Raw genomic sequence first — 115,343 nt, 5'->3', positions numbered from 1 at the left:
TCAATCATTCAATTACCTTAAAAAATTCTCCAATATCCATCTTGTACAGATAGAAGCTTCGGACGAAATTGAGTTTGTAAACACCTTTGACCCCGAAAAGGAACTGGAACGCAAAGAACTTCACTTTTTATTAGATAAAGCTATTGGATCCTTACCGCAGCAAGCTTGTATAATTTTCAAACTCATTAAAGAGGATGGCATGAAGTACAAAGAAGTTGCCGAAATTTTAAACATATCTCCCCGTACTGTTCAAACCCAACTTTTCAGATCAATGAAAAAACTGAGCATCATACTTTCGGGGCATCAGTTAGCATCAAAATCGTCTGAAAGGGCTTCTTCTGGTCACCACATCATAGGGCTTCCGTTGTTATAGTCATTCTTTTTAAATTTTTTTTTAAAGCTTACAGGTAATTTTAAAAAAAGCTCATCCGACAGCCAAATCATAGCCTTTCTGTTTTTATAAAAATTCTTTTTAATTTTTTTTTAAAAGCTTGTAGGCAATTTTTAAAAAAGTATTGTCCTATCTTAAAACAAGCCCGCTTACGCAATTAAATGGTTAACGAAAGATTTATTGAACTGCTCGCAAAAAAACTCTCGGACGAGATCGATGCAGGAGAATTAGAAGAATTCAGTTTCCTGATCGCGAACGACGAGGCTTGCAGGCAGCAAAATAATTTTTTTAAAATTTATTGGGTTAAAAACGAGGAACAATATTCAAATACCGAATTAATGTTTCAACGGATCAGGAGCAAAATTGAAGTTCCCGAAAAACATACCGAAGAAACTGAAACCGGAGTGATTGCAAATAGTTACAAAAGCAGTCGGATAGTGATACGTAGTATCGCGGCAATTCTTATTGCAGGTGTTTGCATATTCGCTGCGTACAATTTTTGGGGTTATAATTTAAAGGATCTTAGAGTTGCTGATTTGCAACAAAAAAAAACGCCGAGCCGCGTTAAGTCGAAGATCTATTTAAGCGATGGTTCAATTGTTACTTTAAACTCAGAAACGACATTGAAATATCCCCCTACATTTAAAGGATCAACCCGCGAGGTTTACCTTAATGGTGAAGCCTTTTTTGACGTGGCCAAGGATCATCAACATCCGTTTATTGTGCACGCGGGCAACATGAGTATCAAAGTTTTAGGGACAGCCTTCAACGTTAAATCATATAAAAATGATTTAACAAGCGAAACCACCCTCATTAGAGGTGCTATTGAAGTAACCCTGGCCGACAGACCATCTGACCGCATCATTTTAAAACCAAATGAAAAGCTGATTTTAAAAAGTACCACCTTTAAAAAACACATTATAAATAGAAATTTAGTAGCCCAAACTCCAGATACTGCCAAAACCAGCTATGCTTTAACCAATCTTACGTATCTGCGATCAAACGATACTACAGTTGTTGAAACCTCCTGGGTAAATAACAGGCTTGTTTTTAAAGACGAAGACTTTAATGAATTAGCAAACAAAATGGAACGCTGGTATGGCATAAAAGTGAAATTTAAAAACTCAGCGGCGAAAGACTTTCATTTTACCGGTGTTTTTGAAAAAGAAAGCGTTACACAAGCGTTAAGCGCTTTGCAATTGATTGAATCATTTTCCTATAAGTACAAAAATGAAACCGTATATATTTATTAACCTAACTACTGAATTAAATAAGCCTATGAAATAAAGTAACCTTTACATACCCAAAAAACGGGAATTACCAATGGTAATCCCCGTGAAGATGAAGATCTGTTAGTTAATCATGCAATGCTCTCTCGAACAGAACATTGCCATTTAATCAAGTCACCTTTAATTAAGTAAAAGTATGAAATATTTTAAACACCCCAAGGGTGTAAGAGATAACTATTGGCTATTTAAGTCCATATTAATAATGAAATTGACATTTATTTTAACAGTGTTCTTTAGCCTGCAAACCATGGCGAAAGTATACTCACAACAAAAAGTCACCTTTAATGTAAAATCGGTAGATTTTAACAAAGTTATCTCCGCCATTCAAAAGCAAACCAACTACCATTTCGTTTTCAGCGAGCGTAAGATCCCCTCAACAAAAAAGATCACGCTTAACGTACAAAACGAAGAGGTTACTTCGGTATTGAACAAGCTGTTGGCTAATTCTGATTTCACATACACCCAATTGGAAAATAACCTGATCGTTATCTCTCAAAAAAATGAGATCATAAATGCAGCTATTATTCATGGTAAGGTTGTTGACGAAAATGGCACTCCGGCTCCTGGTGTTTCAGTAAGGGTAAAAGGCACTACAACCGGCACTATTACTGATGCAAATGGTAGTTTCTCGGTAAATGCTCCTGATAATGCTATACTGGTATTTTCGTTCTTAGGTTACGAAACCCAGGAAGTAGCGGTTGCGGGCAAAAAAGAACTAAGTGTTAAATTAACCATATCTGCCAAAAGCTTAAGCGAAGTGGTAGTAACTGCGTTAGGTATCAAAAAAGAATCAAAAAAATTAGGCTACTCGGTATCAACCGTTAGTGGCAATGTATTGGATAAAGCAAAAGAATCAAACGTTGCGTACTCATTAGAAGGTCGCGTAGCCGGTTTGAGTGTAAGTGGTACTAACGGTGGTGCGGGTTCATCAGCACGTATCTTATTACGAGGTGTAACCAGTACAAGCGCTACACAGGGTCCGTTATTTGTAATTAATGGCGTGCCAATGGATAATACACAAAGAGGTCAGTCCGGCGAATGGGGTGGTGCTGATTATGGTGATGGTATCTCTAACATCAACCCTGATGATATTGAATCCATGACTGTTTTAAAAGGCCAGTCAGCGTCTGCACTTTATGGTACACGTGCCTCTGGTGGTGTAATTTTAATCACTACAAAATCGGGTAAAAAAAATTCAGGCTTTGGTGTTGAATACAATACCAATTATCAAATGGATAAAATTTATGACAACACCGATTTTCAAGAAGTTTATGGCCAGGGCGAAAATGGCTTAAAACCTACTAACGCTGCAGGTGCCTTAGCTTCAGGAAACTTAGCTTGGGGCGCAAAATTGGATGGATCGCAGGTAATTCAGTTTGACGGCAAAAATTATGCTTATTCAAAAACCAGCGACAATTATACCAAGTTTTACAAAACAGGTAACACCTTTACCAATACAGTTTCTTTAACAGGCGGTGGCGAAACAGGAGCCTTCCGTTTGTCATTATCTGATATGAATAACCACGCTATTACTCCAAATAGCGGATTGAACAGGAAGACATTCAACTTTAACGGTTCACAAACTGTTATTAAAAACCTTGATATAAATCTTGTTGCCAACTACATTATAGATAATGAAAAAAACCGTTCTGGTTTAAGTGATGGACCGGGTAACCCTAATAACGTTCAGTTTTTAGCACCAAATGAGGCACAAAGCATTTTATCGCCTGGTGTTTTGGCAGGAGGTAAAGAACAATCATTCACTAATGATATTTATGTAACTAACCCTTACTTTGCTGCTTACAACTTTATTACAAACACAAAAAGGGAGCGTTTAATATCTTCTATCTCGGCAAGATATGCTATTACACCATGGGCTTATGCTCAAGGCCGTATAGGTTATGATAAAATTAACGATGCTCGTTTAGGTATCACCCCTACCGGTACTGCCTATGCAAGTGGAAATGGGTCAATACAAACCCAAACTACACAAATCACTGAGTTTAACGCTGACGCTTTGATAGGTGCCAAACATGACCTTGTTAAGGATTTTTTAAACCTTGACTTGTCTATAGGTGGTAACATTCGTAAAGCTAATACCTCAGGTACATTTATTAATGGTGATAACTTCATCATTCCATATTTTTATGACCTATCTAACGTGCCAAGCAGAAACAGTGGCAACCAGGGCGTATCTGCTTTGCAGGTTAACTCTGCATACTACACTGCTGATTTTGCCATAAAAAACTTCCTGGTTTTAAGTACAACGGGGCGTTATGATGCCTACAGCAGTATATCAAGTGCAGTTGGGCGTGGTATATTTTCGCCATCTGTGTCAGCCAGCTTTATTTTCTCTGATCTTGCTCATGTTGAGGGTCTCGACTTTGGAAAACTGCGTGTTGCGTTTTCGCAAACAAGCGCTGGAGCTCCTACCTATGGCAATCAGGTGTATTATTCTGTAAACAATGCTGTCAATGGTGTTAACGCTGGTGGTTTCAGCTCACAACTACCCAACCTTTTGTTACCTCCAAATACTTTAAAAGAACTTGAGATTGGTACCGAAATGAAATTCTTCAACGATCGTTTAGGTCTTGATGTCGCCTACTTCCAAAGGAAAACGACAAAGGAAATTCTTAACAGTTCTATAGATTGGTCAAGTGGTTACACCAATGCTTACATTGCTACCGGATCTGTTCAAAACAAAGGTGTGGAAGTTGAGCTTCATGGCTCGCCTCTAAAAAGCAGCACGTTCACCTGGACACCTGCTTTCAACTTCACCTACGTAAAAAACAAAATTTTACGTACAGATGCAAACAATGCAAACATAGGCTTAGGTACCTACCGCCCATTAAATGCAACAACTGCTTTTGTTGTTGGTTTGGCCGGCCCGCAAATTATGGCTAACGACTATAAGCGCGATTCCGCCGGTAACATCATTTTTGATGCGAATGGTAACGCCGAAGCCACTGCACGTATACCAATGGGTAGTGTTGTACCTAAAATTTATGGTGGTTTTAATAACGACTTTACTTATAAAAACTTTAACCTTGGTTTCCTTATCGATTATCGTTTTGGCAATAAAGTATTATCAGCAACCAATTATTACAGCATCTTCCGTGGTTTAAATAAAATGACCCTTACAGGTCGTGAAACAGGTGTTGTAGGTGTAGGTGTTACTGAGACAGGCACGCCAAATACTAAAAATGTTCCTGCAGAAGATTACTACCAAAGCTTGGCGCGTAGCGTATCTGCCCTAAACGTTTTAGACGGCAGCTTTATTAAACTGCGCCAGGTAACATTTGGTTATGCTATTCCAAAGACCTCTATAGCCCGTACTCCATTCAGTTCTATCACTGTAGCATTAGTGGCCAGAAACTTATGGACAATAATGAAACATACCGATAACATTGATCCTGAGTCAAACTTTGCACCAGGAATTAATTATGCAGGTATTGAAGGTACAAGTGTGCCTGCAGTTAGAACATATGGGTTAAATGTAAACTTTAAATTTAAAAAATAACAAAGATGAAAAAACGACTTATATATAGTTGCCTGCTTGTAGGTGCCACCTTTATAGCGGGTTGTACTAAAAACTTTGACAAAATCAATACTGATCCAACTAAAGTAAGCGCGACTTTAATTAACCCCAACTTCTTAATGGCGCAGGCTCAGATCCAGTTTTCAAACACTGGTTATGATCAGTTATTATTTCAAAGCATGTGGTCGCAGGCTTTGGCTTCAACATATGATTACTACAGAAATGGCGATAAGTATGTTGCCAGCGGTAGTTTCCAGGATTACAAAGCCCGTACGTGGAATAACGGTTACAGTTCATCAACATTGATAGATGAAATGAAAAATTTGGTTAAGGGCAATGCTGCGCTTAGTAACCTTGACAATTGCGGAACCATATTGCGTGTGTTGATATTAGAGCGGGTAACCGATGCCTACGGCGATGCACCTTTTTCACAGGAAGGACAGGCAAAGGCTGGTATCTTTACACCTGTATTTGATGCTCAAAAAGATATCTACGCATCCATGCTTGATCAGTTGGATAAAGCTTGTGCTGCACTTGATGCTTCAAAAGCAGGCCCTACAAGCGATTTATTCTATAACGGCAATGTTGCACAATGGAAAAAGCTTGGCTATTCACTGATGCTAAGAGCTGCTATGCGTTTAACAAAAGTTGATGCAGCCACAGCACAAAAATATGCCGAAAAAGCATATACCGGTGGTACAATGGCTGGCATAGCTGATAATGCAAAAGTAAAAGCTGATTATACCAATAGTAATGGTAACAGCGATGCAGCTGCATTATTAGTGCCTGATGATTTCAGGGAAGTAAGATGGGGAAAAACGCTGATAGATTATCTGAAGTTAACCGCTGATCCACGCATCAGCGCTATAGCCGAAATATCAAGCGGTACGGGTAAAAAAGCTAATGAAACTACTGTAGCAGGTATCTCTACAGCGGCCCTGCAATTTGGTATGCCTAATGGCTATGACCTTAACGGCGGCGCTACAGACATATCTAAAGCTTTAGGATATCCAGGTACTTCTCCTGCCGATCCTTCGGTTTCCGGCGATGCTGCTGCTCCGGTTGGCAAATACTCACGCCCTAAAGTTTTGGTATATGATGATCGTAATCGTTACAACTTCCTGTTAACTTATGGCGAAACTGAGCTTTTATTAGCTGAGGCGGCCACAAGAGGATGGGCTACAGGAACTGCAGCTACTCATTACGCTAACGCGCTAACTGCAGACATGCAAACTTTATCTCAATTTGGTACAACATCTGTTGATGCTGCTGCTATTACTGCTTATGTAGCCGCTCATCCATTAGTTGCAGCTACTGCACTACAGCAAATCAATATGGAGTATTATGTTGAAACTGCAACCGTATTTAACTTTAACGAAAACTGGAACAACTGGAAAAGATCCGGGTTCCCCGTTTTAACCAAAATTACTTACGCTAACCAATTTGCTACAGATATTCCAAGAAGAATTGATTATCCAGTTACTTTACCTTCAACAAACGGCGCAAATTATGCTGCCGCTGTTGCAAGAATGGGTGGCGACACATTCCTAACACGTGTTTACTGGGATAAGTAAAATTTAATTTCCTTAACAAACAGGGAGACATTATTGTCTCCCTGTTTGTTTTATTACCTTTATATATAATTCTGTTCACAGAATTGCGTATCCCCGACCATGAGTTTTTATTAAAGTACTTATGTCCCTTTTTAATTTATATTCTCCTAAAGGTATGTTCAGCCCCGTTGCTGTAGCAACTGCGGCACTTTGTTTGTCATCTCTTACCTCCTACTCCCAGCAATCCTTATTTAAACTGCTGAACAGTAAAGAAACCAATATCAAATTCAGCAATGATATTAATGAGACCGAATCGCTTAACGTTTTATCATATGAGTATTTTTACAATGGTGGTGGCGTAGCTGTTGGCGATATTAATAACGATGGTTTGCCCGACCTCATGTTCACCGGGAATATGAAGCCAAATAAGCTTTATTTGAATTTGGGACACATGAAATTTAAGGATATCACCAACGATGCTTGCCCCGAATTGGGTGGCAGACCAGATTCATGGAAAACAGGCGTAACCATGGCCGACGTTAATGGCGATGGATTGTTAGATATTTATGTTTGCTACTCTGGTAAAACTGATAACGAAACCCGCAGCAACCAATTATTTATAAACCAGGGAAATAACAAATTTAAGGAAGAAGCCAAAGCCTACGGCTTGGCCGACCCCGGATATAGTACGCAGGCTGTTTTTTTTGATTATGATAATGATGGCGACCTGGATATGTTCCTGCTAAATCATAACATCAAAAAGATAGATAATATGGAACTGGCCCGTTATAAAAATCAAACTGATGATTTAGCCAGTAATAAACTTTTTAAAAATGATAACGGACATTTTACCGATGCATCAAAAGCAGCCGGCATAGTACAAAATCCACTCACCTTTGGCTTGGGTGTAGCCATTGCCGATATCAATAAAGATGGCTGGCCCGATATTTATGTAACCAACGATTATAACGAACCTGATTACATATACATCAATAACCACGACGGTACGTTTAGCGAAAAATCAAAAGATATGCTCAGGCACATGTCGCACTTTTCTATGGGTGTTGATATTGCCGATTTTAATAATGACGGCTTGCCCGATATTATGACCCTTGATATGTTGCCCGAGGATAACCACAGGCAAAAATCATTACAATTAGAAGAAAACTATGAGTCTTTTGCTTTGATGCAAAACCAGGGACTTTACAAACAATATATGCGCAATATGCTGCAGCTTAACAATGGCGACGGCACATTCAGCGAAATAGCACAATTAGCCGGCGTTTCCAATACCGATTGGAGCTGGTGCCCCCTCATTGCCGATTTTGACAACGACGGATACAAGGATATATTTATCACCAACGGATATTTGAGAGATTATACCAACAAAGACTTTTTACGCTACTGGGGCGATTATAAAATAAAAAAAGCGGTGGCCGGCGAACCATTCCGCCTGATGGACCTGGTAATGGCAATGCCCTCAACATCGGTACCCGATTACATTTTCAGAAATAACCACGACCTTACCTTTACCAACAAACAGGTAGAGTGGGGTCTTAATCAACAAAATATTTCAAACGGAGCTGTGTATGTGGATCTGGATAATGACGGCGACCTGGACCTTGTTGTAAATAACATCAATCAGCCAGCGTCGGTTTATCAAAACATGAGCCGGGATAATAACAACACCTCTTACATGGCTGTTAAATTAAAAGGCACAGGTAAAAACACCAATGCTATTGGCGCCAAGGTTAGTGTTTACACAGGTAAAAACATACAATACCAGGAAGTAAACCCAAACCGGGGATATCTTTCATGTGTATCTACAACATTAAATTTCGGTTTAGCCGACATAAAAAAAGTCGATTCCGTACGCGTTATCTGGCCCGATAACTCTTCGCAGTTGCTTAGGGATGTGAATGCTAATCAATTATTGGCCATCAACTATCAACCAACAGAAAAGTCATTTAACCAGGGGAGTATTGTAAAGAAAACCGTTTTTAAACATACGGAGCCTATTATCGATTTTAAACCGGATGAGATCACTCTTAACGATTTTAAACGCCAGTTATTGATGCTGTTCATGTACTCCAAAACTGCGCCTGTTATTGCAAAAGCCGATGTAAATGGCGACGGACTGGAGGATTTGTTTGTCAGCGGAGAAAAGGATAGTCCGGGTAAATTGTTTCTGCAACAGGCAGGGGGCAAATACATAGCCAAAGATATCATTCGCGGCAATACTGATAACATCGGTACTACGTCGGCAGCGGCATTTTTTGATGCCAATGGCGATGGCAAACCCGATCTGTACATTGCAAAAGGCGGTTATTCGTTATACGAGCCCAATACTGCCGATTTACAGGATGAGCTTTATATTAATGAAGGTAACGGTCGATTTGTACTCTCTCCTACTGCCTTACCTATACTTAATGCCAACAGTAAATCGGTTGTAAAACCTTGCGATTTTGATGGCGATGGAGATATCGACCTTTTTGTAGGTGGCAGGGTAATACCGGGCCAATATCCGGTTGCCCCGCAAAGCTATCTGTTGGTAAATGATGGCAAAGGTAAATTCACAGCCGCGCCTATCCTATTCAACAAAATTGGAATGGTTACCGATACACAATGGATTGATATGAATAATGACGGCCGCAAAGATCTTGTATTATGTGGTGAATTTATGCCGATAACTATCTTTATAAATACCAAAGAGGGATTCATAGATAAAACCAGTGATTATTTTGATACTCCTCAAAAAGGATTCTGGAATAAAATTTCCTTCGCCGATGTAAACGGTGATGGTAAGCCCGACTTGATAGCTGGCAACCTGGGCTTAAACACCCAGATCAGGGCAACTGATAAGGAACCTGCGGAAATGTATTTTACCGATCTGGACAACAACGGCTCAATTGATCCTTTCTTTAACTTTTATATCCAGGGCAAAAGCTACCCTTTTGTAAGCAGGGATGAACTGAACGAACAGATTTACCCCATGCGCAGGAAGTTCAACTCCTACAAGATGTACGCCGATGCCACCATTAATGAAATTTTTAGTGCCGATGACCTGGCCAAAGCCGGAAAGCTGGTTATTAATAACATAAAAACTACACTTTTCATCAATACCAATGGCAAGTTCACTGCTGCTGCTTTACCAATGGAAGCACAGTTTGCACCGGTGAGCCAGATCATAACCGGCGATTTTGATCATGATGGGCATACAGATTTGCTATTGTTAGGTAATCATTCAGACAATCGTCTTAAAATTGGAAGTATTGATGCCAACTACGGCTGCCTGCTTAAAGGCGATGGCAAAGGCGGTTTCATATATATAGACCAGTCATCATCCGGGCTTTCGGTTATGGGCGATGTAAAATCGGCTGTAGAGATCAACGTTAACAAAACTCCGTACTTACTGATAGGCATAAGCGATGGGCCGCTTCAATTTTATAAAGAATAATGAATTACTTAAAAAGATCATTTATTGTGTTTTGCGCTATAACTGCTCAGCAGTGTTATGCTCAAAACATTAAGAATAATTATCCGGATTATTTGCAGCCAGATCATGCGGTGAACGCCGTAACCATGGTGATGGTGCATGATGTGGTTAGTCCGCCGGTTGCTGCACGCTACTATGCCTATACTATGCTGGGTGCTTACAATATTGTTGCCGCCAACAATAAAACCATACCCGAATTGCAAAAATTCATTAAGGATTATAAACCCAACAACAGCTTAGATACTATCAAAACCCGGTATGATTATAAAATAGCCGCCTATTACAGCATCCTGGAAACCGGCAAACTTATGCTGCCATCAGGCTTTATGCTCAAGGATGATGAAGACGCGTTTATTCAGCTGCTTCAAAAAACTAAGGTCGATCAAAAAATAATTGACAATTCTGTTAAAGTGGCAGAGCTTGCATCTAAGGTTGCGGTAGGCTTTTCAAAATCAGACCATTACAGCCAGCTTAGCGCACTTAAAAGATATACGCCTATAAAGGACGAGAGCAAATGGTACCCTACGCCTCCGGGCTATTTTGAAGCCGTTGAACCAAACTGGCGCACTATCCGTACCATGGTGATTGATTCGGCCAATCAGTATAAACCAACGCCTTTAATTCCTTTTAGTAAGGATACCACATCGGCATTTTATAAACAGGTAAAGGCAGTTTACCAGGTCTCTAAAAATCTCACAACTGAACAAATTAATATAGCATTGTTTTGGGATTGTAACCCATTCGCCATTACCACTTCCGGCCATATGGCTATCGGTTATAAAAAAATAAGTCCGGGTGGGCACTGGATGCATATAACAGGCCTGGTTACCAAACAAGCGCACCTTGATTTTGACCACGCCGTAATGGTAACCGCTTTAGAGGGCGTTACACTGATGGATGCATTTATAAGCTGCTGGGAAGAAAAATTCAGCAGTAACCGCATCCGCCCCGAAACTTATATTAACCGGTATATGGATGTTAAATGGCAGCCAGTTTTGCAAACCCCTCCATTTCCTGAATATACCAGCGGTCATGCGGTTATCTCCAATGCATCGGCCGAACTGCTTACCTATTTACTGGGTGATAACTTTACTTATACCGATAATACAGAAATCCCCTTCGGCAGCAGCCAGCGCGATTTTAAATCATTCCGCGAGGCGGCAGCCGAGGCATCAATGTCCCGGTTTTACGGCGGCATCCATTATATGGAAAGCATTGAAAAAGGAAACAAACAAGGTAAAGAAGTTGCAGCCGGAATTATCGTCAAAATAAAAAAAGCTGGTATCTTGCCGCAAACTAAATAATCTTCCTATATCTACATAAACATCCACCAAAGAATGAATTGTACAGCACAAAAATTAATAAAAAAAAGCGCCACCTGTTTTTTAGGCAGTGCTTTTTTGTTGGCATCATTGCCGGTTATGGCACAAAAAACTGTTATTTATAAAGATGCCTCGCAATCGATTGAATCAAGAACGAAGGATTTGATATCCAAGTTAACTTTAGAAGAAAAAGTTTCCTTGTTAGGTTACCGGAGTAAAGCCGTTCCCCGTTTGGGCATCCCAGCCTATAATTGGTGGAATGAGGGGCTGCACGGTGTAGCCCGCGCCGGTGAAGCAACCATATTTCCACAAGCTATTGGTATGGCGGCAACCTTTAATGAAAGTTTGGTTGATTCTGTTTCTAATGTGATATCAACAGAGGCCAGGGCAAAATACAATGTATCTACAGCCATGGATCGTCATTTGCAATACATGGGCCTCACCTTTTGGACACCGAATATCAATATTTTCCGCGATCCGAGATGGGGACGCGGGCAGGAAACATATGGTGAAGACCCGTTTTTAACGGCGCACATTGGCTCGGCGTTTGTAAAAGGGATGCAGGGAACCAATCCTCGTTATTTGAAAGCATCGGCTACAGCGAAACACTTCGCGGCACATAGCGGACCAGAAGCTACCCGCGATTCATTTGATGCCATAGTTGATGAAAAAGACATGCGCGAAACTTACCTGTATGCTTTCCATGCACTGGTTAATTCGGGGGTTGAATCGGTAATGACGGCTTATAACAGTATTAATGGTGTACCAAACTCCGTTAACAAAAATTTAGTGACGGATATTTTAAGGAACGAATGGGGCTTTAAAGGCCATGTAGTAACCGATTGCGGCGCATTGGACGATGTGTTTTTGGCTCATAAAACCATACCTACAGCAACCGAAACCGCTGCCGCCGCAATTAAAGCAGGTATCGACCTTGATTGCTCGTCCATTTTTCAGAATGACATTGTTAAGGCGGTCCAGCAAAAATTATTAACCGAAAAAGAAGTTGACGTTGCCCTTACCCACCTGCTGAAAACCCAATTTAAACTTGGCTTTTTTGATGATGCGGCTGCAAGTCCGTTTAAAACATATGGTGCGGATAGTATCCATAACGCACAACATATAGCACTGGCGCGTAAAGTTGCCCAACAGAGTATGGTATTGCTAAAAAACGACAATAACATATTGCCTTTCAAACCAGGTCAATACTCCAGCTTTATGGTACTGGGCCCCAACGCCGCAGCTTTAGATGCTATGATAGGCAGTTACCATGGTGTAAGCAGTAAAGTGGTAAATTTTGTAGAAGGCATTACTGCGGCAGTTGATCCGGCAACCCGTGTGGAATATGATCTTGGTTGCGATTATAGAGATACAACTCACTTTGGTGGTATCTGGGGTGCAGGGAATGCCGACGTTACAATTGCCGTAATTGGTTTATCACCCGTGTTGGAAGGTGAAGCAGGTGATGCTTTCCTGGCCGAATCTGGCGGCGATAAAAAGAACCTGAGCCTGCCCGCGAGCGAAATAGCCTTCATGAAAGCTCTTAGAAAAGGCGTTAAAAAACCAATCATTGCCGTAATTACTGCAGGTAGCGATGTAGATGTTTCGGCTATTGCACCATATGCTGATGCCATTGTATTTGCCTGGTACCCCGGCGAACAAGGCGGTAACGCACTGGCCGATATTGTGTTCGGTAAAATCAGCCCGTCTGGTCACCTGCCGCTTACGTTTTATAACTCGGTTAATGATTTGCCAAAATATGAAAGTTATAGCATGAAAGGCCGTACCTACCGGTATTTTAACGGCCCTGTTCAATATCCTTTTGGCTTCGGCTTAAGCTACACTACTTTCAGCTACGAGGCGGTTTCAGCGCTGCCAAAACAATACACAGCGAAAGATAGTATTAGCATGACCGTTAAGGTTAAAAACACCGGCAACATGGATGCAGATGAGGTTGTGCAGGCCTATATCAAGTATCCAAACCTGGATAGGATGCCAATAAAAGAATTAAAGGGATTTAAAAGAGTTACCGTTTCCAAAGGGAATGAGCAACTTGTCACTATAAAAATCCCGGTTAAAGAACTTCAGAAATGGGATTTGCAAAAACACAATTGGAAGCTTTATCCCGGCGATTACAAGCTGATTTTGGGCAGTAATTCGGCTGACGAAAAGCTAACAGCGGACTTTAAGATTACTGGTAAATAATCAAACAAAATCATTTCAAACAAAACGGGCCTTTTGGGGCCCGTTTTTGTTCATAGTAATATAGGTTTAGAAAAGTCGATATTTATTTAAACTGCATTAAGCTTTCCAATATCCGGATCCCCGAATCGCTGATATCAGTTTGTTGAGGCTGACCTAAAGCAAATACTTGTTTGCACCATTGAAGTACCAAATTATCCGGGGATTGTTTAATCTCCTCATTAAGCCAGGCCCCTGCCTTGTCCCTACCCTCTTGCTTTTCAATGGCCCATGCGGTTACCAAATGATTAGCCGGCAAAAAATTACTTACCGTATTTTCTGTTTTAGGGTTAAAAGCGATGATCTTTTGCAGGGATTGCTTTGCCTCATCGTTTTTACCCATTTTAAGATAACATTGGTAGCTCATCCAATCTTCTAAACGTTCATCCAAGTTTTCGGCATATGGTTTGCCTACACCTAAATTAACGGGCCATTTTTTTGCCTCATTGATAAAGTTTAAAGCATTGCTATAACTTTTAGATGCCATCTTTTGAACGGCTTGCATCAGCTCGGTTTCCCGGTATAGCTCCCGACCGATGGTTGCTCCCTCAAAAGGTAAAATATCTAAATGAGATAAAAGTATGCCGCACTCATGGTAACGCTTGTTTAACAGCAGCGTTTTAGCGTATAAAATACCAATGATATAATTATCCGGGTGCAATTTGTAAAAAGGCTCAACGGTAGTTAACGCATTTGCATATTGGTTATGGCTTACATAATATTCGGCCAATAATTTATTATAACGCCAGCCCTTATCTAATTTTACCGCCATTTTTAAATCAGTCACATCATTAGCATCTCCCACTACCATCGCCGCGCGGGCGGCGTAAAAAGGTGCAAAATCTGGCTGATTAGCACATTGAGCAAACAACTTTTTGCTTTCATCAATGCGGTTTCGATCCTTATATAACAACGCCAGGAAATATTTCGGTTTCCAGTTATTGCTTTGCTGGATGGCCCATTGCAATACTTCTTCATCACTGTTGCGGAAAGGAAATACAAAAGCCGCTGTTGAAGTATTCGCTTTATCTAAAAACAGTAAAAATGGTTTGCCCGCCTTACTTTGCAAAAAAGCCAATTTATAATTAACCAAAGCATTTGCAGGCGATAGCTGTAAAACCTTTTCGCTTTCATCGTAGCAGCCATTTTTAAAATAGGTATCTGCCAATTCTAAATAGCTTTCAATAGGTTGTTCATTGCGGATCATGGATGTAAAGCTGGTTTTATTTTCCAGGGATGATTGCCACAAATACTTTTCGAACCTTGCAAGATGATTAAGCGGTTCGTAAGTTAATATGGTATCCAATACCTGTATGGCATTTTTGTGATCATTTAAATTACGGTAAGCAATGGCCTGCACCTGTAACGCAGAAATATCGAACCGATTAAAATCCAAAGCCTTTGATGCAAATTCCAAAGCTTTTGAATAATTCTTTTCCCGGAGATAAAGACTACTTAAAGCCGAGTAAGCCGCATTGCGATATTCAACCGATAAAGATGCCATATCAAAACCATCTTTGGCATCAACTATATTGCCCATCTGCGCATTGATAATGCCGTAATAATAATTTGCCGCGGCATCATTGGTATTAATACTCAACGCTGTTTTTGCATAGTTTAAAGCATCGGCATAACGCATATTATGAAATTGCAGTTCGGCCATTTGTACCAAGGCAGGCAAAAAGTAAGCGTCTTTTTTTAGCGCAGCCTGTAGTTTTTCTTCGGCAGATGGATACATTTTCTGATCCATAAACTCCTTACCCTGGGTGTATAGCCCATATGCGCTGTTCCAGTCAAAATCCTTAGGCAAATCAAGCGGGCGACTTAAATTATCTGCACTTGGCTTAGATTGATACGTTAGTTTGTTGACGCCCAATGAAACAACAACATCTCCGGTGCCTGCTTTTATGGAGTCGGCAAAGATCTGCAGCGGATTTAACGAAAGTTTTTTGTTGTAAATAACCTTATCACCTTGTTTAACTTCAAGTACATCACCTATCTTTTGTACAGGGTTGAAGTATAATTTAAGCCAGCCGTTATGAGCTATCACATTTAACGCGCCATAGTTGTTAGCCTGTACAAATCCTTTTGTTTTCATCACAGGATACCAGTACTCCGTCCAGGAATCTGAAGCGCCCGGCGCGAAACCTTTGTGTTTAAAGGGAGTAAATGTACTTTTTACCGCAGTTTGATTAAACAACCTGCCCGATTGTATCTCGGAGTATTGACCATCATGATCGGTAAGCAGCTTTTCCCATATCATGCCCTGATCAGACAGTCCCCAGATCCAGATTTTTTTGCCGGCTTTATCTTCATGCCCGCCATAGCGGGCCATGCCGAAATCGTCATCGTGCCAGTAAGCGCCAAAAAAATCGGTGTACTTGCCAAACACATGATATGACTTATAGCCGCCGAAATTATTGTTCTCATAGAAAGATATATCTTTACCGTTTTGCTTATTGACAGGCCAGTCGCTGTACTCTCCTTCGTGCCCCAGGTAATTGGTGCCCGGGAAAATATATTGCAGGTTTCCCTTGGTTTTTATACCGGTGTTCATCCAGTGATAATAAGGCTCCTCCGTTGGGGTGGAATTATACCAGAATGATTTTGTAGTAAAATAGGCTTTATCTTTTGGCAGGTTCACCTCCATAGTCCAGGTAGTGCGGGTTAGCAGATCAAGTACACTGATGATACAGCTTACACTTCCATCAGCATTTTTGCGCACCAGGTAATCAACCGGGGTAACCGAATTGGGTGTATGCCCAATGATGCCATAATTTGGTTCGATACCACCACTTGTCCAGGGGCCACGCATAGCAATATCCCTAAACTTTACTACATGATTTTCATAAACAATGGGCTTACCGGTTGACTTTTCAATAGCCGACCAGATCTTGCCGCCTATCTGCGGCAAGATGGTCAGTTTTATATATTCGTTTTCCAGTTCTACAACCTTCCATTCCTTTTGCACCGGCTTATCCGTAAATCCATCGTAACGGAAATACGGATAAATGTTGGTAAAGGCCGGGATTGGGTTAGGATCCGCAAATGGATAAGTAGTTATAGTTTTGTTGTATTCCTTAATGCTCGCGTCCTGCTGGGCAAAAGCATTTAAATTAACTATGCAAATGCATACAGCTATCAACCATCGTTTTTTCATGAGAACTAAGCTTTACTTAATGATCAATAACCAGCCTTTACCCTTTTCAACCGGAATTTTATCATTCAAGCCAAATGTTTTTGCAGGCTGAAAGCTTTTGATCTCTGGTGCTGTAATAGTTGCTTTAGCCGGATTGATACCGAGTTTCGCCCAATCAATCTTTAACTGAAAATCAGTATCTCCGTTTTCCCAGCTGGCTACAGATACCATAACCGCCCCTGCTTTTTTATAAACGGTAGCCAGTACTTTAGGGTTATCGGTTTTTACAGGATTATCATCAACCCAATAGCCTATCATCTTAGTACCCTTCATCCCGAAATTATCCCAGGCCTTCCAAATCGGACGCGGATCTGCACCATCACTCCATGGCATGCGGTTGGTCATACCATAAACCATACCTCTCCATTTATTACCACCGCCCTGTAGCATCTCTCCCATTAAACCAAATGGAATACCGCTTACTTCGGTCAGGAAAAAATCAGGATCGTTTTTCTCGTAATCAAAATACTCACCAAACCAAAGACGGTTTAAGTATGGAAAGTGCTCCATATACAGGTTTGCGCTGTTATTAAAACCATCGCTTTTGTTGTATTGATTGGCCGAATGAAGATCAATAATACCGGGGTGACCATCCTTTGTCAGCACACGTTTTACACGTTTCATGGTAACACGGTCAAAAGCCACATCATCTAAATAAATACCGTCGATTCCTACATTTTGGGTTAACCAGTTCATGCCCTCCACGTAGTAGTTATGCCAGCGGTTCATGCCGCTGTTGATAATGGCCGCGTCCTTAATTTCGGGAACAAACCAGGCGGCAATGTAGTCATCGCCTATGTGTTCCTGCAGCCAGCTGAAACCTCCGCCTTTACCGGGCGAATAGATCTCGTGACCCAGGCTTCTTAAGGCAAATGTTTCATAAGCATGGTTGGATAGCTCACGGATTGTATTATATATTTTAACTTTTAATCCTGCTGCATGAGCCGAATCATCATAGGCTTTCATTTTTTGCCAGGCGATGAACGGATAATTTATAGTAGGGTTTATAGCCGTAGCATGGTGAATATTGATAAGTGTTGCGCCTGCCTCCTTAATAGTATCAATGGGTTTGTAAGCGTGATAAAACCTCGTCGCCCACTGAAAATCGGTATTAATGGTATGGAACGGAGTAATCAACAATGTGAAATTATAATACAGCTCCTCGCCCTTTTTCAGGTTTCTTTCGCCGCTGTAGTTATTGGCCAGCACCGCCTTGCCGTCATCGGCTATTTTGATGCCGCCTTTGTTATCATTACCCCATGATGATGGCAGAATTAATGGTTTTTGCAGGTAGAAATTGGTGTTCAGCGGACGAACATATTTTTCATCGCGCAGGGAATACTGCAAACCTCCGTTTACGTTACCTACCCAGGCACCATCCTGATTTTTATGTGCCACATCCCACTTCCACTCAAAGTTTTCGGGGCGATTGCCACCTTTTTGACCAAGGCCGATCATGTATTTGGCATAATCCTTTTTAAAAGGGATATGCATGGTGATATCTTTTAAGCTCACATCCTGCAGGGCCTTCACTTTTACGGTATAGGCTATAAAACCATCAAACTCCAGCGACGCGGACACTGTCATTTGTAAAGTATCGTTGGTACTTACCGCCGTCCATTGCACTGTACCGGCTTCCTTTTTAGTGAACTGAACGCCCTGACTTTTCAGGTTCATTTTATTACCGGCGGCATTAATGAAATGGAAATGGATCCCCTCGGTTAAAAGGTTATTAGGTGTTGTTGCATATTCCGTCATTTCGGGCGTAAAATAAGTTTGGATCTGCTTAGGGAAACCATCCTTATTCACTTCTACTTTTCTGCCCAACAGGCTAACGGTATTACCTGTTATAGCCAATGGTGTATAGGGAGCTATAACCGTATTTTGCTGTGCCATGGTGGAGTTTAACCAACCAAGCCTTGTCATTTTATAGGGCTCGCTTACGCCGCCATCTTTGGATATTTTGTTGTTAACTTTTATGGAGATCGTAACTATTTTGGCCGGTTTCCCGTCAATACTGATGGTAGCTTTACCAGTGTAAGTTGAAGGTAAAGCACTCGCAGGCACATCAACACCACACCATAAAGCCTGGATCTCGCCAGCTGCTACATTTACAATTTTAGTTAATGGCTTTGCATCATAGGTAGTACCATTGGTATTGATACAAAACAAAGCAGATGATGGGATGGATTTGCCTGTTGGCGAAGTAAGGCCACTAAAAGTAACGCTTACATTTTTGATATTTTGCAAGGCATAAATACCCAACTGGAAAGCGAAATTTTCGCCTCGGGCAGCTTCGCCGGTATAAGTATGCTGCGGACCACGCTCAACCCAGCGTTGAGGCAAGTCTTTGGTCATGCGGATGGAGTTCAACCTGTCTTCAGGAAAAACCAAAAATGATTCTGCTTTATTTTTGCTAATCAATGCATCTGTCTCTGCTTTAGTAGCAATCACCTCCATAGGGTAAAAACTATTAAATGCATCTATGGATTGAAACTCCTTTACATTGGCGGCAGGGATATTGGTATTTGCACCTACCGAGCTTAACCATTCGGCAGAAGCCTTAGTTTCTGGTTTAAGGTATACACCTTTAGGGTAGTTGGAGCGCCCCTCATTTTTATAAGGCATATAATACACAAAGTATGTTCCCTTACCAGATGTTGGCTCAAAGTAAAGCTCGCCGCTTTCGCGGCTTATCAATCCGGTTTTTATATTGGTTACTTTTTGCTTTGTTTTGGCATCCTCAATTATTATAAATTTATTTTCAGGGTCGGTATCCCTGCGTCTCCAGGGGATAATTACTTTGGCAATTTTACCGGTTCCGTTAAAGGTTAACACCACCCTATGGTTTCCCAAAGAATCGGGTAGCCAGCAACCTTCGCAATTGGTATATGGTATTTTTTGCGCCGAAGCGCCAAAACCGGTTAACAGGAAGATGATGGCAAAAGAAAGTTTTTTCATGGTATAAATTTAGTCAGTATCTGTACACCTATCTATAAATGACAGGTATTTTAACGTTGCATTATATTGTTACTATGGCGACCTTGTTTAGCGGTAGACGCAAATACGCGTCTCTACGAAATTGATCTGGCTTATTTGAACTACGTTTTTGTTACTTTAAATAGCTGGTGTAATGCCCTTACCTTCCCAATAATCAATGATAGGCTTATAGGGGCCATATTTATGCTGCTGCTCGGTAAAGGGATCTTTAAAAGGCCCCTTATCGTAATCTATGGCTTTTTCTTCGTAATTAGGATAATCCTCCTCCTTGGTTGTTTTAGCAACAGGGCGTTTATGCTTTTTATCATCATTAATAAAAGCCGCAATATCCAATGATTCCGCATCGGTTAAAAACGCGTTACCAGGTGTGGTTTTATCATATGGCATATTGCTTTTTAACCACTGCGCCAGTTTAACCACCCGGTGCATGCTTGAGCCCGGTCTGTAAGCCAACAAACCCCAAACAGGCGGATATTCATAAGATACATTATTTGCCAGCATTTTACCCTCTCCGTTTTTGGCGTGGCAACGCTCGCAGTGTTGCAAGTATAGCTTTTCACCACGATCTGAGGATGCGGCAACCTCAGGCAACTCTACCGTCATGTTTTTCAACCCTTTAGTACGATTATCAATATGGGATGAATCGCTCAGGAATTTTAAATAAGCCATTATCGAAATCATTTCCTTACCATCCAATGGTAAAGGCCTGCCCAGGTTTGGGCGCATTACACAATTGTTTATTCGTTCGGCAAGTGATAATATTCGCCCCTCCCGCGCCCGGTATTGTGGATAATCACGAAAAGACTTCACCAGGTTAAAAGCATAGGGCCTTGTACCAGCATCACGGTGGCAATTGGTGCAATTCATTTTATTGCCGGTATAATGCCCGTTGACACCATCGGGGCCAATGTAATATGCGGTATGCAGCATCAGGTCCCGGCCATACCTTACGGCGGCGCCATATTTACCGCGTGGTATTTTCAAGGTATCGATATTAACTAAAGTATCGGTACCGGCAGCTAATGAATCTGCTCCGGCTTGCTCTCCCTTAGCTCTATTACATGACGACAACAACTGAGCCGCATTGGCAATAACAAACAAAAAGAGCAGGAACGTTATGTATTGATATTTCTTTTTCATTTTAATGATCTATGGTTTTAAATAAGGATCAAGTTGCTTGTATTTAATAAATTCGGCTCGGTAAGTTGGTACGGATGTCTCCATCGTCCATTGTAAAACGCCTTTACTGTTAGCCAAAACTATAATGTGCCTTTTTGAGCAGCACACTAAGGTTGTTGTATCATTAATCATATATGCGCTGCCCATACGGCCGTTAAAAATCTCCTTAGGCAGTTGAAAGTGCATCGCTATTTTTGAACTTTTGCCCTGCTCATCAATTTTCATGGCAAATACACCCGACTGGTGTTTCTCCACCCCGTTATCAAAAAACATTAAATTTCCCTGGGGATTAATATGCGCGGCATGCGCCTGGGTAAAATTGCATTCGGCAGGCATAGCTATGGTGCCCCCCTTGCCAAATTTATAGATCACCTTACCGGTTTTCGAATCAATTTTCCAGATCTGGCCATTATTGTAGAACGACATCAGGTAGTTGCCATCGGTATCATAGTTTAAACTGTTGGCATGCATCCAGTCTTTTTTTGTTTTAAGCAGATGTGGATCTTTCAAAGGATCCATTACATCAAACACACTCCATTTCCATACCTGCTTACCGGTTTTATCCATCACTATAATGCCATCGCCATTTACCGTATCCTTTTTGCCACCACCAATGGAACCCAGATCCATTATTTTTCGATCTACAAACAAGGTTACCAGCTGGCCTTTATCATTCTTTAATATCTCGTGATGAATGGTTTGCTTAAAATCACCCTGACCTTTTTTCAGATGCAGCAGCGTATCGCCCAGTAAATTAATTTCCAGTATCTCGCTGCCATAGCTGGTAGGCTCGTCATTTCTGCCTAAAATGGAAAGCAGGGTGTTATCCTTTGTAAAATGAAGCACTTTAAAGCCCAGCCTATCAATCATATGGTACCACTTAATTTGCCCCTGGTAGTCAACCAAATAAGCCACGCCCGGTGCAAAGCGTTTGTTGATAAGCATTAAACCATCTTTAAACTCAGCAGGCAGCGGTACTTTAGGCAAGCTTTTGGCTTTAAACTGATCCTGTAAAAACAGTTGCAGCTCATGCGATTTAAAAGTATATACTTTGCTTATACTTTTAACATCGTTATGGCTGGTAACAATATCATAAGCGTAATTTGTATTGGGTATAATATTGCAAAGTACAAGCGAATGTGAAACTGCGTTTTTTGATAGAACCGACCTGATTTTTTTGTCAGTTTTATCAGCCCAATACTCCACATACACATCGGCGGGACCGGTTGTGGTTACATCAACCTGAATTTTTAATTCATTATTGTTGTGCAAGCCAACATGTATCTCCTTAACCAAATTGCTGCTTGAACAACCTGTAAAAATTGCCCCGACAATCAATATTGCTATACACACAAACCTATACTTCATTATACACCGGCTTTTAATGTTCATTACTTTAAATGGTAAAAGAATATACAACCTTTACAGGCTGTATATTCTTGTTGCTGGTTATAAGCTAACAATACTTATTGCCTGCCCGCATTACTTAAATTAGGATTAATATTAACCTGGTTTAAAGGATAAGGGAAATACTGATCACGAGGCATAACCACCGTTTGCGTTTGGCTGGTTCTTTTAAGATAGCCATTTACTACCTCGGCATATTTACCAAACCTCATCAAATCAGCACGTCTTTTGCCTTCGTAATATAACTCCCAGCCACGTTCCTGTAAAAGTGCATCGCGTAATGTTGCCTGGGTAAAAGCGCTTTGTACCAGCAATTTAGCATGCGATCTTGCTTTTACCAGGTTTATTAATGAAATGCTTTCGGCATTTGGGCCGTTAAGCTCATTTAGAGCCTCTGCTCTGCTTAATAATACATCGGCATACCGCAAAATATCAACACTGTGGCCATCATAATAAGTATTTGCGCCATTCGGGTCGGCATATTTCATGGTTGCCACATCAGGCATGTATAAAATACCTGCCGGTGGTGTAGCACCCAAAGTTGGTGCTTGTTTGTGCGTTAAGCCATCAACACCAGCATACTCTGTAAAGAACATTTTTTTACGATCGTCCTGATCATCGTAGCTGTTGTAAAAATCCCAGGTTACGGCGTAATACTGCCATCTATCGGTTAATACAGGATGATCAAGCGGGCCAAAGTGGTTTAATAGTTCGGTACCATTAACGTTAGCATCGCTCAATACCGAAAAGATATTTTCTGAACACCATTTGTTATCTTCCTTAAATAAGCCAGCATAGGTTGGAAATAACTGGTAAACGTTAAGATCCATAACCTGCTTGGTCAGGTCGGCCGCTTTTTGCCATTGATGCTGGCGTAAATATAATTTAGCCAATAAGGTCATGGCTGCTCCTTTTGTAGCACGGCCAACATCATTTGTCGCGTAAATTTTATTGCTTTTATAATCAACAGGCAAAGTGTTTATGGCCGCTTCCAGGTCAGTTATTAAAAGCGCATCTATCTGCGCAACAGGTGTAACCGGTGGCTGGCTGGTATATTTAGGATTAGCCACATCTTTTTCTGTAACCAATACTACAGGTCCCCAGGCATCGGTAAGATCCAGATAGGCAATAGCGCGCAAAAATTTCATTTCGGACAGGAACTGATTTTTCGAATCAGCTCCAATTGTTGTCATAGCCGAAACATTATATATTGCGTTGTTTGCGTCAGCTATCAGCTTGTAGATCTGTTTCCAATCCTCAGCTAATAACCCATTTGCCGAGTTCCATTGAACCAGTGAAAGCTGGCCTGGATCACCACTGTAGCTGCAGTGACCTACATCGGTAGTTAAATCTGTAAGGGCAAAGTGCCTTACCGTCCAATAGTCAAAGTTATCGCCAACAGCCGGGCCTTTCAGGCGTGCATAAACTGCATTTACCGCAGCTATCGCATCAGACTGCGTACGGAAAGCATTGATACTGGTTAAACTGCTATATACCTTTGGGTCGAGGTTTTTATTACAGGACAACTGCAAAAACATCGCCGCTACGATCAGGATAATATTATATTTTTTCATTTGCTTTAATTTTATGTTGATCCGCTAAGGGATGCTTATTTATTAGTGAACAGATACTTTAATACCAAATGCGAAGGTTCTGAATGCGGGGAAAGAGTTAAAATCCAATCCGCCTGATGTATTACCAGTGTGAACGTTCACCTCTGGATCGGTACCTTTATAATTGGTTACGGTAATCAGGTTCTGTGCTTCGGCATAAATCCTTATACCCTGTACAATTTTAATGTTCTGGAATAATGATGAAGGGAAGCTATAACCCAATGAAACTGATTTTAAGCGGGCATAAGAAGCATTTTCAACAAAACGGGAGTTCACATAACCACCATAAGTGCTCAGGAAATAACCTTCACGCGGGATACCTGTATTTTCGTTTTTGCCGGCAACAAACCTGTTCAACGCATCAGTACTTGTTGTTGACTCCAACACCAGCCTGTTCATGTTAAATAATTTATAACCAAAGGCACCCTGGATAAAAATGTTGAGATCGAAACCTTTGTAATGGAAATCGTTACCAAAACCTGCTGTGAAGTGCGGGTTTGAATTACCTAAATATTTTTGATCATCAGGGGTTATTTTACCATCCCCGTTAACATCTGCATACTTAGGATCGCCCGGTTTTGAATTTGGCTGCGGTGCATAGGTTTCACCCGTTTTTAGTACTCCTGCATAAACATAGCCATATAGCTCGCCTAACTCCTGCCCTACTTCCAGTCTTGAAAACTCACGACCAGAAACGGTGCCGCTTGGATTGGCAGTATTGCTGCTAATTGTTTTGATACCACCCAAATCCAACGCTTTTTGTTTGTTGTAGGCTATGTTGAAGCTGGTATTCCAGGCAAAGCCTTTTGAACGTACATTGTTCGTGTTTACAGAAAGTTCGATACCCCTATTTTCGATAGCACCACCGTTTACTAACTGGGTGCTAAAGCCCCACCACTGACCAATTGGGATATTGATCAACAAATCGGAGGTTTTTTTACGATAAACGTCAACAGTAGCGTTGATACGGCCATCGGCAAAACCCACATCTAAACCTGCATCAAGTTGTGCCGTACTTTCCCATTTTAAGTTAGGGTTTGATAGGCTCGAAGGCTCAATACCTACCTGCAGCGGTCCACCATCACTCAATACAGTGCTATAGTTACCAAATGTACTCAGGTACTGGTAGTTGTTAATCCTGTCGTTACCGGTAACACCATAGCTCACCCTAAGCTTTAAATTTGAAAAAGTGTTTAAGTTTTTGATAAAATCCTCATCGGTAAATTTATAAGCCAGAGCTCCTGACGGGAAAATACCATGCCTGAAATTGCTACCAAATTTTGAAGAAGCATCATCCCTTAAAGTAAATGTTGCCAGAACCTTATCCTTGTATGAATAGTTTAACCTGCCGTAATAATCTGTAAGTGATGATTCTGATTTACCGCTATTGTAACCGTTAACAGTTGAACCTGCGCTCAGATTGTAATACAGGAACACATCTGTAGGGAAACCTTTAGCACCGGCACTTAATGATTCAGCAACATCCCTTTGGTTGGAGTTACCTACCAATAAAGTAAACGCATGGTCTTTAAAGTTATATTTATAAGTCAAATAGTTTTCAACCAACCATCTAAAGGCAGTAGACATTTGCTCGGTAGCTATACCACCGTTTGCTTTACCTGCTACCAGTGTTCTTGGGGTGTACTGCCCGGCAGTAACCTGGCTGTATTCGCTACCTGCGCCTAAGTGGTAGGTAAGATTTTTAAATAAGGTATAATCTAAAGATATGTTACCGTTTATTAGTTTGCTGCCGCTTTTGTTGGTTGGCTCCAAAAGGCTTGCCAAGGCGTTGTTTTTACCCTGGTATACATAATAACTACCATCGGCATTATAAACGGGGATGTTGGGCTGTGCAGTTAAAAGGCCAAACAATGGCGCAGTAATATCGCCAGAATAAGATTGCAGTGTTGAGCTTGAGCTTGCGCCGTAAAAATTAGCGCCTAATTTTAAGTTTTCGTTAAGTGTTTTTTCGGCGCCTATCCTTGCCGTGTATCTTTCCAGGCTGGTGTTTTTTAATACCCCAAGTTGTTTCAGATAATTACCGGATACGTAAATTTTTGAGTCCTTATCAGCACTGCTGATGCTTAGGTTACGATTTTGCACTGTTGCATTTTGTGTAGCTGATTTTAACCAGTTTGTATTAGCCAACGGAAAGTTTGATGGAAATATAGCCGGTTTGCCATCTTCAATAGCGGTAGCATTCTGAATATCGGTATACTGCTGCCCGTTTAATAACGACGGATGGTAGGTTAAGTACTGCTGCCCGTTTGATACATCAGCATCGATAGCTACCTTGCCTATTTTCCCTTTTTTAGTAGTGATCAGCACCACACCGTTACCACCACGTGAACCATATATAGCTGTTGCAGATGCATCCTTCAATATCTGGATGTCTTCAATATCGTTAGGGTTTATCTGGTTACCGTTATCGGTAATAAAACCATCAACAACATACAATGGTGAATTACTTGTATTAATAGAGTTACCACCCCTGATGGTAATAGAAATAGTACCGCCCGGCGCAAAGCTTGATTGTTGTACCTGCACACCAGCTGCCTTACCCTGTATAGCCTGGCCTAAGTTGGACGTAGTACCACCAAGGTTAAGATCATCACTTTTTACCGAACTTACAGAACCGGTAAGGTCGCTCTTTTTAACGGAACCGTAACCTACCACTACTACCTCGTTCAGTTTGTTAAGATCTTCCTGTAAGGTTACCGTTATTTCATTTGAGCTGCCTAAGGTTACCATTTGTGTTTTGTATCCTATATATGATACAACCAACACTTTTGAATTCCCTTTAAGGGTAATTCTAAACTTCCCGTTAAGATCTGTAGAGGTTGTATTTTTAACTCCCTTTTCAGTTACGGTAGCACCTATTATTGGACCGCCTTTGTCAATAATATTACCGGTGATAACTGTCTGTGCACTTGCCAGTGTTGGCAGCAGCAAAAAAAGGTAACAGCAGATCATTTTAAAAAGGGTACCATAAAGCTTCTTTTTTGAAAAAGTACTTTTTGAGGAACCCGGATCAAGTTGTGTGTAAATTTTAATCATACATTTTGGGTGTTAGTATTAATTAATTGTTGCGTTTTAATAATGGTTTGATTGTTTTTGAATATTGGAAATTAGAGATATAGGCTTAAAAATGCCCACGCAAACACAGCGCAAACGTTTGTTTTGAAGAAACTTTGATTACGCAAACGTTTGATAAATAGCAAATTGCAGGTAATAAATGGCGCAAGGAGCGCAGATCTGCAAGGATTTAAGCCATTTTTAAAGAAGAATTTTGGGGCTTTGGATCAAAAACTTCCCAATTTGGTAAGGTGACGGAATTTTTTGATTTTGAGGGAGTTGGGAAAGATTAGCGTACGCCTGTCAGACGTGATACGATTTAAAATCCTGGAACGCTGAAGGGGTAATCACAAGCGGCTAAAGCCTTACGAAGTTTTAAAAACTTCCTAAGGCTGAGATTCTACAATTTGCAATAAGTGGTTGATAAAATTTGGATAACTCTAAAGGTTGAAGCGACGTTTTAAAAGGTTTGTCATCCTGAACGATAGTGAAGGATCTATTCGCAGATCTACAGGGCGAAGATGCATGGCGAATAATAGATCCTTCACTATCGTTCAGGATGACAAAAAGTTTTTTTTTGCAAAAAAACGTCACAGGTAGGCACGGAGCAATAAACATTTACTATTATGGCCTGAATTATTACCTAAAACCCGCTATCATCCAATGCAAATGTATTTTTCCTTTCCTTCCATTTGCCTTTTGTAAAATCAGGAAAATTGACACTTGCGTTGCCTTCTTTTAAGGATTTGGTTGATAACGGGGTGATCACACTCATGGTAACTGAATCATAAACATCAATTGGTGTTTGCTTTTTCTGTTTAACAGATTCAACAAAGGCGTTGAATACAAACCAATCCATACCGCCATGGCCGGCTCCCTCGGCAAACTTTTCATATTTTTTCCATAACGGGTGATCGTATTTATCGAACCATACTTTTGCCGGATCCCAGGAATCATCCTCTTTAGATTGATGATCGATATAAACGCTCTTGTTAACATCCATCCATAAGCCTTTGGTGCCTTGTACCCTAAAACCTAAGGAATATGGGCGTGGCAAATGCGTGTCATGGCTTAGCATCACCGTTTCGCCATTTGCGCAGTTGATCATGGTAGTAGTTACGTCGCCATTTTTGTAGTTGATCTTTGCATTGGGATGGCCCGGCGATAGCTCCTCGATGTAAGCACCTAAACCACGAGCTTTTGAACTAAAAGACACGAGGTTGGTAAAACGATTACCAGCATTAATATTAGCATAATGCATACATGGGCCTACACCATGAGTTGGATAAATATCGCCATCTACATCTATATTAAACTGGGTACGCCATTGTGCTTCGCTTAAGGCGTTGGGGCCAAACTCAACACCGGTGTTGCCGTAACTGCCTTTACCATCATTGAATAATACCGGTCTTAAATTATGTTGGTAACCGCCTTCCAAATGAATAATCTCGCCAAAAAGGTTCTGGCGTACCATATTAAGAGCTGCCATTACATCCCGGCGATAGCAAACGTTCTCCAGGGTCATGTATGGCATTCCAGTTTTTTCGGATGTATGCACAATATCCCAGTGATCTTCTACCGTAAGGCCTGCAATAACTTCACAGCCTACATATTTACCGGCTTTCATGGCATCAATTGCCTGTGAGTGGTGAAACTGCCATGGAGTAGCGATGATCACAGCATCAATATCCTTATGGTCTAACAGTTTTTTGTAGGCATCCAAACCGCCTGTGTATTCCTTTACCGGGGCATGTCCTTTTTTGGCGATGTATTCGCGACAAATTTTTAGCGAATGTTCCTGCGTATCGCAAATAGCCACTACCTCAACATCATCGCGCAGCAAACCTTCCGCAATGTGGCTCATGCCACGGGCGCCAACACCTATGTAACCTAATCTTACTTTAGCTGATGCCGAAGCAAACAAACTGCCGGTAGGTAATATGCTAAATCCTGCGGCAACTATCGCGCTGTTTTTGATAAATTCTCTTCTTTCCATTTATTGTTTTATAATTAGCGGCACGTGTATGCCAATAGTTTATTTTAAGGGTAATTTATCCAAGTCGATAATTGGTTTTACGCCAAGCGGTTTCCTGTCAATAAAGGTGCGCAGCATCTTATAATCATCAAAAAAACCACCATTTTGCAAGTAAAAACCAGTAACATCGGCGCCACCGGCATAATCTTTCCTGTAGTTAGCGTTGGCTGTTGCATCGCCGGTGTACATCGCTTTGGTTAGCTCCAGCCAGTTGTTAGCGGTATCGCCTATCCATTGGTTGGTAAAAAATGCTTTGCGCGTTTTATCGCCGTAATCGGGATCAAAATTTTCAACAAATGAGTATAAGTTGGTTAAATATGTAGCCACTTTGGGGCGGCTAAAGCTGGCTATCAGCATCCATTTATTAGCACTAACATCTTTAAACCAGGCAGTAAAGGTGGTTGAATTTGTAGCCGCATCAGGTTCTGCTTTTAATAAAAAGGCATAGTTTTGGCCGGCCACCCATGGATAATTCATATAACTTTGCCCACCAGAACCTTCATCACCAAATTCACCTATATGTACGCCCTCGCCGCCATGGATTAGTTTAATACGCATATTTTCAGGAATACTCTTGGGGTCCTGTGTTTCATAGGGGCTCCATACAGAAAATAACACCCTGCGTTCTGTAGGTGAATTTACCTGCATGCCAAAATAGCCCTGTCCAAAACCATCGGCCATAAAATATGATCCCATAATATCGCCGCCCTTAGGCACCCTGATTTCGTTATAAAACCATTTTACTTTACTCTCTATATTACGCGGAACGTCAAATCTTAAATGTACAGATGGCCCCCTTTTTCCAAAATAAAACGAACTGCCTTGCTTTACATAAACTACATCGTCATCCGCTTTTGGGGCTTTAATGATTACGTCGCTTACATCGGCATATACATCACCCGTTTTGCTGATACCCTGCAATTTTAGGCGGATATGGCCCGGATGTGTTACATTTATTTTACCAATAGCGATGGTATCAAAAGCCGTATTGCTGATTTTTTTATCTATGACAGTATTGCCTGCAATTACCCTTATGGTGCTCGTTCCCTGGTGCACCTTTAATCTTAAAAACAATTGAATAGTTTGTTTTACAGAAACCCTAAAGTAAACAGTGCTTACAGATGTGGCACTTGTCCAGTGGGTTAAACCATCGTCGGTAATAGTGGCCGGAGCCTCTGCCCAGGCGTTGCCGCCTACCGGTATAATTTTGCGTAAAGTGGTATCTGTAGCTACCGGTGTTTTAGCCAAAAGCGTACTGCTAAAAAATAGTATACCCAAAATAGCTGTGTAATTATTGATCGTTTTTTTCATAGTTGATCTTTTGGTAAAGTATTAACTTACCGTTTTATAAATGTACTCGCATTCAGTATTTTAGTAAAGAATAAAGGGTATTAATTCAACGCAAACGTTTGAAAACTGGCCATAGTTATCCATTAATTGGTGTCTATAGCAAATTCAAAAATTGTTTTACTTATAAATGTATCGCCCGGTTTTAATATTGTAGATGGAAATTCCGCGTGATTTGGTGCATCAGGGTAATGCTGTGTTTCCAGGCAAAAACCACTTCTGTGCATGTATTTGGCGCCATTTTTCCCTGGGGAATTATTTTCGATAAAATTACCCGTATATAAATGCACGGCAGGCTCGGTTGTGTACACATGGAGTATCCGGCCACTTAATGGCTCTACTACACTTGCCGCCATGAGCAGTTTATCTGAGTCGGCTTCTTTAATTACCCACGAATGATCATATCCCGTACTTAATATCAGTTGTTCGTTTTCCTGTCCAATCCGTTCTCCAATTTGCTTTGCCTCCCTAAAATCAAAAGGCGTACCCTCAACCCTTGCAACTTCACCAGTGGGCACCTGCATTTGATTTACAGGCAGATAACTTTGTAAGGGCATCATCAGCTCATGCCCCAAAATTGAACTGCCGCCCTGCCCTGATAGGTTGAAATAAGCATGCTGCGTTAAATTAACCAATGTCGTTTTAGTGGTTTTAGCCTCAAAATCAACAATAAGCTGATTTTGATTATTTAAAGTATATGTAACCGTTGTGGTAAGCTCGCCCGGAAAACCTTCCTCTCCATCGGGACTTATATATTCCAGTACTACGCCCGTTTTATCTTTTTGGGTAAAATGCCTGGCTGTCCATACTTTTTTATTAAAACCGATAGCGCCGCCGTGGTGATGAAATCCCCCGGGCTTAACAGTTAGCTGATGCTGTTCATTGTCAAGCATAACCAATCCCCCGTTTATACGATTAGCGAAACGGCCAACAATGGCTCCCGTGTAATATGGGTCATTGATATACCCTTCCACATCGTCATAACCTAAAACAATATCCGCCACATTACCATTTCTATCGGGAATATTAATTGCCTGGATTGATGCACCAAAGTTTGTAACCGAAACGCTTACACCGTTTTTATTATGAAGGTCATAAAGCACAACGTTCTTGCCATTTGCCATGCCCCAGTTTTTAACGGCTATTGTATTAGCACTCATATTTTAGGTTATTAAAAATTTAAAATAGTAATTAGCAGCGACTATTTTTAAGCTGTGATGAAATTAGTTAATAAGCTGGTGCATTAAAATGATTTACATGCCTAAACAACACGCAAACGTTTGCAAAGCGGCACACGCTGACAATAATATCGTAATAATCTCCTAACTTTAAATTCACAAAACATACTAATAGCCCTGGGGATAATGCAATCAAAACCAACTACTATAAAAGAGATAGCGCAATTACTGGGTATATCGGTTTCCACAGTTTCAAGGGCCTTGCATGATCATCCCAGCATAGGACTTACCACCCGCGCCAAGATTAAAAAACTTGCCGGCGAATTAAATTATGAGCCTAACCAAACTGCCATATTTTTACAAAAGGGAAAAACTCATACCATAGGTGTTATTTTACCCGAGCTTTCTGAGGCATTTTTCTCATCGGCCATAAGCGCGATTGAAGATACGGCTTACAAAAAAAACTACACCGTACTGCTTGCACAATCACATGATGATGAGCAAAAAGAACGACAACTCGTGGAGAAAATGAAAAATCACCGGGTTGACGGATTGCTGGTATCTCTGGGTAAAAACACTTCTTCGTTTCAGCATTTTGAAAATTTAAAGAAGTATAATATCCCCGTAGTGTTTTTTGACCGGATACCTCCTATGCCCAACATACACTACGTAGCCTGTAACATGGAAATAGGTACTATTGAAGCTGTTAGCTATTTGCTAAAAAAGGGGCACCGCGCAATTGGCATGATAAACGGACCACAAACCATGGTAGCAACCGGCGAAAGAAAAGAAGGCTATATTAAAGCCATGACCAAAAACAGGTTAAAGTACGATCCTTCGCTCATTGTATCCTGCGACCTGACAGAAGAAGGTACAAAAAAAGCGTTAGATGAATTGCTGGCCAGCAAAAGAAAGCCTACAGCCGTTGTAACGTTTAATGATTATGTAGCGCTTTTTGCTATTAAATATGCCCAAAAACTTAACATAAAAATAAATAAGGACCTTGAGTTTGTAAGCTATGCCAACTTACCTTTGATCAATTATATGGAGAACATACCCGCGGCTTCTGTTGAACAATTTCCTTATTTACAGGGGCAAAAAGCTACCGATATACTTATGGACCTGCTTCATCACCAGGATAAAGGCACCAATGAGCAAAGTGCCTACTACAAGATCATTATAGAATCGCAACTGGTCGAGAACAAGAAATAAACCATCAAAAAAAACACTCAAACGTTTGCGCATCAGTTTCACTGAGCTATTAAGTATGTTTGATTAGTTAACCAGAATAATATGTTTGATGATATACTGATAAGCTTTGGATTAAGCGCTTCTGAATACAATGTCCAGGCTTTTGGCTCCGGTTTAATAAACCTTACTTACAAGCTTAGCGGCGATGGTGGAGCCTATATCCTTCAGCAAATAAATACCAGCGTTTTTAAAAAACCCGATCATATAGTTAATAACCTGGCATTGGTAAAAGAATATTTAAATGCCACCAACCCCGATTATCTGTTTGTGGCGCCGCTGCAAACTATTACAGGTGAATTTATTGTTCAATCGTCAGATGGTAAATTTTATAGGTTATTTCCATTTATAGATGGCTCGCATACCGTAAATTTTTTAGAAGACAAAAAAGAAGCCTACGAAGCTGCTTTGCAGTTTGGCAGATTTACCCACTTGTTAAATGATTTTGATATAAACCTGCTTAAATACACCTTATCAGATTTTCACAACCTGAAACTTCGGTTCGATCAGTTTAAAACTGCGTCACAACATGCTGACCCTGTTAAATTAGCACAAGCTGATACCGAAATAAAAGAGGTTTACAATCACTATAATATTCTACAGACCTATAATCAGTTAGTTGCCAATAACGAAATTCCGTTAAGGGCTGTACATCACGATACTAAAATCAACAACGTTTTATTTGATGATAAGCAGCACGCGCTTTGCCTGGTTGATTTGGACACCGTTATGCCGGGCTATTATTTAAGCGATGTAGGCGATATGATGCGTACCTACCTCTCGCCCGCCAATGAAGAAGAAACCAATCTTGACAAAATATATATCCGCGAAGATTTCTTCAGGGCCATATACAAAGGCTATATGTCTGAAATGGGCAGCATCCTGACAGAGACCGAAAAGCAGCTTTTCATTTTCTCTGGCAAGTTGATGATATATATGCAGGGACTGCGCTTTTTAACCGATTTTTTGAATAATGATGTTTATTACGGCGCACAATATCCGGGGCATAATTTAACCAGGGCTAAAAACCAGTTTAAACTACTTGCAAAATATATTAACGCCGAATCATCATTTAAAACATTGATTGCAAGCGTTAACCGGGAATTTACGACGGCTGCTGATTAAAATGGTTAGCGGCTTTTATCTGCAACAACAAATTCATTCATAACAGCTTCCTTTATCAGCGCTGGTGGCAATAAACCTTGCGAAAGGATAAAATCATGAAAACGCAGGGCATTAAACTTATCCCCCAAAGCGGCCTCTGCATCTTTGCGTAAGGCCAGCATTTTAATAAACCCATAAAAATAGCTATTAGCCTGACCGGGAGCTTTTAGTGAATATCTGTCTACCTCTTGCTGTGCAAATGCACGGGATTGAACAACATCTTTCATTAAAATATCAAGCGCTTGCTGCTGAGTTACCGTACCGGCCTGCAACTCGGGATCTAAAAATGCACGGGCGGCTCTTAGCAGGCGATAATCCAGTGATACCAGCTGGCCCTCCAAAGGCATATACGGACGAACTATGTACTCAGAATAAAGTCCCCAGCCTTCTGCATTAGTTGAATTAAAAGCATATAAAGCACGGGCCTTTGAAACGCCCTCTTCTACCATTTTATCAAACTGGAGTTCGTGACCGGGGCGGGCTTCGTGTGCTGTAATTGTCCATGATGCGGCATCAAACGTAAAATCATCAAATTTAGCACCACTCTTCTCGCCTGGTGCAGGTGGCATGTTTAGCGGTAAAACAAAAACACCACGCTGACCTGTATTATTTAAAAATGGTGGCGGCACCATATGTGGTGCAGGACCTTGTGCAGTTTCGGCAGCAGTTGCTAAACGAATGATGGCCGGCCGGCTGGGCAAGGTTACCAATTGATGTTCGCGAATAATAGCTTCAATATCTTTTAAATGCTGTTGATACAGCGGTATGATAGAGTCGCCATGAATCTGTTCCTTTTTAAGGGCGGCTATCACATCGCGATAATCGGCAGATGCCAAATGCCTGTTTTGAGCAATCTGCGCCGCAATGGGTTTCATTTGCTCCTGGATATCGGTAAAGGCAGCGTGGGCCAGCTTTGCCAATTCAGCTGGTGGGAGGTCAATGCCATAAGCTTCAAGATTCAAAGCATATTCTTCGGCCGGAAGCCTGAAATCTGTACGTGCTTTGGATAGTACATGGTCACGTGTCCATTGGTCATAATCCTGTACCTGTTTTTTTAATACGGCATAAGGCTCTTCCCACCCGGTGAGATTAAACTTTTTGCAAAGCTCCGGGATGCCTTCCATTATACTGGCATTACGGGAAAGTTCAAGCTCCATTTGTTGTTTAGAGGGATAGATCATGTTCCCTTTTGCAATTTGCTGGTTAACACGTTCCTGGTATATTGCCGTTAGCGGACGGTAACCTTTTTCAAGGCCTGCATATTTGCGAATACGTATCAGGGCAGCAGGGCGTCGCTCAGCCGGGGTTTGGTCATCAAGTAAAATCTCAAGGCCGCTATAAACCGCATTTGCAGCGTTATTAAATGGCACCTGGCGTTGCATTGCGAAATCCTGCTGACGAAAACCCAGGTTTAAATGATCAATCAAGATTTTAAGGTCCTGGGCTACCTTTGCGTCTTTTTCTATTTTTAATGCATCTGCAAACTTAACAACCAAAGCTTCCTCTTCTTTTCGTTCGGCCAGTTGGTTGGCCAGTGTAGGTACGCTTATTTGGTTATCGTAAATTGTTAAGCCCTCTGTTGAACCAAATTCAGGAGAATATTTTTCATCCAACGCGATGAGCATCTGAGTAAAATTATCTGAACGACTAACCCAGTTTTTACTGTTATCAATAGGTTTCGTTTGAGCATTAACCATTAAAGTTGATAGGCAAACAAACAAAAAACCGGGTACAGATACCTTCTTCATAAACATTTCCATATTATATAATACAGAGGCAATTTAGTACATATTTTGATTTTTTACGATGCCGGATTTTTGATATTTACAGGCCTCTTTTCCTTTAATAATAAACCCTACTGGCTCATCTTATAATACTACTGATAATCCGTGTTTTTATGGAAAAGGTGACTGGAGGGACATAGCTTGCTAAAACATGGGAGAAGCAGTTTCCGTGGAGTTAATTACGATTAGTAGAAATAATAGGAACAAATTCACTAATAAACACCTTACAAAAAACCAATATGTTACGAGTAGCTGAATTGCGTTTGCTGAGCTGATTAAAATGCTTTTGAAAGGTTTGCAGCAGAAACAAACGGTCATCAACCCGCATGGTGCTCCAGATACTCCAGGCTTGTTTGTATTCATAATAACAGTTTTGCTCCTGCTTTACAATTGCTGTTAACGCCTGAACAGTGTTATCTTCATAGCTCAATACTTCGGCCTCTTCATCAAAAAAAGCTTCATACCTGTTTGAATAAAGTTCTGATAACTTTGTTTCCAACCGATCACGCAACAGGCAAGATACCAGGTCGCTATCTCCTATATATGGTTTACCTGCATTGTTATGATACATTTTCTTTGGATCTAGATTCACCAATAAGGGTAGCAATTTTTCCTGCCATTAAAATCCCTTTCTGCCCGCAACCGGTATCTATAGTGTGGAGATATTTAAAAGAATGACTGAGGTTATCATAGCCCTGATCAATAAGCCTGATAAGTACATTATCAAAATTGAAAAGTCTGTTGTCCTGAAGACAAAGTATCTGTTGCTGTCCCTGTAATTGAAAATCATGATCATAACCGGTGTTATGTAATTCAATCACTTTGTTAGTCAGTGAACTATTAAGCTTCCGTACGTGGAATAATTGTTTTATCCTGTTCATCTTTTCACCCCTTAAAATTTAAACACTTCATTTTAAAACCATTGCAGACTTACGCATTGCATAGTAAACATCATGCCAAATACATAACAATCTAATTATCAGAAAATTAAATAACGAAAGCATTAAAAAACATTAGCGTTATATCGTTTATTAATGATAATGGTCATTATATTTCGTAGCCCGGTAGTTACCAGTTAAATGATTTAAGTAAGGAGTTTTTAAGATATACGAAACAAAGCCGTACCTCATGAGCCGGCAATAATTGAAGAGCGAATTTGATTTTTGCTATTTATCGCCAGACAGGCGATGTAATAAGTCAATCACTCTCATATTTCTTAGCTGATTTTCAGCATCAATAGCAGAGGGATATAAGAAATTTTTATTTAGCCGGGCAAATCTTTCATCAAGGCTTTTTGAATCTATTAACAACTGTTTTAGTTTATCAATAACCGCCGGCCTTTGCGTATCATCAAATGTTGGTTGGTTAACCTGCTTTTCTACCAGTTGGTAAGACAGGTAATATACCCTGATATCGGCCATTACCCTAAAATGTTCAAATTCCTGTTGATTTTTTAATGGTTTTAGTGCGTAAAGTTTTTGCTGTGCTACAGTGCAACTATCCAATAGCAGCTGAACAGACATAGGTATCGGCGATTTTACTTCACCCTGTTGAATTTCGTAAGGCGATACTTTAAGTGCATCCCAAAACAAGGCTGCTCCCGTTTTATCCAATCCAAATTGCTCTATTGCGTATTTATAAACAAAGGGCGTTATATCTAATGGTGATTTATTTTTCAGTGCCTCAAAATAAGCCGCTATCAAAATATTAAAACCCGATAATGGGTATACATGCCTTATAGCATATAATTCCGCTAAGTCTGCCTCAGATTCGTACACGGATGAATATTGCCCCGATGTTGACCACGACGTCATGATCATACCTTTATATCCCAATTTTGCCGCTGCAGGAATAAAATCTCGAATGTTTTTAAAGTGTTTTTCCCATTGCGTGAGGTTATAATTATCCGGACTTGAGCGTAAAGCCGGCGATCCCCAAATCTCAAAACCGCTTTCCATCAGCTTTTGATGATCACCAAAGTGGCTCATATCCCAACCGTAATTCCAATCAACAAATACAGTTTCTTTGGGTAAGGATTTAATGGCTTCAGGATACTTTAAAGCGATATCTGCCCAAAGCACCGGGCGCTTGCCCAATTTGATCACGATATCGCACAACATTTTAATGTAATCGGTATACAGTTTGGATTTCCCTTCTTTTTCGGCTTTTAATTTGCATTTGGCATCATGTCCTAACAAATAGGTTTCATCGCCACCAATATGAATATACCTGGAAGTGTGGGTAGCAGCCAATTCTGAATACAGATCTGTAAACAGGGCTTTGTCGCCTTCAGTTTCCAGCGGACAAACCTGCGATACATCTTTCTGGTCTTCGCGCAAATGCTTATATCTTTCATGCCTCAGAATATATTCCACATGCCCAAAGCTTTGCTGTAGGGGTATTACATCAATACCCAAACTATCGCAATATTTTATAAAACTCTTTATCTCGTCCTTACTGTAAGCATAACGATTTGGTATTAACGGGTGTTTTTGGAAAGGATAAGTACCCTCCCACTCCATTACCAAAGTGTTCATGCCGTTCTGCTTAAGTTTTAGGGCGAAATCTCTAAGAGCCGGCATGGTCATTACCTGAATACGCAGATCGAGGTGAAAACCCATTACCGGAAATAAAGAAGGTATTGTTTTGCTTTTTTGTGCAAAAGCATTGGTTAAACAAACCAATAACAATAAAACAACTAATATCTTTTTCATAGGTTGAGATTTTAAATATGCAGGCTGCTTTTATCATCCAAAAAAAGGATGGCATTTGGATGTTTCCGCAGGATGGTTGAAGGGTATTTCTCTGTAATATCAGCATTTAAAGTTTGCCTTATAGCCTCTGCCTTATTTTCACCGGGCACAATTATATATATGTATGGCGCCTTTGTTAAGGCTGGTATAGTTAACGTTAATGCATGAGTGGGCACATTTTCTATCCGGGCAAAACAGCCGTCGTTAACCTGTTGTACCCTGCAGGAATTATCCAAATCAACAATTTTAACCAATACCGGATCATTAAAATCAGCAACATGCGGATCATTAAATGCCAGGTGTGTATTTTCGCCAATCCCCACACAAACAATATCTGTAGGAAATTGCTCCAATAGCTTTGCATAACGCAGGCACTCTTCACCGGCGTCAATTGGGTTGCCATCAAGGTAATTCACGCTATTAAAAGTCACCCTATCAAACAAACGCTCACGCAAAAAATTCCCAAACCGCTGCGGGGTATCGTTATCTAGTTTTAAATATTCGTCCATGTGAAAAGCATTCACCCTATTCCAGTCAATATTCTGATTTAACAGCCCCTCTAAAAAATCATTTTGAGATGGTGCTGCGGCAAACACTATGTTTACAAAAGCCTTTGCTTTTAACAGTTCATTTATCTTTTCGGCAACTGATACGGCAGCAGCCAATCCCATTAAATGCTTATTATCAAAAATCTCAACTACCAGGCTATCTTTAATAAATTCCTTCATTATTTAATTGAATAATTCATTTGCTTCAAACACAACCTTACCGTTTACCATAGTTGTTTGGATATTTATCTCATCGTCAAATATTACGATGTCGGCGTCTTTTCCTTCAACTAAAGCGCCCTTGTAGTTATCAACTCCCATAACGGTAGCCGGGGTCTTTGTCATCATCCTTATAACCTCAATTATGGGTACGCCTGCCATATTGATCATATTTTTTACCAGTCTGTCGCAGGTAGCAACACTCCCGGCAAATGATAACCTGTCGGGCAGTTTGGCAACACCATCTTCTACTATTACTTTTAAGCCGGTTTCCTTATTACCCAGCACGCTTTCGCCTTCGGGCATGCCGGCAGCGCGCATGGCATCTGTAATAAGCACTATATGATCAGGTCCTTTTATTTTGTAAACTAATTTTAACAGCGGTGCAGGCAGGTGGATACCATCGGCTATTACCTCCACATCCATATTATCAATTAAAAAAGCACTCTCGATAACACCTGCATAGCGGTATGCATTGCGCCGACTAACACCAGACATGCACGAGTACAAATGCGTGGCCAATGTATATCCGTTTTCAAAAGCTTCAACAACTTCCTCATAAATGGCATCTGTATGCGCTAAAGCAGCCTTGATACCATTGGCCTGCAGATATTTGGCAAATTTAATTGCTCCCGGTAGTTCGGGCGCTGCGCTCCAACGTTTAATCACTTTTGAGTAAGCGATGATCTCCTTGTATTCTTCCTCATCCGGGTTACGGATATAACGGGGATCCTGTGCACCACGCTGACTCATGGCAAAATAGGGACCTTCCAGGTGCATCCCTAAAAATTGCGCGCCCATGGTGTTTTTAGCATCCGCAAGGGTATACAGATCAAGCGTTTTTAGCAAGTCTGCTTTTTCGGCAGTAAGCGTTGTTGGTACCATGGATGTTGTACCATACCGGGCATGTGTGCGGGCTATCTCCAAAAAAGCTTCTTCGCTGCCATCCATAAAATCATGACCGCCGCCGCCATGCACATGAATATCAATAAATCCGGGCGAAACGTATTTACCTGCAGCATCAATAACCGTGGCACCTGGTGCATCAATATCACGCTCACTTATGGCTTTAATTTTATTGCCGCTTACAAGTACGGTACCACCATTTATAATACGATATGGCGTAATAACACGGCCGTTTATGATTTTTATTTGTTGATCCATTTGCTGATATGGCATACAAGTTAAGCTGTTTTGGCTAAACTTTAAGCATCAACATTTAAAAGGCAAATAAATTGGCTGCTTCAGCTAAACTTGGATAAGCTGCCTACACTATTTGAACCATACCGTTTGGGTGTAAGCCCCATTGGAGGCTACATCCCAAACCTCTAAGCGTGCCCATTTGCGGCCTTTTAGGTTGGTGTTAACGGTAAATATTTGTGTGCCGAAAGCCCCGGTAGCATCAAGATTGATGTGTTTGCGAAAAACTTGTTTACCATCACCAGAAATAATTTCGGCAAAATTTAGCGGGAAAGTCCAATCTGCTTTAAAGGTAATATTACATTGGCCGTTGAAAGGTAAAGCTATGGTTTCGCCTGTTGAGTGGCCATTTACCTTAAAATCGTTAATCAAAACTTCGCCGGTAGTGGAGAAGAATTTCCCCTGTTGTATCACATTTAAAACTGATTGCCAGCCATCCTTAAATTGGGGTTGTTTATCCAGCTTTAGGTAATTTACATTCATGTGGGCGTACATCTCATTTTCCGGTTCAATACTAAACAGGTCGGCTTCTGAAAGCACCTTTTTTTTCAGACCCCAGTTGTTCATATCATCCATCAAATCAAGCACGCGTTTACCCAATCTGGGTTGCGAAAGATCTGTAGGCATTGCCTTCCAGGCGGCACCTAAAAACCTATCCGACAGATAAAACTCCTCATTCTTATAAGCATCCGGGAAACCCGTTGAACCTTTTGTGCGGGCATGTGCGGTCCATACCAAACCGTTCTCGGCTTTAAGCAGGGCCAGCATATCATTCTTATCCCCAATATGGTAAACTTTACCGTGTTCCGCATCGGTACTTACAAATGGTGTACCCTCCTTACGCGACATAATCCAGTAAACAGGCCTTGGGAAAAACTCCAACCAGTGGCCGCCAAAAAACTCATTAGGCTCTTCGCCCGGTAAAAGCAGGAAGTTTGATGACGACAGGCGGCTGCATTGTTCAAATAAAGTTTTTAATTCCAGTAAGCGCTGTTCATCCGGTCCTTTTGGATGAGCGGTATAATGAAACTCGGCAAGGTGAACAATATTTACCCCCAGCTTTTTGAACACCTTAACAAAGCTTGGGCTATCGGGAACTGGCTTTCCCTTAAGTACCACGCTCATGATAAATTCATTATGAAAATGACTTGCCATGGTTTTGTAACCGGGCAGTGGCTTGTAGCTATCGCCATGTGTGAAACGTTTAACATTATTCAGCAATACGGCTGCGCCATCGGTACTTAGCAAACAGAAAAAATTAAGGCGTTGTTTTGTTCCCGGCGGCGCGTTAAACCAGGGTACATAGCGTTTATCGCCATTTAACTCCTGCCTTATGCCCAGGCCATAACCATTAAGCATTTGGCGGTAGTTGTTACCGCACCAAACAAATTTGAGGTTAAATGCTTCATCCAGCGGATAAAAATATTGGTGCGGCGCAGGAAAAACGGCAATGCTACCTTGATCATTTATGCCTGTTATGGTTCTGTATTTTACCGCGATATTTTGGGCCGTATCGGCTTGACTTATTTTGGCTGTTTGCAAATGATCATACACATCCGCGTAATTTATATTTTTAACCGGTTGCTGTTTCCCTACCAAACCGGCATCATACAAAATAGCTGTCGAATCAATTTGGGTTGATATTACTGCAGCCACATTAAAAAGCGGCTGCCCATCATATAACGTTATCTGTAGCTCGCCTTTAAAACCCGGCGCTTCTACCCCGCTAAGTGTGATCAGGGTTCTTGAACCTGAACTACTCACTTTAATATCTTTTTTATGAAAATCTACCTTGTAGGATTGATGGGTCTTTAGCGGTACTTTATCAAAAAATATGTTCCATCCATTCTGAGATATGAGGTCGCGCTTTCCTTCAGTAAGAATAAACTGTGGGTCAACATTTTGAATGATGGATTGAAAAATGCCATGTTTACTTAGCTGGATATTGCTAAATAAAGGTTCGTTGTTTTTCAAATTTAAAACCAAACGGCCTTTAACGGCTTTGCCCGCAGGCCAGGTTATTGTAAACCGGGTATCGGCTACACTAACGGTTACACTCGGTTTAGTATTAAATTTATCTGTGGTAATGATACTTTGGGCAAAGCTATTGCTTATGCCAGCCAGCATTATCAATAAAACGGATTTTATTGATAAATAATCAAACTTTTTAACACTCATACCTTTGTTTATTACCTGGTGACTACCGGCCAACCATTTTTATATTGAATGGAGCTGATACACATTACTCTCCCTTTTTCTTTATGCAAAATTTCGATTGCATGATAAGCTATAAATTTATTGCCATTTCCATCATCGAATATTGAGTTGTGCCCGGGAGCGGTATAAACCGCATCTTTCACCAATATTGTGCTATTTAAAGTGTGGTCACTTTCGCCCAGCCGCACAAATGGCCCAAATGGATCACTTGCTTTGGCTATCATCACCGCGTAATTGGCATTATCGCCACAGCAGTTATCACCTGAGTAATACAGGTAATAGGTTCCATCCTGGTAATCAAGCCACGATCCTTCAATTAGGTTGCTATAAGTTTTATCCTTACCCGGAAATACCACCGCGGTAGCTTCGGAGCCATCTTTAAAATCCGACCAATCGTCCTTCATTTCTCTTACCCGCAATGGTTGAAAATCTGATCCCCAGTACAACAAATGCTTACCCGTTTTTGGGTCAACAAAGCCTTTGGGATCGATGCAATGAAAATCCGGCCCTTTCATTAACGGGGTACCCTTATCAATAAACGGCCCCAGCGGATTATCTGCGTAAGCTACTCCCATCCATTTACCTGTAAGCTCATTAGGATCGGCAGAAAAAAACATCACAAACTTGTTAAGCTTAGCATCAAAGAAAACATCAGGAGCCCAAAAATTCTGAGTATTGGAAGCCCATGCTGGCTTTTGCGGCAAGGCATCGCCCTCATAAGTCCAATGCACATGATCTGTTGATGATGCCACCTGGATATTGATCATCCGGCCATCACTTGGAGCTTGAGTAGCATAAGCGTAATACTTAGCTCCAACCCTGATAACCGTGGGATCAGGAAAATCACGATCAAGCATAACGCTGATAACACCCGGTTTTGTTTGGGTCTGCTTTTCTGGTTTTGGCTGCGCATGACTGCATGCAGCAGTGCCGAAAGTTGCAAATAGCATTAAATATCTTAATTTGTTTTTCATAGATAGATCAATATAAATAACAGCCATTGCAAGTTGTAGAAGCCAAGATTTACGAAGTTTTTAAAACTTCGTAAATCTTTCGCCGCTTTGTTATTTCATATTCGGCGTTAGGGTTTTTACAACCCCTAACGTGGCAAGTACTGGTATTAACCCGCACCTGCGTATTTTAAATTATTTCCCTCTGCCTGTCAGGCTTTTAATCAAATCAGTTTCCTCAGTTTTGTAAGGAGTGCCATCCTGGCGAAAAATGTCATGGAACCATAATTTAGGTTCGCTGCCATCGAGCATTGGTGCATCCCAGGCATAAATGGTATTGGTTTTACCAGATACAAAGCCCCAATTGATGGCACCTACATTTTCTTTTTTCAACATAGGTAATACCGTACCGAACAGGCTATTGCGCGGGCGGGCCATATACTCTGTACAAATCAGCGGACGACCTATCATTTTAAGGAACTGCACAGTTTTTAAATGATCAGCCTCGGGCGAGTAATCATGGTAAGTAACCACATCTGAATTAGCAATCTGGAAACGGTTCAAATCCTCCAAATTCCATGACCATACACCTGCACTTAGCGGTTGGCTTGGGTTTATTTGCCTACCCCATTTAAATATATTTTTTAAAAGTGGTAAGCTCTTATTCTCCTTGCCAGAGTTACCCGGCTCATTATACAAGTCCCAAAGTAAAATACGTTTATCATTGGCAAAATGCTTTAATACGTCCTTAACATATTTTTCTAAAACAGGTGAATTGGCCATTTCTTCAGAAGCTGGTTGCCCCGGATCCTGCATCCAGCCTGAGTTGTGAATGCCCGGTTTTGGCTCTGGTTGCTTGCCCGCTTTAGGTACCTTGTTCCAGCAATCATCAAAAAACACAAACATGGTTTTGATACCGTGTTTACTGGAAATTGCAAGATATTGATCCATCCGTTTTTTAAATCCTTCCGGATCCTGCTGCCACGCCACATGATGTAAAAACACACGCATTACATTCATGCCAATGCCTTGTGCATAGCCAAGTTCCCTATCGATAGTTTTAGGATCAAAGGTATCTGCCTGCCACATTTCCAGCTGGTTAATGGCGTTGCTTGGTATAAAATCGCTGCCTACCAACCATTGATTTTTAGCGTACCATGTATTGGCCTTCTGTTGTGACCATACCTGTGCTGTTGCTTTTTGCTGGGCGGCCAGCCTCATGCTCAATGGCATTAATAAAGCCACGGCCAATACTTTTAATTTAGTTTGCATGTATAAGAGTTTAATAGTTTATTTCAATTTTTTATTTACCAGGTGCCCTTTTATCATCCACACGGCATTGTAACCATACGCATCGGTTGATGTTAATGCTACGATGGTATCATCATTTAATACACACAATGAATTCCATAAGCCATGTTTATTTACCGGCACAGCAAAAGGTGTGTTTACATTTACAAAATCTTGCCCTTTGTTACTACCTACAGCCACCCGCATGCAGGCCAGCTCCCAGTTATTCCCCCTATTTTCAGTGCTTTGGTATGATAAAATGGTTTGACCACCATGCAGCTGACGCAAATACGGTGCGCCGGCATAAACCGTATCAGGCAAGCTGGGTGTTAAAGCGTAAGTTCGTTCAGCATCTTTTGGGCCAACCGTTTTTTGCCAGTTTTGACTAAAACTATTACGGACGATGGATGGCTTAAACTGACCGTTTGCATTATCTTCGATAGAAAACAGGATCTCTTTTGTTCCGTGAAGAATAATCGGCACCGGCATCCCATCCCTGTGACCAGGGGTAAATGACACTATCTCCGGTTTTTTAGTCCACGTTAAGCCGTTATCGTTCGATCTGAAAATGGATATATTTTGCTCGTTAGAATGCGTATAAACGCCCTCGTCTGAGTAATATAGCTGAATTTCGCCCGAGGGTAATTGTATCTGCGCTGGTTCCCAGCACCCATCTTCAAATTTTGAACTGGCCTGGTATATCAGTTGTTCATTTTTCCAGGTTTTGCCCTGGTCGTAGCTTTTTTTAACAACAATGGCAAAGTGTTTTGAAGTATCCAAAACACCATTGATCTTATACGGTCGAGGATTATATGATACCAATAAGGAATGATCTTTTAATTCAAGCACCTCCGGAACAGCCATATTGATACCACTAACCGATGATGCTACTTTTACAGGTGCAAGCCATGTTTTACCCAGATTGGTACTCCGGGTGCATTGAATACCGCCATCGCCTTCATAAACACATACCAGGCTGCCATCCTTTAGCTGTATGGCACGGGCATAGGCACCACCACCGGCAGATACCTGTTTTAAAGATGACTGATCCCATACTATATCGATGGCAGCTGAACTTTGTTGAACAGGAGTTTTACCCTGACCCCATAAAAGCTGTGGAGCAAACAAGCAAATTAACCAGATCCTTATCTTACTCATCTATAATCTATAATAGTGTATTTATTAATTTGTTAACTTATCCTCAAGCATTTTCATAAAATATCCGCCGACTACACTGCGCGCCTGCATACCGCTTACCTGTTTACCTGTAGTGGTTTCATACCAATCACTCATCGGTACTCTTGAACTTGTTTCCTGCGAATATGTAAGTACCGGATCGGTCAGGGCTTTAAAATCTGCCTGGTTATCGGCCAACCCCGCTGTCCATAATACCCAATCAGCTTTGGTGTAAGTTTTTCTGCTATCCAGTGGTAAACCGTAATTATTCTGTTTGGATAAATAATATTTAACCTCTTTTTGATAAACAGATTTTGGGAACAGGTTAAGACCAAGCACTTTATCCCAAACCATATTATATTTCTGGCTCCAACTATTCTTATTGTCAAACGTGAGCGCGTAATGATCACCCGCATCTGCCAGTTTCATCCATTTAGGCACCATCGCCTTAACACTTTCACGATATCTCGCGGCGGTTTCTTTATCGCCTAATTGCTCGGCAAGCAAAGCATAGCTACCAAGGGCGACTATGGCTTTAACAGATAAATTGGTATTGCGCGCCAAATGACCCGCAAAATCATCCGTACAAAGTTGATTTTCAGGATCAAAACCCGATTTGTTTAAATATTCGGCCCAGGTAGTTAAAGTTTTCCAATGTTTTTTGGCATAAGCCGCGCTTCTCTCGGCTTTGCATATCGCAGCAGTAAGGATCAGCATATTGCCTGATTCTTCAACTGGCATCCCTTCACCATAAACCTCGCCGTTAGCCTGGGGATAGGTACCCAGATCATGTGCTGCAAAGGGTTTGTTGTATTTACCACTCTCGCTAAAGTAGAAGATCCCGTTAAGCATCCCCTCCATTAATTTAGGGTTATAGGTAAGATAAAGCGGTGCCGAAGGATAAGTTACATCCACCGTATTGATACAGCCATTGCTAAAGTTCTCTTTAGAAAGGAACAACACATCACCCTGCGGACTTTTTACAAGTTTATGAGCAGCGATACTTTGCCTGTAACCTAAAACACAAAGCTTTGCATAATTTACACCACCCGCTTTTACGGCTGCCCTTTCCATGCCGGTATTTAATAATTTACACTTTTGTATAATAGCTTTATAATCTCTTGCAGCGGCTGCCATCTCCGTCTCCATAGTTTTCGATACACCAAGTTTCCACCAGGCCTTCAGGTTTTTGTTAAAGTATTGAATGGCATAAATATCATCATAACCCAGCATAATAAATTGCTCTTTGGGCACACTGCTTACATTGCCAAGTGGGATAATAGTATTCAATACCAAATGGGTTCCATCCTTTGTATTTTCAATCGGCAACATTGCCGAAAAACTGTTCATTGCATCTATTGCCGAAGTTATATACTGGCTGCTGCCATAGCTTTTAGGTACCGCTACATACATATACCCCCAGTCGATACGCAAGTCATCGCCTCTTTTTTGCAATATGGGTTGCTCAACCGTGCCTGCCTTTAATATGGATAAAGAACTGGTAACGTATTTTTTTGTGGTTACTGGCTGGGCCGGCTCATTAACGGCAATATCAGTAGATGCACCGAAATATACCTGCACGTTATGTTCCTTGCCATCATTCGCCTTAACCTTATAGGCTATATAAGAAACAGGGCGAGAAAGCAGGTTAAGATCCTTCAATAATAAAGGAGAGGTAAAAGTTAATGTCAAATCTATCTTACCGGCAGTGAAATTGTAGATGGTTTGTGTGGCATTCATGTCCACACTTTTTTGGTCGGCAATATAAATGGGAGTTTTACGCCGGGGTTCTGGAGGATCGGTGGATAAACCTGCATCAAGGTGTGTGCCGCCTGCAGTGTTGGCGCAATGCATGGCCAATACATTTTTACCAACTTTTAATTTTTTAATAACATCGCCGCTTATTTCAAACCAGGCAAATTTGCTCAGCCAACCTGTTTTATTATAAATTTTCTCTCCGTTTAAATAAACCTGGATGTTATCATCATGATTGATCTTAAGATAAAGTTTTTTAAAATTGAGATTTTTAAGATAGAAAGTTCTCCTGGCCCATATATTATCGCTCTTCCAATAGGTTTTATCCTGCCCTTTATTATCGCCAAAAGGAGCAGCACCGGTTTTCCATGAGTTATCATTAAAATCAGTACCCTCCCATCCGTAAGCAGGTTTAGTTTCTACATATTGAAAGTTATAGTTTGTCAAATTAGCTGTAGGCACAATATCAACATAGTTTTTATCCTCACTGCCCATAAAACGATAAGTAGCGCCATCTACCTTTATCAAACCAGTTAAGGATTGATTAGCTCCCGTCCAATGTTTGGTAGGTGAATCAGTAAGCTTGTCTGATGTTGACCAGATGCTGAAATAGCTATCATGTGTAATAAGCGGGTAAGCAGGTGCCCTAAAGTTTTGCGCGGCAGCAGAGAGATATTGCAGGCCCGCCATTAACATGATTGTAATAATTTTCAATTTCATCCCTTGCTTTGGTTCTTAATTATGCTGCAATTATTTGTCATTAATATCATCAAGCCAAAAGTTGAATGGTTTATCTCTATCGCAAAGCAATGTACCGTTTTCAAATTCCAGTTCGGCAGCGTGTATGGAGGTGCGTTTAGTTGAGTATGAATAAGTGCCATCCTTATCCAAACCACCATCATCCTGGTGTGTTTTACGGCCAGGATGCGTAAAGTAAATGATATAAGCGTGCCCGCCGCTTACCACCACATCGGCATGTGCACCGGTTGGAGTGTCTTCGGGGCGATGGCCGGGTTTATCCAGTATAAGGCCCTGGCGCTCCCAGGTTTGGGCATCCTTTGAGCGGTAAACCCGCTGCCCATGCCATTCATCAGTTATCATCCAGTAATAATTTTTAAACCAGAATATTTTTGGCCCTTCATGAGCCAGGCCACCAATTGCGGGTTTATCTGCAACTTTCCAGTTGATTAGGTCGGTACTTTCGGCTGTCATGGTGATGCTCTGCAACTTTTGATCTTTGTACCACATGTGCCATTTACCATCGGGCAATTTCATTAATGTTGGGTCGATGATGTTATGATCGGGCAAGTTTAATGGCCCTTCATACTTCCAGTCCCAAAGGTTTTTACTGGTGTAATGAACCAGGTGGGCATCGCCTCCCCATTGGCTATATACGCCTTTTATGTACACCACAAACATGTGGTACACACCTTTTTCGTAAACAACATCGGGTGCCCAAAAAGTATTCTGGCCTTGCTCATGCTCCAGGTTGATTGCGCCTTTATACGTCCAGCTATGGCCGTGGTTTTTGGAGATAGCGACACCTATTGCAGTACCATAACAAAAAGCTACGCCAGGCGATTGCACATTTGCCCTGCGCTGGGTATAAAGCATGGTCCACTCCTTTTGGGTATGGTTATAAACCAAAACAGGGTCGGCGGCACCGTCATAAATGGGGTCGCGATAAAGTGGTGATGGCGGTTGCTGATTTATAGCACCATCCTTAGGCTGGGCTGCGGCATTTAACCCCATCAAAAGCAATCCTAAAACCCCATTTATTAGATTTTTAACCTTCATCAATATTTTGTTATTGGTTAGTACAAAGCCTGTATAATGTACAAACTGTGTGTTCAGGAACACCTGGAACACACAGTTTGCAATAACTATATTGCAATTTTTATTCTGCTACCGGGAATGATGAGATCCTTAATCTTGCACCGCCCATCGGCACTAAGGTTAAATTAGCTACCGGCTCGTCGGTTTTAACCGGGCTTTGAGGTAGTACGCCGCAAATGCCATACTGATCAATTGCCCATCCTGGAATCTTTTTACCTTTTGCCTTTAGCTCGATAGGCGCGTTGGCATTGGTAAAAGGATTGTTATCCTTTGGCCATGCATGATGAATTATTTCTATTGATTTCTCGGGATGCTTTTCATCGATAACAAGGCCGTAATTCCATGGCGAAGCTGCATGAATTTCATACGCAGGCCACTTTTGCGGATCGGCGCTGGCTTGCCAGTGCGAATCGCCCTGGGTAAAGGCCCTGCTGTCTTCTTTAGTATATTGCTCATCAATTTTAAGGGAATAAGTAAGCGGACCGTAATTTACGCTCACGCTATTCTTATTTTGCTCCCACTGGCGAACCTTTAATTGCATAGGTAGATGCAGGGTTATTTTATCGCCATTTTTCCAGGTTTTAGCCAGTTTTATATAGTCGCCGGTTGTGCTGCCCAGTTTCACAGCAATACCGTTCACTTTTACAGTTGCATCCTTACACCATTCGGGAATGCGCAGGTATAGCGGGAAATTTACTGTTTTTGAAGTATTAACAGTAAAATTGATTTGATCTTCAAAAGGGTATTTAGTGGTTTCAATTAAGCTTACCGCTGTGCCGTTGGCTACTTTGGCAGATACTTGTCCTTGCGTAAATAACTGTGCTGCTAAACCATTATCGGGGGTAGCCATCCAGCTGTTCTCGGCGTAATATACCCAGCCTGCAGCGTGGTTATGCTGGCAACAGCGGCTACTAAAAGGGTTCATCATTAAAAACGGACCTTCGTTGGCAATACCCGGGCTATGGTTTTTACCATCGCTTACTACCATGTTTGGAGCGGTTAAGTAACGAAGCGATCTGTAATCGGGCATAAAGGCTGCCGGGAAGGTATTGAAGGCAACATCCTCACAGTTTTCGGCCCAAAATGTATCTCCTGTAGAACCCAGCAGCATTTGGTCTGATGTCATTTGCTCTACCATGCCGCAGGTTTCTACCGCCTGGCGCGGATCATCATAGCCTTTGCGGGCATTTTCATCGGCACCAAACATACCACCGGGAACCTGGCCGTATATGGCACGAATTAGTTTGTAGTCGTTATAGGTTGCTGCCAGATCTTTAGGATCGTGACTTTGCAGATAAAAAGTAGCTGGCTCCCTAAAGCATTGCGCTACGTTTACATTATGCCAATTGGGCAAATTATTGGCCTGGCGCCAGTTGGCGGTATTTTTATCAAGTTTGGCAGCCAGATCAAGCAGAAATTTGTCGCCGGTACGGTTGTAAAGCCAGTAAACACTTAGCATATTATCGCCGCCACGGCTGTTTTCCCAGTAGTCCTCTAAAAACTGATCATCAGGTACCGATAACTCATACTTAAAATATTTGGTCATGAACGGGATAACCCTTGGATCTTTTGAATACTCGTAATACGATTGCAGGCACCAGAGCATTGGCATATTTGTCCAAAGATCGCGGTTGCCCTTGTTGGTGCGGGCGGGCCCAAAGTCACCATTATCGCGCTGATTGTTCAGCACCGCATCGATCCAAAATTTTGCTTCGGCAATTATTTTTTTATCACCCAGCATGTAACCTATGTTGGCGTAACCTTTTAGCCAGTAAGGCAATTCCTCCCACCCGTATTCGCCTTTCCCTTCTTTATTAAGCCAGGCGTTATTGGTTTTTGAAAGCCAAACACTTATTTCGCCCAGGTTGCCGGTAAGGCCATCGCGCTGTAATTCCAATACTTTTTTTAACCAGCCACCGGCCTTTATGCTGCCTACAGGTAGCTTTTCAAAGTATTCCCTTTGTAACGGGGCGCGGTTACTCACGTAATTGGCATTTACCTGCTGATTATTAACCTTTACAATTGTACCTTTTACTTGTGCCGATACGGTGTAAATGCCAAAACATATGAATGCATTTATAAGGCAAGCCCCTTTACCTATTCTATTCCAGTTATTCATCATTAAATATATTATTTTGCTAAGGCCGGATCATACAGTTTTACATTTTCTTTATGTAACAATTCCACCGGCATTTTAATCACTTTACGATCATAGGTCATGAAACCGTTTACTTCGCCTTCAACATCGGTTGTTTGCGTATACACCGCTGCCGATAAGCCCAGCTTAATTAATTCTTGTAGCCTATCAGTAAAAGTGACATATCGCTTAAGTAAATCATCTCCGTTTTTAAAATTCTGGTAACCCCAGTTTTTGTTGGCCTGCCATGTATGGCCATCAACCGGCCAGCCTAAGCCTCCAAATTCACCTAAAACAACAGCTTTGGTTTTTCCAAATATTTCTGGACGGGGCATTGCCGGATGAGGATAGTTATGCAGATCGACCATGTTGCCTGTATCATAAAAATTACCCCCACTGGCACTGTTAACCAGGCGTGATGGATCTTTTTTCATCGTCCACTCTGTAATTTCAACAGTCTTGAATTGTCCCCAGGCCTCGTTAAAGGGTGTCCAAACCACAATGCAGGGATAGTTATAAAGCGAGTTCATGATGGCGTTCCATTCCTTACGGTAATAACCTTCAGACTCTGGAGTACGCTGTTGATCGGTAGCCTTATCTAAAACACCGGGACGATTTTCCCAATGGTTACCCAGATCGCCGCTTGGCATATCCTGCCATAACAGCATTCCCATTTTATCGCAATAATTATAGTAACGGGCAGGCTCAACTTTAATGTGCTTACGGATCATGTTAAAGCCCATTGCCTTTAACTTATCAATATCAAAACTCATTGCCTCATAAGTTGGCGGGGTGTACAAGCCATCTGGCCACCAACCCTGGTCAAGCGGTCCATATTAAAACACAAACTTATTGTTCAGCAACATGCGTTGTATGCCGTTTGCATCGGCGCCAAGCGAGATCTTACGCATACCGAAGTAGCTTTTCACCTCATCAACCGGTTTGCCATTCCTGATCACGGCTACCTGCAGATCATACAAAAAAGGATCAGTTGTCGACCATAATTTTTCGTCTTTAATATCCAAAACAGCAGTTGCACCTGCCTCTATGGTTTTTTCATCAACCAGGGTTTTACCGTCCCAGGCGGTTATTTTCAATTTGTCGCCAGGCTGGCTATTTATAACTTCAGCAGAAACTGTAAGTGTTTGATTGTCAATATCGGGGGTTTGTTTGGTTGCTTCTATGTGCGTTTTAGCCACACCTTCCAGCCAAACGGTTTGCCATATCCCGGTAACAGGGGTATACCAGATACCTTCGGGCGTTTTAACCTGTTTACCGCGTGGCTGCGGACCATCATCAGTTGGGTCCCACACGCTAACTTTAATTTCTTGTTTTGAACCACCTTTTAAGTAAGGGGTAATATCAAATGTAAAAGGATCAAAGCCGCCTTCGTGTTTACCGGCACTTACGCCGTTCACAAAAACTTCGGTCCGCCAGTCAACAGCGCCAAAGTGCAGCAAAACATCTTTGCCTTTTAAAGTTTTATTTAATGTGATAGTGGTTTTATACCATAGCATACTATCCTTACCAACTGTTTTACCCACGCCAGACAGCGCAGATTCAACAGCGAAAGGAACCAGGATTTTACCGGCGTATGCCGATGGGTTGGTTTGTGTTTTTGGAACGATAGTATAGTTCCATAAACCATTTAAATTTTGCCAGTTTCCCCTAACAAGCTGAGGCCGCGGATATTCCGGAAGCGGAGCTTTAGGGTCCACCTTTTCGGCCCAGGGAGTAGTTATTTTATCTTTTATTAGATGCCAGCCAGCTTGCTGGGCATTGGCCGATAAACAGGCAGAAACTAAAACAGACAGGCAAAAATTCAGTTTTTTCATTCGTATGATTAGCAGACTCAATAAAATTATTGGAAAGAAAAAAGGGGCCATACTGAATAGCATGACCCCAACCAATTATTAACTTAGAAGGACACTTTTACTAAAGGAGAGAAAATCATATCCTCAACCCCACTTATTTTAATACCTACACGGGCAAAAACATAATTCTGGGTAGGTGATATACCAGGAATACTAACATTCATAGTGATGTTATTCAGGCTTGTAATTGCCGAGCCCGCTAATTCCGAATTAGCTATATTATCTCCGTTAGACACAAACTGAGTTTTATTGATATAAAGGTTCACCCTGTCAATACCTTTGGCATTAGCATCGGTAATTACCTTTTCTATACTAAAAACAGCTGTTACCTTGTTACTGCCAGCGGTTATATTAGCATTGCGTACCATATAGTAAGGAGTTACCTCAATATCCATTTTCTGGCTGCCGCTTATGGTAATGGCCAAACTATCCCTTTTACCTGCACTCAGTTCCTTCCACATGAAAGGACCCTGATTTGGCGGTATAGTAAATTTATATTTGCCATTAAACAAAAGTGTTGAATAAACTCCATCCTGGCCAAATGTGCCCACAATAGCGCCTGTTTTACCAAATCCCGGCTGATAAAGCTCAAAAGGCACCTGGTTATATTCCACATTTATTGCATCGCCTTTGTAAGTTAAACGCCCGCTAAACGTTGATGATGGCGCATCATAATTATCTTTCTTACAACCCGTGGTTGCAAGTAAAAGCGCTATAATTATATGATGAAATTTTATTTTCATGATCGTAATTTAATTAATACTATTGATTTGGTTGTTTAACAATTTTAGGGTTTGCTGACAATATATCATCCCCAATTTGTGAGTAATAATTACCCAATTGAAACCTGTTGGTGCCAGTTACCGAGCTTGGCTTAACTTCCTTAAATAACCACTTACCATTGTTAGCATTACCAGGATTATAATATTTGTATGGCCATAATCCGTAAGGCTGGGTATTGTGTTTAGAAGCCTTGCCAATATTACTAACAAGATCAGCAACTGTCATCTGGTTACCATCCCAAACTATGTGAGCAAGTCTCCAGCGTTTCATATCAAATAATGTATGCCCTTCAAAGGCAAGTTCAATCCGGCGCTCATGAACTATCCTGTCAAATGTAATGTTGGCTGCTGTTAATGGTATGGTTAAACCTGCGCGGGCCCTAACCTGATTCATATATCCGGCTGCTACACCTGCCTGGCCTAATTCAAAGGCTGCTTCAGCTCCGTTTAATAAAACCTCGGCATAACGATAACGAATAAAGTTAACATCGCTACCACGGCCACGACGACCAGAACCTACAGTTGGATCAAGATACTTACGAATATAAAAACCGGTTTGAGTACGGAATTCCAAACCATTTACCGGTCCATCCTTACCTACCACCTGTACGGGCGTAGTTGTACCCGGCAATGGTTTTAACTGAACGGCATCACCACTGGTAAGTATGCTTCCATCGGCCAACTGGTAGCCTGCCCATACATCAGTACGTTTACCTTTAAATAAACCATTGGGTAAAAGTACGGTACCCGCCAGTCTTGCGTCTCTGTTGGCAAAAATATCAAGCTGATCTGCATAATAAATTGGATTGCCAGAGCCATCTTTAGTTGCCAAAGGCGCATAAGTATTATCCAGTTTTTCAAAAGCTTCAACCAGGTTTAATGAAGGATTTAAGCGGCCGGCATCTAAACCTTCGTCAGATATAGAATAAGGCTGATCGTTGGTAGTAAAGCCATGGGTTTTGCCTCCGTTAGCTTTAAAATCCTCCACAAATATCGACTCTGAACTGGCTTTATCTAAAAATAGATTGGCAAAGTTGTCACTTGGATCAGGCAGTTGTTTGTACAATGAATAATTACCGGCACTGCCATTAATTATAGCCTGTGCTGCTGCCAAAGCTTTAGTATAGTAGCCGGTTGCCATGCTTGCAGGGATACCCACCTCGTTGCCTGGTAGTGTAACCTGTGGAGTTGTAGCGCCGTATTTAGCAATTGATGCTGCATATAAAGCCGCTCTTGCTTCCATAGCTAATATAGCACCGGGTGTTGCTCTTGATTTTTCTTCAGGTTTTGGCGGTAATAATCCTTTAATAGCCTCAGCTTCACTGATTATGAAATCATATACATCAGATTCTTTTGAACGTGGTATTTGCAAAGGAATAACATTGCCCGAAAAATCATAATCAAGCGGCTCGGTAATCAGTGGTACACCACCCATCCTCTTCACCAGTTCAAAATAATAATTGGCCCGCAGAAATCTGCCTTCGGCAATAAATTGATTTTTATCTGCTGCGGTAAGTTTAGTTGCTGTTGTTGCGCGCTTAATAAAAAGGTTCAGGTCCCTAACATAGGTGTAATCCCATGTACCCCATTCGCCATAACCCCAACCGGTTCTTTGTACAAAGAATGAGCTGCCATTTTCTGAAGGGAATGACTCACTAAAATCAGCAAAGGAAGACCAGCCGTTATCAAGACCAGAAAAATCGACTGTTCGGTTGTATAGGTCGCCGAGGATTGAAAGCACCAGGTTAGGATCTGAAAACGCCAGATCGGCGGTTACAATCTGTTTAGGCGGCACGTTTAAAAACTCGCTATCTTTTTTGCATGATCCCGTAATTAACAGGGCAGCAAACGTAGTTATTATTGTTATTTTTTTCATTGAATTTAAACTTAAGGGATTAATTAAAAGGTTAAATTAACACCGAAGTTAAGGACCTTACTTTGAGGAAACTGAAGCCCGTTATCGTCCGTTGTTTCGGGATCAACCGAGTATTGCTTCAAGTTATCAAATGAAAACATATTATACGCGTTAACATAAAATCTCGCTTTCCTGATCTTAACCTTTGCCAATAAATTAGCAGGTAATGAATAACCCAATTCAAGAGTTCTTGCTCTAAGATACTTTACGCTGTGTAACCAGAAGGTTGAATTATGTGAGTAATCGCTGTGACCGGTGCCCGGATTTACCCTGTTTGCGGGATATTTACCAGGGATCCATGTGCTGTTTACATCAAATGGATCTGAATGGTGATACCTATCTTCGAATATGGTATTTAAGTTACCGTTGTTTTGGAAAGCCCATCTTGTTTCCCAGTTCTGGAACCAGGTATAACCTGCACCACCAGAGAAATCTGCATGAAAATCAAACCCTTTGTATGCTCCTCCCAAAGTAAACCCAAAGTTAATATTAGGTTGTGTGCCATAACCAAACCCAATCGGACGATCATCGTATTGGTCAATTTTACCATCTCCGTTTTGATCTTTGTATATCAAATCCCCGGGTAGTAAACTACGGTTGCCTTTACCATCAATGTTAACAGTATAGTTATTAATCTGAGCCTGTGACGTGAACTGACCTATAACCTGGTAACCCCAATCTATATGCGAGTACCTGTTTTCTGTTGAGTTTCGGTATTGATCCCATGAATTATAAAACAATGGGTTGTATGACTGTAAATTCTTTTGGCGACTGTATGAAAAATTACCACCTACATTAAAAGTAAAATTACCAACTTTACCATTATAATTAAGTGCGATTTCTCCTCCTCGCTGCGAATCGCTGCTGGTATTTTCCTGAGGCAATCCATAACCTACCTCTATAGGTAAGATCACGTCATTTTTTGTACCAAGCAAACCAGTACGTTTCCTGTAAAAATAATCAACCGTACCGGTAAGACTGCTATTTAGGAAACTAAAATCCATCCCAACATCAGTTATCTTACTTTTTAACCATGATATATTAGTAGTTACTATACCTTTATCTCTGGATGTTACAACGGCATTACCATCAATTATGGCAGTACCTGTATTGTAGTTGTAACCAGGCAGATAAGAATAAGCACCAATAATCGGCTGACTTGAGTTATTAGGATTTCTATCATCTCCTAATACACCATATGAACCACGAATTTTCAAATCATTAAGTACGCTGTGATCTCCCAGCAGGTTTTTCATAAATCCTTCCTGGGTAATTCTCCAGCCGGCAGATACACCGGGGAAATAACCAACACGTTTATCTGGTGCAAAAAGGTATGATGCATCACGTCTTGCCGATGCTTCTAAGTAATATTTGTTATCGTAATTGTAATTGACTCTGCCGATGTAGCCAATACGGGCCTCTTTGTTATCGCTATCCTCATATCTATCGGCAGTAGGGAAATAAATAAGCGGCAGGTTGTTTGAAACCGGTGATGCATGAATCCAGTTCCTTAAGTGCTGCAGCTCAATGCGCTCAGATACAAATGTAGCACCTACGGTATGCTTGCCAAATGTATTATTATAGTTTAACTGCCATTGTAAAGTCTTAGCAAATTCTTTACGTTGTTCGCGTTCTCTCCATGGATTGGTGCTCCCGCCTGTTATATCATAGGTGTTTGTTGCAGGCCTGTAAGTATAAGCATTGTAGGTATACTCCTGGTTGTTTAGTAAATAATCGGCAATATAATATGAGTATAAACCTTTTAAAGTTAACCCTTTGATGCCTGGTATCTGATACTCTGCACCAAAATTGGTTTGTAATACACGCCAATCGCTATGATATACACCTGAAAGTTTATCGTTCAAAAACGCGTAATTTGATTCGGTGTGACCAATATCATTTAAATAAGCAGGATTGTCATTTGCAAAAGGACGCTCCAGAGGTGTATTCCTTAATACAGCAAACTTGGCCAGGAAATAATCGTCCCCTCCCGGTACACCTGGATTTTCGCGGGTTTCTATACGCCCATTGATATCCAGGCTAACTTTTAAGCCGGCAGCCACTTTAACAGAAACATTTGATTGGATATTTGAGCGATTAAATTTATACTCTTTACCCAATTGTGAGTTCTGATATAAATTTGTTGCCGATACATAATAGTTAACTCTATCTGTTCCACCTGTAAAATTGGCATTTACTGAGTTTTGAGGGGCATTATTATTGCTTTTCAAAACATAATCGCGCCAGTTAAAACTACGGTAAGCCGGATCAGTACCTGCTTTGTATTTATCAAGTTCGGCCTGAGTAATACTTGTTGAACCATTGTCATTTACCTCTGCCTCGGCCCGATAGCGCATGTAATCATAGGAGTTGGTAAGCACATTGGGAAACCTAAACCAATTTTGATAGCCTGTATAAGCATCAATATTGATGCGGGCGTCACCACTACCCTTCTTTGTGGTTACCACCACAACACCATTTGCAGCACGCACCCCGTAAATAGCCGCCGAACCATCCTTTAAAACAGTAATGCTCTCTACATCATTTGGTGAAAGGTTATTAAACTGACCTTCATCTTGCTGGATACCATCAATTACATATAAAGGCGAGCCCATGTTACGAATCTGGATGTTGGCGCTTGCTCCCGGCCGGCCTTCTGACATTCTGAAAGTAACACCCGGAATTTTACCCGCTAAACCTGTACTTACCGTTGAACCGGCATGCACCCGATCAAGATCTTTACTGGTTACGCTGGAGATTGCACCCGTAATAGATTCCTTTTTTTGCGAACCGTAACCAGTTACCACAATCTCCTGTAAGGATGCGTTACTTGATTTCATACGTACCGTTATTACGGTTCTACCGTTTAAAGGTAAATCGATAGTTGTAAAACCAATGTAGCTTAATACCAAAACGCTGTTGGCATCAGGTACGGTGATACTGAAGTGTCCTTTTACATCTGTTGTTGTTCCTCCCTGCGCTCCGCGTATCCGTACACCCACGCCCGTAAGCGCCTCGCCCGTAGTATCAGATACGGTTCCGCTTACCTTCACCTGTGCAGATGCACCAAGCGAAAAAAGCAGGCAGCTCATAATGGAAAATACAACTAATGTTACTTTTTGGCGCCATTTACTGGGTGGCCATTGCATGTGGGAGAACCCCTCATACCTGAGTAGTAAAAATTTTCTCATAAAGTTATTTATTTATTGGTTAATTGTTGTTTTTAAAAATGTAGGGATGACATATTTAAATTACGATGTAAAGAAAAAGGATTTTGGGTGCTCCTTATTAACCAAATCATATCAATAATTAGTCAAAAAGTATCAATTTTTATTCAGACGAAAACCGTTAATCAGAATGGTTATATTTGTCTAAGCGAACCATTTTGAGACCGATATATTTATTTTATTTATTACTCCTTGTTCCGTTTAATATCTGTAATGCGCAGCCTTATTACTTCAGGCATTACCAGGTAGAAAACGGACTGTCAAACAATACAGTTTACTGCAGCCTGCAGGATAAACAGGGATTTTTATGGTTTGGTACCAAAGATGGATTAAACCGTTTTGATGGCTATACTTTTAAAGTTTTCAGGCATAATCCAAAAGATAAAAACAGCATTATCAGTAATATGGTACATGCTTTATCAATTGATAAAGACGGCAGCTTTTGGGTAGCTACCGACCAGGGCCTTGATAATTACACCCCAAAAACCGAAAAGTTCACCCACATTACCACAAACAATAACGCCATAAGATATATTGTAAACGACCGCTATGGCAACTGCTGGTTTGTATCAAGAGGTAGCTTAATGAAGTATGAGAAAAGAACAGGTAAAATAATCGATTACAAATCATACCAGCATTTCGAAGCAAGTTCAATAGCTATTAACAATGGCGATATATGGGTATCATCAACAACTGGTACGTTAAACAAACTGGATACCGTTGCCCACACATTTACTGGCTTTAATGTATTTAAAAATTCTCAATGGGTTACCTCAACCTTTATCGAAAAAATATTTGCAGTTGGCAACAACAAAATATTTATTGGCACCACCAGCCAGGGACTCAAGGAGTTTGATTGCAGTAACGGTACTTATAAAGATCTTTTAACCTATAACACCAATAAAACGGCTGTTTATGTAAGGGATTTTGTAAAATATACCGAAAACGAATTCTGGATAGCAACAGAATCGGGGGTATTTATATATGACGTAGCAAAAGGCACTTTCACCAATCTCAAAAAAAAGTATAACGACCCCTATTCCATTTCCGACAACGCAGTATATACACTTTATAAGGATGTGGAGGGCGGTATCTGGGTAGGCACCTATTTTGGTGGGCTTAATTATTATCCAAAACAATACTCTACTTTTAACAAGTATTATCCGGGTCCCGAAAATTCGCTGAATGGTAACGTTGTACGCGAAATCTGTAAAGATATATATGGTAATCTTTGGTTAGGAACCGAAGATAACGGACTTAATAAGCTAAGCCCCGATAAAACCACCTGGACACATTACTTTCCGGGGGTAAAAAACGGCATTACCAATACCAACATCCATGGTTTACTTGCCAATGGTAATGAGCTGTTTATAGGCACGTTTGAACGCGGTTTGGATATTCTGAATATACCTACCGGCAAGGTAGTACGCTATTACCTGGCAGGCAAGGGAAAAAACGATCTGAAAAGTAATTTCATCATCTGTTTCATCAAAACACGGTCTGGCGCAATTTTGATAGGGACAACTCAAGGCCTGTACCGGTATAATACGGAGAAAAAGGATTTTACACTTATTGACCGGGTGCCCGAGCACGATTTTGTTTACTCCCTGCTCGAAGATCATAACGGCAAAGTGTGGGTTGGTACTGTACATGATGGTATTTACTGTTATGATCCCGATAAAAACACCGGCAGTAAATTTAACTACAGGTACACTGTAAAAAATGCCCTCAATAACACCACGGTAAATGGTTTATTTGAAGATAGCAACAATAACCTATGGTTTGCAACCGAAGGACTTGGGTTATGGAAATACAATCTGCATACAGGAGCTTATAAATTTTTTGACCTCAGCAATGGCTTTCCCAGCAACTACGTTTTCAGAATTCTGGAAGATAACAAGAAAAATATATGGGTAAGCACTACCCGTGGCCTGGTTTGTTTAAACATTATAAACGATGGTATAAAAATTTACACCAAGGCAAGTGGGTTGCTAAGCGATCAGTTTAACTACAACTCGGCGTTTAAAGATACCGATGGCACCATGTACTTTGGTTGTGTAAAAGGCATGGTAAGTTTTAATCCATCGGCATTTAAAGAAAATAATTTTGTGGCCCCCGTATACATTACCGGTTTCCAGGTTCATAACCAGGAGATTTTGGTTAAAGGCAGCGATTCATTACTCAACAGCTCTATTATCTACACCAAAAAAATCGATTTAAATTATAACCAATCATCTTTCAGTATTGATTTTGCAGCCCTAAGTTTTCCATCTCCCGAAATGACCCGGTATAAATACATGATGAAAGGGCTTGATAAAGGGTGGACAGACCTGAACCGGAACCGGAAGGTTTATTTTACTCAATTATTACCCGGCCATTATACTTTTATAGTTAAAGCCGCAAATAACAATGGTGCCTGGCTTACAAAAGAAACCATACTGCAAATAAATATTGCCCCTCCGTTTTGGGAAAGTGTGTGGGCCTATATACTGTATGCTTTACTAATTATTTTAACCATTTATTACCTGCTGAATCAATACCATACCCGCAACCGCTTAAGAAACAACCGGCTGATTGAAATACTGGAAAGCGATAAAGAGAGGCAGATCTACAATGCCAAAATTGAGTTTTTTACCAATGTTGCCCATGAAATACGCACTCCGTTAACTTTGATAAAGGGGCCGATGGAGAAAGTTATTAAACGGGCCGAGCATGTTCCGGATATCCAGAACAATCTTAAAATAATGGAAAAAAACACCAACCGTTTGCTCGATCTCACTAACCAGTTGCTGGATTTCAGGAAGACCGAAACCAACGGATTTAGCCTGAGTTTTGTTAAAACCGATATTGCCGAATTGCTTGAGGAGGTGTTTTCGAGATTTAAACCGATGGCGGAGCAAAAAAACCAAAATTATTCGCTAAAACATGTTGACAAAAACCTGTATGCTTACGTGGATATAGAGGCTTTTACCAAAATCATAAGCAATCTTATCAACAACGCCATAAAGTACGGCACATCAGCAGTAGAGATTGAACTACTGAAGAGTGAACCAAACGATTGTACTTTTACCGTCGAAATCAGGAATAACGGGTATATAGTACCCTATGAAATGCGGGAAAAAATATTCGAACCTTTTTTTAGGATGAAGGAATCGGAGAAGCAGATAGGTACAGGCATTGGGCTTTCGCTTTCACGCTCGCTGGCCGAATTACACAAGGGCTTATTGGTTTTAAACAAATCCATTAATGATTTTAATATTTTTAACCTCACATTACCCATACACCAGGAAAAGGAATTTGACCTGCACAACACTCCAGACAATTACGAACTAACCGATACTGTTAAAGAAGATAATTTTGATTTTATGAAGCCGATTATACTTTTAGTGGATGACAATCCCGAGATCCTTGATTTTATTTCGGATGACCTGAGCGATAAATATGCTGTAATAAAAGCCTTTAACGGTCAGGAGGCCCTGGATATGATAGAAATTGAAAACATTCAGCTTATCATAAGTGATGTAATGATGCCGGTTATTGATGGATTTGAACTGTGCAAACGAATAAAAACCAATTTTGATTACAGCCATATACCCATCATACTACTCACCGCCAAAAACACCCTGCAAAGTAAAATTGAAGGTTTGGAAGTTGGTGCCGATGCCTATATCGAAAAACCATTTTCGCCCGAGCATTTACAGGTGCAAATAGCCAATCTGCTTATCAACCGTAATAAAATAAAAGATCATTTCGCAAGTTCGCCGCTGGCCAATATTAAAACCATGGCCTACTCCAAACCTGATGAAAGCTTTTTGGATAAACTAAACGCGGTTATCAACAACAACATCCAAAACCCGGACCTGGATGTGGAGCACATTGCCAATTTGATGAATATGAGTAAGCCAACCTTATACCGTAAAGTTAAAGCTATATCAAACCTTACCATCAACGAGCTTATCAATATTACCCGCTTAAAAGCCGCCGCAAAACTGCTGGAGGATGGTGATTATAAAGTTTATGAAGTGGCAAATATGGTTGGTTACAGCTCACAATCGCACCTGGGCCGTAACTTTTTAAAACAATTTGGCACTACCCCAACTGAGTATCAGCAAAATAAGAGAAACAGTAAGATTAAAACATTTTAAGTACCTACCTGCGGGTTTTTAATTTGGTAAGGGCAAACTCGCCAATCCTTACGCCTTCATCAACCCCGTTAACTATGGATGGCATATAATGAATGCCCCCGTAAAAGCGACTCATGGCAGCCTCATCAGCCGCTGCTTTAAATGATTTAAACTGGCGTGCCGGAATGCTAAATTCCACTTCGGTAGAATCGGTAAAAGCCAAATTACTGCCAAATAATTTGCCAAGCACTATAGCCGACGCATTTGAAACTACGCTATGCCCACTGGTATACTCCGGGAAAGGTGGTGTTTGCAGCAGGGGCATCCAGTTTTGGTCAATGTATTGATTAATGTAGGTTTCGGGCCGTATCACTTTGCTTTTATATTTTTCGTCCCAGCAATTGATAAAGCTATCGGCAATTACAACCGCCATGCAGGCGTAGGCTTCTGAAGTGCGCACATAATCTGCGTTCACCTTTCTGCAAACAATGCCGGTAATATTTATCCAGTGCCCTCCCGGCGATATCTTCTTTGTAGCAAACATGGTATGCCCGTTGGTATTCACCTTAAATGGGTTATCATCCCAATAATTAGCTATCGTTGTTTGTTCAGGAGTTAAATGCAGTCCTGCTTCGCGTACGGCTACAGCCAGTTTGTAAAAGTAGCTGTCAGGTTTTAAAGAGAAATCAACCGCTTTTGCCGGTTTAAACTGCTGTGCCGAATCGAGAATAAAAGGCCTTATTTCATTCCAATGCGGCTCAACGCCTTTCATGTAGGCTGGTGGAGTAGGTTTCCAGGTTGCATCATCAGTTTGCACATCGTATTTAGATAATGATCTTGTGTGCTTGTAGTTATCCTTACCAGCCCATTTAAGTATCCTATCCGCAATAAGCTTTCCGTATGCAATGGAATTTTGGTATACATCATCGGGCATGCCTGTATTTTTATATTCATCCATCAACGTAGTATGAAAACCCTCTATCCTACCTTCTGACATGACCAGTATCTTACCAACCGTTAAAATGGCGTGTGATGCCGCCAAAGAGTAGCAGTATTGTTTACCGGCCTGGGGTTTGGGTACAGAATCGAGCCCTTTTAATTGTCCAGTAAGTGAGATGTAATTTTTGTTTCCATTAACCGCCGCTTCGTATCCGGCAACGGTGATATAGGCATAAATGCGACTAGCAACGGGTGGCGAATAAATATCATGCAGCATTACTTCTGTAACCTCCCTAACAGACCGATGGATATAATTAGGATCTTCGGCTAATTTTTGCCATCCCTTTTGTTTGCATGAACATGAAATTAATAACGAGGCAGTAAATAAAACAAAGTAAAATTTCTTCATATAACGGATAACAATAATTCAATTGAGGTTAATTGGCCCTAACGGGTTAATAATCAAAGCTAATAGTAAATACATAAACAAACATTACACGATACTATTTGACGAAATATTGATATGATTTGCAGAATCCTTTATGTCAAAATCCATTTTCTTTACGTACGCTTACTGTTTAATCACCAGTAAGTTAAAGCTTAACCATAGCATAAACCAATATTCAATTAGTAGCGATAATTTCATGATAAAAAGTTTACCAATCCAGTTTAAACTGTTTATAATACTATTCCTTTTTTTGGCCCAGGGTTGTTCGCGCAAACAGGGCGGCTCTACCCTTTTTAAACTGTTGGATCCATCTCAAACCGGCATCAAATTCAAAAACACTTTAACCCCCAGTGACAGTATCAACATTCTGAATCATCCTTATTTATACAATGGCGCAGGTGTAGGGATAGGTGATTTTAATAATGATGGCCTGCCCGATGTTTATTTTGCCGGTAATATGGTTGCCAACAAATTATACATTAACAAAGGCGACCTGAAATTTAACGATGTTACTGATATTGCAGGGGTAAATGGCGAAGGTAAATGGAGCGCGGGCGTATCGGTAATAGATATCAATAACGATGGAAAACAGGATATTTATGTGTGCGCATCTTTCAAATCGAACCCCGAACAGCGCCGCAATATGCTTTATATAAACCAGGGAAATAATAAAGACGGCATTCCAATTTTTAAGGATGAAGCAAAGGCTTACGGCCTGGATGACGATGGTTATAGCACACAGGCCATATTTTTTGACTACGACCATGATGGCGACCTGGATATGTACCTGCTTACCAACTTTTTGGGTAAAACAACACCGGTTGCCTATCGCCTCAAACTAAGTGATGGCAGCGCCGAGAACAACGATCGGCTATACCGCAACAATGGCAATGGCACATTTACCAATGTTACCAAAAAGGCTGGCATTTTGATGGAAGGTTTTGGCAACTCGGTATCTATAACCGATATCAACAACGATGGCTGGCCGGATATTTATGTGGGTAACGATTTTATATCGAACGATCTGTTATATATCAACAACAAAAACGGAACATTTACCAACCGCGCAGACGAATATTTTAAGCATACGGGTTGGTCGGTAATGGGGTCAGATATGGTAGATATCAACAACGATGGCCTCCCCGACCTGGTATCATTAGAGATGCTTCCCGAAGAAAACGTGCGCAAAAAAACCATGCTGATGGGTGATAACTATATCACCTACATCAACAATACAAAATTTAAATATGAGCACCAATACATTCGTAACGTACTGCAATTAAACCAGGGGCAAACGCCTTTAGGTCACCCTCAATTTAGCGATGTTGCCTACATGGCTGGTGTTTATCAAACCGATTGGAGCTGGACTCCATTGGTAGCTGATTTTGATAACGACGGTTACCGGGATATGGTGATCACAAACGGATACCCACGCGATGTTACCGACCTTGACCATGCACTTTACAGCAACGACCAGGGCCGCACGGTTAAGGAAAACAGAACATTGGCCGCTGCCGATTCATTCCCAGTTGTTAAAACAGCCAGTTACGCTTTTAAAAATCAGGGCGGTTATATGTTTGCCGATCAGTCAAAAGACTGGGGCATAGTTAAGCCAACCTTTTCAACAGGCGGCGTTTATGCCGATCTGGATAATGATGGCGACCTTGACCTGGTGATCAACAATATTGACGACGATGCCTTTATTTATGAAAATACCCTCAACAATAAAACACTGGTAGCCCAAGCGCATAATTACTTAACAGTTGCCTTACAGGGCAATACCAAAAATCGTGATGGTATAGGCGCTATCATTCGGGTATATTACCAGGGCAAACAGCAGTTTTATGACCAGCAGCCCTGCCGGGGTTATATGAGTACTGACGATGCCAAGGCACATTTTGGTATTGGCACTGCAAATAAAGTTGATTCGCTGCGCATCCGCTGGGCCGATGGTAAAACACAATTAATTAAAAACATTAAGACCAACCAAACCCTTACTTTGCAATATAAGAACAGCGGGGGCAGCTACCCGGCAGGGATACCGGTTAATGCCAAACCTGTTTTTAAATCAGCTGAAAGTCAACTCGGTATAAAATATGTACATCAGGAAAAAGATGCGATTGACTACAACATTCAACCAACTTTACCTCATAAACTAAGCCAGTACGGACCATCCATTGCTGTAGGCGATATTGATAATAACGGTTATGATGATTTTTACATCGGTGGATCTGCCGGCAACAAAGGTGTATTTTTTATGCAGGGTAGTGATGGCAAATTTACCATGGACGGCAAGCGTTTTTTAAACGATAGCTTTAAGGAAGAAGAAGATATGGGCGCGCTTCTGTTTGATGCCAATAACGATGGCTTCCTTGACCTGTATGTGGTAAGTGGTAGTTATGAATTCCCTAAGGATCATACATCGGCACAAGACCGCTTGTATATCAACAACGGCAAAGGGCAGTTTAGCAAAAGCTTTGGAGCTGTACCAGTAGAGTATGATAACGGTTCCTGTGTTCGTGCTGCAGATTTTGACCATGATGGCGACCTCGACCTATTTGTTGGTGGGCGTTCAGTTTCTGGCGCTTATCCATCATCGCCGGCGAGCCATTTATACCGCAACGATGGTGGTAAATTTACAGATGTAACGGCCCAGCTTTGCCCCGACCTGGTACATGGTGGAATGATCACCGATGCTTTATGGACGGATTTTGATAAGGACGGCAAGGTTGATTTGATCGTTGTTGGCGAGTGGATGCCGATCAACTTTTACAAAGGGGACGGAAGTGGCTTTAAAAAAATAAAATCGGGTATTGATACCCATGTGGGCTGGTGGAATAGCATAGTGGCCGGCGATTTTAATAATGATGGTAATATTGACTACATAGCGGGAAACCTGGGTCAAAACTCCAACTATAAAGCATCATTTACGCAACCTATGACCATTATGGGGAAAGACCTTGATGGTAACGGCTCATTTGATGCCATGATATTTTGCTATATGAAAGCCGAAGATGGTTCGCAAAAACCATTCCCGATGCACACCCGTGATGATTTAATCAGTCAGCTTATTTCTATCCGTAAAAAATACCCAAGCTACAGGGGCTTTGGTCACGCTACCATGGATGACCTTTGGAGCGATAAGGATAAAGAAAACGCGGTGATCATGAAAGCTACCGATATGAACACCAGCTTAATTGAAAATAAAGGAAACGGAAAATTCCAAATAAGCGCCATGCCTTTGGCTACCCAAACAGCCCCGGTTTACGGCATGATAGCTAAAGATGTTGACCAGGATGGTAACCTCGACTTAATAATGGTTGGTAATGATTTCGGCATGGAGCCTTTTACCGGCCGCCATGACGCCTTTATGGGCTTGTATATGAAAGGTAATGGTAAAGGCGGCTTTGCCCCCCTATCCATAGCTCAAAGCGGTTTATTTATTAATGGAGATGCTAAAGGATTAGCTTCAGTGCAATCGGCAAATGGAGGTGAGTTTTTTGTTGCTACACAAAACCAGGACAGCCTGAAAGTTTATAAACAAACAGGAAATATCTCCAAGCCTAAGAAATTCATTAAGCTTAAACCGGATGATTTTTTTGCTGATATTACCTATAAAAACAACAGCAAAAAACGGGTGGAGTTTTACTATGGTTCTACCTACCTGTCGCAATCATCCCGTAATTTGGAGGTTGATGCCGATGTTGCAAAGATCACCATAACCGGCTATACCGGCAAAAAAAGAGATGTGAGTAATTAATACAAATGGCGGAGTTTTATTAAAATTCCGCCATTTAAACATCTTATCAAAACAGTTTTACTTATTTACCTGTGTTGAATAACCGGGTGTAACCTCAAAACTAAAGGTTTGGCTACCAGCTTCGCCGTTAGGGGTAATACCTTCTATCACACCAATATATTTCCCCGGTTGATCTGAAGTATAAAACGACACCTGCTTTTTACCGGCAGCGCCTGTATTTACAGATGGAGCCCAATACAACACGTTCCTAAAATCGGGCATATGACTTGCAGCTTGCTCATCGGTATCATACGCAGGTGAATAAAATTGGCGCTGCTGCTGCAATCCTTCATAATCCAACACCACCGCGTGCGGGTCTATTTCGGCACCACCAAGGTCGCCTTTATAGCTTGTGAGGCTTAGTATCCCTTTTTCATAAGATGCACCCAGGGAGTAATTAAAAGGCACATCCTCCAGCTTGCGAATTTTAAGCGGATCAACAGCAAATACTTTATTCATATTAAAAAATGGCACACCATCAATCAGCACCATGGGGTCTTCTTCGCCCAGGAAACCAATCCCGCTGACTACCCTTACCCTAAACTGGTTACGCGTATGAAATACGTTAACTTCCCTGATATACTCGCGCATTACCTCTTCAATAGTTGTAAATCGGGTGTAATTATCTAAAAGATAAGTTTTAAACGGTGGGCCATAAAATGCGCTGGTATCTACATATGGCTCGTTAAACTGTTTCATCCGGGGACCGTTGTAAATATTCTGCACCTGCATGGCTATGGTTTGATCTTCAAATGTTGTTTGCATAGCAGGGGTCACATCCAGGCGCGGTAATGCTATAGGAGCAAACCGTTCAGAAAATGGAGTTAAAATATCAATCCTGTAATTGGTGTCAATAGTAGTATTGGTTTCAGCAACAACCTCATTTTGCCCATAAAACTCTTTCATGTTAAAGATCAGCCGGCCACGGGCATCGCTTTTTGCCGAGTATAGTTGTATATGTTTGCCCGGTATACCCAAATAAGCAACAATATCTTTTTCTGGTTGCTCATTTAATTTATTAGTGATCTTAGCCGTAATAATGGGCCCGTTAAGCTCTGGTAAAAAGTTAAATACCGGCGCTTTTTTACTCAATACATCATTCCAGGCAAAACTTCTCCAGCCTTGTGTAAGCATCAGGTTATCTAAAGCCTCATCTGCCGTGGCATTGGTGTTTTTAAAATAGTATCCGGGCAATTCAATATTTCCTTTCAGATCAGATCTTAGCCATAAATAGCTTAGTATATTTTCCTGATCATTATGTTGTAAAGAATCCAGCCTATAGACTGATAATGACAAATCAGCAGCCACAGGCTTATTGCCCTGATCCTTTGCACTTATAGCAACAGCAACTTTTTTGCGGATAGTATATTGCAGCGCGTCCGTATTGGCTTCAATGGCCATACTTTTAATTGGGCGCTTGAAATATAAGCGTTCGCAAACAGGCTTTTTATCGGCATCAAAAATGGTAATTTGTGATATACCCTCGCCCAGTTTATTCTTATCAATGGTGAATGTAATTGTGCCATTATTATTAACTGCGGTTTCAACAAGCTTGATCACGTTTCGGGTGTGGGCAAACAGGTAAATATCTTTTGATGGTAAATTTGTTCGCACAGTAACCGATAACTGACCATTGCCATTATCTTTTAAATTCATTACGTAACCATTGGCGTAAACCGGCGGCAGCTCTTTTTGGATTACTTTACCGGCAATGTTTATAATAGTATGGTATGCCACACCATTTTCGGGCTTGAAAGTAAAATGGCCAATACCAAATTTAAGAGGTTGAAACCTCACTAAGGTGTCGTTCCTCTGATTTAAAATCGCTCCTTTAAAATCTACACTTTTACCCCATTGGTCTGCGGCCTTTACGCCTATTATACTTGTAATACCGTTAACCAAATTACCACCTTCCGGAAAAAACTGAACATCATAGGCTGGCAATGCTTTCTTATCTGCTTTATCCGGACTTTTCAACGGGTTAATGATGATTAGCTTTTTTGAATAATAGTAATCGGGACTAAAATTTTTCATCCAGCTGGTATAAGCCCTCAACACAAAATTACCTGTTGATAAGTTAACCGGGATATATAAAGAGCCACTTCCGGCACCATCCTTCATGGCTATTTTAGTTTGCAAAACAGGGTTCTGTTTTTCGTCAAGCACCTCTACATACACAACTTTACTTAGGTTAAGCGGCTTCATAAAAATGCCATCTACGTTGTATACCTTAAACCACAGCAATTCACCTGCGGTATAGCCGTTTTTATCGGTATGTACATACAGCTTTTCCTGCAGGGTATTTGAGGTATACTCTTTAAAGCTATTCTGCACATCGGGCAATACCTGTCCAAACGATTTGGTTAAGGTCAACATCGCGAATGCGAAAAAAACAACACTGATTTTTCTCATAGCTTATAATTTTTTATTTCCAAAACGATGGTTTTTTATTTGTTCCCCGTAATGTACAATCCACACATAATGGTGTTGATGCCAGGTACCCTCCCGGAGCATAATCAACCGCTAACTGAAAGCCCCCATAAATCAGATCATTTACTTCATTGACATATATTGGTGGAATTGTTGGAATAGTACTTGTTACCTTGCGCGCGTATAGCAGTGTATTTAACTGACAGCTGCCATATGGAGTTTCGGGCACCCAGTTTCCGGGAAGATTAGCCTTATCAACAAAAATTCTTTTTTGCGCCACCTGGCCCACGGTCACAAAACCGATAACAGGCTCATTAGGATTGCTAAGGCAATGCAGATTACCCGTTAACTCCGATGGTTGGGGATCGAAAATCCCTCCTATCTGCTCGGTGTTTTTCTTTAAAAGCTCAAAATAATTAAAGGCCTCGGCCGTAATCACATACTGCTTTATTAATATGCTATACCTGAGGCGAAGCTTTTCTGAATTGGCTGTAATTAGCGCCATAGGCGCATCGCTTATTTTATCCGCGGCAAGCTTTGCCGATGAACCTGTAATTATGGAGTTAGATGTATCGCTTACCCAGCAATTGTATACTTTTTTTTCGGGAGTTCTGGGAGTCTGAATGTCTGGTGGTGGCGGTGAATCGTTTTTAACTACAATAATCTGCGATTCAAATGCACTTTGGATCTGGTAGGTTTCCGTATACTCCCACCTGTAATATTTGCTGTTATTACTCGCATCATGCGTATCAACACCTATTTGCAAGCCATCATTCTTTACAGCAGTCCTTACGCTATCAATGGGGGGCGAGTTTTTTACCTGTACAAAATCCGAAGCATATTTACCGCCATTTGATGTAGTAATTTTAAGGCTGTATTTTTCGCCGGACGACAAGTTTAAAGGTGCGGATACATAAACCCCTCCGCCTTTACTATTCAACTTATAACTTGCACCACCAGCACCTTCAACTGTTACTGTAGCGCCCAGCTCGGGGTTCGCCCTTGAATTACTATCCAGGTTTACCGTACGGCGCAGGGTTATAGTAGTAGAATCGCCAGACGAGATATTGCCATCAACAACCAGGTAACTGGTTATCTTAGCCGAAGGCGCAATCGTGAGTTGCTTTTTACAACCCGTTGCCCCTGCCAGCACAAATAAAATGTATAATATTTTTTTCATCGCACTAATTCAAAATCCTTTTTATTCAGTTCTTATACTTTAGCATCAACATTAAAACCGGATATTATAATTTATAAATGGTATCGGCCGCGCAAAAATGGATAGTTGGTATGAATTGATAACTCCCCCCTGCTGCTGAAAAAATGTTGAATAAGCGTTTTGCCGTCCGGTTAAATTGTACACACCCACCGTCCAAGAGTTATGGAAAGTTTGATGAACTTTATGGTTTCCATCTATATTGATAGAAAAATCGGACCTGAAATAATCAGGGATCCGGTATTTGTTCCTGCCTGAGTAAAAAACACGCTCGGCCCCATTTGAATAATACTTGGCAATAGGCAACGTAATAGGCCGGCCTGTGCTATAAGTTACATCCAGCGAAATGCTGTAACGGTGGGTAATACGATAATTGCCCGTAAAGTTAAAGCTATGGGGCTTATCGTAATTAGCCGGGTAGTATGCCCCTCCATTTATCAGCTGACCGGCAATAGCATCATCCTGCTTTAAAAATGTGCGCGAGTAGGTATAATTAATCCATCCGTTTAACTTACCGGTTGTTTTACGTACAGAAAGTTCAACACCATAAGCTTTACCCTGGGTGTTTAATACCTCCTGCTCAACAGCGTGGCTCATTATCAACTTGGCACCGCTTTTATAATCAAGGTAATTATCAATATGCTTATAGTATACTTCAACCGATGTTTCAATGGTATTTTGCTTTGCATTTTTAAATACGCCAAATGATACCTGGCTCCCATATTGGGGTTTAATATTAGGATCGCTCAGTTTATAAATGTCAATAGGCGATATGGCAGTGGTGTTTGATAACTGGTGAATATATTGCGCAAGTGTATTATAGCTGGCCTTTAATGACAGGTCATCATCTATATTATAGCGTGCCGATACCCTGATTTCGGGGCGCGAATAGGTTTTAATTACCTTGCCTCCGCCATAGTTTGTGCTATCAACCACATTTAAAGGAGTGCGCGGTAAGCCCGGCGCATAATTACGAATGGTTTGCGAGCCAAGGTAATTAAACAGCGAATACCTGATGCCGGCACTTATCGTAAAATCGGGCGTTATATCATATTTATCGCCCAGGTAAATAGCACTTTCCAGTGCCTGTTCATCTGCGACGTTATCGGGCACTATTAATGAGGATGCGTTATTTGGCGTTTCGCTGCCGGGGTTTAGCTTATAATAAATGGTGCTTAAACCAAAATCAAGGGTATTATTCCTGTTAAGGTAATAGGTAAAATCGGCTTTTAAATTGGTTTGGTTGATGCCAAATTTAAGTTTGTAGGCATTTACTGGGTTCGCACTGCTTGCAATATCATATTTATAACCATCGTAACCTACGGTTAACAAACTGTACAGCTTACTGTTAAAGTTGTGCTTCCATTTTATGTTGGCATTTCTATTACTATAGCTGTAAGTAGTATCGCTGTTTAACCTGAAATTATCACTGCTGATATAAGTGGATACATAAATGTTATTATCCTTATTTACCTGGTGGCTAAGATCAAGGTTAAGATCATAAAATGAAGCATGACTATGTTTATACGCCTGGGGTAATAACTTCAGCAACCAATCTGAATAGCTGGTACGGCCGCCAAATATGAACGAGGTTTTATCTTTTACAATTGGGCCTTCAACATTAAGCCTGCTGGTAAGCAAGCCTATACCTGCCGAACCGGTAAACACTTTTTTGTTGCCCTCCCTATTGGTTACCTCAAGCACCGACGATAAGCGACCGCCAAATTTTTCCGGTATGGTGCTTTTATACAACTCAATCCCCTTTACAATATCGGGGTTAAAGGCCGCGAAGAAACCAAAAAAGTGGGCAGGGTTATAAATTGTTTTATCATCAAGCAATATGAGGTTTTGATCGGCAGCGCCCCCTCTAACGTTGAAGCCTGTAGTGGCCTCGCCTACTGTTTGCACGCCTGGCAGCGTTAACACAATGCGTAAAACATCGGCCTCCCCAAAAACAGCGGGTACTTGCTTTATACTTTTAATGTCCAGCCTGCTCACGGCCATTTCGGTACTGCGCACGTTGGCTACTTTATCGGCCGATATTTTTACCTCCTTTAAGGTGGTTACCTGGTCTTGCAATTCAATATTAAGTTCCCCATCGGTATACAACATAATTTGCCTGCGGGCATCTTTCATGCCTATTCCTTTAACTATTAAAAGTTGCTTTCCGCGAGGTAATGCAAGGGTATAATAGCCAAACTGATCTGTCGTTACACCCAGGCTTGAATTGCTTACATAAATGCTTGCCCCGGCTATAGCCCCGCCAGATTTACTGCTTTTTACATACCCCGATATGGTTGCCTTGCCCGCTTTTATATCGTTGGTTTTTATACCTATTTCATACAACTTATTTTCTAATGTTGATTCAATTACCGGCTTTTTAACAGGAGTTGTTGTAAAGTCAATTACCGGCGATGAAACAACCGGCTGTACCTGCCCGGGTTTAACATTAAAATAGCCGGCAGCCGGTTGCGTCAGGATCTCCTTTTCGCGGGTTAAAAAAACCTGCATTTTGGATGCCACTATTGCATAATGATAAACAGTATTGTGAAATGCCAGGCTGAGTATATTAACTAAAGGCTGATCATTTGCCTGGAGTGTTATTTTTAAGCTATCAAATTGCGTACGATCATAATAAAAATGGTAGCCGCTTTTTACTTCAAGCTCAGTTGCAAATTGTTCAACCGTGGCCAGCTGAAAATTAACGCTTATATTTTTTGAAATACCCTGTGCATGTAATAATTTAACCGCTAAGAAAAGAATAATAGTAAAGTAGATTTTTTTCATATTAATTGGTTAAGCTATCATAATACTTTGCAACTGAGGTGAGCGCTAACTCAAAAAGACCATCAAACTGTATATGCTTATCCTTAATATATTGCTTAAGTTCTTTCTTTTTATCAACAAATAAATTTAACACAGAACCCTGGCTACTCACCTTATAATAAGTATTGCCTTTTTTGATAAAGTAATCGGGAGTTTCATTTAATAAGGTAAAATACCGCTCTCTGCCAGTTGACGCCGAAGTGGATTTAATCACTTTTTCTACCTTTTTTAGCGCCTGCGACCGGCCGCCATACAATTGTTCATAGAAACCGCTTTTAATACCAGTATTGGTACCTGCCACTCTAATAAAATGACGTGCGTGAAGATAAAAGCTGGAAACTTTGTTGGGTATTAAAGCGAATGGAGAAGCATGATTATATAATAATACCACCAGCTGGTCGGTATATAAATCATAAATCATGGGTACGTTTTCAAAGGTCTGCCCGTCATAGGCAACCGAGCCGCTCCTCCACCCATCAATATCATCCAGGTAGGCATTGCCTTTTATCGAAGAATCATATGAATCATAAACCAGGCCGTTATATAAGCGCGATTGCTCACCAACGCCCTGGTAAAAACGATTGACTACATTGGTAACTGCGGTGTCGTAAACTGCACTATCGGCATCGGCTTGTGCTGATGCGGTTTTGCATAACAGGACCAGTACAAAACAACATATTATTTTGGCAGGATATCGTTTAGGCATGCAGTTAATATTTATTCAGTAATTAAACGAATTTTAACCAGCAAAGCAAATTTTTAACAATTTGGCAGCCTATCAAATTGCTATATAACAAACTTGTTACAACACTTATTATTACGTTGATATTTTTATTGTTTTTAAATCATAAAATATAATTTACTATCGTTTTTCCGATGGCACAGCTATAGCAGTATCTTCCTTTAAAGGTATGCCAAAATCAGGTGAGCCATCTTTTTTCCAGCCGAATTTTTGTGCCCGTGGCGAGCGGTCATTGCCGCAGCCCTGGCCCGGTTTTGAGTTGGCATGATAAAGGATCCAATCCTCGGTACCATCGGGAGATTTGAAAAAAGAATTATGACCGGGCGCATAAACGCCATTCTCGGGTGATTGCTTAAATACCGGCTGAGCTGATTTTTTCCATGAGGAAGGGTCCATCAGATCACTATTTTTTGATGCAGTAAGCATGCCCAGGGCGTAATAATCTGTCCAGCAGCCGCTGGCAGAGTATACCAGGAACAATTTATCCTTGTGCTTTAATATTTCAGGACCCTCATTTACATTTACATGTGGCGGGTTTGAGGCTGCACCCAAATCACCATACTTTTCCCAGTCATAAACCGGACTTGATATTTTCACCCGCGAACCATCTATGGTATAAGGATCCTTCATTTTAGCGATATAAATATTCTGTTGTTCATTAACATCGCCCTCCCATCCGGCCCATATCATATACAGTTGCCCATTGTTTTCAAATACCGAAGCATCAATAGCCCATTTATTGGTCTCGTCACCTACCTGCCCTTTAAAAACCCAATTGCCTTGTAAAGGATCAGCAGCGGAGTTTTCAATCACATAAATGCGGTGATTATTGTTATTGCCATCATCGGCAGCAAAATACATATACCATTTACCTTTAAAAAAATGAAGTTCGGGTGCCCACAATTCTTTTGAATAGCTACCACCCGGCGGCGGCAGCCATACCGTTTTTTTCTCGGCTAAGTTCAATTGCGTCAAATCCTTTGTTTTCCATATAGCAAGCCTGTTCCCTAATGAATTGGTATAATAATAAAAGCCATCCTTATAAATAACCCAGGGATCGGCACCAGATGGCAACAGGGGATTGGTAAAGGTTTTTTGCTGGGCAAATGCGGCTTTGGTAATCAGCAATAGAATGATGCAGGTTTTTATCACATTTTTCATTGCCTAAATATAGGATACATTTATTTATTGTAATGATCCAGGTACATTCATTCTTCAGTTTTATAGGGGTTGCAATGCTTTTTTTTATAGTCTGTTACAGGCAGCAGGTTATAGGGGAGGTTGTTACCAACAGGCTTTGGGATAACAAGCAATGATTTTGATTACGACAAGTGATGTCGTAATCAAAACGATGCAACAATTTAATAATCAGTGGTATTAAATGAAATTTATTGTTTTTGGTATAGTGTTCGTTATATTTCGTTTGGAACACTCACCGAACTATAACTTACTTTTTGTCGGCCACTAAAAAAATCGCCCCATAAGCCGGAACTGTAACATTTATTCCACCATCAATAGGCGCCAAACCAGCCGGAACAGTAAGATAATTTGCAGGGCCACCCGATGCACCTGCAGGCCCTACTCCGTTTACATATACCTTGCGCGAGAAATCGCCATTATCAGTTCCGCCGTTTAAAGTATAGAAGTAGTAAGACGTGCCTGCCGCGAAATTGGATATTTTAACATTTACCCGGGTAGCTGTTTTTGACCTGTTTACCAGGATCACTCCAGCTTCGCCCGATGTAAATGACGACGCGTAACTAAAAATATCTGCCGAGCCCTCAACCGTTGAGGTCACCATCCTATCGCCAAAAAACTGCTGAAAAAAGTACATATAATAAAAGGCAGGCCGTGCGTTCCATCTATCGGCACCCGGCTCATTGTCTTTATTAAAAGGATTGTTAAACATTCCCTGATCATCACCACTACTCCAGCCATTTGCAAGGTCCCAGCGGCTGGCCTGTCCAAATTTATTTTTGATGATCTCGCCTTCGGTCATGGCCGCATGGATGCCCGCAATATTTGAAGTGTTTTGAGTTCCGCCCATAGCCTGTATATTCCATTCATCAAACGCAATAGGTAATTGTTTGGCCCCGGCGCCGGTTACCTGACTGGTCACAAACTGCATTATTGATGATGTAACCGGCTGTGGTGTAGCCAGTATAGCTGATGCAGATACGTTAGCGTTATATGGCGTATAGTAATTATGCACAATATAGAAATCGGCAGTATTCCCTGCCCCGCCTATTACTCCCGCGTTCCACCCGGGAATAGCGTTTGATGCAGATACAGCTGTTTCGGTCAACACAGCCCCAATTTTTATCTCAGCTCCTACTTCCAACGCGGCTTTGCGCATCGAATCGGCAAACACTTTAAAATGCTGCCCATATAGTGCGCCGGTAAGTTTGGCTGGCTGCCCATCTCTATTAAGCGACTGATCAATCCAATACCCGGTTTCGAAAGTACCAAAGTTCTCATTACCTATTTCCCAGTAGCGGGTTCTGCCTTTATCATAACGTACCCAATCGGCCGCCAGATGCGCGGCCACCTGATCGGGGTGCGCGCTGGTTCCATAACGGGCATAACCATAATTAATGGTGATAATACCTTTGCTATGTGTTTGATTGAGGGCTTTGTAATAATTATCAAGGGTAAAAGTCCATGACTCTGTATTATTGCCAAACCAGTAACCTGCTGTACCGGTATTGCCACCCGCATCCAGGAGTTGATTGGGAACATCTGCCGGAGGATTACCGGGAGTGCCGTTCCAGAAATAAACATCAGATAAACCACCACCCGGAAACCTCAAAAAACGCGGTGCCAGATCATTAATATATTTTAATAATACAGGTTCGGTAACAAACTGCCCCATAAACGGATTGGTGTTGTTACCATAAACAGATACCGGCACCTTAGTAATCACATTACTATAATCAACAGTAACATTAACCGCGGCACTGCCCGAGGGCTTGCTTACATTTGTTGTAGTGCCGGGCTTAACAAATGTTTTAGGCTGCCAATCGTCCATAAAAAAACCTTCGGAGCTTGCGAGTGCCGGGTCTTTTTGAGGCGTTATGGTTGTTGTTTGATCAACGGATGTTCCGCTGGTATCTTTGCTACTTTTTTTACAAGCTACCAGACCTGCCAGGGCGATAATGGGCAAAGCTATCCAAGCCTTTATATTTTTCATTTACTATATTTAAATTGATTATAACAGAACTGGTGCTTAAAAAACTGATTTAAACAGGTAGGTTTCCCTAAACTCCTTGGGGATACATGACTTTTTACGCTTAAATATCCTGTTGAAATTTGATATGTTATTAAAGCCGCATTGATAGGCTATCTCGGCCACTGTAGTTGTCGAATCTACCAGCATCCGTGAGGCGTGCCCTAATCTTATTTCGTTTAAACTATCGGTAAAGGTTTTGCCGGTACTTTTTTTTATAAACCTGCTGAACGAAGCCTCGGGCATATGAATAACCCGCGCAGCTTCGGCAAGTGTTACCCGGCGGTTATAGTTATTGTTCATGTGCTCAAACACTTTTTCAATACGCCGGCTATTATGGCAAAACCGCTCATTTATAAAACTCAGATCCGACAGTGTTTTCATGTCAGGCGCTGTCGACAACTCGTGCAGAATAGATAAAAGTTCTAAAACAGATATAAACCCGCTTTTTTTATTCAAGGCCAAGATCTTCTCCTTTACCGATAAAATCGTTTCGGGAGTAAATATGATTCCCATAGGTGCATATTGAAGCATCCCCTTTAAGAAACTAAGTTGATTTCGCCTTAAAAATTTCTCATCAAAAAGATCTTTATGAAACTGAATAACAACTTCCGTTATTTCTTCACTCTCACATTCATTGGTAAACCAGCCATGGTAAAGATCGGGGCCAATAAGTACCAGTTCAAGATCATCAATTACCTCCATATGGCCGCCTATTACCCGCTTTGCACCTTTTGCATTCAAAATCAAATGCAGCTCGTAATCATCATGATAATGAAGCGGCGAGTCAAATTTATTATCGCTTTTCGCGAAAACAGTAAAGCAATCGCCGGCTGTCAGCGGGGTAATCTCACGCATTACATTGCTTGTTGTCATAAATAATTTATATCACAAGAAATCAAAACAGGTTACTAATCAAGGTATTTAAATGGCTACCGGCAAAGGCAATTCTATTTGACTACCAACATCAACCAGCCACAGCGATATGCAAGCCATTGCTATTAAATTTTTCATGTTAATCACCATTAAAAAGCCACCACCAGCTAAGATTTTAACCAGTGATGGCCTAAAAATTAATCAACTATTTTAACCAGGGTATTATTCATAAATTAAGAGGGAACATTATTTTACAAATGCTATCTCATCAAAGTACATGGTTTCATTTACGTCGCCACTTTGGCCTTGCAGGAAGAAACCAAGCTGTTTGGATGTAGTTCCATTTGCCCAAAAATTAAGCAGGTTAGGATTTGTTGATGTACGTGCCCCAAGCGGAATTTTATAATATGTCCACACTTTTGCGGGTACAACTATTAACTGCGCTGCATAAGCATTGGCATTTTGAACCTGTCCGTAACCGCCAACCATTTGATCGCCAACTAAAACCAACGTATGTGTAACTGTACCGCCTTTAACCCAAAAGGTTAAGTATTTATAATCTGGCGAGTAATCAACGCTTGGATACCAGTTAGCCATGCCCTCTATCTGCCAGCCACCAGCGGGATAAGTTGCCACAATTGATGAAGTACCAGAGTGTGATGCAGCAGTTGACAAGCCCGATGGATGCGCCCATGAATTATCAGACCAACCATTTTGATATGCATCTTTATAGAAAAAAGTGTAAGCATTATCCAGGTCAACAAACTCCTGGGATGACGTAGCTGTACCAGATGCATAAGTAAATATAAGATTGGCCCTGTTGATAGTAGTGGCAGGCATTTTAATAACCAGTTGTGTATCTACTTTACTTACTATGGTTGCATTTGCGGTTGTACCTTTTATGGTAATAGCAGTTACTGTAGCAAAGCTCACGCCTGATAAGGTGATCTGCGAACCAGCCCTAAAGTTATAATCAGATACCTTAGAAACGGTTGGCGGCGGCGTTAAAACGGTAAAGGAAAAATCAACACTGCCATGTAATGTTACTACCGTTAATTTATTAGGTTGATCTGGCCCGGTTGGAATATCCTGGGGAATACTTAAAACGATAGTATTATCAGATACCAGGGCAGCGTTAAAATATGCCGAAACGCCATTAAACTTTACCTGCGTTACACTGCCCAGGTTTTTACCTTTTATAACGTACAGGTTTTGCTTTTTACCTTCGGTTGTGGTTGAATCAAACGCGATAACTGAACTATGTGTACGATTGGTATCGCTTTTTGATGTAGCCACGCCATTAGCATCATAAGTAGTGGTTATGGTGATCAGTGTATCGGTTTTTGATTTATTGGCCGTAGCAACCGATGTTATTACCGGCGCACCGGTACCACCTACCAGGTTACTATGTTCCTTTTTACAGGAAGCTAAACCAAATACCATCAAAGCCGATAGTATCCAGTATATATTTTTTGATTTCAGAATTACTTGTTTCATGACTAAAATTATTTGAATACGTAAGGAACCGGTTCTTTAACTAAATTTGGATCTGCAGCTACCTCTGTTGCCGGAACAGGGAACAGGAAATCGGCATCCTTAGGTGTATAAGTACCATCATGATACCTAACCGGTGGAGTGTCTGTACTTGAATCTCCCCTATCCTGTTTGCTGATGATAGAAATGGCTACCTGGTGAGTTTTAGAATTGAAACCATCTAAACGGCACAGATCGTACCAGTAATCGCCTTCTATAGCAAACTCCAGGCGCCTTTCTTTAATGATATCCCTGAAGGTGATCTTTGTTTTTTGCTGAACACCTGCCCTTTGCCTTATTTTATTATAATATTTTAAAGCCGTTGCATCTGTAGTACTTGCAGTGGTATCTAACCCGTGCCCAACTGCAGGAGCAGCCGATTGCCCTAATATTGCCTCCGCTGCAATTAAATACACATCGGATAAACGCATAATATAGGTATTCATGCCAGTGGATTGAAACGCGCTTTTACCGCCGTTATCAGCGGGAGAACCGACTACATATTTCTTGATCTGTGCATGTGTACCCTGCGAGCTTGCATTTGCCGGTAGTGTATAACCGCCCTGTGCCTGGTCTAAATAAGTGTAGTAATCACCCGGCAGCATAATGGTAGCTTTCCTTCGTAAATCGCCAGCACTGGCTGCATAAGCATCTATCAAATCAAAACTTGGAGCCAATACACCGTAGCCGTCCCCTGTTTGGGTAATTGCACTGCTGTATGCAAATGATGCCTGTACCGCATTACCAAAGCCGTAGCCCGCATTTGCAAGCCATTGTAGGGCAATAACCGATTCTTTGTTGTTATTGTTAGCTATCTTGAACAGATCTTCAAAAGTTTGGCCTGCAATATCTAACCCAAATAACTGAAACTCTCCGCTGTTGATTACCTTTTCGGCTTCAAGGCGGGCGTTTGCATAATCCTGCTGATACAGGTAAACTTTTGCCAGTAACGCCGATGCTGAACCACTTGATACGTGGCCGGTGCCGGCCACGCCAACCGTGCAATTTGCTTCTGCAAATTTCAGATCCCTGATGATGAATTTATAAGCATCAGTTACAGGATTAGTATTTACTGTTTGAAAATTGCTAACCTGGTCAAGCGGATTCTCAATCAAGGGAACATTACCAAATAACCGGGTTAAGTAAAAGTAAGCCAGGCCGCGCATCAAACGCGCTTCGCCCAATGCATTATTTACTACGCTTGCAGGTACCGATGATGGCACGTTGGCAGGCAAATTGTTTAACAACGCATTTGATTGCGCAATAACCGTAAATAATGAATTCCAGGCGGCGCTTAGTTCAAAGTTACCGTTAGATACCGAGAAGTTACCGAACGCAACAACATCTGATGATCCTGTACGCCCGTTGCCGCTGGCTAATTCACTTATAGACCAGCCTGCCTTTGTATTAAACCCAAACCACGGCGCTGCGTAAAGTGCATTGGTACTTGATTTTACCTGCTCGGCTGTTTGGTAGTAGCTGCCTACCGTTGTCTGGCTTTCGGGCGGGCGGTTAAAAAATTCTTTTTTGCAACCTGTAGCAGCAATGCTTGCTAAGGTGGCCATACTTAAAATATATTTTATATGTTTTTTCATGTCAATTCCTTTGTTAAGATTTAAAACTCAGCATTAAGCCCCAAAATGATGGTACGGGGTATTGGGTAACGGCCATTATCAATATTCTGTAGAATGGGGCTTTGGTTTAATGAACCAATTTCTGGATCAAGACCAGTGTATTTGGTAAATACATACAGATTTTGGCCGCTCACGTATACTTTTAAGTGATTAAGTTTTGCATAACGTGCTAACCTGGCCGGTAAGTTATAACCCAATCTTACGTTCTGAATCCTAAGGAATGAAGCGCTCTCCAAAAAGCGATCAGACATTACGAGGTTATTATTAGCTATACCTGCACGTGGCGCCGGAATGTTTGAGTTTGGATTGGCCGGAGTCCAGAAGTTTGCCGACGCTGCTGTTTGATTTTGGTAAAGACTTGATAAGCCTTCAGTTTGATAACGTAAAGCATTTAAAATTTTGCCTCCATATGATCCGTTCAGGAATATTGATAAATCAAAATCTTTGTAGTTAAAGGTATTGGTAATGCTATAAGTAAAAGTTGGGTTTGGATTACCCAGAGCTGTTTGATCGGTGCCATCAACCTTGCCGTCGTGGTTTGTATCCTGGTATTGAATATCACCCAACCAAATGGAGTTAGCAACCGTACGATCATTTGTAACGGTAGCAGGTGAAGTACCACCTGTAACATTTTGAGGATGTGTAGCCAGGTAAGACAATTGCTCCGGAGTTTTTATAACGCCCTGTACCTTATAACCGTAAAACTCGCCTATTGGACCGCCAACTACCGTGTTTGTAACAGGCAAGCTGATGTAGCTGGTGTTTTCGTTACCAATAAGTGATGGATATCCATTTAATGAAACTACTTTATTGGTGTATTTTGAGAAAATTAAAGTAGTGGTCCATTTAAAATCCTGCCCTTGTATGTTATGGCTGTTGATGCTGAACTCAAAACCTTTGTTCTCTATCTCACCTGCATTTTTATATGGCGGTTGCAATACAGCAGCACCAGAGTACTCAGCAGTACCACCCACCAAAAATGCCGGCAATGGTTGTTGAAAAAGGAAGTTTTTTGATGTTTTTTGATACACATCAAACGAGCCGTCTATGCGGTTATTAAATAAGCTAAAATCAATACCAGCATTTTTTTGGATGGCCGTTTCCCAGGTAAGGTTAGGGTTGGCAATGTTACCAACAATAAAACCTGTACCAAAACCTGTGCTAACAGGTGTAATTGCCGAACCGTATCGGTAACCAGGAATATTGGAGTTACCTGTAGTACCGTAACCTACACGAATTTTAATATTATCGGCAAATTGTTTAATACCTGCCATAAATTTTTCATCAGATAGTCTCCAGGAAACAGCAACACCAGGAAAATACCCTGTTTGATGACCCGGTGCAAAATTTGATGAACGGTCGCTACGGATAGATGCCGTAACACTGTATTTGTTATCAAAAGTATAGATACCACGTGCAAGCCATGATTCCATTACAGTGCTGCCTTTATTTTCGCCGATAAGATCTGACGATTGAGTACCTAAACCCAGTGTTTGCAACGTATTACCGGCAGTAAAGCCAGAAATACCGGCCGAAACACCATTATAGGTTGATTCCCATACTTCATGACCTGCCAATACTGTAATATCATGCTTATGACCGAAGTTATGATTGTAAGTTAAAAACTCTTTCCAATTGTAATAAGTATCATCGGTATTATACTCATTTAACCGCGCAGTAGCATTTGTAAATGCAGCCCCAGATCCTGTTGAACCGTATGAGTATGTAGGCTGAAAAGTTTTGGCTTTAGTAAAGTTGAAATTTCCATTCAATTCAGAATGCAAAGTAAGACCTGGAAAAAAACGCAGATCGCCGTAAATACTACCTTGAATATTGTTCCTCAACAGTGTATTTGTAAGACTTAAAGCTTGCTGAACCGGGTTAACCTGCCCCTGAACCAAGCCGCCAGAAGTAACTGCCGGGCCGGCAAAACTGCCATCAGCATTATATACCGGACTATCTGGTGCACTTAGCAGTGCATAATAAACAATACCTGTATTTTCGCCCAAACCTACATTTTGGTTACTACGGCTTGCATTAAAGGTTGTGCCCAATTTAAACCAATCTTTTACCTGGGAGTTAACAGTTGTGTGGAAAGAGTAACGATTAAAATCGCTGCCAATAATGGTACCTTCCTGTTTAAAGTAACCACCTGATATGTAATAATCTAATCCATCCTTTGCTCCTGATACTGATAAGTTATGGGTTTGCATAGGTGCATTTTTAAAAATAGCTTTTTGCCAGTTTGTACCGGGACCTAAATTGTCGGCATTGGCAAATTCCCCGCGCCTTGTGGTACCAAAAGCATCGGCAAGTACATTTTCAAGGTTTGCAAATTGCTTCAGGTTCATCATTTCAATAAACTTACCTTGTTTTTGAATCCCGTATGATCCGTCGTAATTGATCTTGGCGCTACCTGCTTTACCTTTTTTGGTAGTGATGATAATTACCCCATTTGCACCACGGCTACCATAAATAGCCGTTGCCGATGCATCCTTTAACACATCAATAGATTCGATGTCATTGGGGTTGATCAGAGAAAGTGGGCTAACACCTGTTTCTTCCTGGCCACCACCTGTGCGGGTTAGCTGAACCGATTGGCCGCTTGTACCAGAATTTCCGGCATCACCCTGTACAGGAACACCATCAATAACGTATAATGGCTCACTTGATCCAAACGATGTAATCCCCCTGATGTGAACCGAAGTTGCACTACCGGGACCACCAGAGTTTTGCGTAATGGTTACACCTGCTGCTTTTCCCTGCAACATCTGATCAACACTTGGTTGAGGGATGTTAGCAATATCCTTAGCAGTAATAGAAGAAATAGCTCCGTTAACATCTCCCCTTTTTTGGGTACCGTAACCGATTACTACTACCTCTGATAAGGATTTTGAAGATGATACCAGTTTAATATTCAGCGTTTTTTTGTTCCCTATGGCAACTTCCTGTTTTTCCATCCCTATAAATGAAAAAACGAGTATTTTACCGTTCGCTGGCACCTGGATGGTAAATTTTCCGTCAATATCAGTAATGGCATTGGCCTGGGAACCTTTTACAGTAACTGTTACCCCCGGCAGTGTAACATCTTTTTCGTCGGTTACTGTACCTTTGATCACTGTTCCCTGGGTTTGCGCCGATACCCTGGCGCACACTATCAAGGAAATGAACAGCAATGCTATTCGTAGAATTTTTCGCATAATAATTGGTTAGTTGATAATTGATTTATTGTTGATTTTTGGTTTTGCTAATTGGTACAACACGTTCATTTAAACCAGCAACAGATTATAGGTTAAGGTAAATGCCGACCGAAAAAAATCTATCGACATCCACAGTTAAGCGACCAAAAATTTGGGGAAACCGCCTTTACTAAAATTTAAAACTGATTCTTCAGGTTTAATATTCAACTGATGTGCTAAATGCAATTATTGAATATTCGTTTTGTTGAGGGTAAAATTATATGGTAAACAAAGTATGGTTGTGGATAAATAGGGGCACAAATGTCAACCACACTTATTTAATTGATTATCAATTATTTAATTAAATATAACCTTAAATAAATCAACAAGCAGCTTCTAAAAGGTTACAAATGTGCACCTATACCAATAGGATATTACTTTTTGAAGTGAGATAATAGTATCAACTACAGGCATGAATTTTATTGCCGACATAGATCATTAGTAAATTCGGTTTTCCTAACCTCCCAATGCAGTAATGATTACGGTCCGACCCGAATATATGTGGGGGCACAACGTGTTCGTAAAAACCTTTTTGTCATCCTGAACAGAGTGAAGGATCTGCTATTCGCCATGCTTCTTCGCCCTGTACAGTCTGCGAATAGATCCTTCGTTCCTCAGGATGACAAACCTTTTAAAACGTCAACTCAACTTAAGCGCTTAATCAATTGGGAATTTTCTTATTATAGAAGCGATAACCTAAGCCTCTACTTCTTCCATCCCTTCAATGTATTTGGATGGAATGGTATTGTACTCGGCCTTAAACATCTTTACAAAGTATTTCTGGCTTTTAAAACCTACTTTATGGCAAATTTGCGAGATTGTTAAATGGCCTGTCTCTAAAAGCTGGGCCGCCCGTTTTAAACGCATGGAACGTACTAATTCATTAGGCGTTTTGCCGGTCATGGCTAATATTTTCTTATATAAAGTGTACCGGCTTACAAAAACATCGTTGCTAAGTTCCTCTACAGAAAAGTTGGGGTTTGAGATATTGTTGTCAATGAGGATAAGTACTTTTTTAATAAACAGCTCATCCGGCGAATCTACATGCATTTCTGTAGGGTTTACCTCCACCTGCTTGGTATAGGTTTTGCGCATGCTTTCCTGCTGGCTCAATATGTTCCTGATTTTTGACTGCAATATCTCGAAGTTAAAAGGCTTGGTAAGATAATCCGTTGCACCGGTTTCCAATCCCTTTAGTTGCTGATCCTCGCCAGTTAATGCAGTTAGTAAAATCACAGGAATATGCGAAGTGCGCTTATCATTCTTGATTTTTAAACAAAGATCAATACCGTTCATTTCGGGCATACTAATATCGCTCACGATCAAATTGGGGTGTTGGGCCAGGGCCCTTTGCCATCCTTTTTTACCATTTTCTGCTTCGATAACATTAAAAGTCGATTTTAAATTGTCTTTAATATAAAACCTAAAATCCTCATTATCCTCAACCAATAATATGGTTGCCTTTTTACCATCCCGGTTCTCTTTATGAATATCATTCTTTTGCAGGGTGTTTTCTGCTAAAAAATCATTGGCATGATCAACCGCTAAAAGCGGATCTGTAAAAACACTAATATCTAACTGAACTACCGGTAACAATACCGTAAAACAACTTCCCTGGTTCAACTCGCTCTCTACAAAAATTTCACCCTCATGAAGCTTTACAAACTCCTTGGTTATTGATAAACCTATTCCACTCCCCTGGTTAAGCATAGATCCCGGCAAGTCATTCTGAAAAAACGGATCAAAGATCTTTTCCAACTTATCGGCCGCGATGCCTATTCCGGTATCCACAACCCTTATTTCCAATAGACTCCCTATTTCTTCTCCCTTATCTATCAGGTTAATTAAAACACTTACCTGCCCACCCGCATGCGTAAACTTATAAGCATTTGAGAGCAGGTTGAACATGATCCTTTCTATCTTATCATGATCAAAACTGGTAAAGTACGTTTCTATTTCCGTATCAAATACAAAGCAGATATTCTTTTGCTCAGCTACATCATTAAAGGCAAACGAGAGGTCTTTTATAAAACCAATAATATCACCATTCATTTTATGTAGCTTTAATTCCTGGTATTCCATCTTCCTGAAATCAAGCAGCTGATTAACCAGGTTGAGCAAACGTTTGGCATTACGATTCACCAACATAAGCTGGCGCTGTACATCGGGCTCATTAATTTGTTTAAGGATCTTATCAACCGGCGCCATAATGAGCGATAAAGGAGTACGGAACTCATGGCTAACGTTGGTGAAGAACTTGATTTTCATCAAATCCAACTCATGCATGCGCTGCGCTTCTTCGCGCTCTTTCTCAATAGAAAACTGCGCACGCAGTTTTTGAATACCGCGCCGTCTTAAATACAATATCGAACCAACTGTAAGGCCAATATAGATGATGTAGGCCCAGGTAGTTTTCCAGAATGGTGGTGATATGTTGATGTTTAAAGTTAGTTCGCTATTATTCCAGCTATCATTATCACCTGCCCTTACTTTAAAGGTATAATCACCGGGGTCAAGGTTGGTATAGGTGGCTTTCCTTATTTTATTATCAGCATTGATCCACTCCTTATCAAAGCCCTGCATTTTATACTGATATTTTACCTTATCAGGATTAAAATAATTAAGTGCAGCAAACTCTATGGCAAATACGTTATCATCATAGTTGAGTTTAAGATCTTTTAAAATTGTTATTGATTTTGGCAATAAAACCTTGCCATTAACTTTTTCACCAACATTTAAACTCTTATTAAATACCTGGAAATCAGTAAATATCAATCCGGGTTGCTTCTTATTGGTGAGGATATTTGAAGGTTTAAACAGGTTAAAACCGTTTCCTCCGCCAAACAACAATTCCCCTTCGCGGGTTTTAAATGATGAATTTTCGGTAAACTCCCGTCCCTGCAATCCCTCTGTTTCATTGTAGTTTACAAAATGAAACTTTAGCTTGGCCGCCGAACGATCGATAAAAATGCTGGATAAACCATTAGGCGTGCTAACCCAAATGTTATTTCTGTTATACTGCTGCATATCTATCACCATATTGTCGGGTAAACCATCAACCTTGGTAACGTTAGTGAACTTGCCGGTTTTGTAATCAAATATACTTATGCCCTCGCGGGTACTTATCCAAATGAGGCCATCTTCATCTTCAAAAATATTATTTGTATTGTTATTGATAAGGCTATTGGGGTCTTTTTCGTCATGCACATAATGTATAAACTGGTTAGTTTTTTTCATCAGCACGTCAACGCCATAGGATGTAACCACCCATAAGTTTTGAAACCTATCTATCAAAAGTTTACTTACATAATTGGAGTGAATTGCATTTTCACGCTGATTATAAACATAATGAGTAAAACCCTGTGTTTTGCGATTCAATACATTAAAGCCAGCCGAAAGTGTGCCAACAAGCAGGTTATGAGCGGCATCTTCTGTGATAGCGCAAATCCTATCTTCCGAAATACTGCCAGGCTGAGCATCGTTATGTTTGTAGTGTTTAAATATGTTGCCATCCAAATAATCCAAACCACCAAAATAAGTCCCTATCCATAACTTTTGATCATGATCTATATACAAACACACAATTACATTATTGGTAAGGCTGTTGGAGTTACTTGCACTGTGCAAATAGGTTTTAAAAGTTCCGTTCCTTCTGTCGAAATAAATCAGGCCGCCCCCATTTGTACCTATCCAGATATTGCCTGTTTTATCTTCGGCAAAACAATTAATATCGCTAAAACTTAAACTACGGGGATCAGTAAACGGATCGGCCATGTGATGCGTATACAACGGAAACTTGATAATACTTTCATGGTAATACCCCACGCCTTTTTTGTATGTACCAACCCATATAATGCCAGTATTATCCTTGTACATTAGGGTAATACTGTTTTGGCCTATAGCTTTTTGGTTATCCTCACGATTTAGGAGATATTGAATTTTAAAATCCTGTTTATTTAAAATGTTTATGCCACCATGGTCTGTCGCTATCCAAATCCTTTGCTTATCATCCTGTATCACGCTTGATACTACATCTGTATTCAGATGCAATTGATCGTTCCCTTTATCTATATGCTTAAAGATGTGTTTATTGATATTTATATAGTATACCCCTGCCGAGTACGTAGGTACAAACGCCCATATATCATCCTGCTTATCAATAAATATTTTATAGGATGAGTTTAATCCAACCGGAGTTTCATGAAATATCCGCGACCGGTAATTTACGCGATTCGTTTTAGGGTCCATCCTTTCAAGTGTGCCGCTACCGTAGGTTAGCCATAAATTTCCTTTGGAGTCCTGTGCAAGATCAGAAACCGCATCAGAATTTATAGATGTGGTATCGTTGACGGCATGCGTTAGATGGATGGTTTTATTGATTTTAGGGTTGTATTTGTAAATGCCCTTATTAAGGTTAAGAAACCAGAAGTTACCAGAACGATCTTTTTTTATAGATACCACATGGTAATCGGTAATGCCGATAGACCGCAGGTAGGTATTAACATCGTGATTGAATTTTTCGGTAACTGGATCATAAATATTAAAACCGTTTCGGGTTTCTACCCAAAGCTTATTTTGCGGGCCGGCCGTAATACTTAAAATGTAATCATCATTAATGGTTGTAGTATCGTTTGCAGCGTGTTTAAATATTTTAAATTTATAACCATCGTACCTGTTTAAACCCGAGACGGTGCCAAACCACATAAATCCCTTATCATCTTTCAATATAGCAGTAACATAGCTGTGTGATAAGCCGCTGTTTAAATCAAGATGCGAAAATTGGAACTGAGTATTTTGCGCATGTAATAAGCCAGCCGTAATCAACTGCATCAAAAAGATCAACAACCGGGCCTTAGGCTTCATGTAACGTTAGGAGAAGTTTGTGTTATTAGGTATAATAACCTTAAAGATAGAATTAAAACAAGGTAATAGTAAAAAAATTATTGTTCATTATATTAGTGAATTATGGAAATAAGAATACCTATCAATATAAAAAGCAACTGATAATAATTGTTTTGTTTATGATCAGATGCTAATCATTGATCAGATTGACCTACTATCCGTTGGCTGTTTAGTTCTGCTTATCAGGTAATAAACAGGAATGCCGGTAAGGGTAATAATTAAACCAGGCCATGTATAAGTGGGCTTATATTTGATAAGCAACAAACAAAAGGCCAGCCCCATGATGATATAAATTACAGGCAAAACAGGATAACCAAAGGCTTTGTAAGGTCGTTCGGCATCGGGCATTTTTTTGCGCAAAATAAATATGCCGATAATGGTTAAAACGTAAAAAACTACCACCACAAATGATATCATATCCAGCAGATCGCCATATTTACCGCTAAGGCTCCACAAACAGGCAAAAATGCATTGCAGCCATAAGCCAAAGCCCGGCACCGAGTTTTTATTGAGTATACCAACTTGTTTAAAAAACAATTTATCCTTGGCCATGGAGTAGTACACGCGGGCACCAGACATGATGAGCCCATTATTACAACCAAAAGTGGATACCATGATAAGCAGGGCTATAATAATTGTACCCGAACTGCCGAATATTTGTTGAGATGCCGTTACACCTACCCTATCCTTATCTGCTGTGGCAATATCATGTAATGACAGCACACCTGTGTACATGATATTGGTTAAAATATAAATAACCGTAACTATTAATGTACCTAAAGCTAAACTTAAACCAATATTCCTTTTCGGGTTTTTAATCTCGCCGGCAATAAAAGTAACGTTGTTCCATGAATCGCTGCTGAATATGGAACCAACCATGGCCGAGGCTATGGCGCCTAATGCGGCAAGGGTAGTATAAGATGCAATTGATCCATCGGCCTTTAAGCTATGCATGCTCCAGGCATTGTGCCAATTACTATTCCATACTGACGCTTTTACGGCGAATAAGCCAAAAACAATTAAACCCAGCAAACTTAGCAGCTTGGCCATTGTAAATATGGTTTGAACCATTTTACCACTATTTACCCCGCGGGTATTAATATAAGTTAGCAGTACAATAACCAGGATAGAAAGCAACTGCGCAGGCGATATGGTGATAAAGCCGAGATCAATGGCTACCAGTGTTTCGCTAAGCTGCGGTATTAAATACGCTGTAAACTTTGCAAAGGCAACACCTACGGCTGCTATGGTTGCCGTTTGAATAACCGTAAAAAAACTCCAGCCATATAAAAAACCTACCAATGGATTATATGCTTCTTTGAGGTAAACATATTGCCCGCCGGCCTTTGGGAACATAGCACTTAATTCGCCATAACTGAGAGCGGCTGTGAGGGTCATAAAACCAGTTATGAGCCAAACAAACAGTAGCCAGCCCGCGCTGCCTACGTTACGGGTAATATCGGCGCTTACAATAAAAATGCCCGAACCGATCATGCTACCAGCTACCAGCATGGTTGCATCAATTAATCTTAACGATGGTTTAAATGTGGTAGACGATTTAACTAATGTATTGGTATCCATGCAAAACTTTGATCTGTGTTAAAAAATTAGGGGAGTAAATATTGATGCTTACTTGTTAAAATCGTAAAATTTCCAGCTGGTAGTAAAATCCTTTTTTAAAGGCTGATTAGTTAATGTGGCTCTTACCATTTCTATGGGAATAAGGTTCTCCTTTATAACACCATCGTGAAATTGCTTATAGGTCATTTTGCCGCTATCAACCATTTCTTTTTTCAGTTCCATCAGCTGCAATCCGCCCAGCAGGTAGGCAACCTGGTAAAGCGGACTATATCCACCTTCAAATGAACGCCTTACTTCGCCTTCGGCATTTGCTTTTTCGTGGCCTACCCTATCCACCAAAAAGTCAACACATTGTTGCGGTGTCCAGTTACCTAAATGATAGTTTAAAGAAAATATAATACGGGCACAGCGGTGCATACGCCAAAACAGCATACCAACCCGTTCCTCGGGCGTTTTGGCAAAACCCTTATCATACAGCAACAACTCCCAATACAAGGCCCAGCCTTCGGTAGCGAAGGGAGTAGTAAAATCCTGCCTGTAGGCCTTATAACGGCTATTCATAAAATATTGCAGGTTATGACCGGGAATCAACTCATGCTGTACCGTACCTCTTGAAAAATAAGGGTTGTTACCCCGCATGCTCATGAGTTTATCCTGCGCCTCCATTGTATTTGTAGGATACGATATACTGATCTCCTTTCCGCCGGTAAAAAATGGATTGACCAATTGGCGCTCGGGCGACATCATAACCATGCCCCAGGTTTCTTCGGCAAGTGGTGGTATGGTTATCAGGTCGCGCTCTTTAATAAAGCTGATAGCGTCGTTATATAGTTTAACAATTAATTCTGGCTGATGGCCCACAGGCACATAACTGTTCTTTACCTTTTCCAGCGCTTTTTTCCAATCGTTGCCGTAGCCCATTTCCTGCGAGGCCTTCAGCATCTCTTTATCACACCAGGCAAATTCTTTGTTAGCCAGTTTTATCAGTTCCTCTGGTGTGTAAGGGATCATTTCTGCCTGCAACTGGCTTATCAACGCGTCGCGGCCAATGGGTACGCCTTTTATGCCGCTGCTATCGGGTTTTTGAGTTGTATTTATTTTGCCTTTACGCTTTGCCAATTCACTATACTTCAACAATGCCACGTCAAGGGCTTTATATGGTACAGGCACCCACCAGGTAAACGCCGGATCATATCCATTATAAAATCCATAAAAATCCTTTAACCTTCCTTTTAAACCAATAAGGGCATCACGGGTAATTTTTGCCAATGGCATATCCAAACCCGGAAGTTTTGAATATACTGCCGAATCTGCTTTAAGTTGCTTAAGAATACCGTTAAGCTGGGCAGCCACCTTTTCGCCATCCACAAAATCACCGCGGCGGCGTTTTTTCTCTAACAAGTAAATATCATCAGCAAATGACAGGTATTTTGTTACCTGGCTATACTTATCTTCTTCCTTTTTTAAATCATTCAACTCAAAATCAATCCGCTTTTTAAGTAATATGAAATCTACCTTGCCGTAAATACTCAACGACTCAAAATCTGTTTGCTGCAGTTGCTTTAAATAATCGTTATTAACCTCAACCAGCCTCTTACGCTGTTCGGGCGAATTAAGTACATTCATTTTGTACTGATCTTCGGCATGCTCATTTACATTGTATGGCGAGTAAAAATCTTTGATAGCATTAATATCCTGCCCGTATTGAATTATTTTACCTGCAATTTCGCTGGTTTGTTCATAAAGATTAGTGGCAGAAGCACCGGTTTGCGCATTAACTGCAAATGCACACATGATTAGGAATAATACGATGACAGGTGTAAGTGATCTTTTTATCGCGGTTGGCACAATTTTAATATTAAAGGGTAAGTAAACGTTGCTTTTTTGAAATGATTATTGTAAAACTTTCATCTTGATTTATTCTAATCCTCTTTGAATTTACAATTACTTAACTCTAATAACCAACACCGGGCATTAACCGGATAAAATGCTGCTATCATCTGTTAATTTTCTGTAGTTGAACGGCCCAAAATCGAAGAAAAAGCACCATCTCAGGCTCTACTCCTGAATAATTAAATATTTAAAAAATACCAATAATCAAAATTAAACCTATGCCTGTTTAAAGCATACATTATAAAAGCGTGATGATAGTCCGTGTTACGATTAATATGAAACTATCTCAAAGTTTGTTACTCTTAAAATTAAAAAGCCCGTATCCAATAATGGATGACGGGCAAATTAACTACATAACCAAATTGCTTTTTACATAAATAGCTAAGCCCACATTGAAAATGATTTCAATGTGGGCTTAGCTATTTTAAATCTGTAAATCGGGGGTTTTCAATTACCGTTCTCAGAATTGGAAAATCAGTTGCGTATTACGTTCCAAAACCCCAATCTAATACGTTAATTAAATAATAATCAGTTAAATATCATAAAACAGGTATTGACCTTGAGTATTTTTTTTATTAAATTGCATAACCTAAAAATCTAATTAATTATAACTAATATCTTTCGCCATTTAAAGGATTATATCACGTTGAAAGATGTATTTCATAAGACGATAATAGCCGAACCAATTGTTTGAAAGCCCTTCCAGTAAAAGTATCATCTTTTTAATTCATCTATAATCAACGTAGATACCCTAAGCGGTACTGTTGAAAGATGAAGATGTGCCACGATGTTAAAACATTATTGGTACGTTTTATATATAAAGCAGCTAAGTAATATGTGAAGATCATGATGGTTTGGCCATTGCGAGAAGAATTTATGAACTTAGGTACTACTACGCAGAAGTTTGCGTATTTATACGTTCAACCAAAAAAGATTTCAACCCTATATTTACTTAAAATAAAGTTATATGGATTAACAAGCAAATATATTTTCCTTATTAAAAAACGACTACCAACCTTCACATAAATCATCCCGCCATGAAAGATAACTATCAATCATCCTACTATGATTTTTTAAAGTATTCCCGAAAAAGGAATGGGACACACTTTCCCGAAGTGCCAGAATTATCTCAATTTGACCACGAATCTTTAAACAAAGATTTATTCCCTTCTGCTTTATATTCTATTGATTACACAGAACATACTTATTCTTTCCGGCTTTTTAACATGGATAAATTTCTTGGGTATCCTTCAGATTTTCTATTTAAAACAACCCCCTCATTTTTGAACGAAATTCGAAACCAGGAAGATCTAAGCATTTTTAATGAGCAAATATTTCCCGATCAGATGTCATTTTTAGCACACCATTTAAAGGATAATGAATGTCAATATATTTTTACTACAAATTTCCGAATTAAAAATTTCAATAACTCCTGGTCTGTTGTAATTCAGCGAACACGTTATCTTTTTAACGATTATGACCGGATACCCATTGGATCAATTAATTCATTAACCGACATCACTTACTTTAAAAATGATTCAAAAATTAACCATCTTATTGAGCAGTTTGATGAAAAAGGACAAAGGTGTGTAATTGAAGATAAGTGCTACCACTCAAAAGATAGCAATGATGTACTCAGTAAACGGGAGGTTGATGTTTTAAAACTCGCCAGCAAAGGTTTGGGAAGTAAAGAGATAGCCGAGGAACTTAATATAAGTATCCACACCATCAATAATCACCGGCGAAACATGCTGAGCAGATCCAATTGTAAAAACATTTTACAATTGGTTGATAGGGCTGTAAAAAATGGGATGCTTTGATTTTTAAACAGGGAGGGTTCTGAAATCCTTAATTCCGGATTTTATCATATCATTTTCAAGTTCTTCAGATATATAAACAACAGCAGGAAACTCCTTTAGGTAAAAAATATTTCTGCCGTTTATTACATCTTCTTTTAAAATTAATTTTCTCATTTTCCTTATCACTTTATTACCTTGGGGACCAGGTTCATCAAACAAGTCATAATCTGATTTGTCCCAATCTAAAGCGTCAAGTACTTGCAAAATGTTTAAAATAGTGAACTCATCCTTTTTTTCATAGTTAATTATTTCAGGTTTAATAAACTGAATAAATTTTGCGTCACTTGATGCCTTAAAAAAGTTTGTAGCCTTAACCGAAGTAACTGGTAATACCATTCCTATCCCGGATAAAAAATCGGGTATCTTTTTGGAGGGGTCTTTAATGAAAACCTTTGGGGATGGCTCATCATTTATAGGTACTCCCTTATACATTTTCTCACTAAATGAGGCAGAGCATTCAAACTCGTTAAATTCTAACACGCCCTCATCTACCCATGGTAAAAGTTGTTTGTAAATCATCATTAAAATACTATGTTATTTAAACTCACACCTGCGCCATTTCTTATGCTTGCACGTGCATCTCTTATCAAATCATCTATTAATACACGTGCCTGACTTGGAGTTATAGCTCCGGCATGCAAACTTGAACGTATGGAAGTTAACCTTGTTTCCACCAGTAAAGTATAATTTGGGTGCGATCCCAGGTGAAAAGCACTATTACCAAACTGTGTTGCAACATTCGGGTTGGTTAAAACTGCATCGGCTAAAGTAGCAGCATCCGGCGGAACCATGATACCGTTTCGCAAACCATCTTCAATATTAAATGGCGGAATCACCCTATCAAACAAGTCCTGAAAAGTTGTCCGTAACTCTCTGGGAACAACATGGTGAGCCTGAAAGCTACCTGGTTGCAAGCCTGCAATTCCCCTTCTAAGCTCGGCAGTACTCTCCCGCATCTCAATAACAGCACGACGCGCCTGCCTGTTCCCTGCCCGTCGTAAATCGCGCTGCAGGTCTCTCCTGGCATTTTGTGATAAGGAATTAATGTCGTCAATAAACTGGCGCGGGTTGCTTTCAACCCCAACAACAATCCCTCTTTGTCTTCCCCCGCGTATAAATACATCGTCTCCTAATCTCACTGTCTCATCAGCAGCGCCTACAATACGCAACTCGTCACGTTCAATAAATTCAACATCGCCTGTTGCCAGCAGTATCCATGGGTTAATGTATCCTTCAAGTCGAAACCTCCGCCTTTCAAACCTGATCCTGAACCTTCTGAAACGAACTCGTGAAAACAATCTTTCAGCAAATTCATCCAACGTTTTCATACCTCTGCCGGCGCGCTCACCTATTCCGCGCATAATCAACCGGCCCCTTTCAACAACTGCGTGAATGGAGGATAAGATGGCTCTTCCGGCCCTGCCAAGTGTTGGAAAAGCACGCCCTATTGCACGACCGGCGCGCGCTACTACCCGCCCAACAGCAGCCGCGCCAGACTTTAATGATTTCCAAAACGCATCACTACCAAGCAGTGCAAAAATGGCTTCAACGGCAGCAACAGCAATTGAACGCGCTAACGATTTTGCTGCTCCTATAATGTCACCAGCTATGGATTTATAAACATATTCACCAAGGTAATAAGCCCCTCTTACAACAGCCACGCCAATCATAATGGTTGTAATCGCTTCCATGATAACAGGTAATGCAGCAGTAACCGCGCCGCCGGTTAAAACTTCGGCAACAACCAATAATACAATAGTCCCAATAATAGTTGGGATAAGCCAGCTGCTATTGCAGTTAAACCACCTTCGTAAACCGGTATACATTTGGTTTAAAGTGTAGCGTGCACGCTGACCGCGGCTGAGGGGACCAAATTTAGCAGATTCTGGAAATGGTGTTGCTGCTTCTGCCTGTCCGCCCGCATGCTCCTGGGATGCGTTACAGGCCTGCGAAAGCATATTTTGCTCACTCTGGGCCATCATTTCCTGGAGTCGGCTTTCAGTTTCTTCTTCGCGGGATAGTGGAGGGCCTTGCGGAGCCGCATCAACGGCAGGTTGGGCAACATCACCCGAATCCGGGGCTGCTCCTACGGCCGGAATACCTGCCCCCCCGGCACCCGAAGCTCCATCTTGAGGGAGCATTCCTCCCAATATATCATGAACAGTTCTTGTACCGTCTGTTGAGTTGCCAAATTCCACCTCGCCTCCAATACTACCGGTCCTCCGTAAAATCGATTGGACCAGTTCAGGTTCAAGCTCAAGCGGCGCTACCTGGTCAACGTCTATATCACTTTGTGTATACGTGCTTTTTTGGAATAAGCTCATATCCTCGGGAGCAATTTCACTTTCAACTCCTGATGATTGCACCTGCTGTATCAGCGTAGGTTCTTCAGTTCTTTCAAATGGTAATGGAGCTGTTAAATCAGCTCCTAAAAGCTCTTCTTCCATTTGCCCTTCAAATTCGCCTGGCATTAAACGTGCAGCTTGAATCTGATTACTAATTAGTTCCAGGTCAAGTTCCGAAACCATACGAGCTACCCTATTTGTAGCAGCAACTTTTTCTTCTTCTTCAGTTGCCAGGGTTCTTTGCAAAAATTGAATAATTTGCAACTTAACACCTGGCCAGGTATCGCCAAAGAGCTTAAAGTTTGGCAAATTCTGCAACGCACTTATCATAATCTGGATCACAAAATTGATGATAGGCGGTTTAAAGCAATCTGGTAATACCCTCCAGGCCCAGGCTGCCAATACAATAGGAATTAGCCATGGGTTCATAAGCAGGAAAGTCAGTTTGGCAACAATTTCTGCATATGGGCGAATAAACTCCCATATATCCCGGGCTACGTTAATAATGTGGTGCCCAATTTCGGTAAGCCTTGCGCCGGCCCAGGTTACTACCCGCCTAATGGTGTTTGCAAAACTTTGAATACCCCGTTGTATAAACCGGAAGACAGCAATAGCTCCAATATTTTCAAGAAGCGTGACTATTGGTTCCTGCAGTGATAGTAATGTATTTGCCACCCAGTTAAAGGCCCCAACAACATTATCTTTAAGTGTTTCAATTCCGGCGGTTATTACATCAAGAATATTTTCCTGCAGGTATGCCCTGAAGCGAACAAAAACTTCACTATTCCAATTGGCACGAACCCATTGAACTCCACGATAAATAGCATAGGCACCGGCACCTATTGCTACAACCGGCCCCAATGGCGATAGCATAAGCAATATGCCGCCAATAACCATAAGCGGGGTTTTAATTGGCTCTATGGCTTCCATCAGCCAGTTCCAGGCTTGCTCTGCCTTTCCTTTTATCCAGTCAAGTACAGAGCCCCCTGCCCGCCAGGCAATACCAAACTGCCGCATCAGCCAGTTCCAGGCTCGTGCAATAGTTTCGCGTATGGGCCTTATCAATTCCCATAACCAGGCGGCCGTACTGGTAATCCATTCCCAAACGGTGCCGGCCACAGCCTTAATAGCATCCCATATTGGCAGGGCAAAGTTGTTCCAGAAAGAAGATAGCAAACTGCCAACCTGCTGAAAAAAAGCGCGGATGCGCTGCAGGGCTGCACCACCAAGCGATCTTATAAAATCAAGTATCTTTTGGGCCAGTACAGCAAAAGCCTGGCATCCCCGTTCAACACCTCCTGAAACGGTATCAATCAAGCTGCTTATAAAATCCTCAAGTATGCCCTGCAAACCTTCGGCCTGTAACCTGCTGAATAAACCACCGGTTGCAGCATCCACAGCACGCGCCAGCAAATTCTTAATATTATCAATAATATCGCCCCTCAAAAAATCAAGTAAACCAGGAGCAATTCTTTCAATGATACTTTCGGCCTGGTCTTCAACCCACTCAATTGCGCTCGATGCCGCATCGCCTACAGCGGATACAACTCTACCACCGGTTGCATCCCAGGCACTACCCAACGCGGAAGTAATGGAATTTCGCTGAATATGCTGTTTGGGGGCATTTGAGACATTATTGACACCTGCAACTGGCTGAGGTTGCTGAATTGCAGCAGAAAATCCCGTAGATTCTTTACGTTGTATTTTTTCTTCCTGCTCACATGCGGCGCATTTTCGTTGGATGAAATTAACCCCAGGGATGCTTCTAGGCTCAATATCTGTTTGAATGGCTTGTGATTGCAGAAAATTGGCTCGGGTGCTAAATTTACCCATACTACTAAAATCTTCTTTCTTTTGGATATTTATATTTTCGGTTGAAGTTGGTTTTTCTGGTGTATTATCAGGTGGCGGAGCAGCATAACCCGTGTGCGAGCCGGTTATACTTTTTTGGCCGACAACATCGGGCTTAATTTCGGTTTGAGATGCGGAACTTGTTTCTAACTGTGCAGCCTCAGCATGGTTTGATTTTCGCTGAATAAACGATTCCGTTTGATTAGTTCGTAAGCTTTCGGAAACACTCCCCTGCACCTGTTTCTTTTTTACACTGCTTCCGCCCTGCTGTAAGGTATGGGTTAACTCATGTGCAAGCAGTTGTTTTCCTTCAGATGTATCCGGCGAAAAATTTCCACGGTTAAAGTATATATTATTGCCTACTGTAAAGGCCTTTGCATTCAGATCTCGCGACATATTTGCCGCATCGTTACCCGCATGTATCCTTACATCTGAGAAATCATACCCAAACCTGCTTTCCATAAAGCTTTGGGTACGTTCAGGCATCGGGCTACCGCTATTTTTGGAAGAGTTGATCTGAGAAGTTGTATTTTCACTGGCAACCCCGGGAGCTGATGCTTCACTTTTCCGCTGGATCTGGTATGGATTGGACGGATCCCAGATGGGCCTTATGGTACCAAAAAGGTTATCAAGATCAAAACGAAGTAAAGTTGGACTTATAATTTTTGATGATGTGCCTAATTCACGATCAGTGGTTTCCCACCAGGTGGGATTATCCCTTTGCAATGAAGAATCAATAGCCATGGGAACAAGCAAATTTGAGAAGAAAGTTGCATGGCCGGCAGAAGCACCAATAGAGCGAAAAAATTGGAAGGAGTAATTCCAATGGGTTTCAATGGCGCTGTAATCACCGGCCGATATCTGTCCGGCGCCCCTGTTCCAAAAAGGGCGGTTCATGGCAAACCAGTCAATAGCATTGGCCGGCGCAGCGATTGCAGGAGAACCTGACATGGAAAGTGTGGTTACCCCTGTAGATGGCAGCCTTGTTGGAAAAAGCGAAATCCGGGGTAATGAAGGTACACGCAGCTGAAGTTCTGCAGGATTTATTAAATGAAAAGGAAGCGGAGCAGGCGGGGTAGCTTGTTGTGGCTGTGGTGATGGCGCTGGTGGCTGTGGAGTTTCTCCATTTTCACCGTCCCTTTGTACCAATTGTGGAGTTGATGTAATTTCCTTTCTATTGATCTTTTCTTCTTCGTCGCAATGAGCGCATTTTCGCTGGATAAATGATGACTCCGGCATACGCATAACATGATCAGCCGTATCATCCGCCTCCTTTTCCAGCGGATCATCCGGTGCCCCCACACTTAGCTTAGCCTGAAAAAATAAACCGGACCCGGTTTCAACAGGTAATACGTCATGTTGCTGCAAGCCTTGTGGCTGAACTATTGCAGCAGGGGTAGAAACGGGCTCAGTAACTGCACTTTCCTTCACTAAAATATTTTGTATTAAGAAGATACAATAGAATTAACTCCCCATTTAACCTGTAAGATACAGGCCGCATAAATATTTAAAGAACTCCAAAATTTTTGTTCTTTAAATGTTAATTAAGGATTAAATGGAGTGGTTAAGGAAGATGGAACAATTTTACCCCAAATTTGAACATAGTGGTATAATTCAAAACTGGGCTGATCACTAAAGAGTGAAGTATCAATTACAGAAGGATCTGCCGTGAGATCGAACGAATGCTTACCAGATGTTGTTATTTCCGGCTCATACATTTTTATGTGACTATCTGCCGAATCTTTATAAATAAGCATCTGGTGCCCTGCTTTACTATCTCTATTATTGTCTATTTGATTTGCCCTGGGCTTATGCGATGCATCAATCCTTCTTATAAATACATTTCTGGGATTACGGCCCTGTTCATCAACCTGGGTAATTGTACCAGTTTGTTGTGTAGTTGGCAAACCTGCCATATCAAACGTTGAATTAAAGCTTACTGCCCACGTATTTAGCATTAATTGCTCACCTGGATTGAGTGAGGATGCCTGGGTTAACACCTCGGCCCTATTATTGCACCAAACATCCATATTTACCATATTTTGAGACAAATCAAGACTTGGGGTTATCTGGCTACGAACTGTATTGGCATTTGCCGCAGGTGTACCGGCATTATCAGCAAAAAAGAGGTCATGCACTGCCTCCATTGCCCAATACATATTACCATAAGTAGCCTGCCTGTTTGTAATTCTTGATTTAACAAAATCAATGACTCTCATGGCAGTTCGTTCCCTTGTACCAACTTGGGGCGCCTGTAAAAGCCCCTGCAGCGAGATTGCAGATAGGTAACTTATTGCAGCAGCCGGCCCCATTAAAATATGGCTCATTAATGCCACTGCCTGCACACAACGAACGGTATCACTATCGGTACCCGGCATACGATCATACTGCCCCAGCTTGTTGGCAATATCATTTCCATCCCATCCGCCGGCTGTAAAAGGTAAAACAGTTTCTGGTAACTGGCTATTTAACTCAATATCCGCCTGAGGTCTGCTTGCTGTCATGCTACCAGCCGGAACCGGTGTAGTTAATGAACTTGTATCTGGCATTCCCGCAGTTATTGTCATAGGCGGCATATTAACAACATCTGTATCTCTTTGAACTGACTGCGGCACATCTCCCTGTTGAATAGTATGGGTAAGCTCGTGGGCCAGCAACCTTTTGCCGCTATCGGTACCAGGATTATATTTGTCCTGGTTAAAATAAATATCTTTTCCTACGGTGAATGCCTGTGCATTTAATGCTTTTGAAAGCTGGCCCGATTCAGCTCCCGTATGAATTTTAACGTCAGAAAATTCGGTTCCAAAACGGCTTTCCATAAAGCTTTTAGTTCCCTCATCCATGGTATTACCACCACCTTTAGATGATTCAATTTGCCGGCCTACATCACCAGGCACCGCAGTACCACTGATATCATTTTTCTTTTGTATAGATCCTGTAAGTGGGCTAAGCTGTGCTTTTCCTCCCTCACTAAAATGGGTTTTATGCTGAATAAATGAATTTTCTGGCATATTCACCACTTTGTCTGCAACATTATCAGCCTCATGTTCAAGCGCATCATCAGGCGCGCCAACACTTAATTTAGCCTGAAGGCACGGGCCAGCCACATTTCCCTCACGCGACACATCGTTTTGTGGCAAATCTTGCTGCTGTACGGTTACAGCAGGAGTAGTAACGGGTTCTGAAACAGCAACTTCCTTCACAAAATATCAATGAAATTATATAGCTAAGAAAAAATACAATTTTAAAACAGTGACGCAATATGCAAATCATATTATCCTCCATCACCTGGCGATATAAGGCCGCACCGGTTAAAACCTTTCAGATCTTCCGATACTTAAATAAGCTTTTGAAGTAGTTAAATTCATCTATCAAAGCATAGGGTTTACCCATTGAGCCCTGGTAAGAATCTTCGATATAAGGCTGACCATTTTTCCAATTAACCGGCCAACTTAGGTTTACTCGCTTTTCTTCGTCTTCATCGGGCCAGTTTTCCCAGCCTTTAAAAGATCTCCTTAATGAAATATCTGCGTGGACAGGTAAATCAAAAATGATTCTTAAAAGAATAAACAGCCGTGATTGTAACACATCATTATTATCCTTATGCGTAAATACTACACGTTCATTTTCAAAAAGATGAATAATATCATGCGAATCCATTTTTTGTATAAGCAGGGCGCATTCAAAATATAAGGCCCAGTCTGCGTCTGTAAAATTCCCGTCTTTCCAGGACTTTAACTTACTTATGAGTTCTTTTGCCTGGCTTATTACATTTTCCATTTATGGCTTTGAATCAACTTTATTAAAATGTTTACTTTCTTCACCGCAACAATTCCACCAGGAACTTGCCCAGCGCGAAGATGGCCCTTCTGTTGCAGCACCGTTAAACCATGAAGGTTCGGATTTAGTTGAGGGTAAGGCGCCGCTTGTTGGCTCTTTGCCAGGTCCCCAGCTGCTACTTCCGGCGGGTGCAACATTAAAATCGCCGAGGTCTCCCGTTACAGCCTTGGTAAAAAATTTAATGGTTCCTAAAGAAGTTTGTGTTCCGCTGGTGTTAGGCTGCGCCGGTCTGGTGCTTCCATCGGTCCAGGCATCTCTAACAGTTGTCCAGTCAAGTTTATCACCTTTATTTATTTTCCAGGCTTCCCAAAACTCTAATTTCGGCGATAATTCTGTATAACTAATATCCGACGGACAATCGGCCTTGGTTTCTAATGATCTGATATGTTGAACAAGGTAACCATCATCCGGTGCTGGACTGCTCAATGCAAATACCCATTGAACATTTCGTTCGCCACATGTACCTTTGCTAAATGAATGCAGCGAAAGATCTAACTTTTGCACTCTTTGAGCGCTGTTGCTCTGTTGAAGAGTATGCGTTAATTCATGGGCCAGCAAATATTTGCCGTTGTTTGAGTTTGGTTGATACTGGCCGTGATTAAAATATATATCCTTTCCTACAGTAAACGCTTTTGCATGCAAATCGTTACTAAGTTTCGCCGATTCGCCGTCTGAATGGATTTTTACACTATTAAAATCATGACCGAAACGCTTGCTCATAAATGAATTTGTTTGCTGATCAAGAGCTTCACCCTTGCCTAAAGACGATTTAATTGAATTTGAGGTCGATTCGTTTACAGCAACACCTCCGTCTCCTTTTGCCTGAATCAGTGGTGTTACATCGCCGGCCAATGGTTTCCTTTGCACTTCTTCTTCTTTTTCACATTCAGCACATTTACGTTGGATAAAGTTATTGTCGGGTGTATTCATCACGTGGTCGGCCATTGAGTCAGCTTCCTTTTCATAATGATCATCAGAACTTCCGACCGTTAGTTTAGGTTGAACAGAAAGATCATTCCCTATGGTTGTTTTCTCATTGTTATATGATCCGGGGCCTGATTGAATACCTGTTTTTTTAACTGTAGCAAACATACTTCCCTCCTTTTTAAATTGTCTTTCCGTCTTTTCTGAATTCTTTTCTTATACCTTCTAATACGTCAGGCTGACGTATTACACTTTCACCACGATGCAGGGCCATAAGTGATGCATATTGAACAACGTTTATAATTGAACCGCCCGCAATTTCATATTTATCGGCAATGGCACTTAAATCCAGATCATCTGATAATGTGGTTTTAGTGCTAAACGCATTTTGCCAAAGTGAAAGGCGTTCATGACTTTTGGGTACAGGGAAATAAATAACGGATTGCAATCTGCGACCAAAAGCTTCATCAACATTGCTGCGCATATTTGATGATAATATCACCAGGCCGTTGTAGTCTTCGAGCCGTTGCAGCAGATAGGCTATTTCCTGGTTGGCATATTTGTCATGAGCATCAGAAATGGCTGTTCTTTTGCCAAATAGTGCATCTGCCTCATCAAAAAACAATATCCAGTTTTTGTGTTCCGCTTTAACAAATACCTTTTCGAGGTTCTTTTCGGTTTCGCCAATATATTTTGAAACAACCATTGATAAATCAACCCGGTATACATCAACTCCTGCAAGTTTACCAAACAGCCCGGCAGTAAGTGTTTTACCCGTACCCGGCGGTCCGTGGAACAATACTTTATACCCTGGTTTTAATTGCTTTTTCATTCCCCACTCGTTCATGAGTGTTTTACCATGCTCCAACCAAATCTTTATATCATTTAACTGCTCCATGGTGTGCCTTTCAAGCACCAGGTCATTCCAGGAAAGGGTTGTGGTGATCCTTTTGGCAGGAAAATCCATACTGAACGATGGCCTGCGAAGTGTGCCACTGGTAAACAAATCTACGTACTCGTCATTAATCAATAGCTGCCCGCTAAATATGGGCTCATTTGCCGGCGAAGAAGCCAGCCACAAAATATTATGAACCCTAAATAAATGATCTGTATCAAATATTTGCTGAGCCTTAAAACGCTTACTGAGGTCATTGCCAGCAAGCAAAAATAAAGCTGTTTCGCCGGTTGGCAAAAAGCCGCTGTGTGCTGTTCCTTTCAAACCCCCAAACTCAGTACTACCGCGATCTTTAGTTTGATTGCGGGTAAAAAATACATCAAGCACCTGCGGGCAAATATGTGGCAATAATGCAAGCATTAGTACCAATCTTTCAGAAAATGTTAGTTTGTAAAAATCAACAAACTCATAATAAACAGAGCGCCCCGCTGATAACTCAGGCGGGGGGATACTATAAACTAAATCTGTTGCTGATGCTTCACCCCAATACCCCTCCAGGCGCGCCTGAAGTACATTTTGAAACCAGGTGATCTCATCAAGCAGGGCTGACGCGTTTAAATGATACGCATCCTTATTTAGCACCGGGGATTCACTTACCATTCGCAATAAATTAACTCTTTAAGCCATGGAAGTTTTATTGTACCAATACCCCAGGGCAGGCGGTCAAGTAAAATATCAAAGCCACTTCGTTCAACCTGTATCAACCAATAATCATCTTTATAGGTTACCTTTCCTTCCCGCAAAATGAAGGTATTTTGTAAAGCTGCAATCCCTGATCCTTTTAAGGCTTCCCAATAACCAATCACAGTTTGGAGTAATAACCTTGACTCTTCCTTTTCTTCTTCAGTTAGCCCGATGCCGTTTACAATAACTTCGCTGGCAGGCAGTCCGCATAAGATTTTATTCAGCGCCATTTCCCATTCTTTATAATTCTCATCACCGCTTTGCAGATAGTAAAGTAGTACAGCTGCTTTGGTTTGCGCTTCTGCAGATATGAACTGATCATTTTCATCAGTAAGCTTCAATGCATGAAAATAAGCTGGTAAAAACGGGTGAAGCAAAACCAGGCCTGCATTTTCAATATATAAATCATATTTATCGGGTTGGCTACTACTTACTGTTTTTTTTTGATTGAGCAACGTTTCAGAAGAATCGCCCGATCCATTTAGGGTATCAATATTTCCTTTTAATGACTCATGGAAAGCCAGGTTTAAATCAAGCGCATTGATCCTGTTTGTTATTTCATTTTTAGTAACCGGAAACAAACTCATCAATTGGTTTAAAAATGCTTTAAAGAAATTACCTTCATCAGCATGTAGCAAAACAAAGCTTAGCACCTGTTCATGAAATACTTTTAATGTGATGCCGAAAATGGATATAAATTGCTCTTTCTGATTAAGGAGTATATCTACATTTACCTTAAATGCGGCGTTGTTAAATAAGCCTACAATTTGATCGATGTAATTATTATAAGCAGAGTCATCAAGATGATTAACCAGGCGTTTTACCAACTGTTCAACATCTTTTGCTGATGAGTTACGTGCTTTGGATATGAGCTTAAGCAGGAGGTTACTTTGTTCGGCAGCATCCAGAGCGGCAAGAAGTTCGGCAGGGGGTTGTCTCTGCTCTTTTTTATACCACCAGGGGTAATTCCCGTTTTCTAAAAAGTAAAATAGTGCCGAGCTATTTTGTTGCCTTTGGGAAACATATTGTAAAGAAGCTGCCGGCTCATGCTGTGCCCATTGGTCGTTTCCTCCAGATTCCGGAGCTTGTGTATTTTGCGGGTTTGCCTCAAATTGCTTTACCAGCTCGTTGATGATCTTTTGCTCGACTATTCTTATAAAGTTATCGTTAAACTCATCTCCGGCTAATGATCCAATATCAATTTTAATTGAATCTATTTTTAAAACTTTGTCTGATCGAACAGTTTGATGAAAGATCCGCTCAAACATCTTTGGCAGCTCTGTATTGGCTATTTCATTGATATATTGACTACAACTAAACGCAAGTTTTTCATTACAGGCTTGTATCCTGATCTTTTGCTTACAAATTATTACATCCCCATCCACAATTACCTGATAAAGCTCCTGGTTATAACATTAGCTCGAGTAGTTATCGCGGATACCTGTTGCTGCAAATTAGCATCCTGAACAAGGCTTGTAGCTCCATGCACATCAGCTAAAACGCTTTTTACCGCTTCGGCGTTGTTAGGATCAGCCGCAACTGATGGATCATTTAATTTCGTCGTTACAATATCCGCTGCTTTTAAGACCTCTGTTTCCTTTTCTGCCCTTGTAGGATCTTCAGGCGCAAGTTGCTGTAAGACAAGTTGTTTTTGACGAAGATCTGTCACATCGGCGGTAAGATTCTGGGTGCCAAAAGTTAAACCGCCAGTTGGAAGGGTGTTAAGAGTACCCTTACTCAAAACGGTTTTAAATAGCCCCGAATTGTCATCCAACCGGGAATTAAAGCTTGCTATCTGCGGAGCTATGCCATCAATTCTGGCATTGGTGACAGCCATTTTAAGATCAATTGTAGATGCTACTTTTTGGCTTACTACACCATCAAGTTCGGCTTCCTTGGCATACGGAAGTATATTGGCTTCAAAATGTTTCACATAAGTTGGCTTAAGCTCAAATACGTTATCAATTGGAAATTTAGGAATAAACGGTATCCCTTCTGGTAGTGGCAAGGGCAACGGCGTGTAAATCGGCGGGTTTGGCACTACATCCTTATCAATGCTGGCGTATGGTAACATAAAATCTGCTATTACATTTTGATCATCGGCGGTATATACCAATACAAACGTACCTCCGCGTAAAACCCCGCCGGCATGCTCAAGCCCCGGATTGTCTTTCATAAAGTTACCCAGCATAAGCCCTGTTTTTTTCTTTACAACGGAGTCCTGGTAAATACCCGAAATAACATCTGTTTTCCTGATAACATCAGAATTTAGAATAAAATCATGAGGAATTGCTGCATTTGAAAAGGTATATTGTTTAGTTTGAGCTTTTACGTTGCTTGCTGCGGTGACTACATTGGATATGGCAGCACGGTAACTCAGCATATTAAATTTAGGGTTAGCAATTTCAAGGCTGTTATCAAGCACGCTTTGTTTTGCTGTTTTAAACTCGGTAACAGGCACCGTTTGATCTTTAGCCTGAAGGTTATCATTTACAATATCGGCATTATCCAACCTATCATTAAAAGTGCTTTTTATTGATTTTTCATACATATATAAATGCGGAAAATACCATGGCCTGCCGGGTATGGTTTCCAGCTTCTTTTCAACCTGAACAGATTGAATATTTATTGGCAAGTTATTAGCTAAGATCACTCTATTAAGTGCAGCCTCAACATCGGGCAATTTAAACCCTATGTGCCCTTCAATTCTGAAAAAGTTATAGGGCAGAATATTAAACAATAACGGGTTAAAAGTTGCGGCATCATTTGGGGCATATTGACTGGCCGAATAAGAAAGTATTTTATTTTCCCTTTTGCGGTTATTTGCTTTAAAATTCCAGTAAAGGTTTAATGGTAAATTTGGATTGAACCTATAGTAAAAAGGAATACTTCGTTTACCTAATTCAGCATCTTCATAAAAGCTTGGTGTAATTTTAAATCCCTGGTCAAGGTTTTGAAGCTCGGTGGCAGTGGGCACTTTAAAATTAGTGATCATGCTATGTATCCGCTTAAAGCAAAACCGGGTAAGCTCATCAGATTCATCATTATTGTTTAAGATAGGTGACTCATAAAAATGGTGACGGTATTCCAGATCAATTAATACCGGGGTAAACCTGCGAATGAGAACGCCTATATTAAAACGTATATTGCTGAGTAAAGCAGCCCTCGGGTTTAGCAAATTATTTATTGCAGTAGTGTTAATTGGTGGCAATTCCCTTATTGGCAGCCCGATACCAGTTGGTCCGCCCACACCAGGCAAAGTAATAATTGGATTTTTTACTGTTGCATCTCTAACCAGGCCAAGCAATACATGTTTTGGAAACAGGTCAACATCCGGAGAGCTTAGCATATCGTCAGAAAAAAGGCTTTCGCGCATTTCATTATAAGCATAGCTTATATCCCTGGCAAAATCATATACATACTGGGTAGATGTGGTTGTAGCAGCGGTAAAATACTGATCAAGCAAGGTACCCCAGTTTGTGGTTGGGTCGCCGCTGTCAAACTCATCCTCTACTATAAGCTGGCATACCTGGTAGGCCTTTGTTAATTTATTCTTTATATCATCCTTAACCGCCAGTACATTGTTAAAAGAGGCATTCAGTTCGGCGTAGGTATCAATTGCTGTGCTGATTGTTACCCTGGGGATGCTTAGATCATCAAGCGCGAAATAATCCTTGTTCATTGACGGCATACTTTGCAAAAGCGTACGCACATTGTTTTTATGAACAAGCAAAACCTTAAGATCCTTAACAGCTACCATGCCTTTATTATCGCAATCAGTTCCTGTACACAGATCCGGATCGTTATCATAATCTTCCAGGTAAAGTATGCCCACATAATCTTTAAACACCGTGCCCGTTGTATCCTCGAGCGTTGATAAGTTTTTACCGGGAGTTGCCCCCACCAACTGGCTGTTGCTAAGCAGAAACATTGGGATAGTTTGGTCTGTATCCAGATGAAAGTAGGAGTACTTTGCATTCTTATCCTCAAAGGTATCATACTGATCAAACTCCTGGTCGTTTTGAAACAGTAGCAGATCTCCATCTGTGGTTATGGCGGCTCCTTTTGAAACTACCAGGTGCTTATTACTCAGCACCCCTATCTCTAAACCCGTAATTATACCAACCCCGATTGCCTGAGTACGGGTTAACCGGGTTTGCACATCCAGGTAATTAAATAAATCATTTAACTGATCGGCAGTTAAAACCTGGTCGTTTTCAAAAATAGTAAAGCGGGTATTGTCTTTACTTATGTTGTCGAGTACGTTACCCATAATTTTATGTTTTAAGTGTTCCCAATGCGTTTTGATTCAATAAAAAAAGTGTACGCTCTTCGGTGCTTTTGCAGTCCTCAAGGCGTGCAACAGGGTATACTGTTTTTAGCGCTGTGTAAATTGCTATGAACCTATTTAATTTAACGTTACCAACATCAACAGATTGCCCCGCCTTTACCCGGAGCCAATCTTTATAAGCATCCTGAAACTCCACCAACTGTTCGTTGCTAACCCAGCATATTTTTACAAAAGCGTGGGCCGGAGCCTCCATCCGGATAGTTTGTTCGCTAAATTGCCTGAAACCAAGATTAAGAAAACGTGGTGCATAAGCCGGTAAAACAACACCGATGCGGAATGAATAGGGATCTTTGTCATCACAGTCTTTACAGTTATCATCAACACAAATTGGCAAAAAGCCATTATAAGATGCTGCTGGTGGTGATAATGGCGGACTTGCGGGCGGCTGATCATCCTGACTCGGTAAAAGCAACGTGTTTTCAACTAAAAACATACCTTCTTCTGCCCTGGTCTTTGTTACTAACGAAACCAGCTTTATAGTATCAACACTTGCAGCATTCGCAGATGCATATTTTATAACGCTGGTGCCAATTATTTTAGCAGCATTTAAAACCTGGTATGAAAAAGTGCCATCGGCATTTGTAACAATTTTTAAAGCCGAAGGAGTATAAAGTAAAGTAAGTGCATCATCAAGATCAAATACGGCTTCCTCCTGTCCGGGATATTTTTGAGCCCCCTCCAATAGAATTTTGCCGGTACGGTAATCCATAATCCGAAACCAGTATTCATCTTTATTAGCAGCATTTAAGCCATGCTGAATAAGCGTAAATAAATTCACTAGGTTGCGCCTGGTAATATTATCAAAACCCAATAAACGTTCTAATCGTTTCTCCAGGCCGCTTATGTTATCCGTATCCCATATTTTACTACCATCGGTGTAATTGTATCCGCCAAACCGTTTAGAACTGTATTCGGGGTAATTTTTAAGAAAATCAATTTTATCCTGAATAATATCATCCGGATTTACAACTGCCGGGCTTATTACATCCTTAGGATTTGAGGTAAAGCCGGAATAAAGCACATTCACATAATCAAAAAACGATTCGGCAAACCGCGAAAGCAAATGATCCAAAAATAAATTTCTCCGTTTATAATAAGTAGGCTTGTCCTCGGCAGCCGATTGAACATTTGAACTTACTGTATTTTTGTTTACAAATAATGTATCGGCATCTTTAAAGCTTTTTACTACTTGTGTAAAATAGGTACTTGATTCCTGGTTTACCGAAAACAAGTTAGGCAAATGTGAAAGCTGCGAAGCATAGTTGGCCAATTGCTGATCAAAAAAGTATAAATACCCCTGCAATTGTTTTGCTTGCACTTTTCGTTCATCCGTAGCATCGCCGGGCAAGCCCCAATGGCTTATTCCGTAGTTTTTGGGCAGATGATTTTGAAAAGAATAGTAATTGCCTGTATCTATAAAGCTGCCCGTATCAAACGTAATATCTTCGGTTAATACTTTGTCATTGCCAACTATGAAGTCGCTCATCAACTTATCAAACCTGCTTTTAATGATATTCATATCCGGCCGCAACGGGATTCCGTTTTTATAGATCAAAATATTGGAATCAAGAATATTGATTAAAGGTTGTTTTCCGGTAGCTACCGGAATTATCCATTTATTTGGCAATTCGGTAGCCTGATCCAAGGGATTAAAAATGATATCAAGAATATTAATTATGCCATCAACATTCAATATTTGCTGCATGATATCAGATAAATGAATTTCTGTTTTCAGGCCGGCGTTTATCAGTTCATCTTCTTTAATAAAACCGTGAATAAGCATAGGCCCTTCAAAAATCACATCAGAAGTGTACCCCTGCGCCAACAGATCTTTAAGCCAGTAAAATTTTATTAGTGGTGTTAAGTATAGTTGAATATTAAAAAAAAGTTGAGCAACGGCATCAAAAGGGTCCGCACCGGGCTTTAGTTCCAATTCAGTACAGATTCTAAATTCTTGCCGGTCAACTTCGCTTATGGATAAAAATTCTTCGCAAAGGTTGCGGTTTTGCATCAGCACCTTTCTAACGTTATCTTTAATACCTTGTTTAAGTGTTTCGGCTACGTTAGTGTCAAACTCAATAAGCACATCATAAAAACCCTGCACATTTACCGGTTCCCATTTCAAACTCAAAGGTTGAGTAAACTGTAGTTTTTTAAGGCTGATATCGGCAAAGATAGGAATGGTTCTTTTTTGCAACCATGCATTTTTTACGCCTACAATATCAATTAACAGTTTACGATAATCATTTATAGTTACCGGTTTGTTAGGGAATATCTGGCCTGCCGAAAAGAAATGTTTCAGGATATTGGCCTTGGTATCGGTAGGTGTGGCCAATAAATCGGGAATGGTATTATTTGTTCTGTAACTTAAATCGGTAATTACATAGCAAAGCAATTCAAGCGTAGTAATACCCGGATCGTGTACGTTATAATCCGTCCAGAGAGCGGATGCAGTTTTTTCAATATGGCCAACTCCAACCTTTCTTAATTCTTCAAAATCAAAAGCGCTGTTTTGAGGTTTTTGCGGTGAAATAGTTAGTGCATCACTCATGGGTTATCTTGTTGTTCAGTTTAAAATGAATAAGCTACAACTCATCTAATAGTTAAAAAACGGGTACCACATGCAGTATCAATCATTAATGATATCATGATGCATAGCCGATACCAGTATAGATGCAGGGCTTGATGCCTCGGCAACTTCAATATTACGGCCAAAAATCTGCCTATTAGGCGAATACTTATATAACGAAAAATCGGTCAGATAGTCTATATATTCCAGGTCTTCTAAAAATTTAATGATCATTGATTTGGTAACCTTACCACCAAAATGAAGGTCGTTCCCCCCGTCCGATATTATCCACGGCGATAAAAAGCCTTGTAGTTTTTGATCGATTATTTTTTCGTAATAATTAAACTCGTATCCTCTTTTTAGTTTAACCTTTACCGATACCTTTACGGCTTCATATAAAGGATTCATGACCTGAAATTGTGCCCAGGCTGAAGAATGTTGAGTAAGAAATGTGTTAATCTGATCGAGGGTGTTTTTATCAACCTTTGGTTTAAAAGGATCAACAGCGTTACGATTTGTTAAATCGGGTACTACAATCATCAGGATATTACCCGGCGCATAAAAGGAAGTTGGTGTAGCATGATTAATGCATTTAACTTTATGCACCGTAGGGAAATGA

Annotated in this window: 63 protein-coding genes (2 of these 63 only partly in view); 12 read left to right on the top strand and 51 right to left on the bottom strand. The window is 40.9% G+C overall.

Annotated elements, in window-relative coordinates; genetic code table 11:
* The 7 genes from AC1D0K_RS05385 to AC1D0K_RS05355 all read left to right on the top strand — a co-directional run.
* A protein-coding gene (locus AC1D0K_RS05385) for an RNA polymerase sigma-70 factor (RefSeq protein ID WP_295721146.1) crosses the window boundary here: on the top strand, positions 1-373 show its 3' portion. Its footprint begins 248 nt before the window's first position; only the last 373 of its 621 coding nucleotides appear in the window; the start codon falls outside the window, past its left edge; the stop codon is at positions 371-373.
* Between the two features lie 179 nt (positions 374-552).
* On the top strand, positions 553-1,644 hold the full coding sequence (locus AC1D0K_RS05380) for a FecR family protein (RefSeq protein WP_477395863.1): 1,092 nt from the start codon (positions 553-555) through the stop codon (positions 1,642-1,644).
* Positions 1,645-1,816: 172 nt separating this feature from the next.
* Complete coding sequence (locus tag AC1D0K_RS05375; protein WP_477463014.1) at positions 1,817-5,200, top strand: SusC/RagA family TonB-linked outer membrane protein; 3,384 nt, start codon at positions 1,817-1,819, stop codon at positions 5,198-5,200.
* A 5-nt stretch (positions 5,201-5,205) separates the two neighbouring features.
* Positions 5,206-6,792 carry a SusD/RagB family nutrient-binding outer membrane lipoprotein gene (locus tag AC1D0K_RS05370; protein WP_477395858.1) on the top strand — a complete coding sequence of 529 codons (1,587 nt, stop codon included), beginning with the start codon at positions 5,206-5,208 and terminating at the stop codon, positions 6,790-6,792.
* Positions 6,793-6,913: 121 nt separating this feature from the next.
* Positions 6,914-10,228 carry a VCBS repeat-containing protein gene (locus AC1D0K_RS05365; protein ID WP_477441526.1) on the top strand — a complete coding sequence of 1,105 codons (3,315 nt, stop codon included), beginning with the start codon at positions 6,914-6,916 and terminating at the stop codon, positions 10,226-10,228.
* Entirely contained in the window at positions 10,228-11,571 is a 1,344-nt protein-coding gene (locus AC1D0K_RS05360; protein WP_477399422.1) for a vanadium-dependent haloperoxidase, read from the top strand. Before AC1D0K_RS05365 ends, AC1D0K_RS05360 begins: the two co-directional genes overlap by 1 nt.
* A 33-nt stretch (positions 11,572-11,604) precedes the next feature.
* On the top strand, positions 11,605-13,794 hold the full coding sequence (locus AC1D0K_RS05355) for a glycoside hydrolase family 3 N-terminal domain-containing protein (protein ID WP_477399424.1): 2,190 nt from the start codon (positions 11,605-11,607) through the stop codon (positions 13,792-13,794).
* An 82-nt stretch (positions 13,795-13,876) separates the two neighbouring features.
* Here AC1D0K_RS05355 and AC1D0K_RS05350 read toward each other — a convergent pair whose 3' ends face one another.
* The 9 genes from AC1D0K_RS05350 to AC1D0K_RS05310 form a co-directional block, all read right to left on the bottom strand.
* Positions 13,877-16,990 carry a DUF5107 domain-containing protein gene (locus AC1D0K_RS05350; RefSeq protein WP_477441524.1) on the bottom strand — a complete coding sequence of 1,038 codons (3,114 nt, stop codon included), beginning with the start codon at positions 16,988-16,990 and terminating at the stop codon, positions 13,877-13,879.
* A gap of 12 nt (positions 16,991-17,002) precedes the next feature.
* Entirely contained in the window at positions 17,003-19,990 is a 2,988-nt protein-coding gene (locus AC1D0K_RS05345) for a glycoside hydrolase domain-containing protein (RefSeq protein WP_477441522.1), read from the bottom strand.
* A gap of 156 nt (positions 19,991-20,146) precedes the next feature.
* Positions 20,147-21,169, bottom strand: coding sequence for a c-type cytochrome (locus AC1D0K_RS05340; RefSeq protein ID WP_477394485.1), 1,023 nt, complete (start codon positions 21,167-21,169; stop codon positions 20,147-20,149).
* A gap of 9 nt (positions 21,170-21,178) precedes the next feature.
* Positions 21,179-22,576, bottom strand: coding sequence for an aryl-sulfate sulfotransferase (locus AC1D0K_RS05335; protein ID WP_477394483.1), 1,398 nt, complete (start codon positions 22,574-22,576; stop codon positions 21,179-21,181).
* A gap of 98 nt (positions 22,577-22,674) precedes the next feature.
* Positions 22,675-24,189 carry a RagB/SusD family nutrient uptake outer membrane protein gene (locus AC1D0K_RS05330; RefSeq protein ID WP_477394481.1) on the bottom strand — a complete coding sequence of 505 codons (1,515 nt, stop codon included), beginning with the start codon at positions 24,187-24,189 and terminating at the stop codon, positions 22,675-22,677.
* A gap of 42 nt (positions 24,190-24,231) precedes the next feature.
* Positions 24,232-27,285 (bottom strand): SusC/RagA family TonB-linked outer membrane protein, encoded by a 3,054-nt coding sequence (locus AC1D0K_RS05325; RefSeq protein ID WP_477394479.1) that lies wholly within the window; start codon positions 27,283-27,285, stop codon positions 24,232-24,234.
* 661 nt (positions 27,286-27,946) lie between these two features.
* Positions 27,947-29,299: a Gfo/Idh/MocA family protein gene (locus AC1D0K_RS05320; protein WP_477394477.1), complete on the bottom strand. Its 1,353-nt coding sequence runs from the start codon at positions 29,297-29,299 to the stop codon at positions 27,947-27,949.
* Positions 29,300-29,338: 39 nt separating this feature from the next.
* The gene (locus AC1D0K_RS05315) at positions 29,339-30,649 is read right to left on the bottom strand and encodes a DUF3472 domain-containing protein (RefSeq protein WP_477394475.1); all 1,311 of its coding nucleotides are present in this window, start codon (positions 30,647-30,649) and stop codon (positions 29,339-29,341) included.
* 122 nt (positions 30,650-30,771) lie between these two features.
* On the bottom strand, positions 30,772-31,845 hold the full coding sequence (locus AC1D0K_RS05310; RefSeq protein WP_477394473.1) for an aldose epimerase family protein: 1,074 nt from the start codon (positions 31,843-31,845) through the stop codon (positions 30,772-30,774).
* Positions 31,846-32,049: 204 nt separating this feature from the next.
* Between AC1D0K_RS05310 and AC1D0K_RS05305 the strand changes: the two genes are divergently transcribed.
* Positions 32,050-33,075, top strand: a complete 1,026-nt coding sequence (locus AC1D0K_RS05305; protein WP_477394471.1) for a LacI family DNA-binding transcriptional regulator — start codon at positions 32,050-32,052, stop codon at positions 33,073-33,075.
* A gap of 81 nt (positions 33,076-33,156) precedes the next feature.
* A complete protein-coding gene (locus tag AC1D0K_RS05300) occupies positions 33,157-34,236 on the top strand; it encodes a phosphotransferase enzyme family protein (RefSeq protein WP_477394468.1) in 1,080 nt (359 codons plus the stop codon).
* 5 nt (positions 34,237-34,241) lie between these two features.
* Here AC1D0K_RS05300 and AC1D0K_RS05295 read toward each other — a convergent pair whose 3' ends face one another.
* The 18 genes from AC1D0K_RS05295 to AC1D0K_RS05210 form a co-directional block, all read right to left on the bottom strand.
* Positions 34,242-36,023, bottom strand: a complete 1,782-nt coding sequence (locus AC1D0K_RS05295) for a DUF885 domain-containing protein (RefSeq protein WP_477394466.1) — start codon at positions 36,021-36,023, stop codon at positions 34,242-34,244.
* A gap of 211 nt (positions 36,024-36,234) precedes the next feature.
* Positions 36,235-36,630, bottom strand: a complete 396-nt coding sequence (locus AC1D0K_RS05290) for a hypothetical protein (protein WP_477394464.1) — start codon at positions 36,628-36,630, stop codon at positions 36,235-36,237.
* Entirely contained in the window at positions 36,620-36,940 is a 321-nt protein-coding gene (locus AC1D0K_RS05285; protein ID WP_477394462.1) for a hypothetical protein, read from the bottom strand. Before AC1D0K_RS05285 ends, AC1D0K_RS05290 begins: the two co-directional genes overlap by 11 nt.
* A gap of 285 nt (positions 36,941-37,225) precedes the next feature.
* Positions 37,226-38,773 (bottom strand): beta-N-acetylhexosaminidase, encoded by a 1,548-nt coding sequence (locus AC1D0K_RS05280; protein WP_477442187.1) that lies wholly within the window; start codon positions 38,771-38,773, stop codon positions 37,226-37,228.
* A gap of 11 nt (positions 38,774-38,784) precedes the next feature.
* Positions 38,785-39,540, bottom strand: a complete 756-nt coding sequence (locus AC1D0K_RS05275; protein ID WP_477394458.1) for a glucosamine-6-phosphate deaminase — start codon at positions 39,538-39,540, stop codon at positions 38,785-38,787.
* A 3-nt stretch (positions 39,541-39,543) separates the two neighbouring features.
* The gene (gene nagA / locus AC1D0K_RS05270) at positions 39,544-40,758 is read right to left on the bottom strand and encodes an N-acetylglucosamine-6-phosphate deacetylase (RefSeq protein ID WP_477394456.1); all 1,215 of its coding nucleotides are present in this window, start codon (positions 40,756-40,758) and stop codon (positions 39,544-39,546) included.
* 93 nt (positions 40,759-40,851) lie between these two features.
* Positions 40,852-42,957, bottom strand: a complete 2,106-nt coding sequence (locus AC1D0K_RS05265; RefSeq protein WP_477394454.1) for a CehA/McbA family metallohydrolase domain-containing protein — start codon at positions 42,955-42,957, stop codon at positions 40,852-40,854.
* Between the two features lie 11 nt (positions 42,958-42,968).
* Complete coding sequence (locus AC1D0K_RS05260; RefSeq protein WP_477394452.1) at positions 42,969-43,970, bottom strand: glycoside hydrolase family 43 protein; 1,002 nt, start codon at positions 43,968-43,970, stop codon at positions 42,969-42,971.
* A gap of 171 nt (positions 43,971-44,141) precedes the next feature.
* Positions 44,142-45,218 (bottom strand): cellulase family glycosylhydrolase, encoded by a 1,077-nt coding sequence (locus AC1D0K_RS05255; protein WP_477394450.1) that lies wholly within the window; start codon positions 45,216-45,218, stop codon positions 44,142-44,144.
* Between the two features lie 18 nt (positions 45,219-45,236).
* Positions 45,237-46,394, bottom strand: coding sequence for a sialidase family protein (locus AC1D0K_RS05250; RefSeq protein ID WP_477394448.1), 1,158 nt, complete (start codon positions 46,392-46,394; stop codon positions 45,237-45,239).
* A 24-nt stretch (positions 46,395-46,418) separates the two neighbouring features.
* On the bottom strand, positions 46,419-48,887 hold the full coding sequence (locus AC1D0K_RS05245) for a glutaminase family protein (protein ID WP_477394446.1): 2,469 nt from the start codon (positions 48,885-48,887) through the stop codon (positions 46,419-46,421).
* A gap of 30 nt (positions 48,888-48,917) precedes the next feature.
* On the bottom strand, positions 48,918-49,964 hold the full coding sequence (locus AC1D0K_RS05240) for a glycosyl hydrolase (protein WP_477394444.1): 1,047 nt from the start codon (positions 49,962-49,964) through the stop codon (positions 48,918-48,920).
* A 100-nt stretch (positions 49,965-50,064) separates the two neighbouring features.
* Complete coding sequence (locus AC1D0K_RS05235) at positions 50,065-52,125, bottom strand: beta-L-arabinofuranosidase domain-containing protein (RefSeq protein WP_477394442.1); 2,061 nt, start codon at positions 52,123-52,125, stop codon at positions 50,065-50,067.
* 8 nt (positions 52,126-52,133) lie between these two features.
* Positions 52,134-52,913, bottom strand: coding sequence for a glycoside hydrolase family 2 TIM barrel-domain containing protein (locus AC1D0K_RS05230; RefSeq protein ID WP_477394440.1), 780 nt, complete (start codon positions 52,911-52,913; stop codon positions 52,134-52,136).
* A 63-nt stretch (positions 52,914-52,976) separates the two neighbouring features.
* Positions 52,977-53,975, bottom strand: coding sequence for a glycoside hydrolase family 2 protein (locus tag AC1D0K_RS05225; protein WP_477394439.1), 999 nt, complete (start codon positions 53,973-53,975; stop codon positions 52,977-52,979).
* A gap of 83 nt (positions 53,976-54,058) precedes the next feature.
* Complete coding sequence (locus AC1D0K_RS05220; protein WP_295721180.1) at positions 54,059-54,757, bottom strand: DUF3823 domain-containing protein; 699 nt, start codon at positions 54,755-54,757, stop codon at positions 54,059-54,061.
* Positions 54,758-54,776: 19 nt separating this feature from the next.
* Positions 54,777-56,672 (bottom strand): RagB/SusD family nutrient uptake outer membrane protein, encoded by a 1,896-nt coding sequence (locus AC1D0K_RS05215; RefSeq protein ID WP_477432258.1) that lies wholly within the window; start codon positions 56,670-56,672, stop codon positions 54,777-54,779.
* 23 nt (positions 56,673-56,695) lie between these two features.
* Positions 56,696-59,902, bottom strand: a complete 3,207-nt coding sequence (locus AC1D0K_RS05210) for a SusC/RagA family TonB-linked outer membrane protein (protein ID WP_477399055.1) — start codon at positions 59,900-59,902, stop codon at positions 56,696-56,698.
* A 194-nt stretch (positions 59,903-60,096) separates the two neighbouring features.
* On the opposite strand from AC1D0K_RS05210, the gene AC1D0K_RS05205 reads away from it, so the two are divergent.
* Positions 60,097-64,083 carry a hybrid sensor histidine kinase/response regulator transcription factor gene (locus tag AC1D0K_RS05205; protein WP_477399057.1) on the top strand — a complete coding sequence of 1,329 codons (3,987 nt, stop codon included), beginning with the start codon at positions 60,097-60,099 and terminating at the stop codon, positions 64,081-64,083.
* 4 nt (positions 64,084-64,087) lie between these two features.
* Here the strand turns inward: AC1D0K_RS05205 and AC1D0K_RS05200 are convergent, their stop codons facing one another.
* Positions 64,088-65,410, bottom strand: a complete 1,323-nt coding sequence (locus AC1D0K_RS05200; protein WP_477442185.1) for a vanadium-dependent haloperoxidase — start codon at positions 65,408-65,410, stop codon at positions 64,088-64,090.
* Between the two features lie 235 nt (positions 65,411-65,645).
* Here AC1D0K_RS05200 and AC1D0K_RS05195 point away from each other — a divergent pair, with 235 nt between their 5' ends.
* Positions 65,646-69,209 carry a VCBS repeat-containing protein gene (locus AC1D0K_RS05195; RefSeq protein WP_477399606.1) on the top strand — a complete coding sequence of 1,188 codons (3,564 nt, stop codon included), beginning with the start codon at positions 65,646-65,648 and terminating at the stop codon, positions 69,207-69,209.
* Between the two features lie 57 nt (positions 69,210-69,266).
* On the opposite strand, the gene AC1D0K_RS05190 is transcribed toward AC1D0K_RS05195, so the two are convergent.
* The 13 genes from AC1D0K_RS05190 to AC1D0K_RS05130 form a co-directional block, all read right to left on the bottom strand.
* A complete protein-coding gene (locus AC1D0K_RS05190) occupies positions 69,267-71,660 on the bottom strand; it encodes a hypothetical protein (protein ID WP_477442183.1) in 2,394 nt (797 codons plus the stop codon).
* Positions 71,661-71,673: 13 nt separating this feature from the next.
* Positions 71,674-72,858 carry a DUF4249 domain-containing protein gene (locus AC1D0K_RS05185; RefSeq protein ID WP_477392290.1) on the bottom strand — a complete coding sequence of 395 codons (1,185 nt, stop codon included), beginning with the start codon at positions 72,856-72,858 and terminating at the stop codon, positions 71,674-71,676.
* Between the two features lie 51 nt (positions 72,859-72,909).
* Complete coding sequence (locus tag AC1D0K_RS05180) at positions 72,910-75,681, bottom strand: TonB-dependent receptor (protein ID WP_477392288.1); 2,772 nt, start codon at positions 75,679-75,681, stop codon at positions 72,910-72,912.
* Position 75,682: 1 nt separating this feature from the next.
* Positions 75,683-76,426 (bottom strand): hypothetical protein, encoded by a 744-nt coding sequence (locus tag AC1D0K_RS05175; protein WP_477442181.1) that lies wholly within the window; start codon positions 76,424-76,426, stop codon positions 75,683-75,685.
* A gap of 156 nt (positions 76,427-76,582) precedes the next feature.
* Positions 76,583-77,623 (bottom strand): glycoside hydrolase family 43 protein, encoded by a 1,041-nt coding sequence (locus tag AC1D0K_RS05170; RefSeq protein ID WP_477392284.1) that lies wholly within the window; start codon positions 77,621-77,623, stop codon positions 76,583-76,585.
* 286 nt (positions 77,624-77,909) lie between these two features.
* The gene (locus AC1D0K_RS05165) at positions 77,910-79,652 is read right to left on the bottom strand and encodes an alpha-L-arabinofuranosidase (RefSeq protein WP_477392282.1); all 1,743 of its coding nucleotides are present in this window, start codon (positions 79,650-79,652) and stop codon (positions 77,910-77,912) included.
* A gap of 36 nt (positions 79,653-79,688) precedes the next feature.
* Positions 79,689-80,564 (bottom strand): AraC family transcriptional regulator, encoded by an 876-nt coding sequence (locus AC1D0K_RS05160; protein ID WP_295721193.1) that lies wholly within the window; start codon positions 80,562-80,564, stop codon positions 79,689-79,691.
* A 246-nt stretch (positions 80,565-80,810) separates the two neighbouring features.
* Positions 80,811-82,061 (bottom strand): IPT/TIG domain-containing protein, encoded by a 1,251-nt coding sequence (locus tag AC1D0K_RS05155; protein WP_295721194.1) that lies wholly within the window; start codon positions 82,059-82,061, stop codon positions 80,811-80,813.
* 8 nt (positions 82,062-82,069) lie between these two features.
* Complete coding sequence (locus tag AC1D0K_RS05150; protein WP_477392279.1) at positions 82,070-83,692, bottom strand: RagB/SusD family nutrient uptake outer membrane protein; 1,623 nt, start codon at positions 83,690-83,692, stop codon at positions 82,070-82,072.
* 20 nt (positions 83,693-83,712) lie between these two features.
* Positions 83,713-86,931 (bottom strand): SusC/RagA family TonB-linked outer membrane protein, encoded by a 3,219-nt coding sequence (locus AC1D0K_RS05145; RefSeq protein ID WP_477463013.1) that lies wholly within the window; start codon positions 86,929-86,931, stop codon positions 83,713-83,715.
* A gap of 735 nt (positions 86,932-87,666) precedes the next feature.
* On the bottom strand, positions 87,667-91,833 hold the full coding sequence (locus AC1D0K_RS05140) for a hybrid sensor histidine kinase/response regulator (RefSeq protein WP_477392275.1): 4,167 nt from the start codon (positions 91,831-91,833) through the stop codon (positions 87,667-87,669).
* Positions 91,834-92,013: 180 nt separating this feature from the next.
* The gene (locus AC1D0K_RS05135; protein WP_477392273.1) at positions 92,014-93,453 is read right to left on the bottom strand and encodes an APC family permease; all 1,440 of its coding nucleotides are present in this window, start codon (positions 93,451-93,453) and stop codon (positions 92,014-92,016) included.
* Between the two features lie 48 nt (positions 93,454-93,501).
* A complete protein-coding gene (locus AC1D0K_RS05130; RefSeq protein WP_477392271.1) occupies positions 93,502-95,247 on the bottom strand; it encodes a DUF885 family protein in 1,746 nt (581 codons plus the stop codon).
* A 1,136-nt stretch (positions 95,248-96,383) separates the two neighbouring features.
* On the opposite strand from AC1D0K_RS05130, the gene AC1D0K_RS05125 reads away from it, so the two are divergent.
* The gene (locus AC1D0K_RS05125) at positions 96,384-97,166 is read left to right on the top strand and encodes a response regulator transcription factor (RefSeq protein ID WP_295721200.1); all 783 of its coding nucleotides are present in this window, start codon (positions 96,384-96,386) and stop codon (positions 97,164-97,166) included.
* Positions 97,167-97,169: 3 nt separating this feature from the next.
* On the opposite strand, the gene AC1D0K_RS05120 is transcribed toward AC1D0K_RS05125, so the two are convergent.
* From AC1D0K_RS05120 to AC1D0K_RS05075, 10 genes are all read right to left on the bottom strand, one after another.
* Positions 97,170-97,727 (bottom strand): imm11 family protein, encoded by a 558-nt coding sequence (locus AC1D0K_RS05120; protein WP_477392269.1) that lies wholly within the window; start codon positions 97,725-97,727, stop codon positions 97,170-97,172.
* Positions 97,727-102,832: an eCIS core domain-containing protein gene (locus AC1D0K_RS05115; protein WP_477463012.1), complete on the bottom strand. Its 5,106-nt coding sequence runs from the start codon at positions 102,830-102,832 to the stop codon at positions 97,727-97,729. Before AC1D0K_RS05115 ends, AC1D0K_RS05120 begins: the two co-directional genes overlap by 1 nt.
* A 113-nt stretch (positions 102,833-102,945) precedes the next feature.
* Complete coding sequence (locus AC1D0K_RS05110; RefSeq protein WP_477392265.1) at positions 102,946-104,604, bottom strand: eCIS core domain-containing protein; 1,659 nt, start codon at positions 104,602-104,604, stop codon at positions 102,946-102,948.
* Positions 104,605-104,722: 118 nt separating this feature from the next.
* Positions 104,723-105,181, bottom strand: coding sequence for a hypothetical protein (locus AC1D0K_RS05105; RefSeq protein WP_295721204.1), 459 nt, complete (start codon positions 105,179-105,181; stop codon positions 104,723-104,725).
* Complete coding sequence (locus tag AC1D0K_RS05100) at positions 105,182-106,333, bottom strand: eCIS core domain-containing protein (protein WP_477392262.1); 1,152 nt, start codon at positions 106,331-106,333, stop codon at positions 105,182-105,184.
* 13 nt (positions 106,334-106,346) lie between these two features.
* Positions 106,347-107,720, bottom strand: coding sequence for an ATP-binding protein (locus AC1D0K_RS05095; protein WP_477392260.1), 1,374 nt, complete (start codon positions 107,718-107,720; stop codon positions 106,347-106,349).
* Positions 107,714-109,189, bottom strand: coding sequence for a contractile injection system tape measure protein (locus AC1D0K_RS05090; protein WP_477392258.1), 1,476 nt, complete (start codon positions 109,187-109,189; stop codon positions 107,714-107,716). Before AC1D0K_RS05090 ends, AC1D0K_RS05095 begins: the two co-directional genes overlap by 7 nt.
* 2 nt (positions 109,190-109,191) lie before the next feature.
* Entirely contained in the window at positions 109,192-112,077 is a 2,886-nt protein-coding gene (locus tag AC1D0K_RS05085; RefSeq protein WP_477392256.1) for a hypothetical protein, read from the bottom strand.
* Between the two features lie 4 nt (positions 112,078-112,081).
* Entirely contained in the window at positions 112,082-114,706 is a 2,625-nt protein-coding gene (locus AC1D0K_RS05080) for a hypothetical protein (RefSeq protein WP_477392254.1), read from the bottom strand.
* A gap of 78 nt (positions 114,707-114,784) precedes the next feature.
* Positions 114,785-115,343: the 3' portion of a hypothetical protein gene (locus AC1D0K_RS05075; protein ID WP_477392252.1), read on the bottom strand. It continues 2,615 nt past the right edge of the window; 559 of the gene's 3,174 nt are visible here — the last part of the coding sequence; its start codon lies off the right edge, out of view; it ends in the stop codon at positions 114,785-114,787.

The sequence above is a fragment of the Mucilaginibacter sp. P1_A3 genome, from assembly GCF_056406855.1.
This window is presented reverse-complemented; position numbering and strand designations above follow the sequence as displayed.

Excerpts from the sequence above, each read along its gene's own strand:
- AC1D0K_RS05380 (WP_477395863.1), top strand. The coding sequence starts at position 553 with ATGGTTAACGAAAGATTTATTGAACTGCTCGCAAAAAAACTCTCGGAC.
- AC1D0K_RS05375 (WP_477463014.1), top strand. The coding sequence starts at position 1,817 with ATGAAATATTTTAAACACCCCAAGGGTGTAAGAGATAACTATTGGCTA.
- AC1D0K_RS05370 (WP_477395858.1), top strand. The coding sequence starts at position 5,206 with ATGAAAAAACGACTTATATATAGTTGCCTGCTTGTAGGTGCCACCTTT.
- AC1D0K_RS05365 (WP_477441526.1), top strand. The coding sequence starts at position 6,914 with ATGTCCCTTTTTAATTTATATTCTCCTAAAGGTATGTTCAGCCCCGTT.
- AC1D0K_RS05360 (WP_477399422.1), top strand. The coding sequence starts at position 10,228 with ATGAATTACTTAAAAAGATCATTTATTGTGTTTTGCGCTATAACTGCT.
- AC1D0K_RS05355 (WP_477399424.1), top strand. The coding sequence starts at position 11,605 with ATGAATTGTACAGCACAAAAATTAATAAAAAAAAGCGCCACCTGTTTT.
- AC1D0K_RS05350 (WP_477441524.1), bottom strand. The coding sequence starts at position 16,990 with ATGAAAAAACGATGGTTGATAGCTGTATGCATTTGCATAGTTAATTTA.
- AC1D0K_RS05345 (WP_477441522.1), bottom strand. The coding sequence starts at position 19,990 with ATGAAAAAACTTTCTTTTGCCATCATCTTCCTGTTAACCGGTTTTGGC.
- AC1D0K_RS05340 (WP_477394485.1), bottom strand. The coding sequence starts at position 21,169 with ATGAAAAAGAAATATCAATACATAACGTTCCTGCTCTTTTTGTTTGTT.
- AC1D0K_RS05335 (WP_477394483.1), bottom strand. The coding sequence starts at position 22,576 with ATGAAGTATAGGTTTGTGTGTATAGCAATATTGATTGTCGGGGCAATT.
- AC1D0K_RS05330 (WP_477394481.1), bottom strand. The coding sequence starts at position 24,189 with ATGAAAAAATATAATATTATCCTGATCGTAGCGGCGATGTTTTTGCAG.
- AC1D0K_RS05325 (WP_477394479.1), bottom strand. The coding sequence starts at position 27,285 with ATGATTAAAATTTACACACAACTTGATCCGGGTTCCTCAAAAAGTACT.
- AC1D0K_RS05320 (WP_477394477.1), bottom strand. The coding sequence starts at position 29,299 with ATGGAAAGAAGAGAATTTATCAAAAACAGCGCGATAGTTGCCGCAGGA.
- AC1D0K_RS05315 (WP_477394475.1), bottom strand. The coding sequence starts at position 30,649 with ATGAAAAAAACGATCAATAATTACACAGCTATTTTGGGTATACTATTT.
- AC1D0K_RS05310 (WP_477394473.1), bottom strand. The coding sequence starts at position 31,845 with ATGAGTGCTAATACAATAGCCGTTAAAAACTGGGGCATGGCAAATGGC.
- AC1D0K_RS05305 (WP_477394471.1), top strand. The coding sequence starts at position 32,050 with ATGCAATCAAAACCAACTACTATAAAAGAGATAGCGCAATTACTGGGT.
- AC1D0K_RS05300 (WP_477394468.1), top strand. The coding sequence starts at position 33,157 with ATGTTTGATGATATACTGATAAGCTTTGGATTAAGCGCTTCTGAATAC.
- AC1D0K_RS05295 (WP_477394466.1), bottom strand. The coding sequence starts at position 36,023 with ATGAAGAAGGTATCTGTACCCGGTTTTTTGTTTGTTTGCCTATCAACT.
- AC1D0K_RS05290 (WP_477394464.1), bottom strand. The coding sequence starts at position 36,630 with ATGTATCATAACAATGCAGGTAAACCATATATAGGAGATAGCGACCTG.
- AC1D0K_RS05285 (WP_477394462.1), bottom strand. The coding sequence starts at position 36,940 with ATGAACAGGATAAAACAATTATTCCACGTACGGAAGCTTAATAGTTCA.
- AC1D0K_RS05280 (WP_477442187.1), bottom strand. The coding sequence starts at position 38,773 with ATGAAAAAGATATTAGTTGTTTTATTGTTATTGGTTTGTTTAACCAAT.
- AC1D0K_RS05275 (WP_477394458.1), bottom strand. The coding sequence starts at position 39,540 with ATGAAGGAATTTATTAAAGATAGCCTGGTAGTTGAGATTTTTGATAAT.
- nagA (WP_477394456.1), bottom strand. The coding sequence starts at position 40,758 with ATGCCATATCAGCAAATGGATCAACAAATAAAAATCATAAACGGCCGT.
- AC1D0K_RS05265 (WP_477394454.1), bottom strand. The coding sequence starts at position 42,957 with ATGAGTGTTAAAAAGTTTGATTATTTATCAATAAAATCCGTTTTATTG.
- AC1D0K_RS05260 (WP_477394452.1), bottom strand. The coding sequence starts at position 43,970 with ATGAAAAACAAATTAAGATATTTAATGCTATTTGCAACTTTCGGCACT.
- AC1D0K_RS05255 (WP_477394450.1), bottom strand. The coding sequence starts at position 45,218 with ATGCAAACTAAATTAAAAGTATTGGCCGTGGCTTTATTAATGCCATTG.
- AC1D0K_RS05250 (WP_477394448.1), bottom strand. The coding sequence starts at position 46,394 with ATGAGTAAGATAAGGATCTGGTTAATTTGCTTGTTTGCTCCACAGCTT.
- AC1D0K_RS05245 (WP_477394446.1), bottom strand. The coding sequence starts at position 48,887 with ATGAAATTGAAAATTATTACAATCATGTTAATGGCGGGCCTGCAATAT.
- AC1D0K_RS05240 (WP_477394444.1), bottom strand. The coding sequence starts at position 49,964 with ATGAAGGTTAAAAATCTAATAAATGGGGTTTTAGGATTGCTTTTGATG.
- AC1D0K_RS05235 (WP_477394442.1), bottom strand. The coding sequence starts at position 52,125 with ATGATGAATAACTGGAATAGAATAGGTAAAGGGGCTTGCCTTATAAAT.
- AC1D0K_RS05230 (WP_477394440.1), bottom strand. The coding sequence starts at position 52,913 with ATGAGTTTTGATATTGATAAGTTAAAGGCAATGGGCTTTAACATGATC.
- AC1D0K_RS05225 (WP_477394439.1), bottom strand. The coding sequence starts at position 53,975 with ATGAAAAAACTGAATTTTTGCCTGTCTGTTTTAGTTTCTGCCTGTTTA.
- AC1D0K_RS05220 (WP_295721180.1), bottom strand. The coding sequence starts at position 54,757 with ATGAAAATAAAATTTCATCATATAATTATAGCGCTTTTACTTGCAACC.
- AC1D0K_RS05215 (WP_477432258.1), bottom strand. The coding sequence starts at position 56,672 with ATGAAAAAAATAACAATAATAACTACGTTTGCTGCCCTGTTAATTACG.
- AC1D0K_RS05210 (WP_477399055.1), bottom strand. The coding sequence starts at position 59,902 with ATGAGAAAATTTTTACTACTCAGGTATGAGGGGTTCTCCCACATGCAA.
- AC1D0K_RS05200 (WP_477442185.1), bottom strand. The coding sequence starts at position 65,410 with ATGAAGAAATTTTACTTTGTTTTATTTACTGCCTCGTTATTAATTTCA.
- AC1D0K_RS05195 (WP_477399606.1), top strand. The coding sequence starts at position 65,646 with ATGATAAAAAGTTTACCAATCCAGTTTAAACTGTTTATAATACTATTC.
- AC1D0K_RS05190 (WP_477442183.1), bottom strand. The coding sequence starts at position 71,660 with ATGAGAAAAATCAGTGTTGTTTTTTTCGCATTCGCGATGTTGACCTTA.
- AC1D0K_RS05185 (WP_477392290.1), bottom strand. The coding sequence starts at position 72,858 with ATGAAAAAAATATTATACATTTTATTTGTGCTGGCAGGGGCAACGGGT.
- AC1D0K_RS05180 (WP_477392288.1), bottom strand. The coding sequence starts at position 75,681 with ATGAAAAAAATCTACTTTACTATTATTCTTTTCTTAGCGGTTAAATTA.
- AC1D0K_RS05175 (WP_477442181.1), bottom strand. The coding sequence starts at position 76,426 with ATGCCTAAACGATATCCTGCCAAAATAATATGTTGTTTTGTACTGGTC.
- AC1D0K_RS05170 (WP_477392284.1), bottom strand. The coding sequence starts at position 77,623 with ATGAAAAATGTGATAAAAACCTGCATCATTCTATTGCTGATTACCAAA.
- AC1D0K_RS05165 (WP_477392282.1), bottom strand. The coding sequence starts at position 79,652 with ATGAAAAATATAAAGGCTTGGATAGCTTTGCCCATTATCGCCCTGGCA.
- AC1D0K_RS05160 (WP_295721193.1), bottom strand. The coding sequence starts at position 80,564 with ATGACAACAAGCAATGTAATGCGTGAGATTACCCCGCTGACAGCCGGC.
- AC1D0K_RS05155 (WP_295721194.1), bottom strand. The coding sequence starts at position 82,061 with ATGAAACAAGTAATTCTGAAATCAAAAAATATATACTGGATACTATCG.
- AC1D0K_RS05150 (WP_477392279.1), bottom strand. The coding sequence starts at position 83,692 with ATGAAAAAACATATAAAATATATTTTAAGTATGGCCACCTTAGCAAGC.
- AC1D0K_RS05145 (WP_477463013.1), bottom strand. The coding sequence starts at position 86,931 with ATGCGAAAAATTCTACGAATAGCATTGCTGTTCATTTCCTTGATAGTG.
- AC1D0K_RS05140 (WP_477392275.1), bottom strand. The coding sequence starts at position 91,833 with ATGAAGCCTAAGGCCCGGTTGTTGATCTTTTTGATGCAGTTGATTACG.
- AC1D0K_RS05135 (WP_477392273.1), bottom strand. The coding sequence starts at position 93,453 with ATGGATACCAATACATTAGTTAAATCGTCTACCACATTTAAACCATCG.
- AC1D0K_RS05130 (WP_477392271.1), bottom strand. The coding sequence starts at position 95,247 with ATGTGTGCATTTGCAGTTAATGCGCAAACCGGTGCTTCTGCCACTAAT.
- AC1D0K_RS05125 (WP_295721200.1), top strand. The coding sequence starts at position 96,384 with ATGAAAGATAACTATCAATCATCCTACTATGATTTTTTAAAGTATTCC.
- AC1D0K_RS05120 (WP_477392269.1), bottom strand. The coding sequence starts at position 97,727 with ATGATGATTTACAAACAACTTTTACCATGGGTAGATGAGGGCGTGTTA.
- AC1D0K_RS05105 (WP_295721204.1), bottom strand. The coding sequence starts at position 105,181 with ATGGAAAATGTAATAAGCCAGGCAAAAGAACTCATAAGTAAGTTAAAG.
- AC1D0K_RS05100 (WP_477392262.1), bottom strand. The coding sequence starts at position 106,333 with ATGTTTGCTACAGTTAAAAAAACAGGTATTCAATCAGGCCCCGGATCA.
- AC1D0K_RS05095 (WP_477392260.1), bottom strand. The coding sequence starts at position 107,720 with ATGGTAAGTGAATCCCCGGTGCTAAATAAGGATGCGTATCATTTAAAC.
- AC1D0K_RS05085 (WP_477392256.1), bottom strand. The coding sequence starts at position 112,077 with ATGGGTAACGTACTCGACAACATAAGTAAAGACAATACCCGCTTTACT.
- AC1D0K_RS05080 (WP_477392254.1), bottom strand. The coding sequence starts at position 114,706 with ATGAGTGATGCACTAACTATTTCACCGCAAAAACCTCAAAACAGCGCT.